The sequence below is a fragment of the Gilliamella sp. HK2 genome, from assembly GCF_001690265.1.
Lineage (GTDB): Bacteria > Pseudomonadota > Gammaproteobacteria > Enterobacterales > Orbaceae > Gilliamella > Gilliamella apicola_C.
Genome location: NZ_LZGV01000079.1, coordinates 57672 through 148917, shown reverse-complemented (window position 1 = coordinate 148917; position 91246 = coordinate 57672). Strand labels below are relative to the sequence as shown.

General features: G+C 35.2%; 81 protein-coding genes, 1 other RNA gene and 1 riboswitch (1 of these 83 running past the window's edge). Of the genes, 40 read left to right on the top strand and 42 right to left on the bottom strand.

Features of this window, described 5'->3' with window-relative positions:
• The first annotated feature begins 443 nt into the window (after positions 1-443).
• From yccX to A9G45_RS07780, 5 genes are all read left to right on the top strand, one after another.
• Positions 444-722 (top strand): acylphosphatase, encoded by a 279-nt coding sequence (gene yccX / locus A9G45_RS07800; RefSeq protein ID WP_141673640.1) that lies wholly within the window; start codon positions 444-446, stop codon positions 720-722.
• An 81-nt stretch (positions 723-803) separates the two neighbouring features.
• On the top strand, positions 804-1367 hold the full coding sequence (gene lptC, locus A9G45_RS07795; protein WP_065567757.1) for an LPS export ABC transporter periplasmic protein LptC: 564 nt from the start codon (positions 804-806) through the stop codon (positions 1365-1367).
• 3 nt (positions 1368-1370) lie between these two features.
• Positions 1371-1913, top strand: a complete 543-nt coding sequence (gene lptA, locus A9G45_RS07790; protein ID WP_081297864.1) for a lipopolysaccharide transport periplasmic protein LptA — start codon at positions 1371-1373, stop codon at positions 1911-1913.
• 1 nt (position 1914) lies between these two features.
• Positions 1915-2640 (top strand): LPS export ABC transporter ATP-binding protein, encoded by a 726-nt coding sequence (gene lptB, locus A9G45_RS07785; RefSeq protein ID WP_065567756.1) that lies wholly within the window; start codon positions 1915-1917, stop codon positions 2638-2640.
• Positions 2637-4055 carry an RNA polymerase factor sigma-54 gene (locus tag A9G45_RS07780; RefSeq protein WP_065567755.1) on the top strand — a complete coding sequence of 473 codons (1419 nt, stop codon included), beginning with the start codon at positions 2637-2639 and terminating at the stop codon, positions 4053-4055. The genes lptB and A9G45_RS07780 overlap by 4 nt, the downstream gene beginning before the upstream one ends.
• Positions 4056-4085: 30 nt before the next feature.
• Here A9G45_RS07780 and A9G45_RS07775 read toward each other — a convergent pair whose 3' ends face one another.
• The 5 genes from A9G45_RS07775 to leuA form a co-directional block, all read right to left on the bottom strand.
• Positions 4086-4850: a class I SAM-dependent methyltransferase gene (locus A9G45_RS07775; protein ID WP_065567754.1), complete on the bottom strand. Its 765-nt coding sequence runs from the start codon at positions 4848-4850 to the stop codon at positions 4086-4088.
• A gap of 51 nt (positions 4851-4901) precedes the next feature.
• Positions 4902-5504: a 3-isopropylmalate dehydratase small subunit gene (gene leuD, locus A9G45_RS07770; protein WP_065567753.1), complete on the bottom strand. Its 603-nt coding sequence runs from the start codon at positions 5502-5504 to the stop codon at positions 4902-4904.
• A gap of 13 nt (positions 5505-5517) precedes the next feature.
• Positions 5518-6918 carry a 3-isopropylmalate dehydratase large subunit gene (gene leuC, locus A9G45_RS07765; protein ID WP_065567752.1) on the bottom strand — a complete coding sequence of 467 codons (1401 nt, stop codon included), beginning with the start codon at positions 6916-6918 and terminating at the stop codon, positions 5518-5520.
• A gap of 161 nt (positions 6919-7079) precedes the next feature.
• The gene (gene leuB, locus A9G45_RS07760; RefSeq protein ID WP_065567751.1) at positions 7080-8159 is read right to left on the bottom strand and encodes a 3-isopropylmalate dehydrogenase; all 1080 of its coding nucleotides are present in this window, start codon (positions 8157-8159) and stop codon (positions 7080-7082) included.
• A gap of 67 nt (positions 8160-8226) precedes the next feature.
• On the bottom strand, positions 8227-9774 hold the full coding sequence (gene leuA, locus A9G45_RS07755; RefSeq protein ID WP_065567750.1) for a 2-isopropylmalate synthase: 1548 nt from the start codon (positions 9772-9774) through the stop codon (positions 8227-8229).
• Between the two features lie 413 nt (positions 9775-10187).
• Here leuA and nfsB point away from each other — a divergent pair, with 413 nt between their 5' ends.
• From nfsB to ettA, 3 genes are all read left to right on the top strand, one after another.
• A complete protein-coding gene (nfsB, locus tag A9G45_RS07750; protein WP_065567749.1) occupies positions 10188-10832 on the top strand; it encodes an oxygen-insensitive NAD(P)H nitroreductase in 645 nt (214 codons plus the stop codon).
• Between the two features lie 352 nt (positions 10833-11184).
• The gene (locus A9G45_RS07745; protein ID WP_065567748.1) at positions 11185-12753 is read left to right on the top strand and encodes a hypothetical protein; all 1569 of its coding nucleotides are present in this window, start codon (positions 11185-11187) and stop codon (positions 12751-12753) included.
• A 1144-nt stretch (positions 12754-13897) separates the two neighbouring features.
• The gene (ettA, locus tag A9G45_RS07735; protein ID WP_065567746.1) at positions 13898-15565 is read left to right on the top strand and encodes an energy-dependent translational throttle protein EttA; all 1668 of its coding nucleotides are present in this window, start codon (positions 13898-13900) and stop codon (positions 15563-15565) included.
• 76 nt (positions 15566-15641) lie between these two features.
• Here ettA and A9G45_RS07730 read toward each other — a convergent pair whose 3' ends face one another.
• Genes A9G45_RS07730 through A9G45_RS07720 form a run of 3 tightly spaced genes read right to left on the bottom strand, consistent with a single transcriptional unit; the run spans position 15642 to position 19203 of the window.
• Positions 15642-17270 carry a DUF2813 domain-containing protein gene (locus A9G45_RS07730; RefSeq protein WP_065567745.1) on the bottom strand — a complete coding sequence of 543 codons (1629 nt, stop codon included), beginning with the start codon at positions 17268-17270 and terminating at the stop codon, positions 15642-15644.
• 12 nt (positions 17271-17282) lie between these two features.
• A complete protein-coding gene (gene rfaP / locus A9G45_RS07725) occupies positions 17283-18086 on the bottom strand; it encodes a lipopolysaccharide core heptose(I) kinase RfaP (protein WP_176700423.1) in 804 nt (267 codons plus the stop codon).
• Positions 18079-19203 (bottom strand): glycosyltransferase family 4 protein, encoded by a 1125-nt coding sequence (locus tag A9G45_RS07720; protein ID WP_065567743.1) that lies wholly within the window; start codon positions 19201-19203, stop codon positions 18079-18081. The genes rfaP and A9G45_RS07720 overlap by 8 nt, the downstream gene beginning before the upstream one ends.
• Before the next feature lie 378 nt (positions 19204-19581).
• Between A9G45_RS07720 and A9G45_RS07715 the strand changes: the two genes are divergently transcribed.
• A complete protein-coding gene (locus tag A9G45_RS07715) occupies positions 19582-20508 on the top strand; it encodes a TIGR01212 family radical SAM protein (protein ID WP_065572387.1) in 927 nt (308 codons plus the stop codon).
• A 212-nt stretch (positions 20509-20720) separates the two neighbouring features.
• Positions 20721-21108: RNase P RNA component class A (rnpB, locus tag A9G45_RS07710), an RNA gene on the top strand.
• Between the two features lie 23 nt (positions 21109-21131).
• On the opposite strand, the gene A9G45_RS07705 is transcribed toward rnpB, so the two are convergent.
• The 6 genes from A9G45_RS07705 to A9G45_RS07680 form a co-directional block, all read right to left on the bottom strand.
• Entirely contained in the window at positions 21132-21818 is a 687-nt protein-coding gene (locus tag A9G45_RS07705) for a DedA family protein (protein WP_065567741.1), read from the bottom strand.
• A gap of 30 nt (positions 21819-21848) precedes the next feature.
• On the bottom strand, positions 21849-23306 hold the full coding sequence (gene tldD / locus A9G45_RS07700) for a metalloprotease TldD (protein ID WP_065567740.1): 1458 nt from the start codon (positions 23304-23306) through the stop codon (positions 21849-21851).
• A 140-nt stretch (positions 23307-23446) separates the two neighbouring features.
• Positions 23447-24922 carry a ribonuclease G gene (rng, locus tag A9G45_RS07695; RefSeq protein WP_065567739.1) on the bottom strand — a complete coding sequence of 492 codons (1476 nt, stop codon included), beginning with the start codon at positions 24920-24922 and terminating at the stop codon, positions 23447-23449.
• 11 nt (positions 24923-24933) lie between these two features.
• The gene (gene mreD / locus A9G45_RS07690) at positions 24934-25419 is read right to left on the bottom strand and encodes a rod shape-determining protein MreD (protein ID WP_065567738.1); all 486 of its coding nucleotides are present in this window, start codon (positions 25417-25419) and stop codon (positions 24934-24936) included.
• Entirely contained in the window at positions 25406-26248 is an 843-nt protein-coding gene (gene mreC, locus A9G45_RS07685) for a rod shape-determining protein MreC (RefSeq protein WP_065567737.1), read from the bottom strand. The genes mreD and mreC overlap by 14 nt, the downstream gene beginning before the upstream one ends.
• A 131-nt stretch (positions 26249-26379) precedes the next feature.
• Entirely contained in the window at positions 26380-27426 is a 1047-nt protein-coding gene (locus A9G45_RS07680) for a rod shape-determining protein (RefSeq protein WP_065567736.1), read from the bottom strand.
• 371 nt (positions 27427-27797) lie between these two features.
• Between A9G45_RS07680 and accB the strand changes: the two genes are divergently transcribed.
• The 3 genes from accB to A9G45_RS07665 all read left to right on the top strand — a co-directional run bounded on the left by accB (position 27798) and on the right by A9G45_RS07665 (position 30346).
• A complete protein-coding gene (gene accB, locus A9G45_RS07675) occupies positions 27798-28253 on the top strand; it encodes an acetyl-CoA carboxylase biotin carboxyl carrier protein (RefSeq protein WP_065567735.1) in 456 nt (151 codons plus the stop codon).
• A gap of 39 nt (positions 28254-28292) precedes the next feature.
• The gene (gene accC, locus A9G45_RS07670; protein WP_065567734.1) at positions 28293-29639 is read left to right on the top strand and encodes an acetyl-CoA carboxylase biotin carboxylase subunit; all 1347 of its coding nucleotides are present in this window, start codon (positions 28293-28295) and stop codon (positions 29637-29639) included.
• Between the two features lie 68 nt (positions 29640-29707).
• Positions 29708-30346, top strand: coding sequence for a bifunctional 4-hydroxy-2-oxoglutarate aldolase/2-dehydro-3-deoxy-phosphogluconate aldolase (locus A9G45_RS07665; protein ID WP_065567733.1), 639 nt, complete (start codon positions 29708-29710; stop codon positions 30344-30346).
• A gap of 59 nt (positions 30347-30405) precedes the next feature.
• Here the strand turns inward: A9G45_RS07665 and A9G45_RS07660 are convergent, their stop codons facing one another.
• Both A9G45_RS07660 and A9G45_RS07655 read right to left on the bottom strand, forming a co-directional pair.
• Positions 30406-31176, bottom strand: a complete 771-nt coding sequence (locus A9G45_RS07660) for an ABC transporter permease (RefSeq protein ID WP_065567732.1) — start codon at positions 31174-31176, stop codon at positions 30406-30408.
• Positions 31169-32113, bottom strand: a complete 945-nt coding sequence (locus A9G45_RS07655) for an ABC transporter ATP-binding protein (RefSeq protein WP_065567731.1) — start codon at positions 32111-32113, stop codon at positions 31169-31171. The genes A9G45_RS07660 and A9G45_RS07655 overlap by 8 nt, the downstream gene beginning before the upstream one ends.
• A 221-nt stretch (positions 32114-32334) precedes the next feature.
• On the opposite strand from A9G45_RS07655, the gene mog reads away from it, so the two are divergent.
• The 5 genes from mog to cysS all read left to right on the top strand — a co-directional run bounded on the left by mog (position 32335) and on the right by cysS (position 37904).
• Positions 32335-32913 carry a molybdopterin adenylyltransferase gene (mog, locus tag A9G45_RS07650; protein ID WP_065567730.1) on the top strand — a complete coding sequence of 193 codons (579 nt, stop codon included), beginning with the start codon at positions 32335-32337 and terminating at the stop codon, positions 32911-32913.
• Positions 32914-33111: 198 nt separating this feature from the next.
• On the top strand, positions 33112-33570 hold the full coding sequence (gene argR, locus A9G45_RS07645; RefSeq protein ID WP_065567729.1) for a transcriptional regulator ArgR: 459 nt from the start codon (positions 33112-33114) through the stop codon (positions 33568-33570).
• A 109-nt stretch (positions 33571-33679) separates the two neighbouring features.
• Positions 33680-33853: riboswitch (Lysine riboswitch) on the top strand.
• A gap of 74 nt (positions 33854-33927) precedes the next feature.
• Entirely contained in the window at positions 33928-35292 is a 1365-nt protein-coding gene (gene lysC, locus A9G45_RS07640; protein ID WP_065567728.1) for a lysine-sensitive aspartokinase 3, read from the top strand.
• A gap of 357 nt (positions 35293-35649) precedes the next feature.
• The gene (locus A9G45_RS07635; protein WP_065567727.1) at positions 35650-35895 is read left to right on the top strand and encodes a GlsB/YeaQ/YmgE family stress response membrane protein; all 246 of its coding nucleotides are present in this window, start codon (positions 35650-35652) and stop codon (positions 35893-35895) included.
• 617 nt (positions 35896-36512) lie between these two features.
• A complete protein-coding gene (gene cysS / locus A9G45_RS07630; RefSeq protein WP_065567726.1) occupies positions 36513-37904 on the top strand; it encodes a cysteine--tRNA ligase in 1392 nt (463 codons plus the stop codon).
• 77 nt (positions 37905-37981) lie between these two features.
• Here the strand turns inward: cysS and trmJ are convergent, their stop codons facing one another.
• On the bottom strand, positions 37982-38668 hold the full coding sequence (trmJ, locus tag A9G45_RS07625) for a tRNA (cytosine(32)/uridine(32)-2'-O)-methyltransferase TrmJ (RefSeq protein ID WP_065567783.1): 687 nt from the start codon (positions 38666-38668) through the stop codon (positions 37982-37984).
• 405 nt (positions 38669-39073) lie between these two features.
• Here trmJ and raiA point away from each other — a divergent pair, with 405 nt between their 5' ends.
• The 4 genes from raiA (at position 39074) to A9G45_RS07605 (ending at position 42953) form a co-directional block, all read left to right on the top strand.
• Positions 39074-39403, top strand: a complete 330-nt coding sequence (raiA, locus tag A9G45_RS07620; RefSeq protein WP_065567725.1) for a ribosome-associated translation inhibitor RaiA — start codon at positions 39074-39076, stop codon at positions 39401-39403.
• Positions 39404-39499: 96 nt separating this feature from the next.
• A complete protein-coding gene (gene pheA / locus A9G45_RS07615; protein ID WP_065567724.1) occupies positions 39500-40651 on the top strand; it encodes a bifunctional chorismate mutase/prephenate dehydratase in 1152 nt (383 codons plus the stop codon).
• Between the two features lie 5 nt (positions 40652-40656).
• Positions 40657-41700 carry an A/G-specific adenine glycosylase gene (gene mutY, locus A9G45_RS07610; protein ID WP_065567723.1) on the top strand — a complete coding sequence of 348 codons (1044 nt, stop codon included), beginning with the start codon at positions 40657-40659 and terminating at the stop codon, positions 41698-41700.
• A 68-nt stretch (positions 41701-41768) separates the two neighbouring features.
• On the top strand, positions 41769-42953 hold the full coding sequence (locus A9G45_RS07605) for an MFS transporter (RefSeq protein WP_065567722.1): 1185 nt from the start codon (positions 41769-41771) through the stop codon (positions 42951-42953).
• Between the two features lie 617 nt (positions 42954-43570).
• On the opposite strand, the gene A9G45_RS07600 is transcribed toward A9G45_RS07605, so the two are convergent.
• Both A9G45_RS07600 and A9G45_RS13815 read right to left on the bottom strand, forming a co-directional pair.
• Positions 43571-44755, bottom strand: a complete 1185-nt coding sequence (locus tag A9G45_RS07600; RefSeq protein ID WP_065567721.1) for an FAD-dependent monooxygenase — start codon at positions 44753-44755, stop codon at positions 43571-43573.
• A gap of 14 nt (positions 44756-44769) precedes the next feature.
• The gene (locus tag A9G45_RS13815; RefSeq protein WP_081295562.1) at positions 44770-44946 is read right to left on the bottom strand and encodes a Sec-independent protein translocase subunit TatA; all 177 of its coding nucleotides are present in this window, start codon (positions 44944-44946) and stop codon (positions 44770-44772) included.
• A gap of 616 nt (positions 44947-45562) precedes the next feature.
• Here A9G45_RS13815 and A9G45_RS07595 point away from each other — a divergent pair.
• Both A9G45_RS07595 and A9G45_RS07590 read left to right on the top strand, forming a co-directional pair.
• Positions 45563-46255, top strand: a complete 693-nt coding sequence (locus tag A9G45_RS07595; protein ID WP_065567720.1) for a LexA family transcriptional regulator — start codon at positions 45563-45565, stop codon at positions 46253-46255.
• A 254-nt stretch (positions 46256-46509) separates the two neighbouring features.
• A complete protein-coding gene (locus A9G45_RS07590) occupies positions 46510-48345 on the top strand; it encodes an ABC transporter ATP-binding protein (RefSeq protein WP_065567719.1) in 1836 nt (611 codons plus the stop codon).
• A gap of 58 nt (positions 48346-48403) precedes the next feature.
• On the opposite strand, the gene dacB is transcribed toward A9G45_RS07590, so the two are convergent.
• Positions 48404-49840, bottom strand: coding sequence for a serine-type D-Ala-D-Ala carboxypeptidase (gene dacB, locus A9G45_RS07585; RefSeq protein WP_065567718.1), 1437 nt, complete (start codon positions 49838-49840; stop codon positions 48404-48406).
• Between the two features lie 181 nt (positions 49841-50021).
• Here dacB and A9G45_RS07580 point away from each other — a divergent pair, with 181 nt between their 5' ends.
• On the top strand, positions 50022-51047 hold the full coding sequence (locus A9G45_RS07580; RefSeq protein ID WP_065567717.1) for a TerC/Alx family metal homeostasis membrane protein: 1026 nt from the start codon (positions 50022-50024) through the stop codon (positions 51045-51047).
• A 46-nt stretch (positions 51048-51093) separates the two neighbouring features.
• Here A9G45_RS07580 and cycA read toward each other — a convergent pair whose 3' ends face one another.
• On the bottom strand, positions 51094-52464 hold the full coding sequence (gene cycA, locus A9G45_RS07575) for a D-serine/D-alanine/glycine transporter (RefSeq protein WP_065567716.1): 1371 nt from the start codon (positions 52462-52464) through the stop codon (positions 51094-51096).
• 196 nt (positions 52465-52660) lie between these two features.
• Here cycA and mltA point away from each other — a divergent pair, with 196 nt between their 5' ends.
• The 3 genes from mltA to asmA all read left to right on the top strand — a co-directional run bounded on the left by mltA (position 52661) and on the right by asmA (position 56332).
• On the top strand, positions 52661-53761 hold the full coding sequence (gene mltA / locus A9G45_RS07570) for a murein transglycosylase A (RefSeq protein WP_081297862.1): 1101 nt from the start codon (positions 52661-52663) through the stop codon (positions 53759-53761).
• Between the two features lie 70 nt (positions 53762-53831).
• Entirely contained in the window at positions 53832-54413 is a 582-nt protein-coding gene (gene dcd, locus A9G45_RS07565; RefSeq protein WP_065567715.1) for a dCTP deaminase, read from the top strand.
• A gap of 32 nt (positions 54414-54445) precedes the next feature.
• Positions 54446-56332: an outer membrane assembly protein AsmA gene (gene asmA / locus A9G45_RS07560; protein WP_065567714.1), complete on the top strand. Its 1887-nt coding sequence runs from the start codon at positions 54446-54448 to the stop codon at positions 56330-56332.
• Positions 56333-56388: 56 nt separating this feature from the next.
• On the opposite strand, the gene hslU is transcribed toward asmA, so the two are convergent.
• The 11 genes from hslU to sucC form a co-directional block, all read right to left on the bottom strand.
• Complete coding sequence (gene hslU, locus A9G45_RS07555; protein WP_065567713.1) at positions 56389-57717, bottom strand: HslU--HslV peptidase ATPase subunit; 1329 nt, start codon at positions 57715-57717, stop codon at positions 56389-56391.
• Between the two features lie 26 nt (positions 57718-57743).
• Positions 57744-58271 (bottom strand): ATP-dependent protease subunit HslV, encoded by a 528-nt coding sequence (gene hslV / locus A9G45_RS07550; RefSeq protein WP_025316169.1) that lies wholly within the window; start codon positions 58269-58271, stop codon positions 57744-57746.
• A 150-nt stretch (positions 58272-58421) separates the two neighbouring features.
• A complete protein-coding gene (gene tolA, locus A9G45_RS07545) occupies positions 58422-59552 on the bottom strand; it encodes a cell envelope integrity protein TolA (RefSeq protein WP_176701638.1) in 1131 nt (376 codons plus the stop codon).
• A 28-nt stretch (positions 59553-59580) separates the two neighbouring features.
• Entirely contained in the window at positions 59581-60000 is a 420-nt protein-coding gene (gene tolR, locus A9G45_RS07540) for a colicin uptake protein TolR (protein WP_065567711.1), read from the bottom strand.
• A 2-nt stretch (positions 60001-60002) separates the two neighbouring features.
• Complete coding sequence (gene tolQ / locus A9G45_RS07535; RefSeq protein WP_065567710.1) at positions 60003-60683, bottom strand: protein TolQ; 681 nt, start codon at positions 60681-60683, stop codon at positions 60003-60005.
• Positions 60684-61079, bottom strand: coding sequence for a tol-pal system-associated acyl-CoA thioesterase (gene ybgC / locus A9G45_RS07530; protein ID WP_065567709.1), 396 nt, complete (start codon positions 61077-61079; stop codon positions 60684-60686).
• Between the two features lie 192 nt (positions 61080-61271).
• Entirely contained in the window at positions 61272-61382 is a 111-nt protein-coding gene (locus tag A9G45_RS14110) for a cytochrome bd oxidase small subunit, CydX/CbdX family (protein ID WP_141671992.1), read from the bottom strand.
• Between the two features lie 9 nt (positions 61383-61391).
• Positions 61392-62528 carry a cytochrome d ubiquinol oxidase subunit II gene (gene cydB / locus A9G45_RS07525; RefSeq protein ID WP_065567708.1) on the bottom strand — a complete coding sequence of 379 codons (1137 nt, stop codon included), beginning with the start codon at positions 62526-62528 and terminating at the stop codon, positions 61392-61394.
• Positions 62529-62547: 19 nt separating this feature from the next.
• Entirely contained in the window at positions 62548-64119 is a 1572-nt protein-coding gene (locus tag A9G45_RS07520; protein WP_065567707.1) for a cytochrome ubiquinol oxidase subunit I, read from the bottom strand.
• Between the two features lie 98 nt (positions 64120-64217).
• Positions 64218-65090, bottom strand: coding sequence for a succinate--CoA ligase subunit alpha (gene sucD, locus A9G45_RS07515; protein WP_065567706.1), 873 nt, complete (start codon positions 65088-65090; stop codon positions 64218-64220).
• A gap of 27 nt (positions 65091-65117) precedes the next feature.
• On the bottom strand, positions 65118-66287 hold the full coding sequence (sucC, locus tag A9G45_RS07510) for an ADP-forming succinate--CoA ligase subunit beta (protein WP_065567705.1): 1170 nt from the start codon (positions 66285-66287) through the stop codon (positions 65118-65120).
• Between the two features lie 178 nt (positions 66288-66465).
• Here sucC and fldA point away from each other — a divergent pair, with 178 nt between their 5' ends.
• The 5 genes from fldA (at position 66466) to cls (ending at position 70076) form a co-directional block, all read left to right on the top strand.
• The gene (gene fldA, locus A9G45_RS07505) at positions 66466-66978 is read left to right on the top strand and encodes a flavodoxin FldA (RefSeq protein WP_065567704.1); all 513 of its coding nucleotides are present in this window, start codon (positions 66466-66468) and stop codon (positions 66976-66978) included.
• A gap of 78 nt (positions 66979-67056) precedes the next feature.
• Entirely contained in the window at positions 67057-67515 is a 459-nt protein-coding gene (fur, locus tag A9G45_RS07500; protein WP_065567703.1) for a ferric iron uptake transcriptional regulator, read from the top strand.
• Between the two features lie 67 nt (positions 67516-67582).
• Positions 67583-68125, top strand: coding sequence for an inner membrane-spanning protein YciB (locus A9G45_RS07495; RefSeq protein WP_065567702.1), 543 nt, complete (start codon positions 67583-67585; stop codon positions 68123-68125).
• 26 nt (positions 68126-68151) lie between these two features.
• Positions 68152-68607 (top strand): acyl-CoA thioester hydrolase YciA, encoded by a 456-nt coding sequence (gene yciA / locus A9G45_RS07490; RefSeq protein ID WP_065567701.1) that lies wholly within the window; start codon positions 68152-68154, stop codon positions 68605-68607.
• 5 nt (positions 68608-68612) lie between these two features.
• Positions 68613-70076 (top strand): cardiolipin synthase, encoded by a 1464-nt coding sequence (gene cls, locus A9G45_RS07485; protein ID WP_065567700.1) that lies wholly within the window; start codon positions 68613-68615, stop codon positions 70074-70076.
• A gap of 54 nt (positions 70077-70130) precedes the next feature.
• Here cls and cpdA read toward each other — a convergent pair whose 3' ends face one another.
• Both cpdA and nudF read right to left on the bottom strand, forming a co-directional pair.
• Entirely contained in the window at positions 70131-70961 is an 831-nt protein-coding gene (gene cpdA / locus A9G45_RS07480; protein ID WP_065567699.1) for a 3',5'-cyclic-AMP phosphodiesterase, read from the bottom strand.
• Between the two features lie 166 nt (positions 70962-71127).
• Entirely contained in the window at positions 71128-71757 is a 630-nt protein-coding gene (nudF, locus tag A9G45_RS07475) for an ADP-ribose diphosphatase (RefSeq protein ID WP_065567698.1), read from the bottom strand.
• Between the two features lie 138 nt (positions 71758-71895).
• Here nudF and tolC point away from each other — a divergent pair, with 138 nt between their 5' ends.
• On the top strand, positions 71896-73242 hold the full coding sequence (tolC, locus tag A9G45_RS07470) for an outer membrane channel protein TolC (RefSeq protein ID WP_065567697.1): 1347 nt from the start codon (positions 71896-71898) through the stop codon (positions 73240-73242).
• Positions 73243-73750: 508 nt separating this feature from the next.
• Here the strand turns inward: tolC and A9G45_RS07465 are convergent.
• Complete coding sequence (locus A9G45_RS07465; protein ID WP_065567696.1) at positions 73751-74242, bottom strand: hypothetical protein; 492 nt, start codon at positions 74240-74242, stop codon at positions 73751-73753.
• 172 nt (positions 74243-74414) lie between these two features.
• Positions 74415-74717, bottom strand: coding sequence for a MerR family transcriptional regulator (locus A9G45_RS07460; RefSeq protein ID WP_065567695.1), 303 nt, complete (start codon positions 74715-74717; stop codon positions 74415-74417).
• 147 nt (positions 74718-74864) lie between these two features.
• On the opposite strand from A9G45_RS07460, the gene A9G45_RS07455 reads away from it, so the two are divergent.
• The gene (locus A9G45_RS07455; protein ID WP_065567694.1) at positions 74865-76022 is read left to right on the top strand and encodes an MFS transporter; all 1158 of its coding nucleotides are present in this window, start codon (positions 74865-74867) and stop codon (positions 76020-76022) included.
• A 103-nt stretch (positions 76023-76125) separates the two neighbouring features.
• Positions 76126-76701, top strand: a complete 576-nt coding sequence (locus A9G45_RS07450; protein WP_065567693.1) for a hypothetical protein — start codon at positions 76126-76128, stop codon at positions 76699-76701.
• A gap of 140 nt (positions 76702-76841) precedes the next feature.
• On the opposite strand, the gene metG is transcribed toward A9G45_RS07450, so the two are convergent.
• Positions 76842-78869 (bottom strand): methionine--tRNA ligase, encoded by a 2028-nt coding sequence (gene metG, locus A9G45_RS07445; protein ID WP_065567692.1) that lies wholly within the window; start codon positions 78867-78869, stop codon positions 76842-76844.
• 253 nt (positions 78870-79122) lie between these two features.
• Here metG and apbC point away from each other — a divergent pair, with 253 nt between their 5' ends.
• Both apbC and A9G45_RS07435 read left to right on the top strand, forming a co-directional pair.
• Positions 79123-80196 carry an iron-sulfur cluster carrier protein ApbC gene (apbC, locus tag A9G45_RS07440; protein ID WP_065567691.1) on the top strand — a complete coding sequence of 358 codons (1074 nt, stop codon included), beginning with the start codon at positions 79123-79125 and terminating at the stop codon, positions 80194-80196.
• A 428-nt stretch (positions 80197-80624) separates the two neighbouring features.
• Entirely contained in the window at positions 80625-81806 is a 1182-nt protein-coding gene (locus A9G45_RS07435; RefSeq protein WP_065567690.1) for a sugar transporter, read from the top strand.
• 67 nt (positions 81807-81873) lie between these two features.
• On the opposite strand, the gene A9G45_RS07430 is transcribed toward A9G45_RS07435, so the two are convergent.
• The gene (locus A9G45_RS07430) at positions 81874-83802 is read right to left on the bottom strand and encodes an ABC transporter ATP-binding protein (protein ID WP_065567689.1); all 1929 of its coding nucleotides are present in this window, start codon (positions 83800-83802) and stop codon (positions 81874-81876) included.
• Positions 83803-84000: 198 nt separating this feature from the next.
• On the opposite strand from A9G45_RS07430, the gene A9G45_RS07425 reads away from it, so the two are divergent.
• Entirely contained in the window at positions 84001-86169 is a 2169-nt protein-coding gene (locus tag A9G45_RS07425; protein WP_065567688.1) for a MerC domain-containing protein, read from the top strand.
• A gap of 66 nt (positions 86170-86235) precedes the next feature.
• On the opposite strand, the gene glyA is transcribed toward A9G45_RS07425, so the two are convergent.
• The 4 genes from glyA to A9G45_RS07405 all read right to left on the bottom strand — a co-directional run bounded on the left by glyA (position 86236) and on the right by A9G45_RS07405 (position 90508).
• The gene (glyA, locus tag A9G45_RS07420) at positions 86236-87492 is read right to left on the bottom strand and encodes a serine hydroxymethyltransferase (protein WP_065567687.1); all 1257 of its coding nucleotides are present in this window, start codon (positions 87490-87492) and stop codon (positions 86236-86238) included.
• Between the two features lie 329 nt (positions 87493-87821).
• Positions 87822-89183, bottom strand: coding sequence for a tRNA uridine-5-carboxymethylaminomethyl(34) synthesis GTPase MnmE (mnmE, locus tag A9G45_RS07415; protein ID WP_065567686.1), 1362 nt, complete (start codon positions 89181-89183; stop codon positions 87822-87824).
• A gap of 166 nt (positions 89184-89349) precedes the next feature.
• A complete protein-coding gene (locus A9G45_RS07410) occupies positions 89350-89934 on the bottom strand; it encodes a YdcF family protein (RefSeq protein WP_065567781.1) in 585 nt (194 codons plus the stop codon).
• Positions 89935-89938: 4 nt separating this feature from the next.
• Entirely contained in the window at positions 89939-90508 is a 570-nt protein-coding gene (locus A9G45_RS07405; protein ID WP_065567685.1) for a DNA-3-methyladenine glycosylase I, read from the bottom strand.
• A 238-nt stretch (positions 90509-90746) separates the two neighbouring features.
• On the opposite strand from A9G45_RS07405, the gene A9G45_RS07400 reads away from it, so the two are divergent.
• Positions 90747-91246, top strand: the beginning of a protein-coding gene (locus A9G45_RS07400) for an MFS transporter (protein ID WP_065567684.1). 850 nt of this gene lie beyond the right edge of the window; 500 of the gene's 1350 nt are visible here — the first part of the coding sequence; it begins with the start codon at positions 90747-90749; the stop codon falls past the right edge of the window.

The window sequence follows — 91246 nt, the reverse complement described above, 5'->3', positions numbered from 1 at the left end:
TAGCCGTCTTTAGCAATATTTCTTCCACTTACATTATTGATGCTACCATTATAATAGACTTTCACACTATTAAATTCATCAAAAACTTTGCTAATTTTCTGTTTATCAATTTCAACATTAGCAAAAGCACATGAATTAAGTGTATAGTAGCTTAATACTGATAATAGTTAAAGTAAAAAAACTTTTTATATTTTAATAACATATTTATTTCCATTGTTTTAATTATTTATTATTGTTTATTTTGTTAAAAAACTAAAATTTAGTCGATAAGTAAAAACTTAATAATTGTTAGATTATTAATTAATCTAACATTTAACTATAGTATTTATTTTTATATAAGCTATTTAACCATGATAAAAAATTATGTTCTGTATTTTCAATCTAAATTAGTATTTCATCATTAAGATAAATATATTTGAATTATAATAAAATGGGGTTGCAAAATGATTAAGAAAGTTAAAATAAATGTTAACGGTCGTGTGCAAGGTGTAGGATTTCGTTTTTTTACTTATCAGCAAGCCCAAAAACTGAATTTAGTTGGTTATGTTCAAAATTTAGATAATGGTGATGTTGAGATTATAGCTCAAGGTGATAATTTACAAATAAGCAAATTAATAAAATGGATTGAAAATGGCGGTCCTGCATCAGCAAGCATTTCACTTGTCAATATAGTTGAGTTAAAGCCACAAAACGATTTAACTTCTTTCAATGTGCGATATTAATTTAATAAAAAATAAAGTAAAATAAATAAAATTTTGGGCATTTGAAATAATAATTTCTTATTAATGTGATTAACATATGTTATGAATAAAAAAAATCTGATCTGTTTTTTACTTCTCGTCATTGTTATTGGTGTTTATTACAATTATCAAAAAGGAGATGAGGCAATAAGTCAATCAGCTAAAAATACATCAGATAAGCCGATTTATCAAAGTGATGACATGTTAACAGATATTTACGATTTATCTGGCGAACTTGTATATAAAATCGAATCAAGCAATGTTAGATATTTTGATGATGCCGGTAAAACAGCATTTGATTTGCCTAATTTGACTCTTTATGATCAAAATCATGTCGCTACATGGCATATAAAAGCGAAGAAAGCAGAGCTGACTAATGATAAACTTCTTTACCTTTATACTGATGTGCAGTTAGATAATTTGACACAAGAAGCCCAATTAAAACAAGTAAAAACAGATAATGCAGTGGTTGATTTAACTTCACAGATAGTGACATCAAAAGATCCTGTCATTATTAATGGAGTGGGATTTTATTCAACAGGTGTTGGATTAGCTGGGGATTTACATGCAAAAACAGCTAATATACTTGAAAATGTAAAAACATATTATAATACTGAGGCAAAATAAAATATGAGTTCGCTAAAACAAGTTGTTTTTTCATTAATTTTATTGCTACCTATCTCTTTAAGTAGTTTTGCAAATGAATCCATTACGCAATCAGAAAATTCAAAAATTTTTGCCGATAACAAACCTGTTGCGATTGATGCTGATAATCAGCAGATTGACATTGAAAATAATACGATTACATTTATTGGTAACGTTGTTATTGTTCAAGATGGGTTAACGATAAAAGCTGATAAAGTTGTAATCACTGATATGCAAAACGCAGAAAAACAAAAAATCACGGCTTATGGTAATCCTGTAAGTTATAAGCAAATTTTACCGAAAAAAAATAAGATCGTAACAGGACAGTCAGCGCAAGTAATTTATAATGTAAAACAAAATAATATTGTGCTACAAGGTCATGCCGAATTATTTCAACAAGATAATCATATTGTTAGTGATCTGATTACTTATGATATTAAAAAACAGCAAATATTTGCTCAACCAGGTAAAAATAGACGGGTAAAAAGCACTATCATCCCAAGCCAAGTTAAAGAGATGAACAAATAAAATGTCAATTTTAAAAGCGGAAAATTTAGCTAAAGTATACAAAAAACGACGTGTAGTTGAAGATGTGAGCTTAACTGTTAATTCTGGCGAAATTGTTGGGCTATTAGGACCAAATGGTGCCGGTAAAACGACGACGTTCTATATGGTGGTTGGTATTGTGACCTTAAATGCAGGAAAAATCTATCTTGATGATCATGATATTAGCATTTTACCGTTACACGAACGAGCACAAAAAGGGATTGGCTATTTACCGCAAGAAGCCTCAATTTTTAGAAAATTGTCTGTAATTGATAACATTATGGCAATTTTAGAAACACGGAAAGATATTGATAAAAAAGAAAAAATAGACCGTGCTGAAGAATTACTTGAAGAGTTTCATATTACCCATATCCGTGACAGCATAGGGCAATCGCTATCTGGAGGTGAAAGGCGCCGAGTTGAAATAGCAAGGGCATTAGCCGCTAATCCTAAATTTATTTTGCTTGATGAACCTTTTGCTGGAGTGGATCCGATTTCGGTAATAGATATTAAAAATATCATCAAGCATTTACGTGATCGTGGGCTGGGCGTTTTAATAACTGACCATAATGTTCGTGAAACATTAGATGTTTGTGAGCGAGCTTATATTGTTAGTAAAGGTCATTTAATTGCAGAAGGTACACCGAGTAGCATTTTAAGTAACGAAGATGTAAAACGTGTTTACTTAGGAAATGAGTTCAGATTATGAGCAAACCCAGTTTACAACTGAATGTCTCTCAACAATTATCTATGACGCCACAATTACAATTGGCGATCCGATTATTGCAGTTGTCAACTTTAGAATTACAGCAAGAAATTCAAACTGAACTTGAAAATAACCCATTACTGGAAATTGCCGATCAATATGATGAAATTAGCGTTAAACAAAATGATGAAATTGAACATATTGATACGCGTGAAGCCTTAGATAGCCAAGAAATTCCTGACAATATTCCACTTGATGCATCTTTAGATGATATTTATACCGCAGGTACCCCATCTGGTACTAATTCCGATTATCGCAATGATGAATTGCCTATTTATCAGGGCGAAACCCACGAAACGCTACATGATTATTTAGAGTGGCAACTTGAGCTAACTCCTTTTAGTGAAATTGATCGGGCGATTGCCGTTTCTCTTATTGAAGCTATTGATGAACGAGGCTATTTAACTGTTTCAACTGAAGAAATACTTGAAGAACAAGGTAATGATGAAATTGAATTAGCTGAAGTTGAAGCCGTATTAAAAAGAATATGGAATTTTGATCCCATTGGTGTTGGTGCAAGAACATTGCAGGAGTGTTTGTCTATTCAAACTCAACATTTAGTGTCGCCACCACTTGTTAAATTAATTATTGATAATTATTTAGATTTATTAGCAAATCGTGATTATAGAACGTTAAAAAAAGTATTAAATGCTAACGATGAGCAGTTAAAAGAGGCCGTCGATTTTATACAACACTTACAGCCCTATCCCGGTGATTTTATTAATATGTCTGCGCCAGATTATGTGATACCTGATGTTTTAGTAAAAAAAGTGAATGGAAGCTGGGTTGTTGATTTGAATAATGACATAATGCCGACCCTACGCATAAATCAGCAATATGCGGCGATGGAAAAGACAGTAAGCGAAAGCGATAGCCAATATATCCGATCACATTTGCAAAATGCGAATTGGTTTATTAAAAGTATTGAAAATCGCAATGAAACTTTACTAAAAGTAAGCCAATTTATTGTAGAACATCAGCGGGAGTTTTTCGAACTGGGCACAGAATATATGAGGCCAATGATTTTATCTGATGTTGCAAGCGCAATTGAAATGCATGAGTCAACGGTTTCTCGAGTGACAACTCAAAAATATTTACAATGCCCGACGGGTATATTTGAATTAAAATTCTTTTTTTCTAGCCATGTAAACACACAATCAGGTGGTGAAGCCTCGTCGACGGCTATTCGTGCTTTAATTAAAAAATATATATCAGCAGAAGATAGTAAAAAGCCACTGAGTGATAGCAAATTAGTTTCGTTACTTGAAGAACAAGGTATTATTATTGCTCGCCGAACCGTAGCAAAATACCGTGAAGCCTTATCAATTCCACCATCAAGCCAACGTAAACAGCTTTAAATTTAAAGCTGTTTACGGCAACGGATTATTTTAAATGACTTTTTCAGTTTCAATAATCATCATATCCGTAGTAAAAGAACCATCAGCTTGAAGTTCAAAATAACTTTTTGTATCGTCAGCTGCGGTTTCTTGGTAAATTCGTATTGCCTCAATTAACTGTTCAGGAGTACGCATTCGTTTAACCCATGTATCAAAAGAGAGTGTTAAACGGTGGCGAGCTATATTATTAATGATGAAACCCGCTTCAGTTAAAAAGGTTAACCATTCACCGGGGGTATAGTCACGAACGTGTGATGTGTCACGCAAGGCTTCAACAGTTTGTAGCCAAACATCTAATACAGGATGACCAGGTGAAACAACATCCATAATAATTAATTTACCACCAGGTTTAGTTATTCGATGGAGCTGTCGAATGCTTTTACCTACATCATGCCAGTGATGTGCTGAATAACGGCTGACAACAATATCAAATTGATTATCAGCAAAAGGGGGATATTCAGCATAACCTTGCTTAACGGTTATATTTTGTAAACCACGCTCTTTTGCTGTTTGCGCGACAACCGATAACATTTCATTTGAAAGATCATAGGCAGTAACATGTTTAACATATTTTGCTGCAATAAAACTGACATGACCTGCGCCACATCCCATATCAAGTAGACTTGCCTCGGAATGTGGGATAAGTAGGTTAGATAAATATTCAAGATCAGGTCCTTGCGCATGTACTTTACTGGTTAAATAAGCATTGGCTTGTTCGCCAAACTGCTGTTTTACATTATCATGATGTGTTGCCATTGGTAATTCTCATTATTGGATTGGGCGCAAATAAACGCCCAAAAGTTGAAATTAAGCTAAAAATGACGGGATTTTCTGTTCAAAGTCGCTAATCGCTTCTTCATGTTGTAAGGTTAAACCAATATTATCTAAACCATTTAGTAAACAGTGACGTTTAAAGGCATCAATTTTAAATGGATATTGCTTGTCTCCAGCCGTGACGATCTCATTGACTAAATCAATGGTAAATTCAATACCTTCATTTGCTTCAACAATTTTAAATAGTTCATCGACATCTGCTTCGGATAAATTAACCAATAATAACTGATTGTTAAATGAGTTATTATAAAAGATATCGGCAAAGCTTGAGCCGATAATGGCTTTAAATCCATAATCGGCAAGCGCCCATGGCGCATGTTCACGAGAAGAGCCACAACCGAAATTTTCTCGCGCCAATAAAATGCTGGCGCCTTTATAGCGGGGTTTATTCAAGACAAATTCAGGGTTAGGCTGCTCGCCAGCATCATCTAAAAAGCGCCATTCATGAAAGGCATGTTTACCAAATCCAGTGCGTGTTACTTTCTGTAAAAACTGTTTTGGAATGATTGCATCTGTATCAACATTAGCCGCATCCAAAGGAACGACTAGCCCAGTATGTTTTGTAAATTTTGCCATGACAGCTCTCTCCTTAAAATGGTTTGCGAATATCTGTAAAATGACCAGTAATCGCTGCGGCAGCTGCCATTGCTGGGCTAACTAAATGTGTTCTAGCATCACGCCCTTGGCGACCTTCAAAATTACGGTTGCTGGTTGATGCACAGCGATCTTCTGGTGCTAATTTATCATCGTTCATTGCAAGACACATAGAGCAACCCGGTAAGCGCCATTCAAATCCTGCATCAATAAAGATTTTATCTAACCCTTCGGCTTCAGCTTGTTCTTTTACTGGTCCTGAACCGGGTACAACTAATGCTTGTACACCTTCAGCGACTTTACGGCCTTTAGCAATTTGTGCAGCAGCTCGTAAATCTTCTATACGTGAGTTTGTACAAGAACCAATAAACACTTTATTGATTTTAATATCTGTCATTTTGGTGCCAGCAGTTAATCCCATATAAGTTAATGCACGCTCGGCAGAATGTTTTTCAATAGGATCAGCAAAATGATCAGGGTTCGGCACGGTTGCGTCAATTGAAGTTACTTGACCCGGATTAGTTCCCCAAGTAACTTGTGGTGCGATATCTTTGCCTTCTAACGTCACAACGGTATCAAAATGTGCACCTTCGTCGGTTTTTAGTGTTTTCCAATAAGCAACCGCTTTGTTGAAGTCTTCACCTTTTGGTGAAAATTGACGATCTTTTAAGTACTCAAACGTGACTTCATCTGGTGCAATTATGCCAGCTTTAGCACCCATTTCGATTGCCATATTGCATAATGTCATGCGACCTTCCATTGATAATGCTTTAATCGCATCTCCACAAAATTCAACCACATGCCCAGTACCACCCGCGCTAGTGGTTTTGCCAATAATCGCTAAGATAATATCTTTGGCGGTGATTCCGTCAGCAACTTGACCTTTGACTTCGATTTTCATGGTTTTAGCTCTGCCTTGTTTTAAGGTTTGAGTGGCTAACACATGTTCAACTTCGGAAGTACCAATGCCAAAAGCTAATGCACCAAAGGCACCATGGGTTGCGGTATGTGAATCGCCACAAACGATTGTCATACCCGGTAATGTCATTCCTTGTTCTGGTCCAACTACATGGACAATACCACGTAATGGGCTTTGTAAATCATATAACGAAACACCAAACTCTTTGGCGTTTTTTGCCAGTTCAGTTAATTGAATGCGCGCCATTTCGCTACAAGCATTTAAATCATTACTTTTGGTTGAAGTATTATGATCCATCGTCGCAAAAGTTTTATGAGGCTGACGAACTTTACGATTCATGGCACGCAAACCATCAAAGGCTTGTGGCGAGGTGACTTCATGAACTAAATGACGATCAATATATAATATGGGTGTTTCGTTTGGTGCTTCATAAACGACGTGTGCATCATATAATTTTTGATACAGTGTTTTTGACATTGCATATTCCTTATTATTTTTACAACTTAACTGCGTTGGGTTTTAGACATAATTTTATGAATACTAAGCTTAATTAGTCGCATTTAAGAGGGATACAAGTAGTTGTTTATTCTGCCTACTTGGCTTATCCCTAAGTGATACAATAAATAACATCAATCTGATTAAATGAGCTTACAAATTATGTCTCCCATTTCGTCAGTTGAAATCGGTTGTTCTTTTTGGGCTAAATCAATAGTACGGTAGCCTTGCTCTAATGCTTTATTTACTGCGGTTTCGATAGCTGATGCAATATCATCACGTTTGAAACTGTAACGAACTAATAATGCCAATGACAAGATTTGTGCAGCTGGATTGGCTATGTTTTTACCCGCAATATCTGGCGCACTACCACCTGCTGGCTCATATAGTCCAAAACCTTGCTCGTTCAAACTAGCCGACGGTAACATACCCATTGAGCCAGTTATCATAGCGCATTCATCAGACAAGATATCACCAAATAAATTTGAACATAAAATTACGTCAAATTGTGAAGGATCTTTAACTAATTGCATCGTAGCATTATCGATATACATATGCTCAAGTGTAACATCGGGATAGTTTTTAGCGACTTCGCTAACCACTTCACGCCATAAAATTGAGGTTTGTAGTACATTGGCTTTATCAATTGACGTCACTTTTTTTCGGCGTAAGCGAGCTGCTTCAAAACCCATTTTAGCGATTCGCTCAATTTCAAATCGGTGATACACTTCAGTATCAAAAGCCTTTTCTTGAGCACCGCTACCTTCGCGACCTTTTGGCAAACCAAAATAGATACCACCAGTTAATTCGCGCATACATAGAATATCAAAACCACGTTCAGCAATATCGGTGCGTAATGGGCAAAGATCTTCTAAACCTTGATATAAACGAGCAGGGCGCATATTAGCAAATAATTTGAAATGTTTGCGTAGTGGTAATAACGCACCGCGTTCAGGTTGTTGGTCTGGTGGTAAGTTAGTCCATTTAGGCCCGCCAACAGATCCAAATAAAATCGCATCAGCTTTTTCGCATCCTTCTAGTGTTTCTTTCGGTAATGGGCAGCCATGAATATCAATTGCTGCACCACCAACATCATATTCACTGGTCGTAATGGCAAGTTGATATTTTTTGCGGATAACTTCAAGCACTTTATAAGCTTGTTTCATTACTTCTGGACCAATACCATCACCAGGAAGCACTGCAATATGGTAGTTTTGTGACATATTTTATTCCTTTATAATCTCATTTAATCTGATTATTTTGTTCAACAATTAACAAAATAATATAATATTAATCATGGTGTAATTTTTGTTTTTCTTGTGCAACTTGATTTGCTCTATACACATTATTTAATACATTAATTAATGCGAGCGCTGATGAGTGAACAATATCGGTTGCAAGTCCAACACCATGGAATTTACGCCCTTTATAATCGGCAACAATATCAACTTGTCCTAAGGCATTTTCGCCTTGTCCTTTAGACGCTAATTGATATTTGACTATTGAAATAGGTTCACCAGTAATGCGATTTATGGCTTGGTAAACAGCATCAACAGGTCCATTACCCGTTGCGGCATCGGAAAATTTGTTATCTCCAATGATCAAACTAACCGATGCTGTAGATACAACGGTTGAGCCAGATTGAACATTGAAGTAATCCAAAACATAATGCTCTTTTTCATCTTTTAGTTGATTGATAAATATTAATGCTTCTAGATCATAATCAAAAACTTGACCTTTTTTATCGGCAAGTTCTAAAAATGCTTCATAGAGTTGATCTAAATTATAATCTTTATCGTGATAACCTAATTCTTCAAGGCGATGTTTAACAGCAGCTCGCCCTGATCGAGATGTTAAATTTAATTGAATTTGATTTAACCCGATTGATTCAGGTGTCATGATTTCGTATGTTTCTCGATTTTTTAGCACACCATCTTGGTGGATCCCTGAGGAGTGGGCAAAAGCATTACTACCAATAACAGCTTTGTTAGCTGGAATTGGTGTATTGGTTATTTGGCTTACTATTTGACTGGTACGATAAATCTCTTGATGATTAATATTGGTATGAACATTTAATATATTTTGACGGATTTTAATGGCCATGATGACTTCTTCAAGTGCGGTGTTACCCGCACGTTCGCCTAAGCCATTCATCGCCCCTTCAATCTGCCTAGCACCTTCTTGAATCGCGCTAATCGAGTTAGCCACCGACATGCCCAAGTCATCATGGCAATGAACAGAGATAATCGCCTGATCAATGTTTGGGACACGTTCAAATAAGGTATGAATAATGCCACCAAATTGATAAGGGACAGTATAACCGACAGTATCTGGAATATTGATCGTTTTTGCCCCCGCTTTAATTGCTGCTTCAACGATCCTACATAAGTTATCAATTGGGGTACGGCCTGCATCTTCACAAGAAAACTCCACATCATTAGTATAATTACGTGCACGCTTAATACAGTGCACTGCTCGTTCAATGACATCATCAAATGTCATTTTTAATTTATCTTTGACGTGTAAAGTTGATGTTGCCATAAAGGTATGAATACGAAACTCATCAGCAACCTTTAAGGCTTCTGCTGCAACATCAATATCTTTATCGACACATCGAGATAAAGCACAAACTCGGCTATCTTTTATTGTTTTAGCAATCGTCTGTACTGATTCAAAATCACCTGGTGATGAAATGGGAAAACCAACTTCCATTACATCAACTCGCATTCTTTCTAACGCTAGCGCAATTTGTAGTTTTTCTTTAACACTCAAACTTGCTTGTAATGCTTGTTCACCATCACGTAGTGTGGTATCAAAAATAATGACATGATCGCTCATTGTTTTTCCTTATTATATATTTTAGCGCTATCTCGGTATTTCAAGTTAAAAAACAAAAAACCCGCACTTTAGCGCGGGTTCTTGTTAATCTGTCGAGTTGTTTAATAAACTATCTTTTTTACTCCACACACAAGCCATCCGCGCAAAATGATGCGAGAAGAAGGCTGAGGAGGAGAGAGTATAATTTAATCAACACACGAATTCCTAAATTTAACTAATTAAAAAGTGAATTGATTATATTTTTACCAAATGATATAAGTTGTGTCAATGATTATTTAAAATAAGACGTGTTATCAAACGGAATAGAAAAAGGCTTAACAACTACAATCAATTTATCTATTGCATAAATAAGTTGAGCAATTTATGGCTAAGCTTATAATAGTGCTATCTTTCTTTTATTGAGGATGAATATTATGAATATAGTTGATATTTCTCAAAAACGTTATACGACCAAACACTATGATCAAACTAAAAAAATTCCAACTGACCAATTTGACCAATTGTTAACCGTTTTAAGAAACAGCCCATCATCGGTTAATTCACAGCCATGGCATTTTTATGTTATTGATAACGATGCAGCCAAGAACAAAATCTTACCTGCTATTGCTGAATTTAATCAGCCAAGAATAACAGGCGCTTCCCATACTATTGTTTTTTGCATTAAAACGCCATTAGACGAAACCCATTTGGTCAATTTGTTGAATCAAGAAGATAAAGATGGTCGATATCCATCGGCGGATCTTAAACAAGCACAAGATCAAGGTCGTCGGCACTTTGTCACACTCAATAGCGCGACCATTGAATCACAACAATGTTGGGAAAGTAAACAAATCTATCTTGCCTTAGGGCAATTACTTTTTGCCGCCGCAGCAATTGGCGTGGATACAACCGCTATTGAAGGGTATGATGCTACTAAAATGGATGAAATTTTAGAGCTTAAAAGTAAAGGGCTTAAAAGTGTCGTGGTAGCAACATTAGGTTATCGAGCCGAAAATGACGGAAATGCTCACCGACCAAAATCACGCCTACCCAAAGAGCAACTTTTTACTTTTTTGTAAAATAATAAGATCACAAATTGTACCCTCCGCTTAAAGCTGTAATAAGGCGGAGGTTCTTTTGCCATTTCTTTGTTTTTATTCTACTTAATTGGAATTAATATACCTGCGATATAAAAATTGTTATTATTTTGATCTTCTTTACAAATCTTAACAAAAAAAATTTATTTTTTTCTTTAAATTGTCATTGTATTTTGATTATACTTAATCGCCTATATCGTATAAATAGTTATAGATTAATTTGGTTTTTTAAAAAGTTTTTTAAATCTGCTATTGAATTTAGTTAAACTACTACGTTTAAAGCACGTTTAAAGCATCAAACAAAGTCAAATAATTTAGTCAGCGAAGAAAAATAATGAAAATAGCTCAACTAGCCTTACAAACAACACTACCACAATTGCAAAAAAAGCGTTATGCGTTACAAGCAATTGCTACTTTATTGTTAGGGATAACGATATCAGATAATGTCATTGCACTAACCGCAACCACAACAAAAGAGATTCAGGGCAACAAGCCTTATTTGCACTTTAAGGCAAATCAGGATAACCAAGTTGGCAATAAGCTGAACAGCTTAAATGAGCTACTTGGCTTGAAGATACCAAGTGAAACAAATAATGGTGAATTAAAACAAATTGGTATTATGGATTCAATCTCGTACGGTGGAAAACCGTTAAGAGTTCCAGAGGGTACAAAATTATCAGATATTATTGCTCTGGTTGCCGCGGACAGCAAAGAACATGACATCGCTACATTACTACAAGTAGTAGACGATGATGGTGATGCCTCTATAGCTGAGAACGCAACTGTTCTTGGTTCGTTAAAGGCAACTTGGAAAGATGGCTATGAAGAAGTTGTGAGCGATTTAAATCAGGAATTAACACAATGCGGAGGGCCTTATACCTTAGAATTAAGTATAAAAGATGTCGCTGCAACCACCAAGTATGGTATTCCCAATACTAATGATTATGGTAGCAAACCTCAAATTGCTTACCAAGTTATGCTTTTAGGTGGTCCAAAATTATGCTACGCTCAACCAGATCGTATTGATGTTTATTTAGAGGCTGGAGATGTAACTAAATATCCTAAAGGTTATAACTCTGCAATCTGGAATGGTGCTGGTTATAATGAGGCTAATCGATCTCGTGTAGGATTTATAGCCGAGTCATTTCGACCTATTACTGGTTTCGAAGGGGTTAAGTTTAACTTAATCGGTTCAGGGGGTAATCAGTCAAAATACCGTTGTATACTTGATGAGAGCAATATCACTAATTGGGTAACTTTGTCAGGAAACGGAAATAAAGCATTGGGTGCAGGTTGTAATATTACTTATAATAGTCGTCTTAAACCGAAGACCCCATTATCCATTAATATGGAGTACACAGAAGATAATGGTAATAGTTGGATAAATATTGGTAAAGTGACTCTTCCGATACCTGAGAAATGGGCAATTCTTGTTGATCATAAGAATTCTAGTGAAAGTAAAGGTTTTATTGAAAAGGATAAGTACCCGGCGTTTGATGAATGTCGTAAAATTATTGATGGTCATGCAATACCAGCAACAACACGAGATCAAGTTAATGATTTTTCTGACGCAGGAAAAGCTTGGCGGCAAAAATATCTGTATAGAAGGAATGAATTAATTAATTCGCTTGATGCTGATTTACCAGAAGGTACTGCTACACTTCCTACACAAGGGACATATAGACCTTCCCGTGATTTAGGTACATTTCTAGGAGAATGGGGAGCCGCCTCGATATATAGTCAAGGCGGCGGGGATTTTATATGGACATCTGAAATGTACCGAGCCGATAAGCCTTTTTCTATTAATGGATGGGCTCTAAGAGGTCAGATTTCTGGTGATGAGTATGACCTCGGTTCTGCTCAGTCCTCTCAAACATTCTGTCGAGGCGAGAATATCCCCTAGAAAATTAATACTAGAATAGTTATTTGTTTAGGTTATATTATTGGGTTATTTATTTTATAACCCTATTATTTGATAGCTTTTCTGCTGATGGTGAGCATTACCTCTAGTTGGAGAATGCTCATGGTGTCTTGGTATCTAAAATATATTTATCAATTATAACTTATTATCTTGAAAGTGAAGTGTTATGTGTTTGGAACCATATTGATATTTTAATGGCATCCTTTCAAGCGACTGCATTATTAGTAACTATAATAAAATAGTAACTACAACAAAATAGTAACTACAACAAAAACGATCCACGGCAACGCTTCTTACTTAACTTTTGAAGAGGGAAAATTATAGCTAACTCGACTGATGCGCTATTAAATATTAAATTGTCAGATGATAGGTAATATATAGCATTGGTAATAATTTTTCATCGGAAGATAACCCCACTGGCTCCTGTTGTAGGTCAAAAAGTAAAAGAGATAGAGAAATTTATTTCCCCAATAAATTCTATGATTCCATTAAAGGATTTAATTTCAATCAACAGATTTTGGCAAGAAGATGATGGAGATAACTCAATCTCTGTAACAAGTGATCTTACCTTGGACGTATAAAATATTGATGGAAAACAGTTAATGTAAGTACAGAATCAGATCTCTGTTATGTATCTTATAAAATCATCTTAACCAGTGATAATGGCATTTTATCTATTTAAGATGGAGAGCCTAGAGCAATTGGTTTTTTTAGGTGGCAGCGGTGCTTACTATCTAACAGCCAAAGCTGTTGTTTCTTAGGCATGTTTTGCTCAACCAACCAAATAGTGATTTTGTCTGTGATGATATCTCTTTTGACAACTGGAGTACCAAGCCTTATTGGGCTAGTGTACAAAATTACACTGTTTTTTCAAAACAAGATAATGTTAATACTATTATTTTGCGCATAAAGAGAGCTGCGTGGTGTTTGTGCATTAATTCGTCATTTTTTGTGGTGTTGATAATTTAAACGGTTATTATTTGTAATTTATTGATGTATAAGCAATTAGTCAGATTATTACAAATAAGCCTAGACCCAAGAAGTAGAATCGTTACAATATACGCTATCAATTATGTAGTAGACATTTAGTTTACCATCTTTTAACAAAATAAACGGACGATATTTTATGGCGCAATATGTTTATACCATGAATCGAGTAGGGAAGATTGTTCCCCCTAAACGCTATATTTTAAAAGATATTTCTTTAAGTTTTTTCCCAGGAGCTAAAATTGGGGTGCTGGGTTTAAATGGGGCAGGTAAATCAACATTATTACGCATTATGGCGGGTGTTGATACTGAAATTGAAGGCGAAGCCCGACCACAACCTGATATTAAGATTGGCTATTTACCGCAAGAGCCTAAGCTTGATCCTAAGCAAACCGTGCGCGAAGCGGTTGAGCAAGCCGTTGGTGATGCTAAAAAAGCACTTGCTCGACTAGATGAGGTATACGCCGCTTATGCTGATCCTGATGCCGATTTTGATAAATTAGCCAAAGAGCAAGCGGAGCTTGAAGCAATTATCCAAGCGCAAGATGCCCATAACCTTGATAATCAATTAGAGCGGGCAGCCGATGCATTACGCTTACCTGCTTGGGATGCCAAAATTGAAACATTATCTGGTGGTGAACGCCGTCGAGTGGCAATTTGTCAGTTGTTACTTGAAAGACCTGATATGTTATTAATTGACGAACCAACCAACCATTTAGATGCTGAATCGGTTGCATGGCTAGAGCGATTTTTACATGATTACGAAGGTACTGTTGTGGCCGTTACTCATGACCGTTACTTTTTAGATAATGTGGCAGGTTGGATTTTAGAACTTGACCGTGGTGAGGGTATTCCATGGGAAGGTAACTACTCATCTTGGCTTGAACAGAAAGATCAGCGTTTAGCACAAGAAGCCTCAACGGAATCGGCTCGCCGAAAATCGATTGAAAAAGAGCTTGAGTGGGTTAGACAAAATCCAAAAGGCCGTCAAGCCAAAAGTAAAGCTCGTTTAGCAAGGTTTGAAGAACTTAATAGCAACGATTACCAAAAACGTAATGAAACGAATGAATTGTTTATTCCACCTGGGCAACGTTTAGGGGATAAAGTGATCGAGGTTAATAATTTAACTAAATCGTATGGCGATCGGGTACTGATTGATAATCTGTCTTTTAGCATTCCCAAGGGGGCAATTGTTGGTATTATAGGTCCAAATGGAGCTGGGAAATCAACACTATTTAGGATGCTATCAGGTAAAGAACAACCTGATTCAGGAACCATTACTTTAGGTGAAACCGTGCAGTTAGCTTCGGTTGATCAGTTCCGCGATAATATGGATGATAAAAAAACGGTTTGGGATGAAATCTCAAACGGTCAAGATATTATGCGTATCGGCAATTTTGAAATTCCTAGTCGGGCTTATGTTGGTCGTTTTAACTTTAAGGGGGTAGATCAGCAAAAACGTGTTGGTGAACTTTCAGGTGGTGAAAGAGGGCGCGTACATTTAGCCAAATTATTGCAAGTGGGTGGCAATGTTTTGCTGCTTGATGAGCCGACCAATGATTTAGATGTTGAAACATTGCGTGCACTTGAAAATGCTCTGTTAGAATTTCCGGGGTGTGCATTAGTTATTTCACATGATCGCTGGTTCCTTGATCGCATTGCGACTCACATTTTGGATTATCAGGACGAAGGACATGTTGAATTCTTTGAAGGTAACTTTACTGAATACGAAGAATGGAAAAAACGTACACTCGGCGCTGAGGCATTAGAGCCTAAACGTGCTAAATATAAGCGAATCACTAAATAGGTTTAATTTTCATTTCATTCCGCCAATGTCTGTTGGCGGAATAGCGTTACTTTCCTGATATCGTTTTTCAGATAGTTTAAAGCCTATTTTTAGATGCTTTAATGATTTTGGCAAAGGTGTCAGTGAGCAAGCGTGGGATGGCAGTTATTCCCCGTGCTTTTGCATCATCACAAATAGCAATAGCGAGATCTGGCTTTGAGCTTTTATGGATGGCTTTTTGAATAATTTGATGTACAGGTAGATCGATATGCTGTGTTGTGTTGTAAGCAGCAAGTTTATAAACATGACTAAATCCATGTTTAAATAAAAAATTTTCAATATCACGAGCGGGTAAAACGGTTAAGTAGTCATTAGGATCTTTATCTTCACCGCCCAGTGATTTGACGGTATCTTCATATTTTTTACCCGCCATATCGCCATCAGTAATAACATACCAATGAATTCCCATTTTATTGGCATATTTTATCAGTGGTTTTAACCCACATTGTGCAAACTCAATTAGCTGAACGCCTTCAGAGCTCAAATGATAACCACTTTGCTTTGCTAATTCACGTAATAACCAAACTTCGGTTTCACCTTCAACTAATAGCCAACAACGAGCAAATAATGCACTAGAGCGTCGATAAAGAATATGAAACACAATACGGCGACTATCACTCATACTTAATGATGTAGCAGTAATATGTTTTGCGACAATTTTATCAGGCAAGCGAATTAATCGGTAAAGACTTTCTAATGGAAATAATGAGACTAAATCACTTGAGTTTGAGGTAATAATTTTTTGTGTAGGGAAGTTTTTTAGTAACCGAAATGCGACAGATAAAATGATGGGGTGTAGCGAACTTTCAGGCTCTTGTAAAATTAAAATCGGCATTGAACTTTGTAAAAGTGAATAATCGCCTTTAGCATCAATAATCGATCCAAAAATGCCTAAAAATACCGTCCGTAAATAATCATTATCAAAACTGTCTAATATATCATTAATTTGTTCTAAAACGTTCCAATCCTCTGCGCTTGGCGAGCTTTTTAGGGGGGATTGCTTATAATGATAGCGGTGTGTTTGATCGGCAAAGTAATATTCTAATAATGAGCGTGCAGCTTGCAGACCCCGAGCTAATTCATCTTGCGTTAATTTGGCGCAATGTGCTTTTAATTGGCAGGAAAGTTGCTCAATGTTTTTTTCAGATTGTGGCTGATTAGTAATAGGTAATTGGGCTTGATCCATAGCATTTTTAAGCGCCATAACTGGATTTAGGCTGATTAAAAGTGCAATTAACGATCTTTCATTTTCAATATTACATGGTTTGCCTTGTAAATTGAGCAATTTATGTTGTGTGATAATTTGATTGTTTTGTTTATTAGCCGAAATTTGATAAGTAATGCGATGCAGGTTATCTTGTGTTGATAGATAGGAAACAGCGCGTAATGGCTGATAATCTTTATGGTTTAACTCATTTAAATGCGATTGGCAATAAGTGACGGTAATGGTGATATTATCGACATTACCGTCGTGTTGGTCATGATAAAAATCAGAATCAACAAATTGATAAAACTTATTATTGAGTGATAACAGTTGTAAAGCGCTAATTAAACTTGATCGCCCCCAACGGTTTTCGCCTATTAGTACGCTAGAACTTGCATTGAATTTTAACGATAGCTGGCTGATACCTTTAAACCCACAAATATCAATTTGTTCAATAAACATAGCAATCCTTATTTAAAGATGGTATTTTTCGGTTCGCTTACGAATTCGCTCCGATTTTTTGTGTGCACTGTTAATTAGTGGTTGTTGTTCTTGCAAAATGGTTTTTAACGATTTATCAAAATAAACTTTTAAAAATAAAAGAATATCGCGGTTAGTCAAGCCAATTTTAGTCGACGAAAAATACAGCCCAATAAGATCTTTATCTCGCCAACGGGTTGGTACTTTATTGCGAGTTTGTGCTCGGTGCAAATCAATAACCGATAATTTAATTTGTTGTTTATTTTCAAATAAGGGTAAATCCAACAAAAAATGACACAAATAACAATCACGATGATTAACCCCCGCAGCGTGCATTTTTGCCACCATTTTCGCTAAATAAATAATTAAAGAACGCTTTAAATGATAGCTAGGTGGCTGAGTGAGCCATGGCTTGGTAAAATCTTCTAAACTAATTGTTGGATTAAGATCTTTGGTAATAATAAACGAATGGCGTGTTAGTGGATTTAAACCTTTACGGCCAAATGCTCGCCCATCCATAGTATTAACGCCAGCTTGCGCTAAACGATGAATGGCATCCCATTCTTGCTTGGCATCTAACACGGGTAGACGTAACGATATGAGGTTTTTAATAATCTCTTTAATCGTTGTACCCCGATGAATTTTAATAAAATAAGATTCACCCTCAAGCTCAAAATTTAGCGTTTTACGTTGCTTAACAGCACGATATACTTTACCCGAGATTAACTCGATTTCTGCAAAGGGATCTTTACCTGTCCATAATTGCTGAAAAGGCGATTTGAGTTTTATTTCATTCATCATCGTTACAACCTAAAATAATATCGGTGGCGCGCGTGGCTAAATCGTATAGATCAGCCGTTTTCCCGTAGTTAATCGCATTATGATGCCATGTTAATAATTGATCGTGATTAGTGATAGCATTTTTAACGGCCTGATTGAGATCCGATTGTACAAAAGGCTCAGCAAGAACCACACCAGCCTTGGCATCGTGTATGTGATAAGCATATCCCGAAACACCCGATACAATAACGGGGACACCAGCAGCTAATCCTTCGACTAAAACCATACCAGCAGCTTCTTGCCTTGCTGGATGCAATAGTAAATTAGCTGAAAATAAAATATCGGCAATGTCATCACGGCCCGCTAAAAAACGGACTTGCTGATCAATCCCCAGTTGTTTTGCTTGTTTTTGATAGGCTTCTGGTTTGTCTTGCCCTACCACTAAAAAAGTAACTTTTTGCTTTAATTCATAGGGTAAAGTCGCAATGGCGGTTAGTGAACGATCAACGCCTTTGCGTTTAAAATCCGAGCCAATTTGCACAATCACAAAACTGTGTTCATCAATTTGATTGGTTTGTCTAAATTGCTTGCCTTTAGCGATCGACTCAGCATTATATTGGCGATCTTGAGCAATGCCAGGCGGTAACAGATAAAACCTTGATAGATCAGTATGATAATATTTAACAAAGTCAGCGATTTGCTGCTTAGTTAAAAGCATCACTTTAGTTTGGCTATGTTGATTAAACACCGCATCTTCAAAGGCTAAATAGTGTTTACAGCGTTTTGATAACTTATATAAAAAGCCTTTATGGGTCACTTTATCTGCATAACAGGTATCGCCCGCAAAATAGACATCTAAGTCAGGCATTTTATTAAATCCAACTACACAATCGACGGGGTTTACTTGCAAATGAGCTTTTACCCAATGGTAATAAGATTGATTACGATTATGGTTAGATAAGCCTTTTTTTGGAACCAAGATAATATCAAATCCAGCAGGCTTATCACCTTGCCATGCCATTACATAGATCCGGACGTGGTGGCCACGAGCTTGACAAGCCCTAGCTATTTGCAAAAAATCACGTTGTAAGCCACCAAAAGGAAAATATTTATAGATACAAAATGCTAGTTGCATGCAGGTTGCCTCAAGTTTGAAAGGGGTATTATATACTTGTTGATAAGCAAGGTGCAAAAATAGCTGATTTTAATAAAAGAAGAACAAAAATCAGTCAGAAAAGCTATTGATTTTATTGAAGTTTTTATTTTTAATAAAATCAATAACTTACTTTGGTTTAACCAACAAAAAATTCTTAACAAACCCTATTAATAACATTCAAGCTACGCCTTAGTCTAAATTAAAAAAGTATTTTAATTGTCGAATTATTTAGTTAATATTATTACGTTATTAAAGTATATGATTTTTTATTTTAAAACTATCATCCTCAAACATAACGTTGCTTGAAGTAAAGCAACTAACTTCGTAAAATAAGCAAAATTTTATTTCTGGTCTATTATGCAACTTCATCTAGTCGTTAATACTTTTGGTTCCGATCTTCAGCGCCGATATGGGGAAAAAATCTATAAACTCACCTTGCATGGTGGGTTTAGTTGTCCAAATCGTGATGGCACTATTGGCATGGGGGGATGCACTTTTTGTAATGTGGCTTCAATTATTGATGAATCTATTCAAGTGAAATCAATTGCTGATCAATTGGTATCACAAGCTCATCAAATGAAAAAATCCAAGCGCTATCTTGCTTATTTTCAAGCTTATACTAGCACTTATGCCGAAGTTGCCATACTAAAAAATATGTACGAGCAAGCGCTAAATAGTACTGATATTGTTGGGCTTTGTGTTGGTACTCGCCCAGATTGTGTACCCAGTGAAGCGCTTGATTTGCTTGCTAGTTATCAAGCTCAAGGTTTTGAAGTTTGGTTAGAGTTGGGCTTACAAACTGCTCACGATAAAACCTTACATGATATAAATCGTGGGCATACTTTTCACGATTATCATCAAACCGTACAAAAAGCGCGTAAGCTTGGCATTAAAGTGTGCACTCACTTAATTATTGGGTTACCTAAAGAAACCAAACAAGATAACTTAATAACTTTAGAACAAGTGTTAAATAGTGGTGTTGACGGCTTAAAGTTACACCCTTTGCATATTGTGGATGGTAGCATTATGGCAAAATCGTGGCGGGCAGGTCGCCTTGAGGGTTTGTCTTTAGCACAATATGTCGATATTGCAGGTGATATTATTCGTCAAACACCAGCAAATATTTTATATCATCGTATTTCAGCTAATGCGAGAAAACCCACCCTGCTTGCGCCAGATTGGTGTGAAAATCATTGGCAATCGATGAACGCTGTCGATCAGAATTTACGCCAGTTTGGTGCTCAAGGTAGCGCCATTGGGGATTGCTACAGTTTTAAGCTTTAGCCGTTCTAGAAGTGGCTAACAACTATAATCTATAATAATATTAACATCATTAATAACGGCGAGTTAAAGTAGAAATGGATTTTATGGATATGGAAATATTATTGACGATATTTCTTGATCCTTGCCAAAATATTGGTTGTGTTTACCTCGATAAATAACTTACAAAACATGCAATGCTGGACAAAACTTTACATTACGTTATACTTGTTAACGAAATTAACCAGACAATCGCTGCTTTGTTGTAGTCCTTTATTAAAGGAGACGAACAAAGGGGAGGAAAGTCCGGGCTCCATAGGGCAGAGTGCCAGGTAACGCCTGGGGGGCTTTTGCGAGAGCAAAAGTTTACGACAAGTGCAACAGAGAGCAAACCGCCGATGGCTTATTAATAAGATCAGGTAAGGGTGAAAGGGTGTGGTAAGAGCACACCGCGCAATTGGTAACAGTTGTGGCATGGTAAACTCCACTCGGAGCAAGGTCAAATAGGGATTCTTTGGCGCGGCCCGCGTTGAATCCGGGTAGACTGCTTGAGCTAATACGTGAGTATTAGCCTAGAGGAATGATTGTCCACGACAGAACCCGGCTTATCGGTTAATTTCAATTTTTCTTAACTTTGCTCATTAATACTATTTTTTGGTCGAATTTTTTAATTTATTCTTCTGGGCTAACCAACGTTTTAATACTAGCCAAATCGAAAAAATCAAGCCGATTACTAATAAGAACACTGGGATCAGCATTAATAGCGACATAATTTGCTTTTCATAAGTTTTGAAAATAGGCGATAACCCAAATAGATAGCCTAATGTCACAATTAAGGCAATCCATAATGTTGCACTAATCCAATTATAAATATGGAATTTTCGGCTATGTAGCCCTGACAACCCTGCCATCATCGGTAACAATGTACGTACGAAAGCAATAAATCGTCCAATAAATAGAGCCTGTAATCCGTACTTATGGAATAATACTTCAGATTTATGATGGTATTTTTCAGGAATATGAGCCATCCAATTTTGCACTAGTTTAGTATTGCCAAGCCACAGTCCTTGCGCATAACCTAACCACGTTCCAAATGCTGCGCCAGAAATTAAAATAAGGTTGATTAAACCAAAATGGAATACATTTTGACTAATTAACACACCAGTTAGAAATAATAAGCTATCACCGGGTAAAAAAGCTGCGGGTAATACGCCATTTTCTAAAAGAATAATAACAAATAACATACCATATAGCGTCCATAGCACATTAGGATTTGAAAGTGTTGCTATATCCATGTTAACAAATGCTTGGTAAAGTGTAATTATGGTTTCCATTTATTTTAATATCCCATCCTCATATTATTTTTATTGGCTAATGGTACCACCAACGGTTAAATTATTCACTTTTAATGTAGGTTGTCCGACCCCAACAGGAATGCTCTGTCCTGCTTTACCACAAACGCCAACACCAGAATCTAATTCAAGGTCATTACCAACCATTGACACCTGTTGCATTGTTTCAATGCCAGAACCAATTAGTGTTGCACCTTTTACTGGTGTTGTTATTTTGCCTTTTTCAATCAAATAGGCTTCTGAGGTTGAAAAGACAAACTTACCAGAGGTAATATCTACCTGTCCTCCCGCAAAATTAGGGGCATATAGCCCATAATCAACACTGCTAATAATATCGTCAAAGGAAGAATTGCCAGCTAACATATAGGTATTTGTCATTCTTGGCATCGGTAAACACGCATACCCTTCACGACGTCCATTACCAGTTGAGTATGTATTCATCAATTTTGCGTTGAGTTTATCGAACATATAGCCCTTTAAAATGCCATTTTCAATAAGCACTGTTTTTTGGCTAGGCGTTCCTTCATCATCAATAGAGAGTGACCCGCGTCGATTTTCGATAGTGCCATCATCAACAATAGTACACAATTCTGAGGTAACTTGTTCACCTATTTTTCCTGAAAAAACCGAGGTGTTTTTGCGGTTAAAGTCACCTTCCAAGCCATGCCCTACCGCCTCATGCAACAATACACCAGGCCAACCAGCACCTAAAACAACGGGCATTGTTCCTGCTGGCGCTGCTTTGGCTGAAAGAGCAACAAGTGCTAGGCGTACCGCTTCTCGAGTGTAGCTATCAACATAACTTTCTGTCGTTTTAGGGTTAATGGTTAAAAAATATTCATAACCAAATCGCCCACCACCACCGCTACTTCCTCGTTCGCGTTTACCTGATTGTTCAACTAGCACAGAAACAGATAATCGAGCCAAAGGCCGAATGTCAGCACGTAATGTACCATCAGTCGTTGCGATTAAAATATCTTCGTAGCTCCCTGTTAAACTGCATGATACTTCGATAACTCTTGGGTCAATTGAGCGCGCCAATTTGTCAACTTTTTGCAACAATGCAATTTTCTGCTCTTGAGAAAACGAATTGATTGGGTTGATTGAAGGGTATATTTGCACTGTTTGCGTAGACTTAAACGGAGTTACTACTATAGGTGTTTGTAATTTAGTTATTGAATTTGCTGCTAATACACTTTGTTCTAAACGTGCTAACGAAAGTTGATCTGTATATGCAAACCCCGTTTTTTCACCGATAATAGCCCTAACGCCAACTCCTTGATCACGGTGAAATGAGGCATTTTTTATAATACCATCTTCAAGTAACCAACTTTCATAGTAACCCGATAAGAAATACAAATCACCAAAATCAATTTGCCTTGCGCTAAGCATATCAAGCAGATGTAAAAGATCTTGTTGGTTTAGATTATTTGGATTGAGTAATTGTTCACTCACTTGATTTAGTATCATAAATTCCTTAATTTTTAAATGTGGATGCGAGCTTGTTTATAATTGATTATAGATATCCAATTATAATGGCTTTTTAGCTTTCATCACTCTTCTTCTTAACGTATCGTTTTCTGAAACTCTTTTCTACAAAATAGTTTTGATTACATTAATACAACATCGTATTGTTCTTGAATATAAAGCGGTTCAACTTTCACTTCGACGCGTTTACCCACAAAGATTTCAACTTCAGCTAAAGCGTGCGATTCATCATTAGTTAACGCGTTAGCTACGGCAGCTGAAGCATAAACTAAAAAATACTCCGAGTGATGCGCTTTATACACACGAACGATTTCACGCAAAATTTCGTTACAAATAGTTTCTACTGATTTGACCATGCCTCGTCCTTTGCAAGCAGGGCACTGTTCGCACAAAATATGCCCGATACTTTCGCGTGTTCGCTTGCGTGTCATTTCGACTAAACCTAAACTCGAAAATAAATTAACGGTAGTTCTTGCTCGATCTTTAGATAAAGAATCATGGAGTGATTGTAACACCCGTTCACGATGCAGGTCTTCTTGCATATCAATAAAATCAATAATAATAATGCCACCTAAATTACGTAAACGCAATTGGCGAGCAATCGCAATTGTTGCCTCAATATTGGTATTAAAAATCGTTTCTTCTAAATTTCGATGACCTACAAATGCGCCAGTATTGATATCAATGGTTGTCATAGCTTCAGTTTGATCAATAATCAAATACCCGCCAGATTTCAATTTGACTTTACGATCTAATGCTCTTTGGATCTCGTTTTCGGTATCATAAAGATCGAAAATGGGAATATTACCACGATAATGCGATAATTTACTGGTCACTTCAGGCATAAATTCTTGTGTGAATTCAATTAATAAATCATATGTTAACTTTGAATCCACCAAAATCCGTTCAATTGGCGCGCCAACAAAATCACGCAACACACGTTGTGATAATGCTAATTCACCATATATTAGATTTTTACTTACTGGGCGCGCCATACGCTGTTGAATTTTAGCCCAAAGTCGTTTTAGAAAATTGGCATCTTGTTCTAATTCATAGGCATTTGCGCCTTCTGCTGCGGTTCTAACAATAAATCCGCCTTCGTTAGTGACATATTGCTCGACAATACTTTTTAGCCTTTCGCGCTCTTGTTCGCTTTCTATGCGTTGTGAAGTGGCCACATGTGCAGAATTTGGCCCAGGCATTAATACTAAATAACGCGATGGTAAAGTTATATCGGTTGTCAGCCTAGCGCCTTTAGTGCCTAGAGGATCTTTAACTACTTGTACCATTAAATCTTGCCCTTGGCGGACAAGTTCAGAGATATCTTTTACTTGAAATTGTTCTTGTTCAGTATCAGATACACACTCAGTATGAGGCATAATATCTGATGCATGTAAAAAAGCCGCTTTTTCAAGTCCAATGTCCACAAAAGCCGCCTGCATTCCAGGTAATATACGGATTACTTTACCTTTATAGATGTTGCCAACAATACCTCGTCTAGATTCACGATCAACATGAATTTCTTGTAGTACGCCATCTTCAATATAAGCGACGCGAGTTTCAGACGGTGTTATATTCATTAATAATTCAACAGACATAAGATTCCTTTTTAATTGATAGCAAAGTTTCGTCTTATTAGCCGCAAAAATAGATAGATGACAATCCATAATAAGCCATCAATACAACTTGATAGCAAAATTAATGGTGATATCGTTATAGTATGATAGATACTGACTTGGAGTAAAAATACCAGTAAATTATAACATACTGATACCCCAAAAATAATAAACGATTGTTGCCACAAAGCTAAATTGCGTATCAATTGGAATTTAAAAACAAGTAAATAAGCAATACATGAATAAATAAAAGCATGGCTTCCCAAAATCGAGCCTGTGCATAGATCTATCAATGCTCCAAATACAAAAGCGGTTCCAATCCCAACTCGATGTGGAAGTGCAATTAACCAATAAGCAAAAATAAGGAGCAGCAAATGTGGTTTAAATATATTATATTCTGGTGACCACGGTATAATTTGCAAACATAAGCCAATAAATAACGTTATCCAAATAATCAATATTCGATTACGTTCCCTCATGTTTCACTCCTTGATTTTCCCCTAATAACAATAAATAACGTAAGCGTTTTAAATCAGCTGTTGGTGTTGCTGAAATAATAGGCGTTGAATCTGTAAGATCTAGTTTTACTGAGCTGACTATCGCAACAGGATAACCTTCAGGGAATCGTCCATCCAGCCCAGAAGTAACTAAAACATCACCTACTTTTATGTCCACGTTATTAGGCATAAATTCTAATATTAAATCATTATTACATCCGTTACCCACAGCGATCATACCAATATCATTTCTTTGTACCTGAACAGGTATTGCATGTTGATAATCGCACACTAAAATTGCACGGCTGGTTGATTGAGCCGTTTCATAAATTTGTCCAATAATGCCTTTTTCATCTACAACAGGCTGCCCAACATAAACACCATCTTGTTTGCCTTTATTGACAACAAATTGATAAACATAAGGATTGGTATCTGTAAGTAATACTTGCGCAGCCATCTTATGTTCATCATGCCTTAAAGGAGAGCCTAGCAATTCACGAAGTCTTGCATTTTCATGTTTTAAATGGTTAAGTAATAATAGATCATTCTTTTGTTGTAATAAGGTTTCATGCAATTTTGCATTTTCATCTATTAAGGCTTCTCGCGTTTTAGACATTTCATAAAGCGAATCAAACGACGACTTTGGTGCATCTGAAACATAATATAAGGGCGAAATAATGGTATCTAAATAGTAGCGAATCTCTTTAAATGGGCGATAATTGATATCTAATACAATTAGGATCAATGCAAGCGCCAGAGAAGTAAATAATTGTACACTGAGAGGCGAACGTTTAGAAAAAAGTAATTTCATTGTTCAGTACTTACCTGTTTTATACTTGAGATCTACTTATGTTAAGAAATGGTTCCGCCGACAATGTCGGCGGTAGAAAATATGAGTTGTTTACTGACTAATTATTTCATTAACATGAAGATAATTAACAATTACTCTTCACTAAAGAGATCTCCACCATGCATGTCTACCATATCTAATGCTCTGCCGCCCCCTCTAGCAACACATGTTAGTGGATCTTCTGCTACAACAACATGAATACCAGTTTCTGCTGATAATAATTTATCGATGTTACGCAATAAAGCACCTCCACCGGTTAAAACCATGCCATGTTCTGAAATGTCAGAAGCAAGCTCAGGAGGACACTGCTCTAATGCAACTTTAACGGCACTTACAATACCACTTAATGGTTCTTGTAATGCCTCTAAAATTTCATTAGAGTTTAAAGTAAAGCTACGTGGTACACCTTCAGCAAGGTTACGTCCACGTACTTCAATTTCAAGTACTTCATCACCAGGGTAGGCACTACCTATAAAATGTTTGATTTTTTCGGCAGTAGCTTCACCAATTAATGCACCATAATTACGGCGAACATAGTTAATAATCGCCTCATCAAATCGGTCGCCACCGATGCGTGCCGATGCCGAATAAACCACACCATTTAATGAAATGACTGCTACTTCAGTAGTTCCACCACCAATATCAACGACCATTGAACCTGTTGGTGCAGAGACTGGTAAATCTGCACCAATAGCCGCAGCCATTGGCTCTTCAATTAAATATACTTCACGGGCCCCCGCACCTAGTGCTGACTCACGAATTGCACGGCGCTCAACTTGTGTCGCGCCGACAGGAACACAAACAAGGACTCGTGGGCTTGGTCTTAAAAAACTATGGCTATGTACTTGGCGAATAAAATACTGCAACATTTTTTCAGTGACTGAAAAATCGGCAATAACACCATCTTTCATTGGTCTTATAGCTGCAATATTACCAGGCGTTCGCCCTAACATCTGTTTCGCAGCTTGTCCAACAGCGGCAACGCTTTTCGGTGTGCCTGTGCGATGATCTTGGCGTATCGCTACCACTGAAGGTTCGTTTAATACAATGCCTTGCCCTTTTACATAAATAAGTGTGTTTGCTGTACCTAAATCGATGGATAAATCATTTGAAAACAAGCCGCGAACTTTTTTGAACATAATAAAAACTCTTCCTAGAATGAATCTTGTTTAAGTATATTTTCGTGTTTAAAAGCAAACCATGGAATCAAAAAATATCTATTTTCAGCTTTATCCAAGCTAAATAGAGTGCCATTTAATTCTTCTAAACCACGGCTAACCCCAATAATAACTAACGTTGGCTATTGTATCGCAATTATAAAATAATACCTAGAAAATAGTATAACATGTGTTTGTAAAGGAGATATATAATGACAAATTCTGTTTTACAGTGTATTCTTCCGCGTTAATGTTGAGTTACAACCTTGTTATTGGCGAAAGACTCTTTTTGTCAATGGCGAGGATGCAGTAAAAATAATTGTTACTTATATCAAATAAACACGGTGTAATTCATGGATATACGCAAAATTAAAAAATTAATTGAATTAGTTGAAGAGTCAGGTATTTCTGAACTTGAAATTTCTGAAGGTGAAGAGTCGGTTCGAATTAGTCGTTCTGCTCCTACCACAAACTATTCGGCGCCAGTACAAAATATTCAAATTCCTCAACCAGCTCCTGTCGTTGTGGCTCCAACAGTTCAAGCCGAAGTTGTAACAGATGCTGTTGCAACTGATGGTACAACAATTAAATCCCCTATGGTTGGAACTTTTTATCGTACACCAAGTCCAGAATCAAAAGCTTTTGTTGAAGTTGGTCAAACAGTAAATGTTGGTGATGTGCTTTGCATCGTCGAAGCGATGAAAATGATGAACCAGATTGAATCAGAAAAAGCTGGTACAATAAAAGCCATCTTGGTTGAAAATGGTCAACCAGTTGAATTTGATCAGCCACTATTCATTATTGAATAATCTGAATTTATTATTGACTATACGATTAAGAGATTGAATATGCTTGATAAAATTCTTATTGCGAACCGTGGAGAAATAGCTCTACGTATATTACGAGCATGTAAAGAACTTGGAATTAAAACTGTCGCTGTTCATTCGACGGCAGATAAAGATTTAAAACATGTATTACTAGCAGATGAAACAGTCTGTATTGGTTCAGCTGCTTCAGCAAAAAGCTATCTTAATGTTCCCGCATTAATTTCAGCTGCAGAAGTCACTTGCGCAGCAGCTATCCATCCTGGATATGGTTTTTTATCTGAGAATGCAGATTTTGCTGAACAAGTTGAACGTTCAGGCTTTATTTTTATTGGTCCAAAACCTGATACTATTCGCCTAATGGGGGATAAAGTCTCTGCAATTCATGCGATGAAAAAAGCTGGTGTACCTTGTGTTCCTGGTTCAGATGGTCCGTTAGGTGGCGATATTGAAACCAATAAACAAATCGCTAAACAAATCGGCTATCCTGTTATTATTAAAGCCTCTGGTGGAGGCGGTGGTCGTGGTATGCGTATTGTTCGTGAAGAGAAGGATCTTGAACAATCAATTAATATGACCAAGCTAGAAGCCAAAACAGCGTTTAATAATGATATGGTTTACATGGAAAAATTTTTAGAAAATCCACGCCATATCGAAATCCAAGTTCTTTCTGATGGCCAAGGCCATGCCGTTTATTTAGGTGAGCGTGATTGCTCAATGCAAAGACGCCATCAAAAGGTTGTGGAAGAAGCCCCTGCGCTTGGTATTACCCCTAAAATGCGTCAATTTATTGGTGAGCGTTGCGTTAATGCATGTATTGAGATCGGTTACCGTGGTGCTGGTACATTTGAATTCTTGTTTGAGAATGGCGAATTTTATTTCATTGAAATGAACACCCGTATTCAAGTAGAACATCCTGTTACTGAAATGGTAACCGGCGTTGACTTAATCAGAGAGCAAATTTCAATCGCCGCAGGCAATCCTCTATCAATTAAACAAAGTGATATTGAAATTAAAGGCCACGCAATTGAATGCCGAATTAATGCCGAGGATCCAAAAACGTTTATGCCTTCACCAGGGAAAATTACCCGTTTTCATGCTCCTGGCGGTTTTGGTATTCGTTGGGAATCGCATATTTATGCTGGTTATACTGTTCCTCCTTATTATGATTCAATGATTGGTAAATTAATTGCTTATGGTGAAACCCGTGAAGTTGCTATTGCCCGTATGAAAAATGCATTAGCTGAACTGGTTATTGATGGCATTAAAACCAATATTGATCTTCATATTGATATTATGAATGATAAAGGTTTCCAAAAAGGCGGCACAAACATTCATTATTTAGAAAAGAAATTAGGCATTTATGAGTAACAAAATAATCCCTATTTATTAGGGATTATTTCTATATAAAAGAATCAATAAGGTATGGGTAAAAATAAATGAAAAATTGGAAAAGAAGTGCTGAAGAAATTTTAACATTAGGTCCTGTTATTCCCGTTATTGTTATTGAGCGTTTAGAAGATGCGGTACCACTAGCTAAAGCGCTAATTGCTGGCGGAGTAAAAGTACTTGAAGTTACATTAAGAACTGCTTGTGCAATTGATGCAATAAAGAAAATTATTCAAGAAGTGCCTGAAGCGGTGGTTGGTGCAGGAACAGTAACAAGTGTTGCGCAACTAAAACAGGTTACCGAAGCTGGCGTTCAATTTGTGATAACACCAGGTATTACTGATGCTATTTTAAAAGCGGCGGTTGAAGGTTCAGTACCTGTTATTCCTGGTATTGCAACTATTTCTGAGTTGTTAACTGCACAAGAATATGGTCTCACTGCATTAAAATTTTTCCCTGCTGAAGTCAATGGTGGTGTTGCTGCATTAAAAGCTTTTGCTGGTCCCTGCGGATATATGAAATTTTGCCCAACAGGAGGAGTAAATCCGAAAAACTACCGTGATTATCTTGCTCTTGATAATGTGCTTTGCGTGGGCGGTACTTGGTTTATTCCAACTGATGCAATTGCAAAAGGTGATTTTGCTAAAATTACCGAGATGGCTAAACAAGCCGTTGCTGATGCACAATAATGATTGATTCCGCCGATAAAATATCGGCGACTACTCAAAACCTAACCTTCTAACTCTTATTAGCTTCTTAGTCCACGACCACTTTCAATAAGCTTCCATGCAATTACATAAAGCACAGTAACAAACAAAATTAGCATCGAGAAGGTAATTGATAACGATACGTCTGTCACTCCTAAAAATCCATAACGAAAACCGTTAATCATATAAACTATTGGGTTAACTTTGGATATCCATTGCCAAAAGGTTGGCAACATAGTAATCGAATAAAAAACGCCACCAAGGTATGTTAATGGTGTTAATACGAATGTAGGAATAATGCTTATATCGTCAAAAGTTTTGGCAAACACGGCATTTAATAAACCGGCTAATGAAAACAAAATTGAAGTTAATAGTAATGTGCAAACAACAAATAACCAAGAATGCACCTCATAACGAACAAAAAATAGTGACACTATAGTAACTAAAATACCAGTTAAAATACCTCGCATCACACCCCCTCCCACATATCCCAAAATAAGAATATGTGTTGGCACAGGTGCTACCAATAATTCTTCAATGTTACGTTGAAATTTAGCACTAAAAAACGATGAGCAAACATTAGTATAAGAATTGGTAATTACTGACATCATTATCAATCCAGGTACAATAAATGCCATATAGCTAAAGCCCCCCATATCACCAACTCGAGAGCCAATTAAATTTCCAAAAATAATAAAATAAAGTGACATCGTAATAACTGGGGGGATGAGTGTTTGGATCCAAATTCTCAAAAAACGCGTCACTTCTTTACGCCAAATACTTTTTAAGGCAATCCAATATAAATTATTCATCAATGCTACCTTTTTGTTTTGTATCATTATGTAACAGATCAACAAATAGCTCTTCTAAACGATTCGCTTTATTTCGTACGCTGATCACTTTAATATTTTGCTGATTGAGTTGCTCAAACAATTGGTTTAATCCAAGTTGTTTATCGACTTTCACTTCTAACATGCCCATCTCAATATCAGAATAATTATAGCCATGTAATTCAATCGGCTTAGAGGTTGGCACGTAATCAATAATAATTGTTTCAGATTGGCTTTTTGCCAGTAGATCGCGCATTGACGAGTTTGCTATCAATTGGCCTCGTTGAATAATACCAATATTACGGCATAGCATTTCAGCTTCTTCTAAATAATGAGTAGTTAAAATAATTGTGATACCTTGACGATTGATAACGCGCAAAAAATCCCACATAGAGCGACGTAGTTCAATATCAACGCCTGCGGTTGGTTCATCAAGAATCAACAATTTGGGTTCATGCACAAGCGCTCTTGCTATCATTAATCGTCTTTTCATACCGCCTGATAACATATTGGCTCGGCTATGGCGTTTATCCCATAAATCTAAAATTCGTAAATATTTTTCAGCGTGCTCTAATGCAAGTTTTCGGGGTAATCCATAATAACCACCTTGATTAGTGACTATTTGTAGAACTTCTTCAAATGGATTAAAGTTAAACTCTTGTGGTACAAGCCCTAATTGCCTTTTGGCGTTTACTATGTCGTTATCTAAGTCGTAACCAAAAATTTTCACTTTTCCCGATGTTTTAGTTACTAATGAACTGATAATACCGATGGTTGTCGATTTACCAGCACCATTTGGTCCTAATAAGGCATAAAAATCACCCGCCTGTACAGTTAAATCGATACCTTTTAATGCTTCTATACCATTTTTGTAAACTTTTTTCAGCGAGATTAACTCAAGTGCAGGAGTTGATGGCATAAATATGTCCTAAATGAATCAATTACTATTTAAGTGATATAATATCATGTTAAATGAATCGACAATATAATCAATTTATTGTAAAGAACGGTTTAATTTTATTTATACCAAAGAAATAAATTATCATTTCGATATTATGGTGCATATTATTGAATGTGGTCACTAACACAGTGAATTCAATTGTGTCTGTATATCTAATTATTGCTTAAGGAATAAGTGTTATGTTTAAAATTGGCTTAATTTCAGTATCTGACAGAGCTTCAAGAGGTGTTTACCAAGATGAAGGTATTCCATCATTAATATCATGGTTGCAAAGAACACTAAAAACGCCTTTTATTACCGAAAATTATATTATTCCTGATGAGCAAACTATCATCGAACAAACATTATGCGAGCTGGTTGATAATTTACATTGCCATTTAATTTTAACTACGGGTGGAACTGGCCCTGCCATGAGAGATGTAACGCCTGATGCAACATTAGCGATCGCCGATCGGGTGATGCCTGGTTATGGTGAGCAAATGCGGCAAATCAGTTTACATTTTGTGCCAACTGCGATTTTATCTAGGCAAGTTGGTGTTATTCGTAAAAAATGCTTAATTATAAACCTACCAGGCAGACCAAAATCAATCAAAGAAACGCTTGAGGGGGTTAAAGATAATCAAGGCAATGTCATTATTAACGGTATATTTGCTAGTATCCCCTATTGTATACAACTATTAGACGGGCCTTATATCGAAACCCATGATCATATAGTCAAGTCTTTTCGCCCTAAAGATGCAATTCAGTCAAATCTTTAATTTTATGCAAATTTAACGCATAATTATGTATATGATAATTATGCGTTAGATGTATAATTTATCAATATAAATAACGGTTATTAATACTATCTAAAAAATCGTGGAGTAAGCTAGCGTGAATAGTACGCAGTTTTATTCTCGGTATTATAACTGCATGTATTAGTAGAAAAAGTAACAAGTAAAGAAACAAGGAACATTATGAAATCAACCGATCTCACTAAGACATTTAAAGAGATGCTTCGCCAAGAGAAGTTTAGTTCGCAAGTAGAAATCGTCCAAGCGTTGCAAGAACAAGGTTTTGATAATATCAATCAATCCAAAGTCTCACGCATGCTTACCAAATTTGGCGCAGTGAGAACTCGTAATGCAAAATCCGAAATGGTTTATTGTTTGCCTGCAGAAATGAGTGTACCAACAACTAGTAGTCCATTAAAAAATTTAGTCCTTGATATTGATTTCAATAGTTCAATGGTGGTCATAAAAACCAGTCCAGGCGCTGCTCAACTAATTGCTCGTTTGCTAGATTCTATCGGTAAATCAGAGGGGATTTTGGGCTCAATTGCTGGCGATGATACAATTTTTAGTACACCAACCAAAGAATATACTGTAAAAAAATTGTACCAAACCATTATTGAACTATTTGAGCGAGAATTATAGCGCTTTTAATTTCGTTATATTCAGGTCGAATAAATTTTAAAGTTTAACCTATTGACACAATTAATAAAATCGTTAATGCTATACAACGCTGATTTCGTAACAGAAGTTGCAAAAACGAAGAGGCGCATTACTCAGGTAAATCATTTTAGGAACTGGAGCCACTAATAAATGATTGAGGGGATGTAATGCCGAGGTTTGATTGCCAATCCAGAAGCAATCAAATCGACTGCAAGGGCTGAATCCCTTGGGTTGTCACCTTAACAGGTGGAGCGCTTCACGGTTTGTGCTTTTTAATTGTAAATAGGACATTCCCGCTCTAACTCTGTTAAAAATAAAAATTTTTAATATGAGGAATTCATGGAAACATCATTTGTAATTGCTAAATTTGGCGGTACTAGTGTTGCCGATTATTCAGCAATGGTAAATAGTGCCAATATTGTAATCGCTAATCCCAACGTAAAAGTTGTTGTATTATCGGCTTCTGCTGGCGTGACAAATTTACTAGTTGCATTAGCTGAAGGACGTGACGCTGAGGTGCGCACTCAACATATTGCTAAAATTCAATCAATCCAATACGGCATCTTAGAACAATTGCCAGAAAACCCTAAACTACGAAGCGAAATCGACCAAATCATTGCTAACATAGCTTCTTTGTCTGAGGCAGCTAGTTTAGCAACTTCACCGGCATTAACAGATGAGCTTGTAAGTCATGGCGAAATTATGTCATCAAAACTGTTTGTCGAAATATTAAAAGAAAAGCAAACAAATGCTATGTGGTTTGATGTACGTAAAGTGATGCGCACCGATGATAAATTTGGTAAAGCCACGCCTAAAATTGAGGATATTAAACAGCTTTGTTGTGCTCATTTAAAATCACTAAATAATAGCAGTGTTATTGTGACACAAGGTTTTATTGGTAGTGAAAGCTCTGGTAAAACCACTACGTTAGGTCGTGGTGGAAGCGATTATACAGCAGCTTTATTAGGTGAAGCATTAAATGCAAGTCAAATTGATATTTGGACAGATGTTGCAGGGATTTATACCAACGATCCTCGTATTACCCCTGCCGCTAAGCGCATTGATGAGATATCGTTTGCTGAAGCCACAGAAATGGCAACATTTGGCGCAAAAGTGCTACACCCAGCAACACTGGTTCCAGCCGTACGTAGTAATATTCCTGTTTTTGTCGGTTCCAGTAAAGCTCCGCAAGAAGGGGGAACTATTGTTTACAACACTAATAGCATTACATCTAAATTGCCTGTATTTAGAGCGTTGGCGTTACGTCGCAAACAAACTTTGCTGACGCTAACTAGCCTAAATATGCTTCATGCACAAGGCTTTCTAGCAAATGTGTTTACAATATTAGCTAAACATAATATTTCGGTTGATTTAGTGACAACATCTGAAGTAAGTATCGCATTAACTATTGATACCACAGGTACTAATACCAACGGTAGCAGTTTGTTAACGAAAGAACTATTTGATGAACTGTCAACTGTTTGCCATGTAACAGTTGAAGAAGACTTGGCTTTAATTGCTATTATTGGAAATAATTTAACTTCAACACAAGGTATAGCCAAAGAAGTTTTTGGTGTACTAGATGATTTCATTATTAGACTTTGCTGTTATGGAGCAAGTACCCACAATCTTTGCCTTTTGGCAAAAAGCAATGATGCAGAAGCAATTATTAAAATTCTGCATAAAACAATTTTTGAACAGTAATATTAAAAGGGAGATTTAATCTCCTTTTTACTTATTCATAATTATTTTCTTGTCTTAATATATAACCTATGTTAAAAATAAGACCAAAATGCCATCAATTTTAATTATAACGAATTATATACAGATAAATTATTAATGAATTAGTAATGTTTTATCTACTGCACTCATATATAGGTAATTTTTTAGGTTAATCATCTATTGTTAAATTGATTGACATTAGTTATTAATCTATTTTGAATATTGTTTTTTACTTTTAATTAATTGATTAAAGCTATTACATTAAATATCAACACCTGTTAGATTTTTTATTTAATCTGAGTAAACTAAAACTAAGTTCAATAACAAAAGGAAATTATCATGGGTATTATAAGTTGGATAATTCTAGGATTAATTGCCGGCTGGATTGCGAAGTTTTTTATGCCCTTAGGAAGTGTAGGGGTGATAAAAACGATTTTATTAGGCATTGCGGGAGCCTTAGTAGGTGGATATATTAGCACCTTCTTTGGTTGGGGGAGTGTGACAGGATTTAACTTCCCTAGTTTGTTAATTTCAGTGCTTGGGGCGATTGTGGTTATTTTTATTTATCGCCATTTAAAACAATAGTTGTTTTTATGCTAAATTGGCGGGAAACCGCCAATTTAGATAATCCTATAATTTAAACTATCAGACGCTTTCTCCCTCTTATTCTAATGTCGAATAACTTGAAAAGAAATTTAACACTTCTAAATAGAAACAACAGCCGTTGTTAATTCCACTTTTATAGATTAACTATTTTAGCCTTTGTTTGAAATAATAACTAAATAATGCGCGTAAGGATTATTTTTTATCACCTAATTTAGGCTATCATTAATCAGTCTTCATTTTAATTGTCATTTTTATTAAATAAATCTTTTAACGTATATTTGAATTAATTGGGTGATGAATAACTTAAATATGCATGTTTGCTTACACGATTCAAATAAGTCTTCTAATCACATAAAAAAAGATTTACCATAATATTTTTCAGGTTATGGAAATAGATTCATTGATCCTTTAGTGTATTTTTCAATAAATGAACATGCTCAGTGTAACTAATTAATGATTTATTTAAGGGTAAAAATTGCTTACTATTTTAAATTTGTCTATTTTTCCTTACAAAGTTCATAATAAGTAATTTCGCCATATCTCGATTTTTGTTATATTATTTAACAAAATCCATTAAATTTAACTTGTAGATTATAATGTTAAAAATATTCAACACATTAACTAGAGAAAAAGAAACCTTTCAACCAATTACTCCAAATAAAGTCGGGCTCTATGTCTGTGGCGTCACTATTTATGATCTTTGTCATATTGGTCATGGACGCACGTTTGTGGCATTCGATGTTATCACTCGATATTTACGTTTTTTAGGTTATGATTTAACTTATGTGCGTAATATTACTGATGTTGATGACAAGATTATTAAACGTGCGCTCGAAAACGGCGAAACCTGTGATCAACTTACTAATCGAATGCTACAAGAAATGTATGCAGATTTTGATGCACTTAATATAAAACGCCCTGATTTTGAACCTCGTGCGACGCATCATATGCCACAAATCATTCAATTAGTTGAAGAATTAATTTTAAAAAATCATGCTTATATTGCCGATAACGGCGATGTTATGTTTTCGGTAGACAGTGATCCAAATTATGGTATTTTATCTCGTCAAAATTTAGAACAGCTTCAAGCAGGAGCCCGAGTTGATGTGGTGGATGTTAAACGTAATCCAATGGATTTTGTATTATGGAAGATGTCAAAACCTAACGAACCAAGTTGGGACTCACCATGGGGAAAAGGTCGTCCTGGTTGGCATATTGAATGTTCTGCGATGAACAGTTACCAATTAGGCAATCATTTTGATATTCATGGTGGTGGTTCTGATTTAATGTTCCCACATCATGAAAATGAAATTGCCCAATCAACTTGCGCACACGATGGGCAATACGTCAATTATTGGATGCATTCAGGCATGGTCATGATAGACCAAGAAAAAATGTCAAAATCACTCAATAACTTTTTCACTATTCGTGATGTATTAGCGCATTATGATGCCGAAACAGTACGTTATTTTTTACTATCTGGTCATTATCGAAGCCAATTAAACTATAGTGAAGAAAATCTAAAACAAGCAAGAGTAGCGCTAGAGCGGCTATATACTGCATTACGAGACACCGATCCTGCTCATTCGCGCACAACACCTGATAGTAACTATTACCGCCAATTTTGTGACGCAATGAATGATGATTTTAATACACCTGAAGCTTATTCAACTCTTTTTGACCTGGCTCGCGAAATCAATAAAGCTAAAGCAGATAATAATATGCCACTCGCTAATGAATTAGCTGCTGAATTACGTTATTTATCATCAGTGCTGGGGCTATTGGAACAAGATCCTGTAAAGTTTTTACAAGGTGATAATAAAGAGGATGCTGATAGTGCATTAATTGAAGCATTAATTAAACAACGCAACGAAGCAAGAGCGAGCAAGAATTGGGTGCAAGCAGATGAAGCTCGAGACAAATTAAATGCGATGAATATCGTTCTTGAAGATGGTGCAAATGGTACTACTTGGCGCAAAAAAAATTAATCGGCTAATTTTTGGTTATTACAATCAGCCATTCTTAAAAAAAACGCCCACTTATTAGTGGGTTTTTTTATCAGTTATCACAACTTTTTATCTATCGACGTTAAAATGCCGCGTAAAATATTTAACTCTTGTTGTTCAATACGCGCTCGAGTAAATAATCGACGTAAACGTCCCATAATTTGCCCTGGATGATTGGCATTGATAAAACCTGTCTGTAATAAAGTTTGTTCTAAATGCTGGTAAAAACGCTCTATATCAGCATCTACCGGAAACTCTGAGTTTATATTACCGTTGCTTTTTAATTCAGAACGCTGCTCGTCAAGATTTAGCATTGACATGCGAATTTCGTAGCACAAAACTTGTACTGACATTGCCAAATTTAGAGAACTATAATCAGGATTAGCAGGAATTTCGACATGGTAATGGCACTTTTGCAATTCTTCATTGGTTAAACCAACTCGCTCACGCCCAAACACTAAAGCAACTTTAGAACGAGTATTGGTCGTTTCTTGAATAATTTTATCACTACACTCTTTCGGTGTTAAATGAGGCCATTGTAAACTACGAGAACGTGCACTAGTGCCAATTACTAAAGTACAATCGGCAATTGCTTGCTCAAGCGATGCAAAGAGTTGTGCATTTTTAATAATATCACTAGCTCCTGCCGCTAACGAAATCGATTGAGAATCAGGTTTGATGATTGGGTTGACTAAACAAAGGTTAGTTAATCCCATTGTTTTCATTGCTCTTGCCGCAGAACCCATGTTGCCTGTATGCGATGTTTCGACTAAAACAATTTTTACATTATCTAAATAATTCACATCATCCTCATTAAAATATTAATCAATCATAACTAAAAAATGCATAAAATAAGTATATACTAAAATGGCATTAAGGTGCAGAATATAGGTGATTACTGATACGATTAGATATTAATAAAATTGTTTTCCATTATAAAAATAATAAAAAAAACAACATGTGATTAACTGCTATTAATAGTAAATTAGCATAAAATGTAAAATTGAATTTTTTAGACAACAATCACAAAATAGGATTAATAATAAAGATTATATTGACGAGCCAAATATAATTTGGCACTGTATAATCATGAAAATGGCTCAAATCAATAACGGCATTAACCATCGTCTGAAAAAACAAGGAGATTAATTATGGCGTTAAATATTACCAGTAAACAAATGGATATTACTCCTGCTATGCGTAGCTATTTAGAAGAAAAATATACTAAATTGGACAAATGGCGAGCACAATTAATAAATCCTCATTTTATTTTATGCAAAGAGCCAGACGGCTTTGTCGTTGATGCAACCATTATCACAAAAGGCACACCATTAGTGGCGTCAGCTAAACATATTGATATGTATGCAGCGATTAATGACCTTATTGAAAAGCTTGAAAAACAGCTTAATAAACTGCAACATAAAGGTGAAGCACGTCGAGCGACAAGCAGTATAAAAGATACTGTATTAGAAGAAATTTGATTTATTTTTTCGATGCAATAAAAAGGCACTTCGATAGTGCCTTTATTTTTTTGCTTGTTATAATACAACCTATCTTTTTTTAATATCATTATAAAAATGACTACAAATCCTTTGTTACCTTTACGCGATAAAATTAATGAACTTGATAAGATGTTGTTAGAGCTTATTGCTAAACGGCGTAATCTTTCAACACAAGTTATTCACACAAAAATTGGAGCAAATATTCCTGTTCGCGATATGGAGCGTGAGCGTTCACTTATTATTTCATTAATTAATCAAGGGAAAAACTATCATCTTGATGATGTGTTTATTAAACGTTTATATCAATTAATTATTGAAGACTCAGTCCTATTACAACAAAAAATTTTACAAGAAAAACTGAATGACGATATTATCGCCACAGCCAAAGTTGCTTTTTTAGGACCTAAGGGTTCTTATTCACATTCAGCAACACGCCGTTATGCAAGTGCTCACTTAGATCAGATGATCGAATCTAGTTGTACTTCATTCAAAGATGTATTTGAGCAGGTTGAAAGGGGCGAAGTCGACTATGGAATTTTGCCGATAGAAAATTCTAGCTCTGGTTCAATTAACGAAGTTTATGACTTATTACAAAAAACCAACTTGCATATTATTGGCGAGCTTTCATTACCTATTGATCATTGTGTGCTTGCCATGCCGAATTCGCAATTAGCGCAAATCGACACTATTTATAGCCACCCACAACCTTTCCAGCAATGTAGTAATTTCTTAGAAAGTCACCCTCATTGGAAGATTGTATATTGTGATAGCACTTCATCAGCAATGGAAACCGTTGCTAAATTGAATAAGCCGAATGTTGCTGCAATGGGGAATAAGGATGGTGGCGAATTATATGGATTACAAGTTCTTAAACATAACTTTGCTAATCAAAAAGAGAACATAACGCGTTTTATCGTGCTTGCAAGACAACCAATTGCGGTTTCAGATCAAATTCCTGCTAAAACCACTATTTTAATGAAAACAGGCCAACAAGCTGGTGCTTTAGTTGATGCGTTATTAGTATTACGCAATCATAATATCATCATGACTAAGCTTGAATCTCGTCCAATTCATGGTACACCATGGGAAGAAATGTTTTATATTGATTTACATGGCAACATTCATTCTTATGAAATGCAAACAGCGCTTAAAGAGCTAGCTTCAATGACACTATATACCAAAGTGCTCGGATGCTATCCAAGTGATTCTATTGTTTCTATAATGTAACCATTATGACAATGCAACATTTTTCACAAGCGGTACTTAACTGGTATGAGAAGTATGGTAGAAAATCATTGCCATGGCAACTCGAAAAAAGCGCCTATCATGTTTGGTTATCAGAAGTGATGTTGCAACAAACACAAGTTGCAACGGTGATTCCTTACTTTAACCGATTTATTGAGCAATTTCCTAAGATAACAGACCTAGCACAAGCACCACTTGATGATGTATTACATCTTTGGACTGGACTGGGTTACTATGCAAGAGCGCGCAATTTACATAAGGCAGCACAAACAATTGCGGAAAAATTTAATGGCTCATTTCCAACACAATTTGATGATGTGGTGGCGCTGCCTGGTGTGGGGCGTTCAACTGCTGGCGCTATTTTATCTCTTTCGCAAAATCAGCATTATCCCATTTTAGATGGCAATGTAAAACGTGTGCTCACTCGATATTTTGCTGTTGAAGGCTGGCCAGGTATTAAAAAGATTGAAAATAAGCTCTGGGAATTAAGCAAGCGAGTGACACCTAAGCAAGATGTTGCAAAGTTTAATCAAGCCATGATGGATATAGGTGCAACGGTTTGTACTCGCAGTAAACCTAAGTGCACTTTATGCCCTTTGCATGGTAACTGCTTAGCTTATAAGACAGAAAGTTGGCAACAATACCCAACCAAAAAAACTAAAAGTACCATTCCTGCAAAGACAGCCTATTTTTTAATGCTGGAATATAATAATACGATTTGGCTTGAAAAAAGACCTCCGTCTGGCATATGGGGAGGATTATACTGTTTGCCTCAGTTTGCAAGCCAACAAGCATTAACTGACTGGTTAAAAAAACAAGGTATTGAAACCACAAAACCCAAGCAACTTATTGCATTTCGCCATACATTTAGCCACTTTCACTTAGATATTGTTCCAATTTATTGTGTAATTACTAAACATACAAAATGTTGGGAACAACCTTGCGGTTATTGGTATAACCTAAAATCCGACAATGCAAAAATAGGGCTTGCAACACCTGTTTATAACTTATTAAAACAAACGTCTTGTTAACGTTTGTTTATCAATACTCATGCTATTTTTAGGATATAATCACTGATTATTTTTAATTCTATTTAATTATGCAAAACAAACAACATCAAGGCTTATCTGGCTACTTAGTCTTTTTAATGGCATTTGCTATTGGTATTACAATTGCTAACAATTATTACGCTCAACCGCTATTACATTCAATTACAAATAATCTACATATAAAAGTAGAACATGCTGGAGCAATCATTATGGCTGCACAATTTAGTTATGCCATAGGCTTGCTATTTATTACACCACTTGGTGATAAGGTAGAGCGTAAGCGGTTAATTATTATTTTAATGATATTATCCACTTGTGGACTTATGGTAAGCGCATTATCTCAAAATATATGGATGCTTATCATCGGTACCGCAATGACAGGTTTATTTTCAACGGTTGCTCAAGTCTTAATACCTTTTGCGGCAACACTCTCAAGGCCAGATCATCGAGGTAAAGTTGTTGGTACTTTAATGAGCGGTATGTTACTAGGTATTTTATTGGGAAGAACTTTTGCTGGCGCTATATCCTCAATTGCGGATTGGCATGGTGTATATTGGATTGCAACAGGTGTTATGATTATTGTGACACTATTGCTTTCGATTTCACTACCAAAATATAGTAATACCATTAATATTAATTATTTTCAACTTTTATGCTCAATTGGTTCATTATATAAACAAGAACCGATATTAAGAATTCGCTCATTATTAGCTATTATCTCATTTTCGCTATTTTCATTATTATGGACACCACTTGCCTTTTTGTTAACTAATGCACCATATCACTATTCTGATTTTATGATTGGTTTATTTGGATTAGCGGGAGCTGCAGGAGCGATGGGATCGCCAATAGTTGGAAAACTGTCAGACAAAGGCAAAGGTTATATTGCAACAACCATTGGATTAAGCTTATTACTATTGTCTTGGCTACCACTTTCATTCGCTCAATATTCCATTACTGCTTTAATTCTAGGTGTGGTTTTATTAGATTTTGCTGTACAAGTTACCCATGTTTCTAATATGAATGCTATTTATCAAATCAGACCAGAAGCACGTAGCCGAATGAACACGGGTTATATGGTATGTTATTTTATTGGCGGAATGTTAGGCTCTGTTGGATCGACTTATTTGTTTAGTCATTACGGATGGAAAGCGATAATTATTGCAAGTACTTCCTTGGCAATATTAGGCATTACTAGTTGGTTTTTTTATATTAAAACTCATCAAAAATCTTAAAGTTATTAACAAACGTAAATGATTTATTATCTGTGTTAGCCCCGAGGGTTAATATTTAATTCATATAAAAATCATGTGGCTTATTTTAATGTTTTATATTCAATGGGTGTTATGTTTAATACTTTGTAAAAGATATCCAGAAGTCTATAGCGGTTAATCATAAAAATGGCTTGTTACATAACATCGATGTTGCGAATAATAAAAAACATGGCTGATTTGCTTTCCAGAACAAAGGTCTGTGTGGCTATTTACCAAAAATATTTGATGAAATGACAGTTAGAAAAATTATTGAAAAAATCTAAGCCTTAAATAAAAAACAAGATATACATAAAAGCAAATCGTAATTTTAGATAAGGATATAAAAATGACTATATTTGAACAACAATATCGTAACTAATTATCATCGCTTAATGTGCAATGGTTTATTTAGCTCAAGCATGAGCTAATCGTTGACGATGTAGTTGAGCTATATTTAGTTAACATCTGCATAATGTGCGTCTTATTAGGTTTCATCTGTTCCTGTATCCTATTTTATATTAAGATGTTATCAAGCTGTTTTAAAATAATATGATTAACTCTTGTAGCAAAACCACAAGAGTATTGTTAAAAGATGGCGGTTAAATACGCATAGCATATTTGATAATTTGTTTTTTTATTGGAGAACAACAATCAATAGTATTCATTCCTACTGTTCTTATCATCTTTTTAAGCAAATTATCACCATTAAACATATCTTGAATTGTTTGCATTGCTGCTAACATCACTAAAGTATCTTTACGACGAGTAAACTGAAATGGTTTTAAATTGCAAACTAAACCAATATCTTTTTGTTCATCGATTAATGTTTTAATTGTTGAGACTAATAATGCAGAATCTTGAAAACCTAAATTTACACCTTGCCCAGCTAAAGGATGAATGGTATGAGCCGCATCACCAATTAAGACAAGCCGATGTTGAATAAATTGTCTTGCAATGCGGGCTTTTAATGGAAATACCATACGAGGGTTAATTAACTGACATTGACCGACTTTATCGCCAGTTAACCGAAATAACTCATCAGAAAACTCCGATTCAGATAGAGAAGCTAAACTAGTCGCATTATCTGGTTTTGTTGACCAAACCAAACAACTTTTGTTGGCCTGCCACAAGGGTAGAAAAGCCACAATACCATTTGGATAAAAAATCTGCCTCGCACAAGATTGGTGAGGGTACTCGGTTTCAACCGTTGTAATAACAGCATGATGCAGATAATCGCGTTCAAAAACAGAAATATTTTTGCGTTGACGTACCCAGGAATGAGCACCATCTGCACCAATTAGTAATTTAGTCTGTAAGATAGCTTTATTAGCAAGTGTCAAAAAAGCAAAATCATCATTAAATGCACAGTCAATTGCCTCGCAATTATAAATATTAATATTGCTACAATTTAAAGCATATTGGTAAAGGTAATGAGAAATAATATTATTTTCGATTATATAGCCAAGATTGGAATACCCATAATCTTTGGCATGAGCAGATAAATGAGCTTGGCCATTTTTTTCCCATACACCTATTTCAGTAAATTCTTGTACACGTTTACTTGCACATAAATCATTCCATATACCTATTTGCGAAAAGTAATGTTGACTTGCGCCATTAATAGCTGAGGCTCTAATACCTATTTCATTCTGTGAGAAAGATTGGTGCTGGTGAATTTTAGTATCTATAATCGCTATTTTTAGCGCGTATTGGCTAAGTGCGCAAGCAGTTGCTAAACCAACTAATCCGCCCCCTACAATTGCTACATCAAATTGAATATTCATACCTAGAAGCAAAACTATTTATTATCTAACTTATCATCATTTTGGGGTTCAATATCATCGTCATTCATTGCTTTCTTGAAGCCTTTTAATGCTGAACCAAGATCAGAACCTAAATTACGCAACTTTTTAGTGCCAAATAATAAAATAACGACAGCAAGAAACACTAAAAGGTGTGGAATACTAAAAGACATAATCAAATCCTCTTAATAAATATAACGCTCTATTTAGGGTAGACTTTAGAACATATTTTATGGAGTGATCATTATACTCTTTTTATGAAGGGATTTCATAAATAGTTCAAGAATAAAAAAAGACCTGTATAAAACTATACAGGCCAACATGAAATATAAGGAATATAAGGAAAGAAAACAATGAAAAATCCTTACCCTGCTTATTATCCATTTTTTTTCGCTTTAGTCAATCGTTTTTATTTGTTATTGGCTTGTTTGGTTATTATGTGAGTTGTGATTTAAATCTTTAAAAAACAATTGGTTAATAATTTTGATTGCTACTATTAAATTTTGATTAATATCAATTTTAAATAAAAAAGGTATAAACAATCATAAAAAAATATTTTTCTCGCAGAAAAAAACAAACAAACAAACAAAAAACAAAGAATAATTATTTTCTTCAACTGTTTTTACCAATACATTAAAAAACGAGAAATACAAAAATATAAATTTTAAAAAAACGAAAAAGTGAAAAAATAAAATTAATTTAATCGGTTTTCCAAATAATAGGTATATACAAAACTATAAAAAAATGCACTATAATTAATAAACTAGTGATAGATATAATGGATTAAAGATGAATACAATTAAAAATAATAATGTTAAAACTTTTAAAGATAGATTGCTCAGCTCTATGCAAGGTTTATCTGTTTCAGCCTTCGCTAAAAAATGCGATATGTCCGAAACGGTAATTCGAGACTACTTATCTGGCAAAACTTACCCTTCACTGACACGTTTGGAAGTCATCGCTGAAAAATGTAATGTTTCTTTTAATTGGCTTGCTACTGGTCATAAACTAGAGTTTGTAGATTCTAAAAATAACGATGAAGATATCTACAGCGAAAATATTTATCGCATTCCTGTTTATAATAAACAACTACCAACAAAAGAGGAAGCACAAAAAGAACGTTTTGTAAGAGAAACCCCTCCATTGATGAATTATCCTATCATTGAGGGTTGGGCTAAGCACCGTGGCTTAGATGCTAAAAAATTAATTATATACTGGGCCAAAGGCGATTTAATGTCACCAGAAATCGAAAACAATAATGGACTAATTCTTAACACTGAAATAACAGGTATTGTTGATGGTGCAATTTATCTAATTGAATACGAAGATATTACCTTTTTAAGAAAGGTTCGTTTAACACTTAATGGTTGGTTATTAATTTGTAATAATAGCCAGAATCCAACCATTGAAGTTCCCAAGTCAGATTTTCATAAATATCATATTGTAGGCCGTGTTGTTCTTCTTATTAAAGACATATTTTAATACCTTTAATAGCTATATATTAACTTTCAATATATAATTGAAAGTTAGAGGGAATATTAGATATTTTGTTCCCTCATTGATTTCTTCTATATTGATAAACCGATTAATAGCAACCAGATAGCTAAATGATATTAATTGGAAATTCCAGATAAATTGAGATTCAAAGGCAACATATGCCTATTTGCACTACCTCTATTTTTTTATATTATTAATAGTAGTATTAATAAAAAACGCTATGATGAATCAGGTCTAATATGTATCAATTTTTTGAAAAATTGGTGTCATCTTATCCAAAAGATGAACCTCAACCTATGGCTAGAAACTTTTTTAGTTTCATATGGCAATCAGCGAAAGGGACTCGCTTATTTTTGTTGCTATTAATTATTTTTAGCGCATTAGGCGGTGCTTTTGAAGCTTTTTTATATGCTGCTCTTGGTAAAGTTATTGATTGGCTTTCAGTTGTTGAACCTAGCAAATTTTGGCAACAAGAAAAAACAACATTAGCGATGTTAGCCCTAATCATTATAGGAAGTACCATTATTATTGGGCTACAAACGATTATTAAACATCAGTGCCTAGCTGGAAATTTTCCAATGCGATTGCGGTGGAACCTGCATCGGTTAGTGCTTAATCAAAGTATGCGTTTTTTTCAAGATGAATTTGCTGGAAGAATATCGGCAAAAGTCATGCAAACGGCACTCGCAGTTCGTGATACTTGTTTTTTAGTGGCAGATATTTTTATCTATGTTCTTATTTCGTTTATTACTATGGCTACAATCATCGGGCAATTAGATCTTTTGTTATTAGTGCCATTTATGATCTGGTGTCTAATTTATGGCATTGCTATGTATTATTTTATTCCTCGTTTAAGTAAAGTAGCAAGTGCACAAGCGGACGCTCGTTCGACAATGACTGGGCGAGTCACCGATGCTTATACCAACATTATAACAGTAAAACTATTTTCTCATGCAGGTAATGAGGCAAAATACGCTCAAGAATCGATGAATGAGTTTTTAGTTACTGTTAATAAACAAATGCGGCTAGTCAGTAGTTTTGAAATAGTAAATCATTTATTGTCCATTTCCTTAGTGCTAAGCACAACAGGTGTTGCCTTGTGGCTATGGACAAATCAATTAATTGGTATTGGCGCAATTGCCACAGCAACAGCAGTAGCACTTCGATTAAATGGTTTTTCACACTGGATTATGTGGGAAATAGCAGCGCTATTTGAAAATATTGGTGTAGTAAAAGATGGCATTAATACGTTTTCTGTCGCTAAAGCAGTGATTGATCAACCAAATGCGCCTAAGCTTAATGTAACTCAAGGTAAAATTGAGTTTAAACATATTTATTTTAGTTATGATGAGAAAAAACGTAGCTCAGTAATTGAGAATTTAGACCTAACGATAAAACCAGGCGAAAAAATTGGTTTAGTTGGCCGATCAGGAGCAGGAAAGTCAACGCTTATTAATTTATTACTCCGTTTTTATGATTTACAAAGTGGTGAAATTGTTATTGACGGTCAGGATATTACCACTGTTACTCAAGAAAGCCTGCGCGCTCAAATTGGCATGGTAACACAAGATACCTCGTTGTTACATCGCTCAGTACGAGAAAACTTACTTTATGGTAACAATAATGCTTCAGAAGAAGAAATGATAAAAGCCGCACAAAGAGCTCATGCAGATAACTTTATTCAAACATTAGTTGATGCAAAAGGTAAAACAGGATATGACGCATTTGTAGGTGAACGAGGTATAAAATTATCTGGTGGTCAAAGACAACGCATTGCAATTGCCCGGGTCATTCTTAAAAATGCGCCTATTTTATTGTTAGATGAAGCAACAAGCGCACTGGATTCCGAAATTGAGCAAGCAATTCAGGAAAGCTTATATACGTTAATGGAAGGTAAGACCGTTATTGCCATTGCCCACCGTTTATCAACCATTGCTGCAATGGATAGGTTAGTTGTACTTGATCAAGGTAAAATTATTGAGCAAGGCACACACCAAGAATTACTCATAAAAAATGGATTATATGCACAGCTGTGGAAACATCAAAGCGGTGGATTTTTAGGGGATAATATTTAATTTTATACATTTTTATTAGTAAATAAGGACATTAAACTTATAATGTCCTTATCACTGCTTAATTAATAAAATTTTTGTAAAATTCTGATTCAAAACGCATAATTGCACTATTTTTTGATTCGTTTTTATTATCCGCTTGATAACCAGATAATAATTGTACAAAAGCTACATATTTACCATCAGGTTTTTGGATAAATCCAGCTAAATTATAGCAACCTTGAATATAACCAGTTTTAGCACGTATTGTCTCTTTAAAAGGTGTCTGATTAAAGCTTTTACGGTTTTTTAATGTACCATCAATACCTGCAATAGGTAACATTTCAATAATTTTTAGCTGAGAATCATTAGCTGAAATATATTGTAAAATTTCCATTAATTTATCAGCGCTTACCAAGTTTAACCTAGACAAACCCGAACCATCAGCAATCACTAAATTTTCTAAATTTATACCTGCTTTTTTGCGTAAAATTTGTCTAACTGCATCGCCACCATTACGCCATGTGCCTTGTACATTATAGTAATGTGCGCCTAAGGTTCTAAAAATAGCATCTGCATATAGATTATTTGACTTTTTAAGCATGACAGTTAATAGTTCTGAAAGTGGTGCTGATTGGCTAGAGGCGAGTAAGGTCAATTGAGCATTATTCTTTTCTTTGCGTTGAAGTAGCGATCCTGTATAAGTTATCTTTTGTTGCTTAAGTTCATTTTTTAAAATAGATGAAAAATATTCAACCCCATCAATTACTGCAAATTTTAATGGTGTTTTATCTGAGCTTGCAGCAATACATCCTGATAAATGATAACGATTTTTGTCTAAATAGCTAACATCCAACTCACAATACCTATCATTGGGATCTTTACTGTTTTTTGCAATGGTTTTTACATCAGCTGTTACAGTAACTGGAATATTAGTAGGTTTAGATATTGAGGCTTTTTCACCTACTTTATTTGGTGTCACAGTTGCATAAAAACAATTATCATCAATAATTGCTGCAGATGGTGGGGCATTGTAGCAAGCCGTTAAATTATTCCATGACCACCCCGCAGCTTTGTCATGGCTTGTAAATATCGAAGTATCTAAAATTATATTTCCTGCTATTTTTTCAATACCTTTTTGGCGCATTTCAGCAATCATTGTTTTTAATTTGGCTCGCGTAAAAGTGGGATCTCCGCTAAGTTGAATAATAAGATCACCATTTAATTGTTTATTACTAATAACGCCATTAGTTTGCAGGCGTGTTGTAAATCGGAAATTTCGACCTAATTCCAACTCAGCAGCTAATGCGGTTATCACTTTTTGAGTGCTGGCTGGGTGTTTGAATTGATCGCTTTTATATTTTGCTAATGTCTTAGGGCTTCTTCCTACAGATTGAACCAAAATAGACAAATCGCTTCCTTTAGGTAAAGATGATATATAAGGCTCTACTGGTTGCGCATGTAATAGTCCTGAAAAAAAAGGAAGAAGAAAGAAAATTATTACCCTGAATTTTGTCATGAATGCTTGCTCAAAATGTTATTAAATTAAAACAGTTAAATGGGACTTGCAAATATAACTTTTTTTGATTTAGCTAGCAATATATACTCAACCACTTTTATAATTATGTGCTATCGAATAATTTAACATAGCCAAAAGAAAAGTTAACTTCATATAGCTTTTAATACTAGGTAATATAACTATGATTCAAAATTCATTAGGTTTTCCAATAGAAACAATATTAGTATTTGTTGGGCTAGCCGTGACTGCAATTATTATTGATTTATACGCTCACCATAACGATAAACCAATCAGCTTAAAAAATGCTATTATTTGGTCGCTATTTTGGATAGCGGTTGCATTAGGATTTGCACTATTTTTATACATTCACCATGGCAGCACTATAGCCAGCTTATTTATTACAGGTTATGTTCTTGAAAAAGCCTTATCGGTCGATAATCTGTTTGTCATTATGGCTATTTTTTCATGGTTTGCTGTACCAAATAACTATCGCCATCGCTTACTTTATTGGGGGGTTATTGGTGCTATTATATTTCGCGCCATATTTGTCGTAATTGGCACAGGTTTGTTGTATTTAGGTCCTTGGATGGAGTTGGTGTTTTCAATATTGGTTGCTTGCACGGGAATAATGATGTTGAAAAATCAAGATAATGCCGAAAATATTAAAGATTATTCAAATCACTTTGCTTTTCGCATTGCCAAACGTATTTTTCCAACTTACCCAAAAATTGTCGGCCACAGTTTTTTATTGTCACAAAAACAGCTTGATATAGAGCTTGCAAAAGCTGAAAACAATAACTTAGTTGATAAAATACCTAAAAGTCTTTTTTATGCTACACCACTATTTTTATGTATTGTTGTAATTGAATTAAGTGACGTTATGTTTGCTTTTGATTCAGTTCCTGCAGTAATTGCCGTGAGCCAAGAACCATTAATTGTCTATAGCGCCATGATCTTCGCTATTTTAGGTCTTAGAACGATGTACTTTATTTTACAAGCCATGCAACAGTATTTAGTCCATCTTAGTAAGGCGGTGATTTGCTTACTTTTTTTTATTGCAGGGAAATTAGCTTTAAATGCAAGTAATCATTTATTTGGGTGTGGTATAGATATAGATCCAACCACAAGTCTTTATGTCATTTTAGGCATCTTAACTTTGGGTATTATTGCTAGTATTATTTGGCCGGTAAAAAATAAAGATCAATAATTACAAAAATAAAAAGGCAGGATCACCCGCCTTTTTATTTTTAGATTTATCTGCGTTTTAAAGAGCGAATGTAATAACTCACAGCTAAAATAATAAACCAAATAGGAGTGGCCACGAGTGCTTGGCGAGTATCGGCTTCAAAAGTAAGCAATACAATCATAAAAACAAAAAAAGCTAAACAAACACCACTCATAAAAATACCACCAGGCATTTTAAATTTAGATTGTTCATGCAATTTTATTTTTTTACGACGATAAGCAATATAAGAAATAAGAATCATTGACCAAATAAACATAAATAAAATAGCTGAAATGGTGGTTACTATAGTAAAAGCTTCCATGACATTAGGTACTAAATAAATCAAAACTACGCCACCAAATAAGCAAGCACATGAAAACAGTAAACCATTAGCGGGTACCGAGCGAGTTGATAATTTACCAAAAGGCTCAGGAGCATCTTGTTTTTTAGCTAGCCCAAATAGCATTCTGCTTGTAGAGTAAATACCGCTATTAGCGGAAGATGCTGCTGATGTTAATACGACAAAATTAATGATACTTGCAGCTGCTGGTAAACCAATTAATGTAAATAACTCAACAAATGGACTTTTATTTGGAGAAATTAACGTCCATGGTGTAACGCTCATAATGATGATTAAAGCAAAAACATAGAAAAATATGATTCGGACAGGTACAGAGTTAATAGCTCGTGGCAAATTCTTGTTTGGGTCAACTGTTTCTGCTGCTGTTGTACCCACTAACTCGATCCCTACAAAAGCAAAGATTGCAATTTGAAAACCAGCAAAAAAACCCATAATTCCATTTGGGAAAAATCCACCATATTCCCATAAATTTGAAAATGTAGCTATGCTATTAGTTTGTTCAGAATGGAAAGAGGTTAAAATAAGCACTATTCCAATACCAATCAAGGCTAAAATAGCAATAATTTTGATCATTGAAAACCAGAATTCTGTCTCACCAAACATTTTTACTGTTAATAGGTTTAAGGTTAATAGTAAGGTAACTGTTAATAACATTGGTATCCAAGATTGCAGTTCGGGAAACCAATATTGAGCATAACCAGCAATTGCAATAACATCTGCAATTCCTGTAACTACCCAACAAAACCAATAAGTCCAACCAGTGAAAAATCCTGCCCAAGGCCCTAAAAGGTCGTTAGAGAAATCACTAAAAGATTTATACTTTAAATTAGAAAGTAGAATTTCTCCCATCGCTCGCATAACAAAAAATAGAACAAATCCAATAACCATATAGACAAAAATAATAGACGGCCCTGCAAGGCTAATTGTCTTTCCTGAGCCCATAAATAAGCCGGTACCGATAGCACCACTAATTGCAATTAATTGAATATGGCGGTTAGAAAGGTTCCGTTTTAGATCATGCTTTGAGGAAGCGCTCATCGCTATTTTCCTTTTATTTGCTCAATTTCTTAATTTAATAAAGAATATAGGACTATAAAGTCTATAGAATAAAATCGCAAGTTGAATTTTTATGAAAACTTTTTATGACTACACCATAATTATTGGTAGTTTCTTATAATAGAATTGTGTAGCATAACTAACAATGATACTTAACTTATTATAATAATCTATCAAGATGAAAGAAAAGAAACGTCGCTATTATCGTTTTTATGTTTTATGTACTTTATGCTCTTTATTTATTTTATCTCTTCTAACTAGTAGCCAAAGCAATGTAAATAAACCTGTCAAACAAGGTCAACAATATAAAGATGGCAACCTCCTTTTTCCGTTTAACGTAAGCTATCCACAATTAGCTATTCCAGTAAATATTTCAGACTACATGATTCAAATTGCCAAAATCAAGTCGTCATCGCCCTCTTTGTATCTTAAAAATGAACATATCTATAAAGCGATAGATGATTGGATTAATCGTTCCTTAGGAACTGACGAATTTAGCAAAGTTGGGCTTAAAAGTTATGAAATGTCGGGGCAAGATGGGTATGGAAATGTCCATATGACAGGTTATTATACTCCAATCATTAAAGCAAGACATGAGCTAACTACAGATTTTAAATATCCTATTTATAAAATGCCCGTTAGTGAAGGAAAACAATTACCAAATCGAGAGCAAATTTATAATGGTATTCTTGCCAATAAAGGTCTTGAAATAGCATACAGTAATTCTTTAATAGATAATTTCATTATGGAAGTGCAAGGTAGTGCCTATGTTGATTTTGAAGATGATTTACCTTTAGTTTTCTTTAGTTATGGTGGTAAAAATGGACATGGTTATTCAAGTATTGGCCGATTGCTAGTAGAACAAGGTGAAATAGAAAAAGAAAGAATGTCGATACAGGCTATCAAAGATTGGGCTAAGAATAAAAGTGAGGAAAAAATTAAAGAATTATTGGTTCAAAACCATTCATTCGTTTTTTTTGAACCCAAATATAATACCGAAGTAAAAGGGGCCGCTAATGTTCCCTTAATTGCCAATGCTTCTATCGCCTCTGATAAATCATTAATACCAATGGGTTCTGTAGTACTGGTTGACGTGCCTCTGCTTGATAGCGATGGGCAATATCGTGGTAGGCGAGAAAATCGTTTAATGGTTGCTCTTGATGTAGGTGGTGCAATTAAAGGGCAGCATTTTGACCTTTATCTAGGGGTAGGTGATCAACCTGGCAAATTAGCGGGATACTATAATCACTATGGCCGCGCATGGTTGCTAAAACCTTAAACAACTAACATCGACGACATTCAAAGTTCCTGTTAGAATAAAGAAATACAAGCTGAATTAAGGATTACTTATGAGATTATGCGACCGAGATATCGAAGCATATTTACAAAACGGTAAATTAAAAATCACACCACAACCAGCAGCAAGTTGTATTAATGGTGCAACTGTTGATATTAGATTAGGTAACCAGTTTCGAACTTTCCGAGAGCATACCACACCTTATATCGATTTAAGTGGTCCTAAAGAAGAAGTTGCTGCGGTATTGGAACGAGTGATGAGCGAGGAAATTGTATTAGCTGAAAGCGATGCTTTCTATTTGCATCCAGGAGAATTAGCATTAGCCGTAACCTTAGAATCAGTCACTATTCCCGATGATCTGGTTGGCTGGTTAGATGGGCGTTCATCGCTTGCTAGGCTAGGGCTGATGGTTCACGTTACAGCACATCGAATTGATCCTGGTTGGCAAGGGCAAATTGTTTTGGAATTCTATAACTCAGGGAAAATTCCATTAGCACTTAGACCAGGAATGACAATCGGAGCGCTTAGTTTTGAAACATTAACTGGAGCGGCTGCAAGACCATACAATCGAAGGCAAGATGCAAAATATAAAGACCAACATGGCGCTGTCGCCAGTCGTATTGATAAAGACTAAACAACTTATAATATTAACAAAGGAACATTAATATGGTAAAAAAAATATTGGTTTTTTTATTTGCCTTAATTTTAGCTATTACTATCGGTATTATTTCACTTATTGTTTTTGTAGATCCTAACAACTTTCGTGGATTTATTTCTGATACAGTAAAAGATAAAACCGGTTATGAATTAACTATTGATGGCGATTTGCGTTGGCATATATGGCCACAAGTGAGTATATTAACAGATTCGGTAAAATTATCTGATGTCGATGTAAAAAAACCTATATTAACTGCGGATAATATGCGACTTGATGTTGAACTATTGCCTCTTTTCTCAAAAAAATTATCTATCAAAAATGTATTTATAAAATCAGCAATCATCAACGTCACTGATGAAAGTAAAGGTAATATTGCAAAAAATGGTGCTAAAAAAACACCTATGGATACGACCACTAATGAGTCAACGGATTCTAAAGATAAAAAAAATACATCTAGTTGGCAGTTTAGCTTAAATAAATTTGAAGTTACTGACAGTACAGTGGTATTACAATATAAAGATGATCTTATTAACTTTAGAAATACTAATCTTATTGTAGAACAAGTTAAAGATAAAAATATCGCTATTGATTTAAACGGTAACGTAGATAAAAATCAACAAGATATGTCATACCTAATACATGCTAATGTCGATTTAAATGAATTTCCAAGACAAGCAATCATCGATTTAAATAAGTTAAATTTTACTTATAAAGGCATCGCTAATTCAGCAAAAGAATTAAAAGGAAACATAAGTGGCGTTTTTAATTACCAACATAATCCTCAGATTTTAAAAAGCCAAAATTTATCTTTCTCAGTTAATGGTAATAATTTCATTGGTGTTATCAATGCAGATTTAACAAGTAAACCAGAAATAAATTTGCAGTTAAATTCTGATAAAATTGATCTCTCTTCATTACTGAAAATTGGTGAAAAAACAAACGGAAAGGCTAGTAGTCAACAAACCCCTCCTGTGGTGTCAAATGTTACAAAGAGCAATAATGAATTAAATTTTTTAAATGCTTTCAATGCTAAGGCTAAGTTAACTATCAAGCAACTTAACGCCAATAAAATGACGTTTAACAATATTAATGTTGATATAACTAATAATGACGGTATTGCTATATTCAGAAATATGAGTTTAGATTTTGCTAAAGGTCATATATTGGCAACAGGTGTTGCAAATGGCAAACAAAAAAACACATTAATAAAACTAAATACCAAAATAACTGATGTTGATTTAAATACATTTTTTAAGCAAATAGATACGGCACATGATCTAGATGGTTTATTTAATGCTAGCGGGGATTTACAAAGTAACACCTTATCAGGTTCTAAATTGTTAGCAAACTTACAAGGCAATGTGGCCATTGTTGTAACAAATGCAAAGCTCAATAATTTAAATATTGAAAGTATTATCCAAAATGCGGTAGCTCGCTATTCAAAAAATGATACAACACCTGAAAATCAGAAAAAATACACCGAATTTCAAACAATTTCAGCTAATGCCTATTTGAAGCAAGGTAACTTGGAGTTTTCAACATTAACAGCGAATTCAGCAATACTTGAGATCGTTGAAGCTTCAGGAAGAGTCGGGCTCTTAAACCGTGATTTAGATATTAATTTGAACTTAAAAATGTTAGGTGGCTGGAATACTAAAAATGAAGTAATTGCAAAGCTACAAAAGTTAACAATACCACTACGTATTTATGGTGAATTTGCTAAGCTTCGTTATCAAATTGATATTGCTAAATTAATCAATGATGTATTTAGTGACAAATTACAAGATCGTTTAGAAAAACTTCGAGATAAATTAGAAAATCATCATTCTAAAGATAATTCAAAGTCTAAATCAAAAACTTCTAATATCTTAGGCGAACTACTAAAAAGGCAGTAATAAAAAAAGGTGAGCAAAGCTCACCTTTTTTATACTCGATACTCAAGCCGAACTACTTATAAAATAAACTTGCTCAGATCTTCATCTGCAACCAGTTTATCTAAATGATCGCTTACATATTTAGCATCAATTGTAACTGTTTGTCCGCCAAGTTCACTAGCCTCAAATGAAACTTCTTCCATCAAACGCTCTAATACAGTATGCAATCTACGTGCGCCAATATTTTCATTTTGCTCATTCACTTGCCATGCTGATTCTGCAATTTTACGAATACCATCTGGCGTAAAATCGATATTAACACCTTCGGTTGCCATTAGCGCTTTATATTGAACCGTAAGTGAAGCATTTGGTTCAGTTAAAATCCGTTCAAAATCTTCGCTTGTTAGTGCTTGTAATTCGACTCGAATTGGCAATCTACCTTGTAATTCAGGAATTAAATCTGATGGATTTGCTGTTTGAAACGCGCCCGATGCAATAAATAAGATATGATCCGTTTTAACAGAGCCATGTTTAGTTGATACTGTACAACCTTCAACTAATGGTAAAAGATCACGCTGTACGCCTTCACGCGAAACATCTGGCCCTGATGAGTTACCGCGCTTACACACTTTATCTATTTCATCAATAAAGACAATTCCGTTCTGCTCAACCGCTTCAATCGCTTCATGCTTAAGATCATCTGGATTAACCAACTTAGCGGCTTCTTCATCAATAAGCTGTTTAAAGGCATCTTTTATTTTCATTTTGCGCGGTTTAGTTTTTTGCCCACCTAAATTTTGAAACATCGACTGTAATTGGTTTGTCATTTCTTCCATGCCAGGAGGTGCCATAATTTCAACACCAATATTAACACCAGCTACTTCAATTTCAATTTCTTTATCGTCAAGTGTGCCTTCACGTAATTTTTTGCGAAAAGCTTGCCTTGCTGTTGAAGCATTATTATCTTCAACTTGTCCCCAACCATCTTTAGCTGGTGGCACTAGCACATCTAAAATGCGCTCTTCGGCTAATTCTTCCGCTCTATGACGATTGCGTTCAATTGCTTCTTGGCGTATCATTTTTACTGCAGAATCTGTTAGATCTCGAATAATTGAATCAACTTCTTTTCCCACATAACCAACTTCTGTAAATTTAGTCGCCTCTACTTTAATAAAAGGTGCGTGAGCCAATTTTGCAAGGCGTCTTGCAATTTCAGTTTTACCAACACCTGTTGGTCCAATCATCAGTATATTTTTAGGTGTAACTTCATGACGTAATGTTTCATCAAGTTGCATACGACGCCAGCGATTACGTAGTGCTATAGCTACAGAACGTTTCGCTTTATCTTGGCCAATGATATGTTGGTTTAATTCGCTTACAATTTCGCGAGGAGTCATTTCAGACATAATAATATTCTCTTTAATTCAGTTGATTAGTAATTGAGCTCTTCAATGGTTTGGAAGTTATTTGTATACACACAAATGTCTCCCGCTATTGATAATGATTTTTGCACAATATCGTGTGCAGAAAGTGAGGTATTATCAAGTAATGCTCGTGCAGCTGCTTGTGCATAAGGACCGCCAGAACCAATGGCAATTAAATCGTCTTCGGGTTGGATAACATCACCAGTACCGGTAATAATTAATGATGCACTTTCATCAGCAACAGCAAGCAATGCCTCTAATTTGCGTAACATCCTATCCGTTCGCCAATCTTTAGCTAGCTCAACAGCAGCTTTGGTTAAATGACCTTGGTGCATCTCTAATTTTCGCTCAAATAGTTCGAATAATGTAAATGCATCAGCCGTACCACCAGCAAAACCCGCAATCACTTTGTTATTATATAAGCGACGAACTTTACGTGCATTACCTTTCATAATAATACGTTCGCCTAACGTGACTTGACCATCACCACCGATAACAACTTGCCCCTCACGACGGACACTAACAATTGTTGTCATGTTTTGCTCCTTATTTTACTTAAATAACTTAATTCGAAATGAATAGATGATATATTGGGGTAATTAATGTAATTTCAATATTCTAATTTATAGATATTGATCATTTATAGTAAATAATTCTAGGGAATATTGCGTTTACAATATAAAAAATTAGTTTGGTTGGAAGTCAATTTTCATTATTTTTACTTGATTATAAAACGTACTTGCAGGCTTTGGAATTATAGCTTGTTTCGTTGCTGAAAGTGCTTCTCGGCATAATGCCTCATCGCCATCTTTCGCACTAACATTAAGTAATAAACCATCAGGTGCAATTTGAATTTCTAATACACAATTTCGCCCACTATATAATTTGTTAGGATTAATAAATTTATTACTGATAGCATTTTGAACTAGAGATTTATACTTATCTAGCTCCCCATTTGAAACACCTTTCCGACTAGCAGCACCACCTGCTGGGCTGGGTATATTTGATGTAAGTCCACCCAGCAAGTTATCAAGCTCTTTATCTTTTTTTGCTTGTGCTGCTTTTTTTGCTTTTTCGATAGCAGCTTTATCTGCCGCCGCTTTTTCAGCAGCTTGCTTTTTTTCTTGTTCTTCTTTTTGTTTAGTTAACTCTGCTTGTTTGCGTTCATTTTCAATTCGTTGCTTTTCAATAAGTTCTTGTTCAGCTTTTACTTTAGCCTCTTGTTCTTCTTTCTGCTTGGCAAGTTCTTCTTGCTTACGTAAAGTTTCTTCACGTTGTTTATCTAATAATTCTCGCTCAGCTTTTAATTTAGCTTCTTGCTCTGCTTTTTGTTTTGCTAGCTCAGCTTGCTGTTGTTCTAAGCGCTGTCTTTCAGCCTGCCTTTGTTGTTCTTCTAACTGCTCTTTAGCTTTTCTAGCATCTTCTTCTTTTTGTCTTGCTATCCGCGCAGCTTGTGCAGCCTCTGCCTCTTTCTTCTGCTGTTGTTCTACTTTTAGGCGCTCTCTTTCTAGCTCTTTAAGCCGCTGTTCTTGGGCAAGCTGTTGTTCCTGCAATATTCGAGCCTGATCATCAATTTGTTGCTGCCTTTGTTTCTCAGCTTGCTTTTGGCTAACTTGTGTCTTTAGTTGCCTTTGATATTGTTCGGTCATGACAGAAGGATCAACCATAATAGCATCAATAGAATTTCCATCGACACGGCCATAGTTTACATTATTATCAGATATAACTCGGTATCCTAAAATAACAATTAAAATGACATGTAATATAATGGATAGGGCAATAGCTATACTTAATTTTGAATTTGGTTTATAAGACATTACTGACATTTTACTATATTATTTTTATTTAAATCGGTTGAGTCATTAATCCTACAGATTTAACGCCTGCAGATTGTAATAAATTCAATGCTTTTATAATTTCTTCATAGGGAACATCTTTTGCACCACCGACTAAAAAAACAGCCTTTTCATTAAGCGACATCTGTTGTTTTACTTCTGCTACAATTTGTTCTTTTGGTAAATTAGTTTGACGATCTTGATCAATAATCATTGCATATATACCAACTCCAGAAACTTCAATAATGATTGGCTTATTTTCTGAAGGTGAAACCGTTTTTGATTCCGATGCTTCAGGAAGATCAACTTCAACACTTTGACTAATAATTGGGGCTGTAGCCATAAAAATAAGTACTAAAACTAATAATACATCCAATAAAGGGACTATATTGATTTCAGTTTTAGTTGAATAACGTGAGCGTCTACGCATAATTAATTCCTAACGGCAACTGCTTGACGTTGTAAAATTGCAGAAAATTCATCAATAAAATTGAGGTAACTTTGCTCAATTCGGCTTACACTCAATGATAAGCGATTATATGCAATTACCGCGGGGATGGCAGCAAATAAGCCAATTGCAGTTGCAATTAATGCTTCAGCAATCCCTGGGGCAACCATTTGCAGTGTCGCTTGTTTAACTGCACCTAAAGAAATAAACGCATGCATAATCCCCCAAACTGTACCAAATAAACCAATATATGGGCTAATAGAACCTACTGTGCCTAAAAAAGGAATATGTAATTCCAAGTTGTCAAGCTCACGATTCATTGCTAAACGCATAGAACGTGATGCACCATCTAATGCAGATTGAGCCATATTGGGATTAATTTGATATAATCGTGAAAACTCTTTAAAGCCTGAATAAAAAATATGCTCAGTGCCGCTGATCTCTTCTTTATTGAATTTTGCTTTATCAAATAAAACATTTAAATCATCTGCAACCCAAAAGCTATTATCAAATTGCTCGATTTGTTTTTTAGCTTTACCTAAAATTTTCGTTCGTTGAAATATAATAGCCCATGACATAACAGAAAAAGTAAGTAATAACAACATAACACATTGTACTAAGAGGCCTGCTTGCAAAAACAGATCAATAATATTTAGATTTTCCACTTATATAAACTCCAAAACTAATAACTTGGGAAGCGCGCACGGCTTCATTTTAGTGATATCAACACAAGCAATAAGAACATCTGCTGTGCTGATAACGCGTTTATTTTGATTAAAAATAGTCTGTTTAAAAATAATAGACGCCTTGCGAACTTGCTCAACTTGAGTACTAATAGTCAACATATCATCTAAATGGGCTGGAGCATGGTAGCTAATATCCATCTTTTTTACAACAAAAGCAATACTTTCTTGCAATAACGTTTGTTGGCTAATTCCTAATTGCCTTAGTATTTCGGTTCTAGCCCGTTCAAAAAAAGCTAGATATCTAGCATGATAAACTACGCCACCAGCATCAGTGTCTTCATAATAAACTCTTGCATTCCAATTAAATTGTTTCATATCTAAATAGCACTAACTGAATTTGACATTATTATAACTGAATATGAAATTCGCTGCACCATGATATAAAAAAACACAAATGAAAACAATTATCATTTATTGCTTATTTTCAACAACCCTATCAGAAAATTAAGAAAAGGTGGCTATGGCCACCTTTTTATTGTTGTTTAACTTATATTATTTACTGTTGGTTTATTTGTTGCTTGATTCTTTTTCACCGCTATCTCGTTCAACCCATAAACCGACTATAGCTGATAACATACATGCAGCAATAAGTCCTATACACCATAAAACGTAATACATATTAGTTCCTTAATAAAGAGAATGTTTATTATTTTCGATATGATTTTTATCCAGTCTTCCAAACATTTTGATATATGACCAAATTGTATAAAAAAGAACAATAGGCAAAAATATAAGAACCACAATAAACATAATATTAAGTGTTAATTGACTTGATGATGCATCCCATATCGTCAAACTTGCATTTGGCATAATGCTTGATGGCATAATAAATGGGAAAGTTGCAATACCATATGTAAATAGAACGCAAACAATTGTTAATATAGATGAAAGGAATGCGGATCCATTTTTATTTAGGCTAGAAAAGAGAATAGTTAATAGTGGTAACATTACGCCTAAAACAGGTACTATCCATAAAATAGGATAATTTATATAGTTGGCTAACCACGTTGCATCTGTCGATACTGTTTTAGCTAATGGATTAGATGCTGCCTTATAATCAATTACACTCGTAATTTCATACCCATTAATACCAAATGCAACCCAAACTCCAGCTAAAACAAATGCAATTAACATTATTAAACTAGCAATTTGCGTCGCTGTTCTAGCTCTTAAATAAAGCTCTCCTGACGTTTTCATTTGTAACCATGTTCCGCCATGAGAAACAAATAACATTAAACTCACAATTCCTGTTAATAATGCAAAAGGATTAAGTAAGCCAAAAAAGTTACCATCATAAAACACACGATAAGCGTTATCGAATCTAAAAGGAACGCCTTCTAATAAGTTACCAAAAGCGACACCAAAAACCAATGCAGGTACAAAGCTACCTGCAAAAATGCCAATATCCCATAGATTACGCCATTTTGAATTTTCTAATTTACTGCGATAATCAAAACCAATTGGTCTAAAAAATAGTGCGCAAAGCACTAAAATCATCGCAATATAAAATCCAGAAAATGATGCTGCATATGCCATTGGCCAAGCAGCAAAAATACCTGCACCAGCAGTGATTAACCAAACTTGGTTTCCATCCCAATGAGGAGCAATTGCATTAATCATAATACGGCGTTCTGTATCTGTTTTACCGATAAAAGGTAATAAAATACCCACACCCATATCAAAACCATCTGTGATAACAAAACCGATTAAAACAACACTAATCAGCACCCACCAGATGACGCGTATAATTTCGTAATCAATCATTGTGTATACTCCTTATGCCCTATTCTGTTACTGGTTGTGTTTTTTCATAATGATAGTTTCCTGTTCCTAAAGAACTTGGCCCTAAGCGAGTAAACTTAAACATTAAGAATAATTCAGTAACTAAGAACAGGGTATAAAGTCCACAAATAAGCACCATTGTGAATAATACTTCCCCTGGTGTTAATGATGAATTAGCAACACCTGTTGGCAAGATATCTTGGATCGCCCAAGGTTGACGACCATATTCTGCAACAAACCAACCTGATTCACAGGCCAACCAAGGAAACGGTAAAAATAGAACCAATAAACGATGTAACCAACGTTTTTCACCAATTTTATTTTTATAAGTTGTCCATAAAGCAAAACCAGTGCCAAGGATCATTAACCCTCCAAGACCAACCATGATTCTAAAAGCCCAAAACAGTGGCCACACAGTTGGAATTGAATCTTCTGTTGCAGCTTTAATATGTTCTTCTGTTGCTTCAGGTATAGTTAAATTATCACGATCAGTAAAACGCTTAACTAAATAACCATAACCTAAATCAGCTTTATTAGCGTCAAAAGCTTCAAGTACAGTAGGATCTTGATTACCTTGTTGGATTTTTTCTAAGTTACTGTAAGCTAAAATACCATTTCTAATTCGCGTTTCATTATTGGCTAAAATATCTTTTAAACCTTTTACTGGAGTGTCAAGCGAACGAGTAGCGATTATTCCCATTGCATAAGGAATTTCAATTGCAAATGAGTTCTCTTTGTTTTTTTGAGATGGAAATGCAATAACGTTAAATGGTGCTGGAGCTGGGTGAGTTTCCCATTCAGCTTCAATTGCTGCTAATTTAACTGGTTGCACGGTTGTGAGTTCATGGCCTGCTTCATCGCCCATAATGGCAACTGCAATTGACATAATAAAACCAAACATAGCAGCCACAGCAAAAGAACGTTTTGCAAAAGCAACATCGCGTTTTTTTAATAAATAATAAGAGCTAATACTTAAAACAAAAATTGCGCCTGTTAGATAACCAGCAGCAACAGTATGAACAAATTTATATTGAGCAACAGTGTTAGTAATCAACTCAAAAAAGTTAGCCATTTCCATACGGGAATTGATAGGGTTAAATTCAGACCCTACAGGGAATTGCATCCAGCCATTAGCAACTAAAATCCAAAGCGCTGATAAATTTGAACCAAACGCTACACACCAAGTTACCATTAAATGTTTACCACGGCTTAATCTATCCCAGCCAAAAAAGAATAAACCAACCATAGTTGATTCTAAGAAAAATGCCATTAAACCTTCAATCGCTAACGGCGCACCAAAAATGTCTCCCACGTAGTGTGAATAATAAGACCAGTTAGTACCGAATTGAAATTCCATAGTCAAACCTGTTGCGACACCAACGGCAAAATTGATACCAAACAGTTTACCCCAGAATTTTGTCATATCTTTCCAGATTTGCTTACCACTAACAACATACACTGTTTCCATAATTGCTAGCAAAAACGCCAAACCTAGCGTTAATGGTACAAAAATAAAATGATACATTGCCGTGAGTGCAAACTGGAGGCGTGAAAGTTCTACTATATCTAACATAAACGCTCCCTAATTCTTAAATGCTCACAAATTTCTATGTTATTGGCGGTTATTATACACCGATAATTACAGAATAAAAATTGATATACATCAAAAAACTATATCTTAGCTTGTTTTTTTACTGCATCACCAATATCGGTAAGGCTCTTTACGACTATAATGCCTGCTGATTGTAATGCTTTTGTTTTTTCTTCTGCTGTACCTTTATTTCCTGAAATAATTGCACCGGCATGCCCCATTCGTTTTCCTGATGGAGCTGAAACACCAGCGATGTAAGCAATAACAGGTTTAGTTACGTGTTTTTTAACATATTCAGCTGCTTCTTCTTCTGCGCTACCGCCAATTTCACCGATCATAACAATAACTTCAGTTTTAGGATCTTGTTCAAGTAATGCTAAAATAGAAATAAAATCACTACCCGGGATAGGATCACCACCGATACCAACGCATACAGATTGGCCTATACCAATATCTGTTGTTTGTTTGACTGCTTCATAAGTTAATGTACCAGAGCGAGAAACTATCCCTACCGAGCCTGCACGGTGAATATGTCCTGGCATAATACCTATTTTACACTCGTCAGGAACAATAATACCTGGGCAGTTTGGTCCTATCATTACTACATTGTTAAGTTGTAATTTTTCTTTAACAATCAACATATCTAAAGTTGGGATGCCTTCAGTAATACAAACAATTAATTTAATTCCTGCATCAATTGCCTCTAAAATAGAGTCTTTACCGAATGCTGCTGGCACATAAATAACACTTGCAGTTGCGCCGGTTGTTGCAACCGCTTCTTTTACAGTATTAAAAACAGGCAAACCTAAGTGAGTTGTACCGCCTTTGCCTGGTGTCACACCACCAACTAACTTGGTACCATATGCAAGCGCTTGCTGTGAATGGAAAGTTCCTTGGCTACCCGTAAAGCCTTGGCAGATAACTTTGGTTTCTTTATTAACTAAAATTGACATGATAACTATTCTCCATACATCCTATTACTAGGCAACAGCAACAATTTTTTGAGCCGCATCTATTAAACTTTCTGCAGTAATAACATTTAATTTACTTTTAGATAAAATTTCTCGGGCAAGTTGTGCATTATTACCTTCCAGGCGTACGACAACAGGAACGGTAAGGCTTATTTCTTTTATTGCACTAATAATACCATCGGCAATTAAATCACAACGAACAATACCGCCAAAAATATTCACTAAAATCGCTTTTACGTTTTTGTCAGATAATATTAACTTAAATGCTTCAGCAACACGTTCTTTCGTTGTGCCACCACCAACATCTAAAAAGTTAGCAGGTTCACCGCCATGCAGTTTAATAATATCCATAGTTGCCATCGCAAGACCTGCACCATTAACCATACAGCCAATATTGCCACTTAATGATACATAACTAATGCCTTGTTTTGCTGCAATTGATTCACGCTCATCTTCTTGAGTTGTATCTCTTAAAATATTTAAGCTAGGATGCCTAAAAAGGGCATTATCATCTAAAACAATTTTTGCATCTAAACAAACTAATTCTTCTGAATTAGTAATCACTAATGGGTTAACTTCGGCTAATGAAACATCATTCTCTAAAAATAATTTAGCGAAATTAACAAATAATTTTGTAAACTGATTAACTAATTTGCCTGTTAATCCTAATTTAAATGCAAGCTCACGACCTTGGTAAGCACAAGGTCCCGTTAAAGGATCAAGCAAAGTTTTATAAATTAAGTGTGGTGATTTTTCGGCAACACTTTCTATATCAACACCACCTTCTGTTGAAGCCATAATCACTACACGCTTAGAACTACGATCAACCACTGCTCCCAAATAAAGCTCTTTATAAATATTAGATGCTTTTTCAATTAAAATCTTATTAACAGGCTGACCTTTACCAGTAGTTTGATAAGTAACAAGGTGTTGCCCAAACCATTTTTCAGCAAATTGCTTTATTTCATCATAGTTTTCAGTACAAATAACACCACCAGCTTTACCTCGCCCTCCTGCATGAACCTGACATTTAGCGACTAAAGGGTTTGAGACTGTTTCTGACGATAATTCGGCTAATGTATCTTGTATTTCATCAATCGAATTACAAACGTATCCTTGCGGTACGGGTAAATTATATTGCTTAAAAAGGTATTTAGATTGATATTCGTGCAGGTTCATAACGAAATTCCACAGCCTAAGTTAATATAAAAATGATGATAATTTTAATGCAAGATAAATAAATTGTATAGCAAATAATAACTTATGTTTGATGTGATTTAGAATCATTGCTGATAATAAATGACAATGATATACTTCTAAGAGAAATTTATATATCGTAAATAACAAAGGTACAAATATGAAACAAGTTGGTATTTTTTTTGGTAGTGACACCGGCAATACAGAAAATGTAGCAAAGCAAATCCAACTCATTTTAGGTAGTGATAAAGCTGAAGTTTTCGATATTGCAAAAGCCACTAAAGAAAACATTGAACAATATAATTACCTATTTTTTGGTATTCCAACTTGGTACTATGGTGAATCACAAGCTGACTGGGATGATTTTTTTCCTAATTTAGAAAAAATTGATTTTAGTGGTAAAACAGTGGCTATTTTTGGTTGTGGCGATCAAGAAGATTACGCAGAGTATTTCTGTGATGCTATGGGAACACTTCGCGATATTATCGAACCTAAAGGCGCTAAAATTGTTGGAAACTGGCCTATTGAAGGGTACAGTTTTGAATCGTCAAAAAGCTTAGTTGATGATACACATTTCGTTGGTTTAGCTATTGACGAAGATCGCCAACCAGAATTAACAGAAGAGCGCATCAACAGTTGGGTAAATCAAGTCCGAGCTGAAATGAAAATTTAATCTATTAAAATGATTTCTTTTATTTACCTTATATAGTTCCTATAATGGAAACATATTAACAAATTAATGGGAAGTAATATGACAAATCATGATAATGATAATAATGCGGCGCTCAAAAGTGCAGGCTTAAAAGTTACGTTACCAAGATTAAAGATTTTAGAATTATTACGGAATCCTTCATGTCAACATATCACCGTGGAAGATCTGTATAAGAAATTAATTGATATGGGAGAGGAAATCGGGCTTGCAACCGTTTATCGCGTTTTAAACCAATTTGACGATGCAGGAATTGTTACTCGTCATAACTTTGAGGGTGGCAAAGCAGTTTTCGAGTTGGCGACACAACAACATCATGATCATTTAATTTGCTTAGATTGTGGCGAAGTATTTGAATTTCGAGATGACATTATCAACACAAGGCAAAAAGAAATTGCTGAGCAATATGGTGTTGAACTAACTTTTCATAGTTTATATCTTTATGGGCATTGTCAATCGGGTAATTGTAAGGCACATCCTGAACTTCATCGCAAAAAATAAGCCTATTCCAATAGGCTTTTTATTCATTTAAAATATGATAACTTACCTTGTGCTAGGCTAATAATCAATGAAACAACTTTTAAACTTCGTTCCGCTTGCGTTCTTTTTTGTTTTTCTTTCTATGTATGATGTCTTTGTCGGTGTTCAAGCATTGATGATCACTGCAACAATCTGCTTTCTTCTAATCCTTGCCTTATATAGGAAAATAGATAAAGTAGAGTTGATATCTTATTTAATGGTTATGGTTTTTGGTGGATTTACACTTTATATGCGTGATCCTAATATAATTAAATGGAAAGTCACGATTATTAACTTTTTATTTGCCGCAGCCTTGTTAGTTAGTCAATTTATTTTCAAAAAAAATCTGTTGCAAAAAATGCTTGGCAAAGAAATCCAGCTAGATATAACTATTTGGAATAAATTAAATTTATTATGGGTTGTCTTTTTTATACTATGTGGCACAACAAGTTTAGTAGCAACCTATTACACTACAGATGATTTCTTTTGGATATTTAAAGTATTTATTTTGCCGAGCGCATCGTTACTGTTATCGTTGATATCAGGTATTTATATCTATAAAAATATGAATAATGATTTAGAGAACAAATAATAAATAATAAAAAAGGGTATTTTAGCATGACACAAGATACAAATCCTAAAGGTCAACTAGTGCTTAGAACGCTTGCAATGCCTGCAGACACCAATCCTCATGGGCACATTTTTGGTGGTTGGATCATGTCTCAGATGGATCTTGCAGGCGGTATTTTATCAAAAGAGATCGCAAGAAACCGAGTTGTAACGGTTAATGCTAGTAGTATTACATTTTATAAACCAGCCATGGTGGGCGATGTGGTTTGTTGTTATGCACATTGCATTAAAACTGGAAAAACATCTATCACAATAGGTATTGAAGTTTGGGTTAAAAAAGTCATTGATACATCTGATACAACACAACGATTTTGCATAACAGATGCCGTATTTACTTATGTTTCAGTGGACAAACATAATAATCCCAAACCATTACCAGAGGTATTCCAGCATTATGATTCAACTAAGGATCCGATAACTAAATTAAACCTAAATAATAACTAATAAGTATGCAATTTACCTCATTTCATGCTTTAGTCAGTTCTTTGATCTTCCTTGTTTATTGGCTGATCATTGTTTCAACGACGTTACGTATTGTCTTTAAACGAAGACCAACAACTTACGTTATTGCATGGATGTTAGTTATTTATATCTTACCACTTGTGGGTGTGATCTTATATTTTGCGCTAGGCGAAGCTCACTTAGGGCAACAACGCGTTAAACGAGCTCAAAAAATGCGCCCAACTATTTCCAAGTTTATTCATCGAATAGGTGACTTTTCTGATATCTTCACTGGTAACGTAAGCCAAGTTAGCAAACCCATTTTCCAACTTTGTAAGCACCAGACGGGTCTTGATGGTATTAATGGTAATCACATTGAATTGTTGAGTGAAACCAATGTCATTTTTGACCGTTTAATTGATGATATAAACCAAGCGACATCGAATATTGAAATGGTATTTTATATCTGGAATGAAGGTGGTCGAGCTGATGATGTTGAGCAGGCGCTCATTCAAGCAAGTAAACGTGGCGTAATTTGCCGATTAATGGTTGATTCTGCTGGTAGCCGGCATTTTATCCAAACAAACGCGAGTAAAAGAATGCGCGATGCTGGCATTATCATTGTCGAAGCTTTACAAGTAAACTTGCTTCGCTTTATGTTTAGACGGTTAGATTTACGCCAACACCGAAAAGTCGCTATTATTGATAACTATATATCTTATACTGGAAGCATGAATATAGTTGATCCGCGTTTTTTTAAACAAAATAAACATGTTGGCGAATGGGTTGATATTATGGTAAGAATGAATGGGCCGGTTACAACACTTATGGGAGCCATATATGCTTGTGATTGGGAGCTAGAAACAGGTAAACATTTAGCATTACCACAAATTACTGATTTTGCCGAGCCACCAGAAGATAAAAAACACATTATGCAATTGATCCCATCTGGCCCAGGTTATACAGAAAATATGATCCATCAAGTGCTATTAACAGCAATTTATTCAGCACAAGAGCAAATTATTTTTACTACACCTTATTTAGTACCAAGTGATGATATTTTACATGCTGTATGCACCGCAGCACAGCGAGGGGTCGAAGTGATTATCATCATTCCCAAAAATAATGATTCATTAATGGTCAAATGGGCAAGTCGAGCCTTTTTTTCTGAATTATTAAATGGCGGGGTAAAACTCTATCAATTCAATGATAACTTATTACATACTAAAAGTGTTTTAATTGACAACCAGCTCAGCCTTGTTGGTACTGTTAATTTAGATATGCGTAGCTTATGGCTTAATTTTGAAATTACCACTGTAATTGATGATGCAGAGTTTGCTAATTCACTAGCCGATCTTTTACAAAAATATTTATCTAATTCAGATCAAATAAAGGCCGAAAAATGGAACCAGCGGCCTATATGGCAACGTGTAACTGAGAGATTGTTTTACTTTTTTGCCCCTTTACTATAAGTATTGGGCTAGTGTTAAGCCTACATATATTATTGCTAGAAATATTGCTACTGACTAATAACCATTTTGAGAGATATCAGGTAAAAAGAGGTTATTCTTTAATCTATAAACCTCACTATCAATGGTTCCATTGGTATTAAGCGTAATTTCTCGCCAACCAGGTGCATCATCACTTGATAATTGAAAATCATAACATTCCGGTTTAAATTGGAAACAAGTTGAAGGCGTTGAGAATGCCTTACATTTATGCCAAACATAATCTTGTTTCTGATGAATATGTCCCCAACCTAGTCCTCTTACATTTGGATGTTTTTGGATAACTTTTTCTAATTGCCCATAATTTTTTAAAATATGATGATCTAACCAATGGCAACCTGAATAAATGGGATGATGGTGTAAAAAAATTAACGCATATCTATGAGAATGTTCAGTTAAGGTGTTGTGCAAAAATTCGAGTTCAGATTCGTGTAAGAAGCCATAAGCCTGACCAACAACTTGACTATTTAATAGAATTGTCAGCCAGTTATCACCCAACAGTACGATTTTATTATCAGCAAGTTGATAGTTTGCAAACATTTCTTGCATATGAGCATAATTATCATGATTGCCAGCCAACCATACACATGGAGTGTTAAATTTATTTATTTGTTCAGCAAAACGAGCATAAGCTTTTTTAGAGCCATCTTGCACAAAATCACCTGTTGCCACAATTAAATCATATTGCCTATTGCCTTTCTTTATGTCATCGATAACAGCTAAAAAACTTGCATTAGAATTAATACCAAGCAACGAGCCACTATCTTCTGCAAAAAGATGGGTATCAGTTATATGTAATATTTTGCCGTAATTTTTATTACGGGTCTGAAGCTCTAAAAATGACCCCAAAATTTACCTCAATTATTTATTAATTTATAATTATGGTTAATAATGTCAGCAATAAAATAGGTATTGTGATTGAAAGTAAAATACCCTTATAAATCATATTATTATATTAAACTGTGAAATAAATCACACATCTATGAAAGGAATAATTAAACATAATTATAAAAAGTTATTTCCATTCATTTTGTAATAGCTGATGATTAAGCTCCAACCATTGAAGGGCAATAATTGATGCTGCATTGTTAATTATTCCATCTTCAATCCACTGATAAGCTTGAGAACGGCTTACGACATGGACTTTAATATCTTCACTCTCTTCGGCAAGGCCATGAATCCCCTTAGCTGTTGATGAGTCAACTTCACCAGCCAATATATGCAATTGTTCAGTTAAACCGCCGGGTGAGGCTAAATAACTAATAATAGGTTTACATCGACCTATAGTGATTCCCGCCTCTTCCATTGCCTCACGCCTTGCTACATCTTCTAAGGATTCATTCTCGTGATCCATCATACCAGCTATTAGCTCTAACATCCAAGGGCTGTCTTGAGTTTCAATAGCAGCAATCCTAACTTGTTCTATTAGTACCACCTTATCACGCTTTGCATCATAAGCTAAAAGCACAACCGCATTTCCACGTTCTAAAATTTCACGAGTGACAACCTCGCTCATTGAGCCGTCAAACTTGCGATATTGAAAACGGTATTCAAATAAAGAAAAAAAACCTTTATACAAAATTCGTTTAGTTAAATTAACGATATCATTTTTGTTAAAATTTACCGGATTATGTTTAATTTTCATATAAATTCTCGATTGTAAACTGAATTTGAATAAAAAGTGCGAATAGCATACAAACAATGCTTACTATATGCTAATTATCTGTTAAAATTACGCTATTAGAGATGATACTATATTTTAATGATTTCAAAGAGAAGATTAATGAAAAAAACCTTAACTTTTTTAATTGGATTATTGCTAAGCCAATCTGCTTTCGCTGAAAATTTAATACAAGTTTATGAACAAGCTAAAGAAACCAACCCAGATCTACGCAGCTCATTAGCGGAAAAAAATAAAGCATATGCAGCCATTTCTGGTTCTCGGGCAAGTTTGTTGCCACAAATAGGTTTGAGTGCTTCTTATGGTGTAACGCATGGTCGGCGAGATACCAGTGGCGTAAAATCTAAAAGCGGAAATTTATACCAAGTAGCTGTATCGCAAAGCATTTTTAATTTTTCAAATTGGAAAGGCTTAGATATTACTAAAAAGCAAGCAAGCGTTGCTGATATCGCTTATCAATATCAAGGGCAAACACTAATATTAAATACTTCTGTTGCCTACTTTAATGTTTTAAAAACACTTGATGCATTGAGCTTTATTGATGCACAAAAAAAAGCAATTGGGCGTCAGTTAGAACAAACTCGCCAACAACACCAAGTCGGTTTAGTTGCAATTACTGATGTACAAAATGCTCAAGCAAACTATGATCTAACCGTTGCGCAACAAGTTAATGCTTTAAATGATCTAAACAATGCAATAGAAGATTTACGTCAAGTGAGCGGTCGTTTTTATTCTAGTTTAGCAAGCGTTAACACCAATACCTTTAGAACAGAAAATCCAACGCAAATCAGCACATTGTTAAAACAATCTGAAACGTCTAATCTTAATTTACTCACCATGAAGTTAAATCAAGATATTGCACGTGAACAGATCAAACTTTCTCAATCAGGTCATTTACCTACAGCAAATTTAGATGCATCAACAAATCTTAATAAAACTGACCGATATGGTAATAATGTAGCAGCTGGTGGGCGTGGTGGTAAATCTTATTCTGGGAATAATTATGTTGGTGTTAGTGTTAATCTGCCTATCTTTTCAGGTGGTGCAACAATGTCTAAGGTCGAACAAGCACAACAAAATTACGTCAGCTTTAGCGAAAAATTAGAAAGCACCAACAGAAACGTGATTAATCAAGTACGTTCATCATACAATAATATTTCATCATCAATTAGTGCAATCAAAGCTTATCAACAAGCTGTCGTTTCTGCACAAAGTTCATTAGAAGCAACTAATTCTGGCTATCAAGTTGGAACACGAACAATTGTTGATGTATTAAATGCGACAACACAGCTATATAGTGCAAAACGAAACCTATCTGATGCAAAATATAATTATTTAACTAGCTTGCTACAATTAAAATATGCTGTGGGAACCTTAACAGCTAATGATCTAGTTTATTTAAACAATATGCTAGGTAAAGAAGTTAGTACTTTAGCTACGATAAAATAATCATTAATTCTGTTATGACAACTGTTTAAAAGGCGAATAAACCGCCTTTTTTTATTATGCCACTAAAAAAATATCTACCACTTCAGACCTAGTCTTTACTGAAGGGCTTGCGCAGGAATTAAAACAAGCTAACGTCAATTGATAGCAAAGGGATTTGTTGGGCTGTAACGAAAACCGAATTTGGTGAAAAGCCAATAATATCAGTCAACACAATAATGATGAGAGTTTTACCTAGCACCATACCGCAAAGCAAATCGCTAATTTTTTACTGGCTTTATACGATAGCAACAAAGTTATTGGTGAGATTAATACTAAAGATTTCTCTTTTGCACTAAAAGATAGCCTATTTTCTTATTCAGGAAATCCGTCAGAAAACCAAAAGTAAGAAAATAATGAATTTACTAGCAATATTCAATCGAAAATATTAATTTTAACAAAAATGAGTTTTGGCAATCGTTATTTTGATTGCCAATTTCAGTATAAAGAAAGAGAAATATAGTATATCGATTTAAAGTAGCTTTTTATTTATTTCGATTAAAAAATGGCGTTTAAATGAAATTGGACGCCAGATATGAAATAGGTTTCTAAGTGTAAACGGAAAGGTTTTTATAGGTTTTTTAAAAAGTTTAAGTAACCAACCATCAGTTCCCTCAAACGACATAAATTCAAAACTTAATGTATGATCCGATAAAATTTTAATATTCCAAAGCCCACAAGCGCTAAGCCAAGCATATGCTCCACCGCCAATTTTGGCACGATCAACGATATGGTAGTTTTTTGAATCAAATAGATAGATGAATAAAACTTCTTCCCAAGGACCACCATCTTCCGTCACAAAAATTAAAACGTAACAGTCATCATAGCTAAAAGCCATTTCTAAATAGCGACCTTCTAGTTTTTCATCATAGCAAACACCATCAACTTCAACAAGCGAGCTAATTTTACCTCTTTTGCTTTTAGGTAGCGGTTTTAATGTGATATTAGATATCGGTTTTATCATGTTTATCCCAAAAAATGCTTATTAATAAAAACCTATCAATAAGAAACTTAATAAAGTCAACAATTAATAAGCAAAATAATAAAATACCCATATTGAAAATAAATTATAAAACTAATTAATGAATAGAACTTGAATTAATATTATTACAATATAAAAACCAATATACACACAATTACATTTGAATTAGATTCATTAACGATTCTATTTTTGCAATTCTATCTTCAACTTTTTTGGCTGCACCATCCAATGAATATCCATCTTCCATCAATTCTTGAATTAAAACAATTTTTTTTATATTCGCTAAATCAAATTGACGAGACTTAGATTGTGGATCAACCGTTTTAATGATGCCTTTTTCTTCCCAATATCGTAATTTTCTAACTGGAATTTTTGTCATCTCAGAAACCTCTCCAATACCAACAATCACGGTTGATAAAAAGTCATCATATGCATTTTTAGCAGAGATATCTTCCATAATAAAACCTTTTTCATCGTTTATTTTTTTATATTTTATCGATTAAATTATATTGTACAACAAATTATGTTGATTTAAAAACCATAATGGATATATACTCCAATTGTTGTAGTTTAAATACAACAATAAAACTTAAAGGACTCATCAATGAAATATAAGTTAATCGTAGGAACAACATTAATTCCTTTTATAGCACTTGCTGTTGTTACCCTTCTATACATTTTTTTACCCATTCCAGAAAATTTACTAATTTTTATCAAAGGTAGCACACCAAGTAATGTCAGCTTATTGACAAGTGTGTTTGGTATTTTTTACGCGATTGGACTAATTATTTGGGGAATTTTATCGGATAAAATAGGCAAAGATTTTACTTTAGCAATAGGCTTACTACTTTTAGCATTAATCACTTTTATTATTCCATTGATAAGTGGTTATTATTTATTATTGCTAGCACGTTCCATCCAAGGCTTTTGTGCAGCCTCATTTCCACCTGTTGCATTAGCGTGGATTTCGGTCAACCTTGCTGATGCAACAAAATCTAAAGCAATCTCAATTATTAGTTGTGCGTTTCTACTCGCAACAACCATTGGGCAATGGTTTGGTTCAATAATGATTGTTGATTCACTGCATAAGTCTATGTGGTTTTTAGGTATTATTTACGCATTAGGCGCTGTATGCTTTTATTTCAACAGTTCAAAAAGCAATAGAAAAAAACCAACACCCCAAAAAACAACAATAACTTCAATTTTTAGTAAACTTCCCAATATTTTGTTTAATAAAAAATTATTTCCTATCTATTGTTGTTCGCTCTTTGTTTTACTTAGTTTCGTTAGTCTTTATTCAATATTACACCATAGCTCATTAATCATTTATGTACCAACACTACGTAATATAAGCATTATTGCTATATTATTTAGTCTAACAGCTGGTTATATATTTAAGCTAATCAAACCATTATACGTATTATTCATGGCATTATGCCTAATGAGCATTTCGTTATTAATTCACTGTTTTTATATTAATGACCAATTAAATTTTGTTAGTTTTTTATTTATTATCCATTTTATATTTATTTTTGGACTAGCCTATGCCATTCCATCAATGATTACATGTATTACAATCGAATCTGAAGCTGAAAGTCGTGGCATTGCCATATCGCTATACACCTGTGTTTTATTTATTGGTGCGAGTGTAGGCGCCTTTTTACCAACCATTTTTGAAACAAATACTTTAATTTTACTCGTCACCCTTTTCCTATTTATTTGTGCATTGCAACTAATGTTAAATAAAAGAAATTACCATTAAGGTTTTTATAATGAAAAAAATATTTATTAGCTTAATAATTATAACAAGTTTTTTAAATTCAACTTGTTACGCCGAAGAAATGAGTACAATAAAGGAACCCACTATGGACTCAACGCAAATACAACAAGCAAAAAACATACTTGAACCAAATTTTCAAAAGTTATTACAAAATGCAGAACGCGATTTTAATTTTGTATTAACTAAACAAGGACTCCACAATAAACAGCCTGTCACTCTTTATCGTTTTGAACCCAATGAAAGCATACATCTTGAACAACAACATGTTTCATTATTAATAAATGATACTACTAAAAATTTACAAGGATTAGTAAGATTACTACCTAAATATCAGTCTTCTAGCCAACAAGTTTCCAAAGAAATCGCATTACAAATTACTCTAAATTTTCTTAAAGACTATGCACCAGATTTATTAGAAAACTATAATAATAATTGGATCAATACCCATAACGAAACTATTATTGTTGATGGCAAAAAAAACATACTAACTGGAATGAAAGTCAAATGCCGTGATTTAAATACTGGCCTCTATTTTTGGACTATTATAGGACCTGATCAAACAGTAATGGTTTTTGAAAGAGATATTGACTGGGATTTTATTCGAGCAGGAAGGCAAACTCAAAAATGGTTACATGATAGTTGGTTAGCTAAACACTTATAATAGAAAAACAACTCTAAAAAACAAACGCTACAATTATTTATCAAATAAGCAAATTTTATACTGAAACGCATAATTTCCTGAAACATCTTAACAAGTATATTAACTTGTTAAGATGCAGTTATTTATAATAAAGATATCAATTACGAAATTCGCATTCCTGGTTTAGCGCCACTATCTGGTGATAGTAGGTACACACCTTCGCCATCATCTTTACCACTTGCACAAAGCACCATACCTTCTGAAACACCAAAACGCATTTTGCGAGGTGCTAAGTTTGCAATCATAATAGTTAAACGACCTATCAGTACTTCAGGATCTGGATAGAATTGCTTAATGCCAGAAAACACATTACGCGTTTCATCACCAATATCAAGCGTTAGTTGAAGTAATTTATCTGATCCTTCAACAAAACTGGCGTGTTTAATTAAAGCAACTCGCATGTCGACTTTAGCAAAATCGTCAAAATTAATTGTTTCAGCGATAGGTTCGGCAACTTGGGTTTTAGCTGGTGTTGCTAAGGCAGCTTGTTGTTTAGTTTCTTCAATCATGGCTGTGACTTTGTCCATATCAATACGGTTAAATAAAGCTTTAAATTGATTAATCTTGTGGTTTGTCAACGCATCCCCAATGGTATTCCATTCTAATTTACTATTTAAAAATGCCTCAGTTCGTTCAGCTAATGACGGTACAATCGGTTTTAAATAGGTCATTAAAATGCGGAATAAGTGAATCCCCATTGAGCAAATATCTTGCAATGCTTGATCTTGTCCTTCTTGCTTAGCAACAACCCATGGTGCTTTTTCGTCAATATAACGATTCGCTTCATCGGCAAGCGCCATGATCTCACGAATGGCTTTACCTGATTCGCGTTGTTCAAAGAAATCGGCAATCACTTTCGCTTTTTCCACAAATAATCCATAGAGCGCTGGCTCTGCCACTTTATCCGATAATTTGCCCTCAAAACGTTTATAAATAAATCCAGCCGAACGTGAAGCAATATTGACCACTTTATTAACTAAATCACTATTCACACGTTGCACAAAATCTTCAAGGTTTAAATCAATATCATCAATATGCGGTGATAATTTAGCGGCGTAATAGTAACGTAAACAATCGGGATCTAAATGTTTTAAATAGGTGCTTGCTTGAATAAATGTACCGCGTGATTTAGACATTTTAGCGCCATCAACGGTCACATAGCCATGAACAAAAATATTCGATGGTTTGCGATATTGGCTACCTTCAAGCATTGCAGGCCAAAATAAGCTGTGGAAGTAAACAATATCTTTACCAATAAAATGGTAAAGCTCTGTACTTGAATCTTTATTCCAAAATTCGTCAAAAATGGGGTTATTTTGTTTATTGCAGTAATTTAAAAAAGATCCCATATAACCAATGGGTGCATCTAACCAAACATAAAAATATTTACCTGGCGCATCTGGGATTTCAAAACCAAAATAAGGCGCGTCACGGCTAATATCCCACGGTTGCAAGCCTGCTTCAAACCATTCTTGCATTTTATTCGCAACTTGATCTTGCAACGTCCCAGAACGGATCCACGCTTGCAACATATTTGAGAAAGCAGGCAGATCAAAAAAGAAGTGCTCTGATTCTTTCATAATGGGGGTGGCTCCTGAAACAACAGACTTAGGGTTAATTAAATCAATCGGGTTATAAGTTGCACTACAAACTTCACAGTTATCACCATACTGATCTGGTGCTTTGCAACGTGGACAAGTGCCTTTTACAAAACGATCGGGCAAAAACATCTGTTTTTCAGGATCGAACAACTGTGAAATGATTTTAGTTTTAATGTAACCATTAGCCTTTAAACGCTGATAAATCTGCTCTGATATTTCGCGGTTTTCAGGACTATGTGTTGAGTGGTAATTATCATAACTAATATGGAACCCCGCAAAATCATGTTGATGTTCAGTTTTTACTTCACTGATCATTTGCTCTGGCGTGATACCTAATTGTTGAGCCTTAAGCATAATTGGCGTACCATGCGCATCATCAGCACAAATAAAATAAATTTCATTATCACGCATGCGTTGATAGCGTACCCACACATCAGCTTGAATATGTTCAAGCATGTGCCCTAAATGAATTGAACCATTGGCATAAGGAAGTGCACAAGTCACCAATATTTTGCGTTGAGTTGTCATATTAATTTATTGTCCCTTTTTATATAATGGCAGAAATAGTACATCAAACGTGGGATTATCGCTAGATTTATGCCATAATTTGATTAAATTTCTATACTCGATTGCGCTTTGTAAGTAAGTAAGCAATTATTTTTTTGAGGATGAAAATAATGTATTTGATGGTGTCCCACCATTTACGGTGTTTTACCCTCTTAAGAAGAATTGATTGAAAGTGAAACGAGCCTAAATATCGATACATAAAGAGATAACCATAATGAACATTGAAGTCAAAAAAATTCTTGAAAATTTTACGCATCCAACTTTACAAAAAAATTTACTTGAACTTAACGCACTAAAAAAATGTGAAATAGTTAATCATTGTTTATCTATCACTTTAGCTATGCCCTTTGTTTGGCAAACCGCTTTTGAGGAATTGAAAAAAAAATCCACTCCTGAATTACTTAAGCTTAACGACATTAACGAAGTTGACTGGCATATTGAATACCCAATAGCGACATTAAGGCGCGCTAATGGTCAACATGCTATTAACAATATAAAAAATATCATTGCAATAAGCTCAGGGAAAGGAGGCGTAGGCAAATCATCAACAGCAGTTAATCTTGCACTTGCCTTACAAAAACAAGGGGTCAAAGTAGGCATTTTAGATGCTGATATCTATGGGCCATCGATTCCTACCATGCTAGGTACAGAAAAAGCGCAACTTTTTACACCCGACAATAAACATATGACGCCAATAATGGCATACGGGCTAGCCAGTAACTCAATTGGTTATTTGGTTGATTCTGATGACGCCATGGTATGGCGTGGACCTATGGCGAGTAAAGCGCTATTACAAATATTACAAGATACGCTTTGGCCAGAATTAGACTATCTTGTTGTCGATATGCCACCCGGCACAGGAGATATTCAATTAACCTTAGCACAAAGTATTCCAGTTACAGCTGCAATCATGGTCAGTACACCACAAGATATTGCATTAATTGATGCTAAAAAAGGCATAACAATGTTTAATAAAGTTAATATCCCAGTGCTTGGTATTGTTGAAAATATGAGCTATCACATTTGTGAAAATTGTGGACATAATGAAGCTATCTTTGGTGAAGGTGGCGTACAGCGTTTAGCTGAGCAATATCAAACAAAATTGCTTGGGCAAATTCCACTGCATAAAATGTTACGCCAAGATCTTGATGTTGGGCAACCAACTGTCGCAAGCCATCCTGACAGTGAATTTACTCAAATTTATTATCAAATTGCTGAGCGTATTGCAGCTGAACTTTATTGGCAAACTGAAGTCATTTTACCAGATATTGCTTTTAAAACGTTATAATTTAAAAATTACCGTGTTATGTAATATTGGCTATAAAAAGTAGTCAATATTATTATCTGGCATTGTATCATTGTATCATTGTATCAATTTGGTAAAAATGAAGCATAGCTACTTTTAAAAAAACATGTACCTCAGTAAAAAAATACACGCTTAAAGTTAAGCATATTTCACTCTAAAAATCGTTCAGAAAACTCATTGATTTTATTAAAGTTTTTATTTGTGTTTTTTCTAAAAATAATTCCTGTTTATCCAATAACAACCAATAAGTACTGCCTTTGCTGACGTTAGAATAGGCTAACCAAACGATTCTCGCTAAAAAATGCTAAGATTTGCAATTTACTTTATGATTTATTCATATAATCATTTAATAACCAAAAATGTTCAGTTATAATCGAAAGTAACCTAATCATCCCCCCATAATCTTAATCATGAACAATAATATTACCCGATCTCGTATATGGTCATCGATTCTTTGTCTTGCATTTGCAGCATTTATTTTTAATACCACAGAATTTGTACCGATTGGATTATTGCCCAATATTGCTGAAAGTTTTTCAATGGATGTTGCGCATGCTGGGTTATTGCTTACTATTTATGCTTGGGCCGTTTCGTTATTATCGTTACCATTAACTGTATTAACGTCAAAATTGGAGCGTAGGAAGTTACTCATTTTTTTATTTTTCCTTTTTATTGGTAGTCATATTTTAGCAGGGGTTGCATGGAATTTTGGTAGCTTAGTTGTAGCAAGAATTGGCATTGCTTGCGCTCATGCCGTTTTTTGGGCAATTACAACGCCACTGGCGGTTCGGTTGGCGCCGAATGGTAAAAAAGCTAAAGCAATGGGCTTTATTGTTATTGGTGTTTCAATGGCGACTATACTTGGTATTCCCATTGGTACCATAATAGGGCAACATGTTGGCTGGCGAATTACATTTTTATGTATTGCTGGTATTGCTTTTATCGTAATGCTATTACTGCTTTATTTACTGCCCACTGTGCCTAGTTCAAATATTATTTCAGCAAAAGATATTCCGCACGTATTAAAACGCCCAATATTACTTAATATCTACTTATTAACGGTTATTATTATTGCCGGTCATTTTACTGCTTATACCTATATCACACCTTTTATGAAACAGATTGGCGGATTTGACCAAACTACCGTAGTCACGCTATTACTGATAGTTGGTTTTTCTGGCATGGTTGGCAGTGTTCTATTTGCAAAGTATTCTGAAAAAAATCCAATCGCCATTCTATTGGTTCCTTTGTTATCATTAGCTGCTTGTCTATTATTACTCTATATCAGCTCATTTAGTATTTATACCATCTTTATTCAATGCCTGTTATGGGGTATTTCAATTACGATTATAGGCATGGTCATGCAAAGCAAAGTGATTGATGCCGCACCCGACGCAACAGATATCGCTACATCCGTTTACTCTGGTATTTACAACATTGGTATTGGCGGTGGCGCTTTTATCGGAAGTAAAGTTCTTATACTGCTATCAATAGGCGATATTGGCTTTGTAGGCGCAATTTTTGTCGTTATTGCTCTGTTATTATTCTGCTTTTTTTCAAGAAAATTGTGGAATAGTAAAACAATTTTATAAGCTCATATCAATTAAATAACAGCATTATTTATAACTTATAAATAATGCTGAAAATGGCTGTCTTATCTTATGATTTACTTAAAGACTCTAACTGTTCCCATCGTTCAAATATAGCTTCTAGATCTGATTCTTTAGTGGCTAACATTTGTAGTACGGGATTTGTCACCTCATGAGGTTGATTGAAAAAATCACTATTGCTGATTTGTTTTTGTAAATCAGCAATTTCATTTTCTAATTGTTCTATCTTATTGGGAAGTTGTGCTAGCTCACGTTGCTCATTATAACTTAGCTTTGCTTTCTTTTTACTGGTTTGCTTATTGTTCTGAGTATTAATATTATTGTTTTTTTCTAATTGATTATTCTCTTTATTATTGTTTATCGTGGTCTTGGCTGGTTTTGCCTGCTGTTGTTGTTGAAATGCATCAGCATAACCGCCGGCATAAACACCAATATGACCTTGTTCTTCAAAAAACCAGCACTGTGTCACTACATTATCAACAAATTGCCTATCATGGCTAACCAATAAGACCGTACCTTGATAATCGTTAACTAGCTCTTCTAATAATTCAAGCGTTTCAATATCAAGATCATTGGTTGGTTCGTCAAGGATTAATAAATTGCTAGGTTTTAAAAAAAGTTTAGCAAGCAATAAGCGATTACGCTCTCCACCCGACAAAGCTCGTACAGGTGTTCTAGCTCGTTTTGGTGGAAATAAAAAGTCCTGTAAATAACCAAGAACATGGCGAGATCTGCCATTAACCATCACTTCTTGTTTGCCTTCAGCCAAATTATCCATTACTGTTTTTTCAGGATCGAGCTCAAGTCGATATTGGTCAAAATAGGCAACTTCAAGCTTGGTACCGCAATGCACACTACCTGATGTTGGCGCTAAATTACCCAACATCAGTTTTAACAAAGTCGTTTTACCAATACCATTAGGACCAATTAAAGCAATCTTATCACCTCGTAATACTTGTACAGAAAAATCATTAACGAGCAACTTATCCCCAATCTGATAGGTTACATTTTCAAGCTCAAAAACAATTTTGCCTGAACGCAGTGCTTCTTCAATTTGCATTTTGGCACTACCCATTACTTGCCGACGTGCGCTATACTCTTGGCGCATTGCTTTTAATGCACGTACTCGCCCTTCATTACGTGTACGGCGTGCTTTAATACCTTGGCGAATCCAGACCTCTTCTTGGGCTAATTTCTTATCAAATTCGGCATTTTGCAACTCTTCAACACGTAGTGCTTCTTCTTTGCCAATTAGATAGTTATCGTAATTACCACTCCAAGAGGCAATTTTGCCGCGATCTAAATCAATAATGCGCGTTGCCATTTGGCGAATAAAAGAGCGATCATGAGAAATAAATACAATACTGCCATTAAAGCTTTTTAAAAACTCTTCTAACCATTTTATGGTTTGAATATCTAAATGGTTAGTTGGTTCATCAAGCAATAAAACCGATGGTTGACAAACCAATGCTCTGGCTAATGCGGCTTTACGAAGCCAGCCACCAGATAGCGAAGATAGCAAAGCATCGCCATCAAGCGATAGCGACGAAATAACATTACGAATACGGCTATCTAATTGCCAGCCATTTTGGTGATCTAATTGCTCTTGCATTTTGGCTAATTTGGTTAAATTGCTTTCGCAAGGATCTTGCTCTACTTGATGTGCCAAATCGTAATAATCACGTAATAATTGCGCTTGTTCATGCAACCCTTCGGCCACAAAGTCAAATACATTGCCTTGCACATCGCGAGGAGGATCTTGTTGTAAACGTGAAACTATCACATTATTTTCATAAATAATTTGACCTTCATCTAATGGTATTTCTTTGTTTAATACTTTCAGTAACGTTGATTTGCCCGCACCATTACGACCAACAAGGCAAACTCGCTCGTTTGGTTCAATAGACATATCAATATGATCGAGCAGTGGCGCATCACTAAATGAAAGGTAAGCATTGGTAAGATTAATTAATGACATAATGGTGATTTTTATTTGGATATTAAGTAATAAGGCATTATTCTACCATAAAGTTAGCCAAGGCAAATAAATCAAAAAATAAAGAAGCACTAATAGGTCTCACAAATATTAGAAATCACTGTTCTATCCTATAAAAAAAAATAAATACTGTTATATTAATGAATAAAAATATTAATGAGTTTCGGTGTGGAGATTATTATGAGCCATATGTGGACATTCCAGCGAGTTGGTGGGTTGGATCAAGTTGTATTTAAAAGTGCTGATGACATTATCAATTTACCAGATTTAGATCCTAAATTATGGGTTGCATTAAGCTGCCCAACAATAGGGTTAGATTTTGACGAGCGAACTTTAGCATTACTTGATTCAGATCAAGATGGACGTATTCGCATTCCTGATATTTTAGATGCTATTAGTTGGACACAAGATAAAATCGTGTCATTTGATAGCCTTTTAACAATGAGCGAAACACTGCCTTTATCGCAAATTAAAACGTCTACCCCACAAGGGGAAAAACTCTCTACTACGGCACGGAGTATTTTGGCTAGTTTGAATAAAAGTAATGTGGATTATTTGACACAAGATGATATATGGCAATCAATTAAAACCAATGCTGATAAACTTTACAATGGTGATTTAATCTTCCCTGCATCAAGCGAATTATCAAGCGACATGCAAACCTTTATTCAAACAGCAATCAAAACCACTGGTGCACAAAAAGATATGAGTGGACAAGAGGGGATTGATTTAAACATTGCCACCACATTTGTTGAAAACTTAAAAACTTGGTTGCAATGGCAAGCAAAAATAAATAACACCGATACACCATTTGGTGAAAATAGCGCTGAAATATGGAAGCTAATTCAACTATTAAAACCCAAAATTGATGATTATTTTTTACGCGTTGAATTGGCGCAATATGCCCCGCAAGCACAAACAGCGCTTAACGTAGACGAAAAGTATATCGTACCGACACAAAATGGATTATTGTCTGATGAGGCTTTAGCCGAATTACCTCTATCAAAAATCGACACAGTTGAGGTGCTTGATTTAGTCAATGGAATAAACCCTCTTTGGAAAACTAAAATTAGTCGGTTTAAAACATTAGTAGAAACATCCTTATCCAATTCAGACCAGCTAACACAGCAAGAATGGCAACATATTCAACAAAGCTTGCAAGCTTACGCTAAACTGATTAGTTCTAAGCCCGAATTAGCACAATTAACTGTGGCAATTGAACCCTCTGCTAGCATAGAAGATATACCAAGCAATCTCATGATTAGCCTCGCTAACGACGATTTGTTGACCGAATTTCAGCAAATGGTTGAACAAGATAATAAAACGCCAATATCGGCGTCAGACATTCTCATATTAGAAAAATTAGTCTTATTTCATAAACATTTATATCGTTTATTGGTTAACTTTGCGTCTTTTGCTGACTTCTTCTCACCAAATACACGAGCTGCATTTCAGCTTGGTAAACTTTATATTGATGGGCGCTGTGCAACCCTTTGTGTTGCAGTTGATAATATTGCTAAGCACGTAACAATGGCAAATTATTCTGAACTTTGTTTACTTTATTGTGAATGCACAAGGCATGGGCAAAAGCAACTCATTGCCGCGGCAATGACAGCAGGGCAAGGCGATTTATTACTTGAAGGTCGCAATGGTGTATTTATCGATAATAAAGGAAATGATTGGGATGCTAATGTGGTTAAAATAATCACGAAGCCAATTAGCATTCAACAAGCAATTTTAGCTCCTTATCAACGTATTGGTCGCTGTATTACTGAACAAATTAACAAATGGGCTAGCAGTAAAGATGCCAATATTGAAAAATCAAGTGAACAAGCCTTGCAAAATCCAGCAAATAAATTTGATATTGGTAAAAGCGTTGGTATTTTTGCCGCAATTGGTTTAGCTGTAGGTGCAATAGGTACGGCATTAGCCTCTATTTTTCAAGCAATTTTTTCGCTAACTTGGTGGCAATTTCCTTTATTCTTTATTGGATTATTCTTAATTATTTCAGGACCGTCTGTTATTTTGGCATGGTTAAAGTTACGACGTAGAACTCTAGGTCCACTACTTGAAGCATCAGGTTGGGCAATTAATGGCCAAGTTAAAATCAACTTAATGTTGGGTAGTTTGCTCACCAGCAAAGCTGAACTGCCATCAAACGCAAAACGCAATTTGCGTGACCCAATGAAAAACAACAGCAACAAAGTTTTAATTGCCGCTTTTGGGTTAGCTATTTTACTTGGTGTTGGCGCAATGGGCGGTTGGTTATGGCACAAAGGTTATTTAGAACACTATATCGAACTACAAAAGCAAGAAAAAACCCAAGATAATACAACGAATGATAAATAAAAATCATTTTATAAAACAAGCTATCAAAAAAATCGCCGACAATAGTCGGCGATTTTTTATCAATAATTAATGCTGATAAACTGGTAATCGACGGCAAATAGTTAACACTTTTTCTTTCACTGTTTGAATGGTTTGTTCATCATCAATATTGTCTAACACGTCACAAATCCAATTGGCCAAATCACGTGATTCGGCTTCTTTAAAGCCTCGACGAGTAATAGCTGGTGTACCAATACGCACACCCGATGTTACAAATGGGCTTTGCGGATCTTTAGGTACGCTATTTTTATTAACAGTAATATTAGCACTACCCAAAGCGGCATCAGCTTCTTTACCTGTAATATTTTTGTCGACTAAATCAATTAAGAATAGGTGATTGTTTGTTTCACCAGATACCACTTTATAACCACGATTTAAAATCACTTCCACCATAGCTTTAGCATTGTTAACTACTTGATGTTGATATTGTTTATACGCAGGTTCCATGGCTTCTTTTAATGCAACAGCTTTAGCTGCAATCACATGCATTAAAGGACCGCCTTGTGCCCCTGGGAAAACCGCTGAATTTAGTTTTTTATATAGGTCTTCACTACCGCCTTTAGCTAAAATTAATCCCCCTCGTGGGCCTCCTAGGGTTTTATGTGTTGTAGTGGTAACAACATGCGCATAAGGAACAGGATTTGGATAAACGCCCGCTGCAACTAAACCAGCTACATGCGCCATATCCACAAATAAGTAAGCGCCTACGCTATCGGCAATTTCGCGCATACGCTTCCAATCAACTACGCCAGAGTAAGCCGAAAATCCGCCAATAATCATTTTAGGTTTTGATGCTTGAGCAATGTTAGCTAGCTGTTGATAATCAATATGACCAGAATCATCAACACCATAAGAAACAACATGATAAAGTTTGCCTGAAAAGCTCACTGGCGAACCATGCGTTAAATGACCTCCCTCGGATAAATTCATACCTAAAACGGTATCCCCTGTTTTTAACAGTGCCATATAAACCGCAAAATTAGCTTGTGAACCCGAATGCGGTTGCACATTGGCATAGTCCGCACCAAATAACTCCTTAGCACGCTCTATTGCTAATTTTTCAACAATATCAACATATTCACAACCACCATAATAGCGTTTGCCAGGATAACCTTCAGCATATTTATTGGTAAGTTGTGAGCCTTGCGCTTGCATTACTCGTGGGCTGGTATAGTTCTCTGATGCGATCAGTTCAAGATGATCTTCTTGACGCTGTTCTTCGCCTTTAATGGCATTCCACAATTCCTTATCATAATCGGCAATAGTCATATCTTTACTAAACATGTTGACTCCTTATTGTTCATTGCATTAGTCTTAAAGGCTTTGCTATACATAGTGTATAAAAATATTACTGTCAGTTATCCTTACTTAATTAACGTGCGATTTCAATCTTTTTTTAAGGTTATAAAAAAAATTTATGACAAATCGATATCAAGAATAACGCATTTACAAATCACCATTAAAATAGTGGTTTAATGTGGATATATTTAATATTTTCAAAAACAAGGAAGTATTTGCATACTATGAATAAAAAACAGCACAAAAAGAGTGCATTTTTACCTCTAAAAAACGTTCAGAAAAGCCATTGATTTTATTCATTTTTTTAATTTCATTTACTTACCAATACAAAACGAACTAAATATACGGCCTAATAAGTCATTGGAGGTAAATTCTCCCGTGATTTCGCTTAAAGCTTCTTGAGCTAACCTTAGTTCTTCAGCTAACAATTCACCAGCATGAAAAACAACGAGTTGATGTTTGCCATTGTTTAAGTGCTGAGCTGCCTTTTCGAGTGCTTGTAGGTGGCGGCGGCGTGCTAAAAATCCTCCCTCGGTACTACTGGTATAGCCCATGGCTTGTTTTAGATGATCACGTAGCAGTTCTATTCCCTCACCTGTTCGTGCAGATAGTTGGATCTGCGAGTAACCATTTGCTTCGCTATAACCTAGCGATTCGCCAGTTAAATCTGCTTTATTGCGAATAACAGTAACAGGCAAATTTTTAGGTAAGCGTTCAATAAATTCTGGCCATAATTTTTCGGGATTGGATTCGGTCGTTGTTGTGCTGTCGACCATAAACAATACTCTATCTGCTTGTTCAATTTCTTGCCAAGCTCGCTCAATACCAATTCGCTCCACTTCATCACTGGCTTCACGTAGACCTGCGGTGTCAATAATATGTAACGGCATACCATCGATATGAATATGTTCACGTAGTACATCTCGGGTCGTTCCTGCTATATCAGTCACTATGGCGGCATCACGCCCTGCTAGTGCATTAAGCAAACTGGATTTACCTGCATTAGGGCGCCCAGCAATGACTACCTTCATTCCTTCTCGTAACAGTGTTCCTTGCTTAGCTTCTTGGCGAACTTCAGCTAAGCGAGTAATTACTTCATTTAGCTGAGCCTCAATTTTACCATCCGATAAAAAGTCTATTTCTTCTTCAGGAAAATCAATTGCTGCTTCGGTAAAAATGCGTAAATGGATTAATGATTCAACCAGTGTATTTACTTTTTTAGAAAATACACCTTGCAAAGATGATATTGCAGATTTTGCTGCTTGTTCCGAACTTGCATCAATTAAATCAGCAATGGCTTCTGCTTGGGCAAGATCTAGTTTATCATTTAAAAATGCGCGCTCTGAAAATTCACCAGGGCGTGCAATACGGACATTAGGCACTTCCAGAACTCGTTTTAACAATAAATCGAGAATAACTGGCCCGCCATGCCCTTGTAGCTCAAGCACATCTTCGCCAGTGAATGAATGTGGATTTGGAAAAAATAAAGCGATACCTTCATCTAAAGTTGAACCATCTGATGCTAAAAAAGGTAAATAATCAGCGTGGCGAGGTTTAGGTAATTTACCCAATATAGATTGAGCTACTGCTCGGGCTTGAGATCCCGAAATACGTAAAATCCCAACACCTCCACGGCCAGGTGGGGTTGCCTGTGCAACGATAGTATCTAAATTCATATGTATTCATTTCTAAATTAAATAGCAATGTGCCATAATATCATGGACAAGATGCCAAAAACAGCTACTGCTTACTTATCTAGTGATGATAAGAATAAGCTATATATAAAAAATATATAAAAGAATCAAAAGATTTGATAAGTTGTTAAAAACTACCATACCTAATTTAATTTTTAGGGTGATCAAATAACCAAGAATTAGCCAAAGCAAGTGGTTCTCTTATCATCGCAATATATTTATCAAAATTAGAAAAGCTCAAGGGCGCTGACAATCCAGATACATCATTAAGTCCTGAGCGTTTAGCCAGCATGACTGAACGTAATAAATGAAAATCATTAGTTACAACTATCGTTTTTCCCAATGGTAAAATGCGATTAGCGTATACGAATTGTTGCGCAGTTCGGGTTGATTTATCTTCAATATAGATTCGTGAAGCATCTATTCCTTTATTCACTAAGTAATTAAACATCACACTGGCTTCACTTGCTGATTCATCTTTACCTTGTCCACCACAAACAACGACTTTAGTTTGAAGATTATTTTGTAAGTAAGTAGCAGCAATATCTAAACGAATTTGTAAAGTTAAAGGCGCTGTAGCTGGCGTGCCGACAACTTGAGATCCTAACACAACCATAGTTTCAGCATTATCAACGGGCTTTTGTTGTGCATAAATAAAAATAATAATATTACAGACAATAAAATAACTTAAAATAGCAATTACGGAATACTTTAATAACTTCAATATATTCATTAAATTAACATCCTTTTTTAAAGCAATTCTGAAAATGATCATCAACCAGTCCCATTGATTGCATAAAAGCATAACAAATTGTGGAGCCAACAAAACTAAAGCCTCTTTTTTTTAACTCCTTTGACATGTTGTCAGATACTTCGGTGCTTACAGGCACTTCACTTTTATCTTTAAAGTGGTTAATAATGGGCTTGCCGTTTACAAAAGACCAGATAAATTGCGAGAAATCTTCCCCTTTTTTTTGCATATTTAAATAAGCATGGGCATTTTTGACAATGCTATTTAACTTTAAACGATTACGGATCAGTCCTTTATTTTTAAGTAATTGCTCAATATCTTCAGTTGACAATCTTATGATTTTTTTGGGGTCAAAATTGAAAAAGCAACGGCGATATTCATCACGCTTTTTCAAAACAGTAATCCATGATAACCCTGCTTGTTGCCCTTCAAGGCAAATCATTTCAAATAATTTAAGGCTATTATGTTGAACAATGCCCCATTCGTTATCGTGGTAATGAATATATATGGGATCATTCAAAACCCAATCACAACGTACTTTCTCGTTATTTTGCATCAAATTTTACCTAGCTTATCTATTATTAATTATGCTTTATGTCGCTTTGTGTTTTTTAAGCATAAATTGGTTGAATTATAAATCAAATAAGTTGATTTGTTATATACATTAAATTTTTTTATGATGAAAAAAAGGCCTTTTTTTTATGGCAGAATGAAACTTTCATTTTTATCTTAAATCAATAAAAGACAGATTTTTTTATTTTCTAACTTAACTTAATTTAATAATAAGGTTTTCCATGAGTCAGTCTGAGATTAACACCGAATGGCAGCCTAGTGCTCGACCATTAACTTGTCAGGATTTTAAAACGTTAGTTTTATCCTCTTTAGGTGGTACATTAGAATTTTATGATTTTGTTATCTATGCACTTTACATTGATACCATCGTCAAGCCACTCTTTTTACCGCATACACTTTCACCATTAACATTAGATTTGTTTGCTTGGGGTATTTTTGCTGCGGGTTATTTAGTTCGCCCTGTTGGCGGCATTATTATGGCTCACTTTGGTGATAAAGTTGGGCGTAAAAAAATGTTTACCTTAAGTGTTGCTATGATGGCCCTACCAACATTTATCATTGGTATATTGCCAACTTACGATATGATTGGCATTTTTGCACCACTATTATTGTTAGTAATGCGAATGCTACAAGGCGCTGCTATAGGTGGCGAAATGCCAGGCGCGTGGGTGTTTATTGCTGAACATGTGCCAAAGCAACGTTATGGACTTGGTGTAGGGAC

What these genes read in the sequence shown, in the direction of transcription:
- lptC (WP_065567757.1), top strand. Translation starts at nt 804, where the DNA reads ATGAATAAAAAAAATCTGATCTGTTTTTTACTTCTCGTCATTGTTATT.
- fldA (WP_065567704.1), top strand. Translation starts at nt 66,466, where the DNA reads ATGAAACAAGTTGGTATTTTTTTTGGTAGTGACACCGGCAATACAGAA.
- tldD (WP_065567740.1), bottom strand. Translation starts at nt 23,306, where the DNA reads ATGATACTAAATCAAGTGAGTGAACAATTACTCAATCCAAATAATCTA.
- ybgC (WP_065567709.1), bottom strand. Translation starts at nt 61,079, where the DNA reads ATGAAACAATTTAATTGGAATGCAAGAGTTTATTATGAAGACACTGAT.
- A9G45_RS07635 (WP_065567727.1), top strand. Translation starts at nt 35,650, where the DNA reads ATGGGTATTATAAGTTGGATAATTCTAGGATTAATTGCCGGCTGGATT.
- cls (WP_065567700.1), top strand. Translation starts at nt 68,613, where the DNA reads ATGCAATTTACCTCATTTCATGCTTTAGTCAGTTCTTTGATCTTCCTT.
- rfaP (WP_176700423.1), bottom strand. Translation starts at nt 18,086, where the DNA reads ATGAATGAAATAAAACTCAAATCGCCTTTTCAGCAATTATGGACAGGT.
- A9G45_RS07495 (WP_065567702.1), top strand. Translation starts at nt 67,583, where the DNA reads ATGAAACAACTTTTAAACTTCGTTCCGCTTGCGTTCTTTTTTGTTTTT.
- nudF (WP_065567698.1), bottom strand. Translation starts at nt 71,757, where the DNA reads ATGAAAATTAAACATAATCCGGTAAATTTTAACAAAAATGATATCGTT.
- tolA (WP_176701638.1), bottom strand. Translation starts at nt 59,552, where the DNA reads ATGTCTTATAAACCAAATTCAAAATTAAGTATAGCTATTGCCCTATCC.
- lysC (WP_065567728.1), top strand. Translation starts at nt 33,928, where the DNA reads ATGGAAACATCATTTGTAATTGCTAAATTTGGCGGTACTAGTGTTGCC.
- raiA (WP_065567725.1), top strand. Translation starts at nt 39,074, where the DNA reads ATGGCGTTAAATATTACCAGTAAACAAATGGATATTACTCCTGCTATG.
- pheA (WP_065567724.1), top strand. Translation starts at nt 39,500, where the DNA reads ATGACTACAAATCCTTTGTTACCTTTACGCGATAAAATTAATGAACTT.
- A9G45_RS07465 (WP_065567696.1), bottom strand. Translation starts at nt 74,242, where the DNA reads ATGATAAAACCGATATCTAATATCACATTAAAACCGCTACCTAAAAGC.
- accB (WP_065567735.1), top strand. Translation starts at nt 27,798, where the DNA reads ATGGATATACGCAAAATTAAAAAATTAATTGAATTAGTTGAAGAGTCA.
- mutY (WP_065567723.1), top strand. Translation starts at nt 40,657, where the DNA reads ATGACAATGCAACATTTTTCACAAGCGGTACTTAACTGGTATGAGAAG.
- dcd (WP_065567715.1), top strand. Translation starts at nt 53,832, where the DNA reads ATGAGATTATGCGACCGAGATATCGAAGCATATTTACAAAACGGTAAA.
- leuD (WP_065567753.1), bottom strand. Translation starts at nt 5,504, where the DNA reads ATGGCAAAATTTACAAAACATACTGGGCTAGTCGTTCCTTTGGATGCG.
- sucC (WP_065567705.1), bottom strand. Translation starts at nt 66,287, where the DNA reads ATGAACCTGCACGAATATCAATCTAAATACCTTTTTAAGCAATATAAT.
- A9G45_RS07600 (WP_065567721.1), bottom strand. Translation starts at nt 44,755, where the DNA reads ATGAATATTCAATTTGATGTAGCAATTGTAGGGGGCGGATTAGTTGGT.
- A9G45_RS07460 (WP_065567695.1), bottom strand. Translation starts at nt 74,717, where the DNA reads ATGGAAGATATCTCTGCTAAAAATGCATATGATGACTTTTTATCAACC.
- A9G45_RS07410 (WP_065567781.1), bottom strand. Translation starts at nt 89,934, where the DNA reads ATGAATATATTGAAGTTATTAAAGTATTCCGTAATTGCTATTTTAAGT.
- A9G45_RS07450 (WP_065567693.1), top strand. Translation starts at nt 76,126, where the DNA reads ATGGACTCAACGCAAATACAACAAGCAAAAAACATACTTGAACCAAAT.
- cydB (WP_065567708.1), bottom strand. Translation starts at nt 62,528, where the DNA reads ATGATTGATTACGAAATTATACGCGTCATCTGGTGGGTGCTGATTAGT.
- A9G45_RS07720 (WP_065567743.1), bottom strand. Translation starts at nt 19,203, where the DNA reads ATGCAACTAGCATTTTGTATCTATAAATATTTTCCTTTTGGTGGCTTA.
- apbC (WP_065567691.1), top strand. Translation starts at nt 79,123, where the DNA reads ATGAACATTGAAGTCAAAAAAATTCTTGAAAATTTTACGCATCCAACT.
- A9G45_RS07405 (WP_065567685.1), bottom strand. Translation starts at nt 90,508, where the DNA reads ATGCAAAATAACGAGAAAGTACGTTGTGATTGGGTTTTGAATGATCCC.
- leuC (WP_065567752.1), bottom strand. Translation starts at nt 6,918, where the DNA reads ATGTCAAAAACACTGTATCAAAAATTATATGATGCACACGTCGTTTAT.
- A9G45_RS07425 (WP_065567688.1), top strand. Translation starts at nt 84,001, where the DNA reads ATGAGCCATATGTGGACATTCCAGCGAGTTGGTGGGTTGGATCAAGTT.
- rng (WP_065567739.1), bottom strand. Translation starts at nt 24,922, where the DNA reads ATGTCTGTTGAATTATTAATGAATATAACACCGTCTGAAACTCGCGTC.
- A9G45_RS07680 (WP_065567736.1), bottom strand. Translation starts at nt 27,426, where the DNA reads ATGTTCAAAAAAGTTCGCGGCTTGTTTTCAAATGATTTATCCATCGAT.
- yccX (WP_141673640.1), top strand. Translation starts at nt 444, where the DNA reads ATGATTAAGAAAGTTAAAATAAATGTTAACGGTCGTGTGCAAGGTGTA.
- nfsB (WP_065567749.1), top strand. Translation starts at nt 10,188, where the DNA reads ATGAATATAGTTGATATTTCTCAAAAACGTTATACGACCAAACACTAT.
- cysS (WP_065567726.1), top strand. Translation starts at nt 36,513, where the DNA reads ATGTTAAAAATATTCAACACATTAACTAGAGAAAAAGAAACCTTTCAA.
- leuA (WP_065567750.1), bottom strand. Translation starts at nt 9,774, where the DNA reads ATGAGCGATCATGTCATTATTTTTGATACCACACTACGTGATGGTGAA.
- A9G45_RS07660 (WP_065567732.1), bottom strand. Translation starts at nt 31,176, where the DNA reads ATGAATAATTTATATTGGATTGCCTTAAAAAGTATTTGGCGTAAAGAA.
- A9G45_RS07745 (WP_065567748.1), top strand. Translation starts at nt 11,185, where the DNA reads ATGAAAATAGCTCAACTAGCCTTACAAACAACACTACCACAATTGCAA.
- hslV (WP_025316169.1), bottom strand. Translation starts at nt 58,271, where the DNA reads ATGACAACAATTGTTAGTGTCCGTCGTGAGGGGCAAGTTGTTATCGGT.
- dacB (WP_065567718.1), bottom strand. Translation starts at nt 49,840, where the DNA reads ATGACAAAATTCAGGGTAATAATTTTCTTTCTTCTTCCTTTTTTTTCA.
- lptA (WP_081297864.1), top strand. Translation starts at nt 1,371, where the DNA reads ATGAGTTCGCTAAAACAAGTTGTTTTTTCATTAATTTTATTGCTACCT.
- accC (WP_065567734.1), top strand. Translation starts at nt 28,293, where the DNA reads ATGCTTGATAAAATTCTTATTGCGAACCGTGGAGAAATAGCTCTACGT.
- mog (WP_065567730.1), top strand. Translation starts at nt 32,335, where the DNA reads ATGTTTAAAATTGGCTTAATTTCAGTATCTGACAGAGCTTCAAGAGGT.
- fur (WP_065567703.1), top strand. Translation starts at nt 67,057, where the DNA reads ATGACAAATCATGATAATGATAATAATGCGGCGCTCAAAAGTGCAGGC.
- argR (WP_065567729.1), top strand. Translation starts at nt 33,112, where the DNA reads ATGAAATCAACCGATCTCACTAAGACATTTAAAGAGATGCTTCGCCAA.
- A9G45_RS07455 (WP_065567694.1), top strand. Translation starts at nt 74,865, where the DNA reads ATGAAATATAAGTTAATCGTAGGAACAACATTAATTCCTTTTATAGCA.
- A9G45_RS07705 (WP_065567741.1), bottom strand. Translation starts at nt 21,818, where the DNA reads ATGGAAACCATAATTACACTTTACCAAGCATTTGTTAACATGGATATA.
- lptB (WP_065567756.1), top strand. Translation starts at nt 1,915, where the DNA reads ATGTCAATTTTAAAAGCGGAAAATTTAGCTAAAGTATACAAAAAACGA.
- A9G45_RS07730 (WP_065567745.1), bottom strand. Translation starts at nt 17,270, where the DNA reads ATGTTTATTGAACAAATTGATATTTGTGGGTTTAAAGGTATCAGCCAG.
- A9G45_RS07595 (WP_065567720.1), top strand. Translation starts at nt 45,563, where the DNA reads ATGAATACAATTAAAAATAATAATGTTAAAACTTTTAAAGATAGATTG.
- A9G45_RS07590 (WP_065567719.1), top strand. Translation starts at nt 46,510, where the DNA reads ATGTATCAATTTTTTGAAAAATTGGTGTCATCTTATCCAAAAGATGAA.
- hslU (WP_065567713.1), bottom strand. Translation starts at nt 57,717, where the DNA reads ATGTCTGAAATGACTCCTCGCGAAATTGTAAGCGAATTAAACCAACAT.
- tolC (WP_065567697.1), top strand. Translation starts at nt 71,896, where the DNA reads ATGAAAAAAACCTTAACTTTTTTAATTGGATTATTGCTAAGCCAATCT.
- A9G45_RS07665 (WP_065567733.1), top strand. Translation starts at nt 29,708, where the DNA reads ATGAAAAATTGGAAAAGAAGTGCTGAAGAAATTTTAACATTAGGTCCT.
- ettA (WP_065567746.1), top strand. Translation starts at nt 13,898, where the DNA reads ATGGCGCAATATGTTTATACCATGAATCGAGTAGGGAAGATTGTTCCC.
- glyA (WP_065567687.1), bottom strand. Translation starts at nt 87,492, where the DNA reads ATGTTTAGTAAAGATATGACTATTGCCGATTATGATAAGGAATTGTGG.
- yciA (WP_065567701.1), top strand. Translation starts at nt 68,152, where the DNA reads ATGACACAAGATACAAATCCTAAAGGTCAACTAGTGCTTAGAACGCTT.
- mreC (WP_065567737.1), bottom strand. Translation starts at nt 26,248, where the DNA reads ATGAAATTACTTTTTTCTAAACGTTCGCCTCTCAGTGTACAATTATTT.
- A9G45_RS07655 (WP_065567731.1), bottom strand. Translation starts at nt 32,113, where the DNA reads ATGCCATCAACTCCTGCACTTGAGTTAATCTCGCTGAAAAAAGTTTAC.
- A9G45_RS07715 (WP_065572387.1), top strand. Translation starts at nt 19,582, where the DNA reads ATGCAACTTCATCTAGTCGTTAATACTTTTGGTTCCGATCTTCAGCGC.
- asmA (WP_065567714.1), top strand. Translation starts at nt 54,446, where the DNA reads ATGGTAAAAAAAATATTGGTTTTTTTATTTGCCTTAATTTTAGCTATT.
- A9G45_RS07430 (WP_065567689.1), bottom strand. Translation starts at nt 83,802, where the DNA reads ATGTCATTAATTAATCTTACCAATGCTTACCTTTCATTTAGTGATGCG.
- A9G45_RS07780 (WP_065567755.1), top strand. Translation starts at nt 2,637, where the DNA reads ATGAGCAAACCCAGTTTACAACTGAATGTCTCTCAACAATTATCTATG.
- mreD (WP_065567738.1), bottom strand. Translation starts at nt 25,419, where the DNA reads ATGAGGGAACGTAATCGAATATTGATTATTTGGATAACGTTATTTATT.
- cycA (WP_065567716.1), bottom strand. Translation starts at nt 52,464, where the DNA reads ATGAGCGCTTCCTCAAAGCATGATCTAAAACGGAACCTTTCTAACCGC.
- A9G45_RS14110 (WP_141671992.1), bottom strand. Translation starts at nt 61,382, where the DNA reads ATGTATTACGTTTTATGGTGTATAGGACTTATTGCTGCATGTATGTTA.
- A9G45_RS07580 (WP_065567717.1), top strand. Translation starts at nt 50,022, where the DNA reads ATGATTCAAAATTCATTAGGTTTTCCAATAGAAACAATATTAGTATTT.
- mltA (WP_081297862.1), top strand. Translation starts at nt 52,661, where the DNA reads ATGAAAGAAAAGAAACGTCGCTATTATCGTTTTTATGTTTTATGTACT.
- A9G45_RS13815 (WP_081295562.1), bottom strand. Translation starts at nt 44,946, where the DNA reads ATGTCTTTTAGTATTCCACACCTTTTAGTGTTTCTTGCTGTCGTTATT.
- A9G45_RS07775 (WP_065567754.1), bottom strand. Translation starts at nt 4,850, where the DNA reads ATGGCAACACATCATGATAATGTAAAACAGCAGTTTGGCGAACAAGCC.
- tolR (WP_065567711.1), bottom strand. Translation starts at nt 60,000, where the DNA reads ATGCGTAGACGCTCACGTTATTCAACTAAAACTGAAATCAATATAGTC.
- sucD (WP_065567706.1), bottom strand. Translation starts at nt 65,090, where the DNA reads ATGTCAATTTTAGTTAATAAAGAAACCAAAGTTATCTGCCAAGGCTTT.
- leuB (WP_065567751.1), bottom strand. Translation starts at nt 8,159, where the DNA reads ATGTCACAAAACTACCATATTGCAGTGCTTCCTGGTGATGGTATTGGT.
- A9G45_RS07520 (WP_065567707.1), bottom strand. Translation starts at nt 64,119, where the DNA reads ATGTTAGATATAGTAGAACTTTCACGCCTCCAGTTTGCACTCACGGCA.
- A9G45_RS07605 (WP_065567722.1), top strand. Translation starts at nt 41,769, where the DNA reads ATGCAAAACAAACAACATCAAGGCTTATCTGGCTACTTAGTCTTTTTA.
- metG (WP_065567692.1), bottom strand. Translation starts at nt 78,869, where the DNA reads ATGACAACTCAACGCAAAATATTGGTGACTTGTGCACTTCCTTATGCC.
- mnmE (WP_065567686.1), bottom strand. Translation starts at nt 89,183, where the DNA reads ATGAATTTAGATACTATCGTTGCACAGGCAACCCCACCTGGCCGTGGA.
- trmJ (WP_065567783.1), bottom strand. Translation starts at nt 38,668, where the DNA reads ATGGGTTCTGCGGCAAGAGCAATGAAAACAATGGGATTAACTAACCTT.
- A9G45_RS07435 (WP_065567690.1), top strand. Translation starts at nt 80,625, where the DNA reads ATGAACAATAATATTACCCGATCTCGTATATGGTCATCGATTCTTTGT.